Genomic DNA, 113,053 nt, shown 5'->3' on the forward strand with positions numbered 1-113,053 from the left:
GGGGCAGGGTGGGACCTCATGTGGTCCGAGCTCGGCGTGCTGTTCCGCCGCCGTCGGACCTGGGCCATGCTGGTCGCCCTCGCGATGATCCCAATCCTGATTGCGCTCGCCGTAAAACTCACATCCAGGGTTCCCAGTGGTCGCGGACCCGCCTTCCTGGACCGCATTGCAGAGAACGGGCTTTTCGCCGCGGTCACGGGCCTGATTGTGTCGATCCCGTTGTTCCTCCCCTTGACCGTGGGGGTGGTCGCCGGCGATACGGTGGCTGGCGAAGCCGGGCTCGGCACGCTGAGGTACCTGCTGGCCGCGCCCGCCGGTCGAGTTCGATTGCTGCTGGTGAAGTACACCGGGGCCGTGGTCTTTTGCATCACGGCTACGTTGACTGTGGCCGCCGCGGGCATGGCGATCGGGGCGGTGCTGTTCCGGGTGGGTCCTGTCACGCTCCTCTCCGGCGACACCATCGGCGTCCCAGAGTCGATACTGCGCGTCCTCTCTATCGCCGCTTACGTCACCGTGTCGCTGCTAGGGCTGTCCGCCGTCGGGCTTTTCCTGTCGACGCTCACCGACGTGCCGGTTGGCGCGATGGCCGCAACGGTGGTGACCGCCGTCGTCTCTGAGGTGATGGACGCTATTCCGCAACTCGACTGGCTGCATCCCTGGTTGCTGAGCCACTTCTGGCTGGACTTCGCCGACCTGCTTCGGCAGCCGCTGTCGTGGGAGTCTTTCGGCAATAACGCGTTGCTGCAGGCCGCGTATGTCGCAGTGTTTGGCGCCTTGGCCTACGGCCGCTTCGCCACCAAGGACGTCCTGGCCTGAGCTCGCAGGGTCAGGCGTGCTGGTGGGACTCGTGAGCCGAGTGGCTGACGGGCTCCAGCTGGAACGTGCAGTGGTCTGTGTCGAAGTGCTTGCCGAGGCAACTGCCGAGCCTGTCCAGGAGCCGGTCCGCGCCGGTGGCACTGAGCACGTCATCCTCCACCACAACGTGAGCGGAAAATACCGGCACGCCGGAGGTAATGGTCCAGATATGGATGTCGTGAACGGCCACCACCCCGGGAACTGACATGATGTGCTCCCGGATCATCTGCACCTCCACGCCCTTGGGCGTGGCCTCCAGCAAAACGTCGACGACGTCGCGGAGCAGGTGCCACGCGCGGGGGAGGATCATAACCGCGATCAGGATGGAAGCGATCGGGTCCGCGGCCTCGAAGCCGGTCACCAGGATGACGACGGCGGCAGCGATCACAGCGAGCGAGCCCAGCAGGTCGCCCAGCACTTCGAGATACGCGCCGCGGACATTGAGGCTTTCATGTTGGCCCTCGCGGAGGATCACCAGGGACACGAGATTGGCTATGGCGCCAAGGATCGCGGCGAAGAGCATGATATCCGTATGGATCTCCGGCGAATCTCCAAAGCGCCGGATGGCTTCAATGAAGATGACCACGGAAATGACGATCAGGATCAGCGCGTTGGCCAGCGCCGCAAGGACCTCGGCCCGCTGGTACCCGTAGGTGCGTTGGTCGCTGGCGGGGCGGGTTGCGATCCACGCGGCCAACAGGGCGATGAACACACCTGCGGCATCGGAGAGCATGTGTCCCGCGTCTGCCAGCAGGGCCAGCGAACCGGAGAGGATCGCGCCCACTATCTGGATAAGGACAACAGACAGCGTGATGGCAAGGACGGCGATCAGCCGCTTGCGGTGCTTTCCGGTTGCGGTGATCCCGTGGGTGTGGCTGTGGTTGTGCCCCATAAGTAGAGATTAGCCCCAGCCGAGTTCGTGCAGCCTGTCGTCGCTGATGCCGAAGTGGTGGGCGATCTCGTGAACTACCGTGACGGCGACCTCGTGGATGACCTCATCACGGCTCTCACAGATGTCCAGGATCGGCTGCCGGAAGATCGTGATCCGGTCCGGCAAGGAGCCTGCATCCCACCAGGAGTCCCTTTCCGTCAGCGGAACTCCCTCATAGAGGCCAAGCAGCACGGTGTCCGGATCTTCGCCTGGGCCCGGCACGTAGTCGTCCTCGATGAAGATGGCTACGTTGTCCATGGCACGGGCGACTTTGGGTGGAATGAGCTCCAAGGCGTCCTCGACCGCCGTTTCGAACTCCTCCTCCGACATGTCGAAGGGGACGTGTTGCGGCTGGCTGACCGAAGCCTGTGGGAGGGGAGTGGATGCCCGTTCGCCGTCGGGAAGGATCGGCAGACCGGGAGGGAGGTTCGCGGGCATAGTTCGACTCTATTTCTGCCGGGACTGCGATGACAGCCTTTGTGACAGGAAAAGGACCCCGATGACTTCTATTGGGGGTTGGGAAAGATGCTGTAGTCAGGCGCCCTGCGCCGGAAGTGTTTCTTTCACGATGTGGATGACAACGTTGACAGCCCTTGTGACGCGGGATACAGTTTCGCTCGCGAGGTTATACGAATAACCCATCGCATCGGTAACCTCGCGCAAGCCCGACCGCACTGCAACAACCAGGAACCCATGCCACGCACCAGGCCCCGCAGGTCCGGCCCGACCATGAATGACGTCGCGGCCGCTGCTGGCGTGTCCCAGGCCACCGTGTCCCTGGTGATCAATGATGCCGAGGGTACCCGGTTCTCCGAAGCCACCCGCCGCAAGGTGCAGGATGCCGTCAGGACCCTTGGTTACAGAACCAACGCTCACGCCAAGGTGCTCCGGGACGGTGTGGCGGGCATGATCGGGTTCATCGGCGACACCGTAGCCACGGCGCCATTTGCAGGGAAGATCATCGAGGGTGCCCAGGAGCGGGCCTGGGAAGCTGGCCTCCTGCTCCTCACCATCAACACGGGCGGGGACAAATCCCTGGAGGCTACGTCCCTTGAAACCATGCTGTCGTACAAAGTGGCCGGGGTTGTTTATGCAGGGATGTACCACCGGATGCTTGAGGTTCCGGACGTCCTGACCGAGGTTCCCGCCGTCGTCCTCAACTCACGGGACAAAGCCGGGCGTTTCCCGAGCATCGCCCCGGACGAGGAGGAGGGTGGTTACGTTGCCACGCGCCGACTCCTGGACGCGGGGCACCGGCGGATTGCCATGATCAACATCGAAGCCGCGGATAGCGGCCTTCCGGCCGTCACAGGGCGATTGGCCGGTTACCGCAGGGCGATGGCAGAGGCCGGGATCGACGTCGACCCTTCCCTGATCCGCTTCGGCGACGGCCACGAAGAAGGCGGCTATCTCAACACTTTGAACCTGCTCGAAGTTCCCGAGCCTCCCACCGCGATCTTCTGTGCCAACGACCGCACCGCCTGGGGTGCCTACCAGGCGCTCGCGGCGCGAGGCTGGTCCATTCCCTCCGACATGTCGATTGTCGGTTTCGACAACCAGGAGGCGCTTGCGGCACACCTGCGGCCCGGGCTGACCACGCTTGAATTGCCGTTCATCGACATGGGCCGCCGGGCGGTGGATGCGATTCTCGCCGGTGCCCAGCGGGACGGCCACACTGAATTCGTGGCATGCCCATTGGTCGAGCGGGCGTCCGTGGCGCCACCCAGGATCAACAGGCCCAGGACATTGAACCCCAGGGCCGCCTGACAGCTCTCCACTACGGTCCATCAATTACGTTCCATCAGAAAATCCGAAGGCAATCCCTACACAGATATAGGAAGACCCGTATGAACCCACCCCTGCAGGAGTCGGAGCAGCTAGACGTTGTAGTTGTCGGCGAGGCACTGATTGACATTGTCAATACACCGGAAGGATCCATCGAATACCCTGGCGGCTCGCCGGCGAACGTCGCCTACGGGCTTGGCCGCCTGGGCGTCAACACCGGGCTGCTGACGGCCATCGGTCGCGATGACCGCGGCCGGGCAATTGCAGAGCACTTGGCGAGTGCCGGCGTCGTACTCTTGCCGGGCTCCCAGTCGCTGAACAAGACGGCGACAGCGACGGCGACCCTCGCCGAAGACGGTTCTGCTGAGTATGCCTTCGACATCGAATGGGCGCTGCCGCCGGCGTCGCTGCCCTATGCACCCAAGGTTCTGCACACGGGCTCCATCGCCGCGTTCCTGGAACCGGGCGCGGAGTCGGTCCGTAGCCTCCTTCGGCAGGCGCAGGGCGGCTGCATGGTGACGTTCGACCCCAACATCCGGCCCGATCTGCTTGGCACCCACGCCCAGGCCGTGGAGCTGTTTGAGGACATGGTGCCGCTGTCCAATGTGGTGAAGCTCAGTGATGACGACGCCCGGTGGCTGTACCCTGGCAACACTGTGAAGGAGACTGCGTCCCGAGTGCTCGGCCTTGGAGCGGACCTTGCGGTTGTGACCGAAGGCGCGCAGGGATCGCTGATGGCCACGTCCCACACCCAGCTCCGGGTTGAATCCGTACGCACGGTTGTGGCTGACACCATCGGGGCGGGGGACTCCTACATGTCCGCCCTGATCCTGGGCCTGCTCACGCGTGGCAGCGAGGGCATGGCTCCGTCCGTGCTGGAACTCATTGGCCGGACAGCATCCGTGGCGGCTGCCATCACTGTCCGCAGGGCCGGAGCCAACCCGCCAACCCACCAGGAACTCGTTCTGGGCCTCGCTAACTAGGGTCGGGGCGAACTAGGGTCGGGGCGCTAACTAGGCCGGGGCGGCTCGTCGAGGTCGCCGGAACCTGCCCCGGTAGCCGGAACTATCCGGCTACCGGGCACCGTTCCGGCGGTTTTGACGTCGGAGCGCGAGCGGCGACGCGTGAGGCCAACGCCGATGAGGCACACAACGCCGCCCACCAATCCCCAGACCGTGGGGACTTCGCTGAGGAGCAACCACGAGATCAGGATTGTGGTTCCCGGAACCAGGTAGGTGGTGGCCGCTAGCTTCCCCGCCTCGATGAGCGAAAGCGCATAGGCCCACGTGGTGAACGCCACAGCCGTGGGGAAGATGCCCAGGTAGGCGAGTCCAAGCGTGGCTTGCAGCGGTGCCGCTTGTACTTCCGCGAGCAATTGCCCAGCCCACGGCAGGCAACAGATGGCACCCACCACGATTCCGAACCACGTGGCCTGGCCAGCCGAGAATTTCTTGAGCACCGGCTTCTGGACGATCACGCTGACCGCGGCGAGAACCGCCGCCAGGAGGCAGAGCAGCACGCCCGCCACGTCCGCCGTCGAACGCTGACCGGAACCCAAGGCGATCATCGCCACGCCGCCGAAAGCCACCAAGCTGCCGATAATCAGCCAACGTGGGAACCCCTCCTTGAGGACCACGCCGGCCAGCGCGGCGATCAGGATTGGCGAGACATTGATCAGCATGGCGCTTGTGCCGGCATCCAAGGTGTGCTCGGCCGCATTCAACGCCACGTTGTAACCGCCGAACCACATCACGCCGTAGGCCAGTATGGGCCACCACTCCCGCCCCTTCGGGAGCCGGCGAAGTCCGGGCACCACCACTGCGCCCAGCACAACCGCGGCAACGGCCAAACGGCCGAGAGTCAGTGGGCCGGGGGAGAAGCTGGGGCCGATGGCCCTGATCCCCACGAACGCTGAGGCCCAAAGGACCACCGTAACGACGACGGCGGCAACGCCGAGCGTGTTGATGCCGGTTTGCGTTGTGGTCGCTGGAGCGGGGATGGCTGGTGTAGTTCGCGACATGCTGCCAATCTAATCCCGGAGCCCGCCCAGTGACTGGCGGAAATCGGACGCGTATGGCCAAGAAACTGCCAACTTCTCCGTGCCTGCGTGGGCCAGGCGATAGCCGCCGAGTTCGCCTGAAACGTGCCCGGCCCCACGAAGCTCTGGAGTTCGCCTGACGCTCGCAGCGGCTCGGAGAGTTTGGGGCGAATTCGTGCATTTCGCCGATTTTGGAATCTGGCGGACTACCCTCTATAGTTTTAGAGGTCCAGTTCGGAGGAATGAAACCGGGAATGCGCTGAGCGCATGATCGTCGTGAATTCGGATTGATCCTAGCCCCCATCGTCTAGCGGCCTAGGACACCGCCCTTTCACGGCGGCGGCACGGGTTCGAATCCCGTTGGGGGTACTCAAGGAAGTGGTCAAACCGGCCTGAAAAGTCTGGTAGGCTGGAAGCCTTGAAAAAAGCGAGAAATCGCAAATGCGGTTGAAATACTGCACAGCAAGGCCCTGTAGCGCAGTTGGTTAGCGCGCCGCCCTGTCACGGCGGAGGTCGCGGGTTCAAGTCCCGTCAGGGTCGCTTTGATCGCCAGAAGGAATTCCGGCGGTCACGGTGACATGTCACCACGGCTCTGTAGCTCAGTTGGTAGAGCGTTCGACTGAAAATCGAAAGGTCACCGGATCGACGCCGGTCGGAGCCACCAGCTAGAACCCCTTAGAGATAAGGGGTTCTTTTCTTTTCCCGCCCTATTCACAGCCTTTGCCCGGGAGTACTCTGACCTCGACAAGCTCGAAGGAGCCTGGCCGCGGGTGTCCATAATGTGTCGAAGCGGCGAATGTGGCTCCACGGTTCATGGGGGAATTAAATGAGCACTACCCTCAGCCGGCAGGGACGTCGGTCGGTATTTGTATCCTCAGCAACGCTTGCTTTGGCCATGTTGCTCACCTCCTGCGTTTTTTCCGTCCCCACCGGAAGTGCCGCAAAAACCAGCGCGCCTACCCAAAGCCAATCAACGCCGTCGCAAGCCCCGCCCAGCACCAGCGTGAAGCCAAGCACCAGCCAGCCGCCCAGCTCAGCCCCGCCGTCGTCGGGCGCGTCCGCGAGCCCAAGCCCACAGGCGACTTCCGGCACCGGCGGTCTTTACGGCGCCTTCGGAACCAAAACCGAAGCGTGCCTCGCCGTCAGCGCCACGCTGCTCAGTCTGAGCATCCTGCCGCTTGCCGGAGCGTTCGGCGGCAAGCCGGAAGACGTAGCGAAGGCACAAGAGGAACTGGCCACGCTCCGTGACAAGGTCCCGGACGAACTGAAACCGCATTTTGCCAAGCTCGAGGCATTCACCAAGGAAGCCGGAACAGACTTCAGCAAATACGGCACGGGTGAATACGAGGCGCTCATCAAACCGATCCAGGACTGGATGGACAAGAACTGCTCCTGAGCAGGCTCCCAACCCGTTCGGCGCTTGCCAGCGTTCGGCGCCCGCGCGTAGCCAACGCGGCCGCCCGGCAAGCGCTAGGGTGGAAGCAAGAGAGGGGAGCGCTGATGGAAAACCAGAACACCGACGCCCTGCCCGGGAACGGCCACCACACTGCGCCCGTTGAACCCGCGTTGAATGAACCTGTGCCGGTTCCGCCATCGGTCTACACAGACCTCGACACTGGTCAGCTCGCCGATGCGGGGGACGGCGTCGAGGTTGATGCCGGCGGACGAACCATCATTTCGGAGTCGGCCGTTGCCAAGGTTGCTGGAATCGCGGCGCGGTCCGTACCTGGCGTTTACTCCCTCGGCTCCGGCCCTTCGCGCGCACTTGGCGCGATTCGCGACGCCGTGGGAAGTTCGGACCACGCAGCCGGCGTTCGGGCAGAAGTGGGCGAAACCCAGGTAGCCGTCGATATCAACCTGGTGGCCGTCTACGGCAAACCCCTGCACCGCATCGCCGACGAGGTCCGCGCTGCCGTTTACCGGGCTGTCGAGGAATTAGTGGGCCTTGAGGTCATCGAAGTGAACGTGGAAATCAATGACGTCTACGTGGCTCCGGTGCCTAAGGCCGCACCGGCCAGGCCCGCGACGTCGGAACGGGAGCCGCTGCAATGAACATGACGGTTGTTGGCATATGGATGGGCGCCTTTGTGGCGTTTATGTCCTTCCGCTTTGGTTGGTGGGGATTCCTGGTTTCCCTACTTTTTATGGGCATTGGCGCACTCTTGGGCCGCGCTGCCGACGGAAAGCTGGATTTGCGCAGCGTCCTTGACGCGCTGACGGGCCGGCGCTCTTCGTCATGACCGGAACAGCTGAGGCCGCTACTGGGGGTCCGGTCCTGGCTGGGCACAACAGGATCAGCACGCAGGCCCTCACATCCCTGGCACAAACTGTGGCTGCCGAGGCGCTGGGCGTCCTTCCGCATGACGTCCGTGCAGACTGGTCTGATGACAATGGGCTCCTGGCACTGTCCATCGCAGCCCCCATCCGCGTCCCGTCGCTGACCGCCGTGCTCCGTGATCCTGCCCGCGCACACGCATTCGGCGGATCCGTATGGGATCGAGCCGTGGCCGCGAAGTCCGTCATCCTCAAGCGGGTAACAGAACTCAGCGGTTCCCAGCTGAGCCGCGTGGATATCCGCATCAGTGGTGCCCGCGTCACCGAAGGAGGCCGTGTGTTATGAGCGAGGGCGCCCCATGAACAGGCATACCGCCGATCCTGTTTCCAACGATTTCTCTGACAGTCCGGCAGGGTACAGTGCCCCCGAACTCTCGCCGGACGCTGGCGAGTTCCGCCCCGATGCCCCCCGTATGAGTCGAATCCTCCACCGCGAGACTCATTCCTCGCGCGCAGGCATCGCAGCCCTCGCGGCGATCCTGGTCATTGGTTTTTGCGTCTACGCCCTGCTCGAGTCCGGCGTCCATGCCGTCGGCCAGCCGGCCTGGCTGATTGATCCCCAGACCGCTGCCGAGCGGATTACCGCGTTGCCGCAGGGCATTCCGCCGCTCCTGCTCGGAGCCGCAGGCGCAGTAGTGGCAATGGTTGGGTTGTTCTTTTTCCTCAACGCCATATTGCCTGGCCGCCGCGCCCGCCATGTCCTAAGGAACGCGCGGGTGGCGGTAGTGGTTGATGACGAAGTCATTGCCGCGTCGTTGGCACGGAGGGCCCGAGTGGCCGCCAACGTCACGCAGGAACAGGTCATGGTTGTGGTGTCTCAAAACCTGGTTGTGGTGAACGTGCGCCCAACGTCCGGCATTCCAATCCGTAGTGAACTGATCCGGGCGGCAGTGGAAGATGAATTGGAGTCGATGGACCTGACGCCCCGACCTGAAGTCCGCGTCAACCTTGCCGAGACGGGGGTGATCGGCGCATGAACGGCACTCCGCGCCTGCTCAACAGGATCCTGATCGGCATCCTGGGCCTGAAGCTCCTGGCCATTGGAGTCCTGCTGGCACTGCTGGCCACGGTTCCCGCTGTTGGCACGTGGTGGCACGGGTGGTCCGGAGCCGCGTGGTCCGCGATGCAGGGTGCGTTTGACCGCACCCGCTTCCCTGGCCGTTCGGAAAGCTGGCTGTGGATTGTGGCGGCCGCTGTGTTGGTGCTGCTGATCGTACTGATGATCGCCTGGGTGGCACAGCAGGGCAAAGGACGCGTGAGTGTCCTTGTGGCGGATGACGACGACGGCGACGTGCCTGGCGACGTGCGCATCGGCGGGATGCTTGCCGAGCAGGCGCTGCGGAGCGCCCTGGCGGAGCGAACGGACCTGATGGGCTCTGCCGTGTGGACTTATGAGGTCAAGGGAACCCCCGGCCTCCGCGTGCGTATTGAGCCTCGCCAAGGCGTGGCCCCCCACGCGCTGGCTGACGACGTCGGACGGTTGGTTGAAGCGCTTGACGCTGTCACCGGCAAGCGGACGCCGGTTTTGCTGCACATAGCCTCCGGCACGCGTGCACGGTTCACCCGGGCGGAGCGGGTTCGCTGAATTCCCAAAAAACATAAAGGTATGGCTCGGGCTTGAGGGCCCGAGCCATACCTTTATTTCTTATCAAGCGTTGTGATTAGTGTCCCTGCACCAAATACGCCGATGCGTCCGGGGCCAACCAGGCGACGCCGTCCATTTCGACTACCGCATCCGGGCTGCTGGCCAGCGCCACATCGTATCCGTCCGGAAGGACAGCGGCCTCGGCGCCCGTGTTGGCGAGCACCAGCACGTCGCCGTTGAGGAATGCCAGCACGCCGTGTGAGGGGTTGTGGCCTTCGGCCCACTCGAAAGTGCCGGATCCGAGTTGATGGGCCCGGCGGAACTTGAGTGCCGCGCGGTACAGCTCCAGCGTGGAACCAGCCACGCCCGCCTGCCGGTCCTCTGCGTAGTCGCCGAAAGACGCCGGTTGCGGCAGCCACGGTTCCGATGCAGCCCGACCAACGGTGCCGGCGTCGAAGGTCTCCGCGAAACCGAAACCGGGCGCGTCAGCATTCCACGGGAGGGGCACGCGGCAGCCGTCCCGGCCACGCTCTACGCCCTTGGTACGGAAGAATGTGGGGTCCTGGCGCACCTCGTTGGGGAGTGTGGTGTGCTCGGGGAGGCCCAGTTCCTCGCCTTGGTATACGTAGGCCGAACCGGGCAGCGCCAGGGAAACCATGCTGGCGGCCCGAGCCCTGGCCAGGCCTAGTGCCTCGTCCGGTTGCTCATCTTCGGAACCGATGCCCTTGGGGAAGGTGGTGGGGTCCTTGAGCCCAAAGCGGCTCGCGTGCCGGACCGTGTCGTGGTTGCTGAGCACCCACGTGCAGGGCGCGCCGACCGTCGCCGCAGCCAGGAGGGACTCCTCGATGGCGTCGGAGAGCCGCTGCGCATCCCAACCCGCCAGAAGGAAGTCGAAGTTGAAGGCCTGCTGCATCTCGTCCTCGCGGACGTAGCGAGCCAGCCGTTCCGCCGGCTCAACCCAGGCCTCGGCAACCAACATTCTGTCGCCGTCGTACCCGGACAGCAGGCGGTTCCAGTCCCGGTAAATCTCGTGGACGCCGTCCTGGTCGAAGAACGGCGACGGCGGATCCAGCGGCGGCTTGCTCCGGTGCTTTTCCTCGTTTGAGTCCGCGGAGTCGGCTGACTCGGCTGATCCGGACGTGGCAGCGAAGGCGGGCTGGCCGCCGTCGGGCATTTCTGCCGAGTCGCCCTCAAGTACAAGACCGTGCTCGTGGGCGGTGTGGGGCTCCTGCGCCTCAGTGTGCGCGCCCGGAGGGGGCACATGGGTGTCGCCCTCCACCATGGCGGCGGCGCCCTCCCAGTCCGGGAGGCCTTCCTCCTTGATCATGCCGTGGGCTACGTCCACGCGGAATCCGTCCACGCCGCGGTCCAGCCAGAAGCGCATCACTGAGCGCATCTCCTCCCAAACCTCCGGATTTTCCCAGTTGAGGTCCGGTTGTTTGGTGTCGAAGAGGTGCAAGTACCACTCGCCCTGCGTACCGTCGGCTTCGGTCACGCGAGTCCAGCCTGCACCGCCAAAGATGGACTTCCAGTTGTTCGGCGGCAGGGCGCCGTCTCCAGCTCCCGGCGAGGAGTCCTTGCCGGGACGGAACATATAACGGGCCCGTGCCGCGGAGCCGCGTTCTGCGCCGAGGGCTTCCTGGAACCAGGCATGCTCATCGGACGTGTGGTTGGGCACCAGGTCCACGATGACTTTCAGTCCAAGTTCGTGAGCTTTCTGCAACATTGCGTCGAAGTCTTCCAGGGCGCCAAAACGCGGGTCCACGGAACGGTAATCCGCCACGTCGTAGCCGGCATCAGCCTGGGGCGAGGTGTAGAAGGGGGAGAGCCAGACGGCGTCGACGCCCAGCGCCCGCAAGTAGTGGAGGCGGGCTGTGATGCCTTTCAAATCACCCATTCCGTCGCCATTTCCGTCCGCGAAGCTGCGGGGATAAATCTGGTAAACGACGGCGTGTGCCCACCATGCAGGGTTGCTGGAACCAGGGGTTGGAAGTGGGGAAGGAGCCACCGTGATCCTTTCGGTTACATTTTGATGTAAACGCTTGCATTCTCGCCCGCAACGTTACTAGTGTGAGGCTCACCACATCAACCGCATCGCGGAATTTTCTGCTTTTCGCTCATCGAGGAGTTTCCAGCATGAAATCCAACAAGTTCCTTCTTCCGGCCGCTGTTGCCGGGGTTCTTGCTATGACGCTGTCCGCCTGTGGCGGCGGCGGTGGTGGCAGCACCGCCACTGGAGGAGGTGACGCCGCAGCCAACCTCGACGGACGCGGCCCCATCACCTACGTGCAGGGCAAGGACAACTCCAACGTCGTACGTCCGCTCATCGAAAAGTGGAACGCGGCGCACCCGAACGAGAAGGTGACCTTCAAGGAGCAATCGGACAAGGCAGACCAGCAGCACGATGACCTCGTGCAGAACCTCCAGGCAAAGAACCCGAACTACGACGTCATGAGCGTGGACCTGATTTGGGTTGCCGAATTCGCAGCCAAGGGCTGGCTGCAGCCACTCAAGGACAAGACGGCAGTTCCGACCACCGGCATGCTGGAATCGACGGTCAAGAGCTCCACCTACAACGGCACACTCTACGCAGTCCCGCAGAGCTCTGACGGCGGCATCCTTTACTACCGCAAGGACCTCGTCCAGACGCCCCCCAAGACGTGGGACGAAATGATGAGCATGTGCTCCATCGCCAAGCAGAACAACATCGGCTGCTACGCCGGCCAATACCAGAAGTACGAGGGCCTCACGGTTAACGTCGCGGAGGCCATCAACTCCTTCGGCGGCAAGATCGTAGACGATTCCGGCAAGGCAGTGGTCAAGTCCGACGCGGCAAAGACGGGCCTCAGCAAGCTTGTTGACGCCTACAAGGCTGGGAACATTCCCACCGAGGCCATCACTTTCCAGGAAGAACAGGGCCGCATGGCGTTTGAAGACGGCAAGCTCCTCTTCCACCGGAACTGGCCATACGTGTACAACCTGGCCAAGACTGACGGTTCCTCCAAGGTGAAGGACACCTTCGCAATGGCTCCGCTTCCGGGCCAGAGCGGACCGGGTGCTTCTTCGCTTGGTGGCCACAACATCGCCATGAGCGTGTACTCGAAGAACAAGGCAACGGTCACGGACTTCATCAAGTTCATCGCCAGCGAAGAGACCCAGCGCTTCTACGCCACCCAGGGCTCCCTTGCACCGGTGCTGAGCAAGCTGTATGACGACCAGGAACTCGTTTCCAAGCTCCCCTACCTGCCAGTCCTGAAGACGTCCATCCAGAACGCAGTGCCGCGCCCCGTGACCCCGTTCTACCCGGCCGTCACCAAGGCAATCCAGGATAACGGCTACGCAGCGATCAAGGGCGAGAAGACGGTGGACGCCGCACTGAACGATATGCAGTCGGCAATGGAAGCCGCCGGAGCAAAGTAGCAGGAGCCTGGCCGTGGCCCGGTACCCCTTTCCCAGGAATGGATAGGGGGCTGGGACCGCGGCCACGGCCCGGCTGACAGGAGTCACCATGTCAACAGAACTTCAAAAACCCCAGACCGCAGTGACCGCCCCCAGCGGCCACCGTATGCCGGGCCGCGAGAGTGCGGACCGGAAGCAGGTGACGCAAGGGAGATGGGCCTACACGCTCCTCACGCCGACGCTGGTCCTGCTGGCGGTCGTCATTATCTACCCCGTGGTCAATGCCATCATCATGTCCTTCCAGAAGGACTCCGGCCTTGACCCTGCCACGGGCTTCTTCTCCGAAGGCGGTCCCGCAGGCGTCGACAACTACACGCACTGGATCCTGCAGCAGTGTGGCGGCGCGGCCTGCCCGCCGGGCACCCTGGGTGCGCAGTTCTGGAACTCCATGGCCACCACGTTCTTCTTCACCATCGTCACGGTGGCGCTGGAGACGGTGCTCGGCTTCTGGATGGCCGTGATCATGGCCCGCACGTTCCGTGGCCGGAGCCTGATCCGTGCAGCCGTGCTGGTGCCGTGGGCCATCCCCACCGCCGTTACGGCCAAGCTCTGGTTCTTCATCTTCGCTTTTGAAGGCATCGCCAACAAGCTGTTCAATACCCAGATCCTCTGGACCGGTTCCGAATGGCCGGCCAAGTGGGCCATCGTAATTTCGGACGTTTGGAAGACCACGCCGTTCATGGCGCTGCTGATCCTTGCGGGCCTCCAGCTCATTCCTGACGAGGTCTACGAGGCAGCCAAGGTGGACGGCGCGTCCGCGTGGCAGCGCTTCACGCAGATCACCCTCCCGTTGGTGAAGCCCGCCCTCATGGTTGCCATCCTGTTCCGCGTCCTGGACGCACTGCGTATGTACGACCTTCCCGCCATCATGACGGCCGGCGCCAACAACACGTCGACGCTGTCCATCCTGGTGGTCGACCAGATCAGGCAAGGCTTCAATACGGCGGCAGCGTTGTCGACTATCACATTCATAGTCATCTTCCTGGTGGCATTCATCTTCGTCCGCTTCCTCGGCGCCAATGCCGTAGCGGCGGCCGGCACCGGAAAGGCCAAGTGACATGGCTACTGCAACCGCTACCCCTACGCGCCACACCGCTGAACCTGCCGTGCGCAAGAGGCCTTATGACTGGGGCCAGTTCCGCACCTACATCAGCGCCGCCATCATCCTGATCTGGTGCCTCGCTCCGTTCTACTGGATGATCGTCACAGCGTTCCGAGACGTCGGCTATACCTTCGACAACACACCTTTCTTCAACCACGTGAGCCTGGACAACTTCAGGACGGTGTTCGATGAGAGCCTTGGCAACCACTTTGGACTGAACCTGGTCAACAGCCTCTTTGTCGCGGCGGTGACAACCATCGTGGCCTTGGTTGTGGGTGTGTTCGCAGCCTACGCACTGGCACGGCTCAACTTCCGCTTCAAGTTCGCCGTGATGGGCTTTATCCTGGGCGCCTCCATGTTCCCGGGCGTTGCCTTGGTGACCCCGCTGTTCCAGCTCTTCACCAACATCGGCTGGATGGGTACCTACCAGGCCCTGATCATTCCGAACATTTCCTTTGTGCTGCCGCTGACGGTTTACACGCTGACCTCCTTCTTCCGCGAGATGCCGTGGGAGCTTGAGGAATCCGCCCGTATTGACGGCTGCACCCAGGGACAGGCGTTCCGGAAGGTCATCCTGCCCCTCGCGGCACCGGCCACCTTCACCACGGCCATCCTGGCGTTCATCGCGGCTTGGAACGAATTCCTTATCGCGAGCCAGCTGTCCAACGACGCAACCCGTACGGTCACCGTGGCCATCGCGTACTTCGCAGGTGCCCAGGCCCACCAGGAGCCGTACACGGCAGTTATGGCTGCGGGCACCATCGTCACCATCCCGTTGGTGATCCTGGTGCTGGTGTTCCAGCGCAAGATCGTTGCCGGTCTCACTGCGGGTGCCGTCAAGTGACCCCAGCAGCGCACTCCGGCCGGGATCACGGCGGCAATGAGGTACATCCGGACCCGAAGCGCGTGCGCATCGGGGAGGACTTCGATCTCATCATCGGATTCCTCGCCTTCTGGGCACTCGTGCTGTTGGTGGTGACGGTCTATATGGAGCTCACGGCGCAGTCCGCTGTGGCTTGGGCCGTGGGACTCCTGGTTGTAGTCCTGATGATCTGGGGAATGGTAGTCCTGCGGCGGCGCTTACCCGCCAGGACAGGACGGCGACACTCCTAAGGAATCGTCAAGACCCGCACAATGCAGCGGGCGGTGGCCGGCCGTGCCGCCGCCCGCTGCGCACACTCGTAGCAATTCAAGAAAGGACAGCCCGGCGGATAGGGTGGATATTTGCCGCACGGGCATGTCAACGGCCACCGGCACACGCCGGAGAACGAGGCCGCTGAGGAGGGCACTGTGGCACGCACCGAAAGGGCCCAGAGGGGAGGACACCCCGGGGTCAGCATCGAAGATGTAGCCGCCGCAGCGGGTGTCTCCACTGCCACGGTTTCCAGGGCCGTCCGTGGCCTGCCGCGGGTTTCGCCCGCCACCAGGGAAAAAATCCTGCGCATCGCCGGGGAACTCGGCTACGTCGCATCATCATCGGCGTCCGGACTCGCTACCGGACGCACCCGAACCGTCGGTGTGCTGGCCCCCTACGTGGATCGCTGGTTCTTCTTCAAGGCCATTGAGGGCGTTGACCGGGAACTGCATGCCCGTGGCTACAACCTGTCCCTTTTTAACTTGGGCGGCCAGCGCGGTGCCCGGGAGCGGCTCTTCAGCAAGACCATGGTGTACAAGCAGATCGACGCTCTCCTAGTGCTCTGCATGTCCCTGACCCATGAAGAGATCGATGACCTCCAGCGCATCGACATCCCGCTGATAGTAGTCGGCGGTCCGGTGGAGGATTGTCCCAGCATAGGCATCGACGATTACGCGGCGTCCGCTTTGGCGACCTCCCACCTGATCAAGCTCGGCCACCGCGACATCGCGCTCCTCCACGGGCAGGACGACTCGGACTTGAACTTCGCCGTACCCCGGCTACGTGTGGAGGGCTTCACGGACACCATGGCAAAGGCCGGCTGTGCGATGCCCGCCCACTGGGACATTTACGGGAACTTCACCGTAGGGAGCGGCCAGGAGGGCTTTGACGAACTCTGGTCCAAGCCGGGCCGCAAACCCACCGCACTTTTCTGCGCCTCCGATGAAATGGCGATTGGTGCCATACTGCAGGCGCGCCGCCGGGGAGTCCGCGTGCCGGAAGACCTTTCCGTCGTCGGAATCGACAACCATGAGTTTTCTGAGGCCCTTGGCCTCACCACCGTGGCGCAGGACCCCGTGGACCAGGGGCGTTTGGGCACACGGATGCTGCTGGATGAACTGGCCGGCGCCACCGGCTCCGTCCGCACTACCGTGGCGTCCCATAAGCTGATCGTCCGGGAGACGACGGCGCCGCCGCGGTTGGACAAGCAAGGCTAAAGCCCGACGACGGCACGTGGCAGGGCGCCAAGTCTTGCGTTAGGACGCCCTGGCCAGTTGCCGGATGGGGATCCAGCGGGAAGCGAGTCGGCGATAGGCTGCCGCAGCTCCCGTCATGTCGCCTTCTGCCAGGCACTCAATGCCCAGCCGCACATCCATGGGAGATTCGTCCGGGTACACCTTGTCAGCCACCGCACCATAGTCCAGCTCAACCATGGACTGCACATGGAACAGCTCTAGCCACTCCGTCAGCTGCGTCAAGTCGTCCAACATGTCCAAGTCCGGGGCGGCCAGTGCCAAGTTCGCCACGGCGAAGCGGGCCCGCTCCAACGCATCGGTGAGCGGCGCCCACACACGGACCGTGACAATCCGGCCGGCAGATTCAACAACGTCCGTCCGGTCGGATTCCTGGAACAGGGAGAACCAGCTGAAGGGAATGCCCCAAGTGGAAGCCCGGGTGTGGACCGTCTTGGACCCACGCGCGGCATTGACCCTGTTGATGCGTTCCTGGTGCCGGTCTCGTTGTTCCTCGGGAATGAGGAGCTCGGCCAGCGGCCCGTGAATGCCCTCCATGAGCGCATTGGCTGCCAAGCCAGCCCGAATGACCAGCTGGCTGGGGCAGTACAGGAGGCGATCGGCGTCGTTCTCGTCCCGAATCCGGGTGACCCGCACCAAATCGGTGCGGCCTGTGGGGAAGGGGTCGCCACCCTCCCGAGTGATCCGGCCCAGCGAGGCCAGCAGCTCCGCATACTCGACCGCGTCCCTTGACCCCAGCTGCGATCCAGCGTCCGCCAGTTGCTCCTGCTCGTCGACCGGAAAGGCTTCAAGGGGCTCGTACACACGCAGCGACGAGGAGAACGGCAGGCCTGCCTGCCCGCGGTAAAGATTGCCCGTCAACGCCGGCTCCTCCTTCATCATGCCGTGAGAGTGGTCAGGGAGTGACTAATCCGCAAGTTCTACGATGACCGGAGCGTGGTCCGAGGCACCCTTGCCCTTGCGCTCTTCCCGGTCGATCATCGCACCGGTGGCCCGTGCCGCCAGGGCCGGGGAACCCAGGACAAAGTCGATCCGCATCCCTTCCTTCTTGGGGAAGCGGAGCTGCGTGTAGTCCCAGTAGGTGTAGACGCCCGGTCCTGGAGTGTAGGCACGGGCCAAGTCCGTGAACCCGGCCTCTTCGAAGGCGTGGAAGGCTTCTCGCTCGGGCTCGCTGACGTGCGTCATGAGGTTGGTGCGGAAATATTCGATGTCCCACACGTCGTCGTCGAAGGGCGCGATGTTCCAGTCACCCATCAGCGCCACCTGGGCCTCGGGTTCCTTCTCAAGAAGGGTGGCCGCGTGGCCCTTCAGGGCGCTGAGCCAGAGCAGCTTATACGGCATGTGCTCGTCGTCCAGGGACCGGCCGTTGGGCACGTACAGGCTCCACACCCTAATGCCGCCGCAGGTGGCGCCAATCGCGCGGGCCTCCTGCGTGGGGTTCTTGCCGCCCTTGCCAAAAGTGGGCTGGTCCACGAAGGTGCGTTGGACGTCCTCCATACCAACGCGGGAAGCGATCGCGACGCCGTTCCATTGGTTCAGGCCGAAGTGGGCCACCTCGTAGCCCTTGTTCTCGAAGAGCTCCCACGGGAAGTTGTCGTCCTTGCACTTGGTTTCCTGGATGGCAAGGACGTCAACATCGCTCCTTTGCAGGAAGGCATCCACACGGTCGGCGCGGGCACGGAGCGAGTTCACATTCCAGGTAGCAATCTTCACAGCCACTAACTTACCGAACTTGCCGCTTAGCGCATCCCTTCACGCCGGATGGCTACGGCAATGGCGGCGGCCCTGGTTTCCACGCCGAGCTTGGCGTAGATGTGTGCAAGGTGTGTCTTCACCGTGGCTTCGGAGATGAACAAGCGCTTCCCGAGTTCGCGGTTGCTGAGGCCCTGCGTGAGCAGGCTAAGCAGCTCTGCTTCCCTGGGGGTGAGGAGTTCGTCCGGGTTCCTGAGCTGCTGGAACAGGCGAGACGCCACCGGTGCGCTCATGACGCTCCTGCCCTGGACCGCGCCACGGACGGCGGAAAAGATTTCCTCCGGGGCAGCGTCTTTCAGCAGGTAACCCATGGCGCCGGCGTCCACTGCACGGACAATGTCAGCGTCGGAATCATACGTGGTGAACACGAGTATCGCCTGCCGCGGTTTTGCCTGCCGAAGGCGCTGGATAGCCTCGATGCCATCGATTCCGGGACCCATGGCCAGGTCCATCATCACAACGTCTGGAGACAGTTCCCGGGCAGCCTGTAAGCCTTCTTCCCCGGTTGCGGCCTCGCCAATCACGTCGATGTCCGGCTGCGTGGCGAGTAGGGCCTTGAGTCCGCTGCGCACCACCAGATGGTCGTCAACCAGCAAAACGGAAATGCGGTTCATGCGCCTTCGCCTTCCCCTGAAGACGCCGACGACGGCGGCCGCACCCCAGAGTCAGCCGTGACACTGGCGTGGGTGGTCATCCCAGGGTGACTCGCCAGCCCTGCCGGGGTTGCCAGCCTTGCCGGGGCTGCCTCGCCGGCGGCGGTTGCCTCGTCGGCGGCGGTTGCCTCGTCGGCGCGCAGCGGCACCTGTGCCGCGATCACCGTCCCCTCGCCGGGAGCGCTTTCCACGGAGAACGCTCCGCCCAACTGCTCGATCCGCTGCCGCATGGCGCGCAGGCCATACCCTCCTTGGCCCGATGGAGAAGGCAACTGCGCCGGATCAAAGCCACGGCCGTCGTCGAACACGTCCAGGGTGACGGCATCTGGGAGGTAACCCAATGTGATGCTCGCCGTGGCGGTGCCGGCATGCCGGCGGATATTGGCCGCGGCGCTCTGGGTGACGCGGATGAGGGCATGCCGGGTCTCGGCCGGAACGGGCCTGGGCTCGCCGGTCACAGTGAACATCGGAGTGTCGAGGTAGGCCGATGCGGCCTGCCTGATGGCCTCGGGCAGCGGCGCGGCGTCCAGCCCTGGCTGGGACAGTTGGTGGACAAGGCTGCGGGTGTCGGCCAGGTTGGTCCGAAGGAGCCCGGTGGCGCGACGGACGTCGTCGCGGGCATCGCCGTCGGCGTTATTCAGCCCCACAGGCCACGACCGCTCCGCCGCTTCGAGCAGCAGCACCGCGCTGGCCAGCCCCTGGGTCACGGTGTCATGAATCTCCCGGGCGACGCGCTCGCGTTCCGCAGCGATCCCTGCCTCGCGTTCCCTGGCAGCCAGCAGCTGCTGGGCCTCCGTCACCTCCCTGTGCAGCGCCCGCTGCACGGCGGCATCGTTTTCGATGCGGTCGTAGACGAACGTGAGCAGCGCGCCGACGGCCAGCGGTCCCAGGAGCATGGCGACGTCCGTCCCGCCGCTGAGGCGGAAGAGCCCGACGGCGGTGGCGGCCGCCGTCGCGCCAGCAGCCAAGTAGGCGGTCCAGCCGCTAAACGCCATGCGGCAGAGAAGGAAAATAGCCACCGAACACCACGCGAAGCTTGGCGCCAGGATGACCAGCGCGGCCCACGCGGCCACCAACGCGAACATCCAAGCGGCCCATGGACGGCGCCGTTGCGAAAGTATGGCCACCACGGCATATAATCCGCAGACCGCCAACGCCAAAGCGATCACGCCTGCATTGTCCGCGGGGCTGTGGCGGAGTATCCAGCGAACCCCCGAGGCAACCATCAGCACAGCGAAGCCGACATGAACGGCAGCGTCGATGCGGCGCTCGAGGGCGCTGCGTGCCTGGGGGCGTTGAACCTCGCCGGAGGCGCTCATTGTCTCCTCCTCCGCTGACAAAAGGCCTTCTTTCCATGCTAGGGCTGCATCTTTGCAGGCACCTCAGACTTTTGGCTGATACCTCGCCTCCGAATGGTGGAGTTGAGGTTCGACGACGGCCCGATGTGGCCGTGTGGGTGGGCCCGGAAACATTGGTCCTGTACCCACTGAGGTCCACGAACTGAGCAACCCTAGGAGTAGTCCGTGAAGAAGTCCACCAAGATTGCAAGCATTGCGGCGGCAGGTGCCCTGGTCCTGACAGGTGCCGCCACTGCCATGGCCAACGTCGGCACGCCGGCTGTGGAACAGTCAGCGGCCAAGGTCATCCCCGCCGTCGACATTGCGCCAACGCCGGAGAATGTGGTGGCACAGAACCGCATCAGCGTGGGCGCCTCGGCTTCTGCCGTCCAGGCAGCTCTGGCAAAGTGCCAGGCCGACAAGCTGCCATTCGTGACCGTTGCCCTGGTGGACCGTTTCGGCACGGTGCAGGCGCTTCTTCGCGGCGACAACGCAGCAGAACACACCATCGAGGCTGCCAAGCAGAAGGCCTACACCGCCGCGGCCTTTGGCGCACCCACCAGCGAACTGGCCAAGCGGGTCAACGGCAACGGACCCTCCATCGCCGACCTTCCCGGCACGCTCTTCCTCCCCGGCGGCGTGCCCCTCAAGGTCAATGGAGTGTCCGTGGCCGGCATCGGCGTGGGCGGTGCTCCCGACGGCGCCCTTGACGAAGCCTGCGCCACGGCTGGCGCAGAGGCCATCAACGCCAAGTAATAGCGCCCTCCGGCGCTGAACCTCCCCACCTTTCCCGAATTACGACGGCGGCGCGCCGCACCTTTAGCGCGACGCGCCGTCGTGGGGCTTCAAAGGTGGGCTATTTCAGCGCAGAATCCCGGTCTGCCTGGATGCGGCGGGCTTGGCCAGGGAATAGAAGGGAGTCATCCTAGCCCTTGATTCGGCCGGTATGTCAGAGCGTACGATGGCGGCGTTCTCTAGCGCCTTGAGGTGGGACCGCACTGTTTCCTTGGACGCGGTGAGTTCGCTGCTGACGTCGCTCAGCCGGCTGGCCCCATTTCTGGCCAGGTATTCAATGATCTGCATGCGGATTTTCTGGTGCCTTCCCCATCGTGGTTCTCCTTCAGCGTGTTCGATGGCGGACAGGGCAGGGGCGATTGATGTTTGTGTCATGGCAGGCCTTTCAGCTGCGGACTCGAGGCAGGCCAAGGGCACCCTGTTGCCTCGAAGCACGACGGTGGGCTTCGGACAATGCCCCGGCACTGCGTTTCTGGCGGATATGTAGGGTTGGCAGGAGTTGATGGCGGATATTGGGGTACTGCAACGGATTGATCGCCCTAGGAGCTGAGGGGTACTTTCCTGCCGGGAAGGACAGCGTCCAGCGTGCACTCCACGCCATGGAGATGCTCGGCCATTGCGCGGGAAGCGTCGTCCGCGGAACCACGTTCGATTGCCTCGAAGATCGCGGTGTGCTCGGTGCCGGATTCCTTCCGCCGATCGACCACCAGGTTGACCGTGTTCGACTGTTTGGACATGGCATCCTCAATATCGGACAGCATTGACGTGAAGACGCCATTGCCGCTGCACCGGGCGATCATCGCATGGAACTCCGAGTTCAGGATGACCCATTGGTGGAGGTCCTCCTCTTCGGCCATGGCGTTAAGGACTTCGCGGAGCGCCTCCACATCCTCGATGCTGCGGCGCTGGGCGGCAAGTCCCGCAGCCGGAACCTCGATGTGCGGTCGAGCCTCCAAGAGTTCCTGCGCGGAGTACTTCCCGAGCTTGAGGTCCTGGGCAACCTTGTCCGCAATCACGAACGTGCCCTTGCCGGTGTAGGTGGCGGTGAGCCCCAGCGCGTTGCATGAACGCAGGGCCTCCCGGACCATCGTCCGGCTCACGCCGAACTGCTGGCCCAACGATGCTTCGGAGTCCAGGCGAGACCCCACAGGGATCTTGCCTCCTTCTATGGCGTTGCGCAGGGAAGCGAGGACTGCCTCCGCAGCACCAACTCGCACCACTCTGTCCTGTCCAGCTGTCCAGCTGTCCAACAGGTTGATCATGCCCCTCAATATGGCACAGCTCACAGCCGGGCGTCAATCTCACCCTCAGGCAAACTCCCCACCTTTCGTTGTGAACGACGACGGCGCGCCGCACTTTTGGTGCGACGCGCCGTCGTCGGGCTTTAAAGGTGTGGAGATTCAGCGGTGATCCGCTGAAACAACCAGCTAGATGGCCTCCAGGACGCTCACATAATTGGCGATGCCCAGGCCGCCCATGTTTTGGACCGCCGCGCGGCGAGGGTTGGCCAACTGCATGTCGCCGGCCGTGCCGGTCAGCTGCATCGCGGCAATGACGTGCTGGGACACGCCGGTGGCGCCGACCGGGTGGCCCTTGGACTTCAGGCCACCGGATACGTTGACGGGGAGCTTGCCGTCTTTGAAGACCCATCCTTCTTCAATCGCTCGGAACCCCTCGCCCCGGGGCGTCAGGCCCATGACCTCGTAAATCACCAGTTCCGCAATGGTGAAGCAGTCATGGACTTCTGCGAAGTCCAGCCCGTCAAGTTCCACGCCGGCCATGGCTAGCGCCCGCTGCCAGGACGCCCGCGTGGCTGCGAACTCCACCGGGTCGCGCCGGGCGGCCGGGAGGAAGTCGTTGGCGTGACCGAAGCCTGCAAGGCGCACCGGAGCGGTGGCAGCTCCCGACGACGGTGCGACGCTGAGCACGACGGCGGCGGCGCCGTCGGACACGGGGGAGCAGTCGGTGCGTCGCAGCGGATCGGCAACCACCGGGTTCTTGTCCGAGACGGTTCGGCAGAACTCGACGCCGAGGTCCTTGCGCAGTTGGGCGTAGGGATTGTCCACGCCATTGCGGTGGTTCTTCGCAGCGATGGAGCCGAGTACGTCCCCCAGGCCGTTGGGGGTGTTGGCACTGCGGAGGGCGGTACCGTAGCGCTTGTCGTAATGCTTGGCGACATCGGCGAACAGGCCAGTGAAACCTGTGGAGGACGCTTTGCCGGCCATGTCGTAGTCAGCGCCCAGCAGCGCGGCGCCCACAACGTCAGCGCCCGCTGGCGTCATCATTTCCGCGCCGATCACCAGCACGTTCCGTGAAGTCCCCGCCAACAGGGACTTCACTCCCTGTTGGAACGCAGCGGATCCGGAAGCGCAGGCGTTTTCCACCCTGGTGGCGGGAACATTGGCCAGTTCCGGGGAGAGCTGGAGGGCCAGCGAAGAGGCGAACGCCAGGGGCATCATCCCGGAATTGAACTGGCCAAGGTAGACCTCATCAATGTCTCCGGGCTCTAGTCCGGAGTTACGGATCGCGTCTCCCGCGGCCTGCACAATGAGGCTCTCCAATGTTTCCTCGCTGAGCTTGCCGAAGCGGGTATGGCCCCAGCCGGTCAGTAGGACGTCCTTGCCGAATTGTTCCTTGAGGCTCATGCCGCCACTCCTTCACTCTCGAGTCGAACATCGAATTCCGTGCCGGTTTTCTCCCTGACTTCGTCCACCGTGACCCCGGGCGCCACGCGGGTGAGCAGTAATTGCCGGCTGCCGCCGTCGACCTCCACAAGGTCGAAGACTGCGAGGTCGCTGATGATGCGGTCCACCACGGCTTGGCCGGTCAGCGGCAGTGTGCACTCGCTGACGATCTTGGGGCTGCCGTCCTTGGCTACGTGCTCGGTGAGGACCACCACGCGAGGAGTTCCGGCCACCAGGTCCATGGCCCCGCCCATGCCCTTCACCATCTTTCCCGGGATGGTCCAATTGGCCAGGTCGCCCGCACTGGATACCTGCATGGCGCCCAGGATGGCAACCTTGACGTGGCCCCCGCGGATCATCCCGAAACTGGTGGAGGAGTCGAAGATGCTGCCTCCGGGGAGTATGGTGACGGTTTGCTTGCCGGCGTTGATCAGGTCTGCGTCCTCGTCGCCATCGTACGGGAAAGGGCCCATGCCCAGCAGTCCGTTCTCGCTCTGCAGCACTACTCGTATGCCGTCGGGTAGGTTGTTGGCCACAAGCGTCGGTATGCCTATCCCTAGGTTGACGTAGTCGCCGTCGTTAAGTTCTTCGGCCGCGATGGCGGCCATTTGGTCACGTGTCCAGGCCACGGTTTTCTCCCTTTGTCTTAAGTATTCGATCTGGGCGGCTAGTTCGGAATGATGGGTGGCACAAAGTGGAATGTCGTGCCGAGGAGCCACACCAGCAAAAGCACAACAGGCAAATGGAACAGGAATTGCAGGAAGGTGAAGCCCACCAAATCGCGGGCTCGCAGTTTCATCACGGCCAGCAACGGCAACATAAAGAACGGATTGACCAGGTTGGGCAAAGCTTCTGCGATGTTGTAGATCTGCACCGTCCAACCAAGGTTCATGTGGACGTCCGTGGCGGATTGCATCACGTAGGGCGCCTCGACCAGCCATTTTCCACCGCCTGAAGGTACAAACATGCCAAGGATGGCGGTGTAGACGGCGATAACCACGGGGAATGCGCCGTTGCCACCGATGCTCGTGAAAAAGTGCGCCAAATGCTCCGAAACGGAAAGCCCTCCCGCGCCGGTGGCTTTGGTTAGGATAGCGGCCATGGCGGCATAAAGCGGGAATTGCACCAGAATTCCTGCTGTGGCGGGTACGGCCTTGCTCACCGCTTGGAGGAATCTGCGCGGAGTACCGTGCAGCACCAGTCCCAGGACCAAAAAGACCAGCAGGTAGGCGTTGAGGGAGCTGACCACGGTGAGCACAGAAACTGTGAGAAGCTGCGAAACCAGCCATCCGAGGGCCAGGACGCCCGCCAGGATCGGCAGGATCCGGCTGTACTCGAGCCATTCGCCAGGGCGCGAGCGCTGCTCCGCGACTTCGGGCTGGTCGTTGAGGTCGACGCCGAGGTCAGCCGCCGTCCTGATGGCACCACCAGTGGGGGCGGAGAAATGCGCGATCACGGTGGTGATCACCATCAGGATGGCGAGTGTCAGCAGGGACTGCCACGTGAATATGGTTGTGCCGAAATCGAGGACCCCGGTGATTTTCAGCAATGCTGGCGGGATGGAGGCCTTGGTTGCCTGTAACTGGGCGGCCGAGGAGGAAAGTCCCAAGGCCCACACGGCGCCGAGTCCCATAAACGCGGCAGCGCCGAGTGCCCGGTAATCGACGGCGAGGTCCTTCCGTCGTGCGATGGCACGTGCCAGGAGGCCGCCGAAGACCAGGCTCAATCCCCAGTTGACGAAGGACACGGACATGGCCAGGAGCGCTACAAAGCTGACAGCGGTGCGGGCAGAACCCGGGACTTTCGCCAAACGGTCAATCAGTCGGGCAACCGGTGGCGACGTTGCCACGACATAGCCGGTCAGCACCACCATGGCCATCTGCAGCGTGAATGCAGTCAGGTCCCAGAACCCGTTGCCGAAGGAATCGACGATTGCCTTGGGTGATGCCCCGATGGCCAGTGCGGCCACCGCAACCACCACAACGCCAGCCAGGGCAAAGATGTAGGCGTCCGGAAACCACTTTTCCGTCCACCCGGCCAGCCGCTGCGCCAACCGGGCAAGGCCCCTATCCTGGATGTCCTGTTTCTTGAGTTGCGCTGTAGTCATGACCCGGTTTCTCTCCTTTGAGTGTGTGGCCTGAAGTCGGCGGCAATAGGTTCAGGCTGTTGCGAGAACTGCTTCAGCGTTCTGGGACAGGGGACGGGGCCGGACCGTGCGCTGCTCGATATCCTTGGTCCGATTGCTGGCTTGGATGAGTCGCTGCACGTACACGCCCGGGGTGACGATGTGGTTGGGATCCAGCTCGCCAGGCTCGCGGATAGCTTCGGCCTCCGCAATGGTGACGACGCCGGCCGTCGCCACTACGGGGTTGAAGTTGCGGGCTGTGTAACGGTAGATGAGGTTGCCGTCGGTGTCGGCCGTGTGGGCGTGGACCAGGGCGACGTCGGCCACGATGCCGCGTTCCTGAACGTAGAGTCTTCCGTCAAACTCCGCATGCGGCTTGCCTTCGGCCACTATGGTTCCCACGCCCGTCCGCGTGTAGAAGGCTGGAATTCCGGCGCCGCCCGAACGGAGGCGTTCGGCGAGTGTTCCCTGCGGAGTGAACTCGACTTCCAGCGTGCCGGACAGGTACTGCTCGGCGAAAAGCTTGTTCTCGCCGACGTAGGAAGCGATGACTTTGCGGACCTGGCCTGCTTCGATCAGGACTCCAAGGCCTTTGCCGTCCACGCCCATGTTGTTGGAAACCACTGTGAGGTCCTTGACGCCGGAGTCCCTGACGGCGTCGATGAGGTCAGCGGGGATGCCGCTCAATCCAAAGCCGCCAACGGCCAGGGTAATGCCGTCCTGAAGTACGTCATGCAGTGCCTCGCCTGCACTGTTCCGAAGTTTGCCCACGTGCTGGCTCCTCCTCGTCCTTGAGTTCTCATCGCTGGGTCGTCGCATTGGTGCTGGGTGGCGGCGGAGCCGCCGCTTGGTCCACTTAGTGGACAATGCCCGGGTCCGTCCCGCGAGCTGCTGTCCCAGAATTCTCTGCTAATGGAGCCTAGGTATTGCGCCAATCCAAGGTCAAGGCCACAAACACGAGTAATCCCTGTCGCTGACGACAGTGTGGACGGTACGCTGGTGGCTGTCCACATTGTGGAGGATTTCTTGAGCTGCTTTGCCAGAGGAGAGCTTCAACATGGCCCGTATTACCGTCCCGCAGGGGACGCAGCCGATCCCCGTGCAAGGCACCCAGGTAGTCCGCCGCGTTGCTGCGCTGCTCAGGATGATCGGGAGAAAACCCGGTGGCATGTCCCTGCCCGGCCTCGTCCGGGAAACGGAACTGACCCGGCCCACAGTCCACAGGCTCCTCGCCTCTCTGGCTGCGGAAGGCCTGGTGGACCATGACGCAGCCAGCGGCAACTGGATCCTGGGACCGGAGGTCTTCCTCCTTGGAAGCGTCGCTGCAGCGCGCTTCTCGTTCGACGAGCTCGCCCGGCCGGGCCTACGACGCTTGGCGGAAGAAACCGGCGAGAGCGCGTTCTACTCGATCGTCAGGGGACGTGAAACGGTGTGCGTGCTGCGGGAAGAGGGGACCTTTCCGGTCAGGTCATTTGTGCTCCACGAAGGCGTCCGCTTCCCGGTTGGCGTGGCTTCGGCAGGAATGGTCATCCTCGCGTTCCTGCCCAAGGAGGAACGCGAGGAGATCCTTGCCGATTGGGACGAGCACGCCGGGAGTTTTGGCGCCGGACATACCCTGGAGATTGTTCGAAAGGGCTTGGCCGAAACTGCGTTGCGTGGCTATTCCGTCAACCCTGGCTTGGTCCTTGAAGGCAGTTGGGGCATGGGGGCCGCAGTATTTGACCGGGATGGACGCCCTGTGGGTGCTGTCTCCATGACCGGGATAGAACCGAGATTCCGGGCGGAGCGCCAGCCGTTCCTTGGCAAGCTCCTGCTGGAAGAAGCCCATCGCATTACCGCCAAGCTCCAGGGCTGACGTCGCGGCTCATATCCGGGCGCAGCCGCCGTTAGCCAGCTATGCTGCCTGCCGCCGTCGACGTTGCAGCGCCACGGTCGCAATGGCGGCTACGGCGCACGCGATCGCGGCCACCACAAGGCCGTCTTCAGCGCCTGCCAGCCAGCCGGAGGTCACGGGATCAAGGTGCGTTCCGGCGTCGGGACCTTGCGGGGACGTGGGCAGGTGGATTGGCGCGAAAAACCAGATGCCGGCCACAGCCGCGCCCAGCGCGGAGCCGAGTTGCTGCACGGTGGACAGCGTCCCGGAGGCCGCTCCGGCGTCGCGCGGTTCAACATGCTCGACGGCGGCACCCGCCAGGGGGACGATGAACAGCCCCAGCGCGAGTCCGCCCACAGGCCTCACCCCGGGCACCATGACGGGAGTCCTGGATGCCTTGGAAAAGCGGCTTCATCCGCCGCGAACGCTCCACGACCGACCGGCGACGTGTCCTGATCTTCCCGGAAGGCCAGCAAATTCAGCCGGAGATCCTGCCGCACTATGCCAAGCAGATGGAATGGCTGCAGGAGGCGGCCGATGGCTTCACTGCCGAAGAGTTGGCAACGGTGGAACGATTCCTGACACTGTTGCTGGATACCACCGAGTCTGGCGCGGCAGCCAAGACGGACTCTGGAATTTAGTAGGAAGTCCGAGTATATTCGGCTTCAGATGACCTGGATCACATCCCGCGGGTGGGGGTGGACCGCGGTATTCCGGGCAAATCGCAAGGCATCCACAATGCGAAGGAGCATTTCCCATGGTGCGCGAACTATCCCATTACATCGACGGACAACGGGTGGACGGGACATCGGGACGCTTCGGCGATGTCTACGACCCCTGCACCGGGCAAGTTCAGGCCCGTGTCCCGCTGGCCAGCAAGGAAGAAGTCCAAAACGCTGTTTCCAACGCTGAGAAGGGCCAGCTTGAATGGGCCGCGATGAACCCGCAAAAGCGCGGGCGGATCCTTCTCAAGTTCGTAGACCTCGTCAACGAGCACATCGAGGAGCTCGCAACGCTCCTGTCCTCGGAGCACGGCAAGACCCTCCTGGATGCCAAGGGCGACATCCAGCGCGGCATCGAGGTGGTGGAGTTCGCTGCCGGAGCCCCGCACCTGTTGAAAGGCGAGTTCTCCGACAACGCCGGCGGTGGCATTGACGTCCATTCCCTGCGGCAGCCGCTTGGTGTCGTCGCCGGAATCACTCCCTTCAACTTCCCGGCCATGATCCCGCTCTGGAAGTCAGGTCCTGCGCTCGCGGCGGGCAACGCCTTTATCCTCAAGCCCTCCGAACGGGACCCATCCGTGCCACTCCGGCTGGCTGAGCTCTTCACCGAGGCCGGTGTCCCCAACGGTGTGTTCAACGTGGTCAACGGTGACAAGGAAGCCGTGGACGCCATCCTCGAAGAACCGCGGGTAAAGGCCGTCGGCTTTGTGGGGTCCACGCCGATCGCCAAGTACATCTACGCCACCGCCGCAGCCCACGGCAAGCGCGCCCAATGCTTCGGTGGCGCCAAGAACCACATGGTGATCATGCCGGACGCTGACCTGGACATGGCCGCCGATGCCCTCATCGGGGCAGGCTACGGTTCCGCTGGCGAGCGGTGCATGGCCATCAGCGTGGCCGTTCCCGTGGGAGAAGAAACAGCCAACCGGCTGGTGGACAAGCTGCAGGAGCGGATCAAGCATCTTTGCGTGGGCCCATCCCTGGAAAAGGGCGTGGACTTCGGTCCCGTTGTGGCGCCAGCCGCCAAGGAGCGGATCGAGGGCTACATCGAGTCCGGCGTCGAACAGGGCGCCACCCTGGTAACCGACGGCCGCGGCCTCACCGTGGACGGCTACGACGGCGGCTTCTGGCTGGGGCCCACGCTGTTCGACCACGTCACCAAGGACATGAAGATCTACAAGGAGGAGATCTTCGGCCCGGTGCTCAGCATCATCCGAGCCGCCGATTACGACGAAGCGCTCAGGCTGTGCAGCGAGCACGAGTACGGCAACGGCGTGGCCATCTTCACGCGCGACGGCGACGCAGCACGCGACTTCGCCAGCCGCGTGGAAGTGGGCATGGTGGGCGTCAACGTCCCCATCCCGGTGCCAATCGCGTACTACACGTTCGGCGGCTGGAAGGCCTCCAGTTTCGGTGACCTGAATCAGCACGGTGCCGACGCCTTCCGCTTCTACACAAAGACCAAGACAGTCACCACGCGCTGGCCGTCCGGCATTCGGCAGGGTGCCAGCTTCGTCATGCCGGCGGGCAGCTGATGGCGGAGGAGACAATCAACCCAAGCAATGAGGCCACGTTCGACGAGGTTCTCTTCGAGAAGCGGGGCCGCTTGGGCGTTGTCACGCTGAACCGCCCCAAAGCCGTCAATGCCCTGACGGAGCCCATGGTGGTGGCCATGCGGGAACAGCTTGAGGCCTGGGCCGACGACGACGACGTCCAGACCGTCCTGGTTCGCGGTGCCGGAGATCGGGGGCTCTGTGCGGGCGGAGACATCGTGGCTATCTACGATGACATGCTGCGCGGTGGCAACATCACCGCCAATTTCTGGGCCGCGGAATACCGCCTTAACCTGCTGATCTCCCGTTACCGCAAGCCGTACGTGGCGTTCATGGATGGGCTGGTGCTCGGCGGCGGCGTTGGTGTGTCTGCCCACGGTTCCGTACGCGTGGTCACCGAACGGACCCGCACCGGCATGCCCGAAACCACCATTGGTTTCGCCCCCGACGTCGGCGGGACGCTGCTGCTGTCGGGCTCGCCGGGTGAGTCTGGAACCCATGCCGCCCTGACCGCCACGCACCTGGACGGGGCGGACGCCTTGTTCCTGGGGCTGGCCGACCACTTTGTCCCGTCCGAGCAGCTGGACGCGCTGGCGGCGGCGCTGGAGGACGAAGCGGCGGAGACCGCCGTCGGACGCTTTGCCGAACAAGCACCGCCGTCCGCCCTGGCAACCCAGCAGCGCTGGATCGATGAGTGCTATGCCGCCGACGACGCCGAGGAGATCGTCGCGCGGCTGCGATCCGCGGGTGGGGAGGCCGCCCAGGCGGCTGAGACGATCGAGGCGAAGTCTCCGACGTCGGTCAAGGTGACGCTTGAGGCGCTTCGGCGCGCCCGCGGGCTTTCGCTCGCGGAGGTACTTGACCAGGACTACCGCGTGGGGCTGCATTGCCTGAGGGGGCCCGACTTCCGCGAGGGAATCCGGGCGCAAGTGGTGGACAAGGACCGGAACCCACAGTGGCGCCCCGCCACGCTGTCAGAGGTGACGGACGACGACGTCGCGCGCTACTTCGAATGGCTGGGCGAACGGGAGTTGGGGCTCGCCGGAGCGGACGCTGTGCGGGGAGCAGCGAAGCGTCACTGAAACGGCGAACAAGCTAGGCGACAGGCAGTGTTTAGTCGAAGGAGAGCACGATGACAGAGAACCAAGCCCCGGATGCCGTAGCGGACGCTGCCTCTTCCGGCAGCCCGGCCGTCGGAACCATCGCTTTCCTGGGCCTCGGCCATATGGGCGGTCCCATGGCCGTCAACCTGGTCAAGGCAGGGCACACGGTTATTGGCTACGACCCGGTTCCCGCCGCCGTCGAGGCGGCCAAGGAGCACGGGATTCCCATGGCTGGCACTGCGGCGGAGGCAGCCACCGGAGCCAGCGTGGTCCTGACGATGCTGCCCAGCGGGAAGCACGTTCTGGACGCGTACCGTGGGATCGACGGCCAGCCCGGGCTGCTGGAGGTGGCCGAGCAGGGGACGATGTTCCTGGATTGCTCCACGATCAATGTTGACGAAGCCCGTGACGCCGCTTCCTTGGCGCTGCAGGCCGGCCACCGCTCCGCAGACGCCCCGGTCTCCGGTGGTGTGGTGGGCGCGGAAGCGGGGACCCTGACCTTTATGGTGGGTGGTTCCGGCCAGGATTTTGAGGCCGTCAAACCGATTTTGGAACACATGGGCCGCCGGATTGTGCACTGCGGGGAACATGGAGCAGGGCAGGCGGCCAAGGTCTGCAACAACATGATCCTTGGTGTGTCCATGATTGCGGTGAGTGAGGCGTTTGTCCTGGGGGAGAAGCTTGGCCTGACTCACCAGGTGTTGTTCGACGTTGCCTCGAATGCCTCTGGCCAGTGCTGGTCCCTCACGACGAACTGCCCCGTTCCTGGCCCCGTTCCCACCAGCCCCGCCAACCGCGATTATCAGCCTGGCTTCGCGGGGGCACTGATGGCCAAGGACCTGAGGCTGGCGGTCAATGCCCTCGATGCCACCGGCGTGGTGGCGGACATGGGTAGGCTCGCTTCCAAGATCTACGACAGGTTTGCCGCCGAGGGTGGGGCGGCGAGGGACTTCTCCGGCATCATCACAGACATCCGGGATAAGTCTGAACAGAAAGGGCAGTAGTGGCTGAGGACTACAACAACCTCCTGGTGGAGCAGCGTGGACGGGTTGGCGTTGTGACGTTGAACCGGCCCAAGGCCCTCAACGCGCTCAACCAGGAAACCATGGAGGAACTCGTCACGGTTGTGACCACCATGGATCGCGACCCCGGAACGGGTGCCGTGGTCCTCGCCGGATCCGAACGTGCCTTTGCCGCAGGGGCGGACATCAAGGAAATGGCCGGACAGGACTACATCGACATGTACGCGGCGGACTGGTTCCGCCGTTGGGAGGACCTTACCCGCCTGCGCATTCCGTTGGTGGCGGCGGTGTCCGGCTTCGCCTTGGGCGGCGGCTGCGAGCTTGCCATGATGTGCGACGTGATCATCGCAGGTGACAACGCCAAGTTCGGACAACCTGAGATCAACCTCGGTGTGATTCCGGGGATGGGTGGCTCGCAACGGCTCACCAAGGCAGTAGGCAAGGCGAAAGCCATGGACATGGTGCTGACCGGGCGGCACATGGACGCTGCGGAGGCCGAGCGCAGCGGCCTGGTGTCCCGCGTGGTTCCGGCCGCAGACGTTCTGGAGGAGGCCCTCAAAGTAGCCGAGGCGATCGCGTCCAAGTCCAAACCCGCCACTATGCTGGCCAAGGAAGCGGTGAACACAGCCTTCGAAACATCTTTGGCACAAGGCGTGGTGTTCGAACGCCGTTTGTTCCATTCCCTCTTCTCCACCCAGGACCAAAAAGAGGGCATGGAAGCGTTCGTGGACAAGAGGGAACCGGAGTTCAAGCACCGCTGAGCTTTTGGTTGAGGTGAATCAAAGCAAATGGGGAGTGCTTCGTATGGCGGTGACGGCTAGGGAAGAAACGGGCAGCATTCAACGGATGCGTTTGCTCCCGGCTGCCTTGGTGTCGGCGTCCGGATTTGTGCTTTTTGCCCTTGAGAACCGCATTGTTGGGTCTGGCATCCTGGCATTGGCACTTGCCATGGCGGCATTCGTTAATAAGAAGCTCTTCCAAGACTTGGCGCTCGTCGCGATTGGCGTCACTGTGATGAGTGCCGTTCCCATCACCACGGATATCAGCACTGCGCACATGCTAGTGATGGGTGCTGCGATGATTTTCGCTGTGGCTGTTCCTTATCTTGGCTCGCGTTTTATGTTCAAGGACCACGCCATTCGCTTTCCGGTCCTTACCGGGCAGAAATGGACACCCGTTGAGAAGCTTTATCTTCCGGTAGTGCTGGTGTTGGGCTATGCCGTTCTTCCGGTGTACATGATCAGCACCGGTGTGTACGCCAACTGGCCGGCCGTCAGCGATCCAGAAGGCATTGCGCGGCTATTCCTTGGGACGAATGCCCTGGGTGTTTGGGACGAGCTGTTCTTCATCTGTACTGCGTTCGCCCTCTTCCGCAGGCATATGCCGGAATGGCAGGCCAATATCCTCCAGTCCATCCTCTTCACGTCGTTCCTCTGGGAATTGGGATTCCGCGCCTGGGCGCCATTCTTCATTTTTCCCTTCGCCTTGCTGCAGGCCCGCATTTTCTCGGCGACTAAATCCTTGTCCTACATCGTTAGCGTGCACTTGCTCTTTGACTTCGTGCTGTTCCTGGTGCTCATCCATGCCCACAACCGGGAATGGATAGACATTTTCCTTTACTAACCCCGGCCCTGGAGTGTGTGTTCAGTCGAGTCCGAACTGGACAGACAAGTCTGTCTAGTTCGGTGTATTCTTGACCCAACATGGAATCCCCCAAAAGACCTGACGTGCGCAAGGCTGTGTCTGATGCGGGCCGGGAAGCCGGAGCTCCCCCCTTTGACCCCGCTGCCCCTTTTGACCCTGCTGGCCCCTTCGATCCTGTGGCGACGGATGATGCCGCCGCTTTGATAGGCCACAACTTTGACGGCAGTCGCGGCGGGCGCGGTGGGCGCAGCCGCTCTGATGCGTCCGAGCGCGTCCTCGAAGTTGCTTATGATCTCTTCTCCCGCCGCGGAGTGCGGGATGTCGGCATCAACGAGCTCATCACCTTGTCGGGCGTAGCCAAAGCCACGTTCTACCGCCACTTCCCGTCCAAGAACGACGTTGTCCTTGCCTTCCTTGAGCGCCGCGACCAGGTATGGACCGTCGAGAAGATCATCGACCAGGCCAAGCAGCGCGGATCAACGCCCACGGAGCAGCTACTCGCCATCTTTGACGTCTTCGGGGAGTGGTTCCAGCGGGACGACTTTGAAGCGTGCTCGTTTATCAACGTGCTTCTCGAGATGGGTCCGGGGCACCCCCTGGGGCAGGCCAGCATCGACTATCTGGCAAAGATCCGCTCGCACGTCCAGGCCCTTGCGGAAGCGGCTGGACTGCAGCGGACCGAGGAGTTTGCTCGATCGTGGCACATCCTTATGAAGGGTTCCATCATCTCCGCCACTGAAGGCGACGCGGGCGCGTCCCAGCGGGCGCAACAAATGGCTTCCTGGCTCATCGAGCACCACCGCTAGCTGCGGATCGCGGACTGCTGGAGTCTCTGCTGGGCGTGGAGTTTGTGCTGGGCGGCCGCTGGGGACGGCCGCCCAGGTGAATGGTCGCCTAGGTAAGGGGACGACGCCGAATTGGGCAGCCGGCGAGGGGCGGAGCCGGCGCGCCGCGGGATGGCGTCGTTAGGCGACCACGACTTTCAGGCGCCGCTCGCGCGCCATGAGGTGTTCGAGGAGAGCTTCTTCCGGCCTGCCGGGATGGCGGGCCACGCAGTGCAGCAGGCGCTTGCGGATGTTCTCTTCCTCGGGTGCGGTTCCCCGCAATATCTCGTCGATGATTTCCTTGGCCTGATTCCGGACCTCGGTTGCCTGGTTTCCAAACGTCCCGTGATCACTGCCCCAGCCCGCTTGTGCACGGAATGGCAATACAGTGGACATTTGAACTCCTTGGACGCGCCGTGCGTCCACTAGCGATGTGATGGCGGCCATTACTTGCGACGGCGGCTTCTTTCTGTCATTTCGCTGTAATGGCCCAATGCTACTCCCGGACAGACAAGTCTGTCTCAACTTCCCGGAAAAATTCTAAGCAACCTTGCTATTTGTGAAGGGCTGCCGTCATGGGCGGCCTACTCTGCCCTTTCGGACGTGTCCGCACAGTTCAACCATCGTCAAAGTCCAGTTCAACCATCGTCAAAGTCGCCGGCATTTCGCCGAAAGATGCCGAAGATGCGGATCAGTTCCTCGACGTCGTCCTCCGAGAAGCCTGACTGGCCGAAGACCTCGGAGTTGAGTGCCGCCGTCGCGCGTTTGGACACGGTGCGGCCCTCGGCGGTGAGTTCAATCAGCGTGGTCCGCCCGTCAGTGGGGTGCGGCGAGCGCGTTACGAGGGCGGCTTTCTCCAAGCGGTCGACGGCGTTAGTTACGGACGTCGGATGGACCTGTAGGAGGGCGCTGGCCTTGTTCATCGGGAGTGCTCCGCTGCGCGCGAAGCTTAGCAGCGCCAGGAGTTCGTACCGCGCGAAGGTTAGCCCGAACGGCTTGAGCACATTTTCGATCCGGGCCAACAGGATCTGCTGGGTGCGCATGATGGCCGTGATTGCCGCCATGGGAGCTGCGACGTCGGACCAGCCATGGCGTTCCCAGTTGCGGCGGGCTTCGGCGATCGGATCGCGGGGGAGTGGAGTGCCCATGTCAGTCCTTGCCCTTCCGTCCGGGATTCTCTTGGCCCTTTAGCCCGGGGAAATCCGACTCCGAGTACTCCGTGCCAATCCCCTCCGGCAGGGGATCCGGCCCGTGCCGGACTTCCTCGTGGTGCCGCAGTTCTACTCGCCGGATCTTCCCGGAGATGGTCTTGGGAAGCTCTGCGAATTCCAGCCTTCGGATCCGCTTGAACGGTGCAAGGTGCTCGCGGCAGTAGCGCAGGATCTCCTCAGCGAGTTCCGGACCCGGCTCGTGGCCGCGGGAAAGGACTACAAATGCCTTGGGCACGGACAGCCGCAGCGGATCTGGCGACGGAACCACTGCGGCCTCCGCAACCGCGGGATGCTCGATCAGCACGCTTTCGAGTTCGAACGGCGACAGCCGATAGTCCGAGGATTTGAAGACGTCGTCATCGCGGCCCACATAGGTGATGACGCCGTCGGGGCTCCTGCTGGCCATGTCGCCTGTGTGGTAGTAGCCGCTTCGGAAGGCTTCCTCGCTCCGGGTCCTGTCTCCGTAATAGCCCTTCATCAGCCCCACCGGGCGGGGATCCAAGCGGAGGCACAGTTCGCCGTCGTCGCCCTCTACTCCGGTTGCCGGGTCCAGCAAAACAACGTCGTAGCCCGGCAGCGGGCGGCCCATCGCCCCGGTGACTACGCGCTGCCCGGGCGTGTTGGCCACCTGGACCGTTGTTTCCGTCTGGCCAAAGCCGTCCCGGATGGTCTGTCCCCACGCCCGTTCAACCTGGCCAATCACCTCGGCGTTGAGCGGTTCGCCGGCGGATACCACTTTGGTGGGAGGGGTCTTGAGTTGCGTCAGGTCGGCCTGGATGAGCATTCGCCACACGGTTGGTGGGGCACAGAAGCTTGTGACGCCTTCGCGATCCATCTGGTCCATCAATGCCTTGGCGTCAAAGCGCTGGTAGTTGTAGACGAATACGCACGCTTCCGCGATCCACGGTGCGAACACATTGGACCAGGCGTGCTTGGCCCAACCGGGCGAAGCTACGTTGAGGTGGACATCGCCGGGCTCAAGTCCGATCCAGTACATGGTGGATAGGTGGCCCACTGGATACGAGGTGTGGGTGTGTTCCACCAGTTTGGCCTTTGACGTGGTTCCCGACGTGAAGTACAGCAGCAGCGTCTGGTCGCCCGGCGTCGGACCGTCCGGCGTGAAACGGCTCGGCGCGCCCGACGACGACGAGTAGCTCAGCCTGCCGACCTCGCCGTTTGCGGCCCTGCGGTTCTCCGACCCGCCTGAGGCGGTGCCGGCGTCGTCATCTCCGACGACGATAAGGGTCACCGCCTCGAGCAGCGCATCGAACTTGCCGGCGTTGGCGGTCCCGACGGCGGCCCAGCTCGCTTCGCCGCGTTCCACTCGGTCGGCCAGGTCTGCCGGACCCATAAGCGTGGTGGTGGGGATGAGCACCACTCCGAGCTTGATGCAGGCCAGTACGATTTCCCACAACTCAACCTGGTTGCCCAACATGACGATCATGCGGTCGCCGGGGCGGACCCCTTCGTCAAGGAACCAATTGGCTACTTGCGAGGATCTTTCGGACAGCTCCGCGAAGCTTCGGCGGGTTGCGGTGCCGTCCTCTTCCACGATGACAAGTGCGGGCTTTTGGCCATTGGGGCCCTGGGCCACGTGGTCGAACCAATCGACCGCGAAATTGAATTGCTCCAGCTGTGGCCAACGGAATTCGCTCCGGGCCTGCTGGTAGTCCGTGCGCAACTCCAGGAGCCGGTCACGGGCCGCGCGAAATTCTTCAGTGACAGTCATTGTCTACCTTTCGCCAGCTGTGGATCCGGCCAGCCAAGTGATCCACATCACCCTTGCAATATACTAGGACATCCAAGGGTTTGGAAGCATTGACGAAGGGCCGCAGAAGTACCCGCCCGCGGCGTTAACGGGAAATCGGCATTCGCTTGAGCGGCATCCCGCCGCTGGCCGAGATGGTGATGTCCTCAAGGTTCGGCAGCGCCCGGCGCAACTGATGGCGGGCCTCGCGGCTCACCGCTGCCGCCTCGTCTAGCGAGGAGTCGGGGTCAACAACGACGGCGGCAGTTCCGTGAAGGCGGTGACCGCTCCACCGCAGTTGGAGTCTTTCGATTCCCCGAATGCCCGGAGTGTCCAGAAGTGCGTGCTCTGCGCGGTGGAGCAGTTCCGGTTCGATCCCGTCCATCAGGCGCCTGCCAATGCTTCGGACCGTGCCCCAAAGCAGGGCCATGATGGCCACACTGATCAGGAGCCCAACGATGGGGTCGGCGAGCGGGAAGCCCAGCATTACCCCAGCCGCGCCGATGACCACGGCAAGAGACGTGAATCCATCGGTCCGGGCGTGCACACCATCGGCAACCAGGGCCGCAGAACCAATGCGTCGGCCCACCCTGATCCGGTAGGCCGCCACGGCCTCGTTGCCTGCAAAGCCGATGAGGCCTGCGGCAGCTACCCACCACAAGTTAGCCAGGGGCTGCGGATTGAGCAACCTTTCGATCGACTGCCAGGCTGCGACAACGGCTGAAAGTGCCACCACGGCAATGATGAACAACCCTGCCAGGTCTTCGGCCCTGCCGTAGCCGTAGGTGTACCGCTTCGACGCCGGTCGGCGGCCAAGGATGAAGGCAATCCACAGTGGTACCGCGGTCAGGGCATCGGAGAAGTTGTGCACTGTGTCCGCCAGGAGGGCCACTGAACCGCTGATGAGCACAACGACGAACTGGAGCACGGTGGTGGCGAGCAGCCCGAAGAGGCTGATTTTGACGGCCCGGATTCCTTCCCTGCTTGCCGTCAGTGCGTCGTCGATTGAGTCTGCCGCATCATGCGTGTGGGGGACGAAGAACTCACGCAGCGCTCCCTTCCAGCCCGCGTGGTGGTGGGAGTGGTGGTCGTGCCCATGGGAGTGGTCGTGCCCAAGGGGGTGGTCGTGCCCAAGGGGGTGGGCATCCTCGTGGGTGTGGGTCGCGTGGCCCTGTTTGGAACTCAATTGCTGCCTCCAACCTTCGTCGCCTGGTGGTGCTGGCTTCCCCGGTCCAGGTTGGGGTGATGATGCCGGGGGATGCCGCCCAGCGAGTGCTCGGCCTGGAGGATTGCGTCTGTGACCAACTGGGAAGCGTGCTCATCTGCCAGCCGATAGAAGGCCTTTGTGCCTTCCTGCCGGGCGATCACCATGCGGGCAAGCCGCAGCTTGGCCAAGTGTTGCGATACAGCGGCCGGAGTCTTGTCCACGATCTCCGCAAGATGGTTCACGGATAGTTCGCCGGAATTGCGCAAAGCCAGGATGATGCGCACGCGCGTGGCGTCGGCCAGCATCGAGAAAACTTCAACGGCCAGCTCTACATACTGCGAATCCGGATGTTGTCCGCAAATCTTCTTATCTGCATCCATACGCAGATAATTGCACAGCGTCGCCAAGAATGCTACCTGGCAGAAGACTGACCTGCGGAGGGCCTCGCTCAGCGCCTCGTCTGGTACCTAGTCACGACCACGCCGGCGGGAAACATTCGCGTCTCCACCAGGTCCAGGTTCACCCAAGCGTCCAGCGAGGTGAAGAACGGCGTGCCACCGCCCACCAGGACCGGATGGGTGGCCAGCACGTACTCATCGATTAGCCCGGCCCGCATGGCCGCCTTGGCGAGCGTTGCTCCACCGATGGTCATCGGGCTGCCGTCTTCGGCCTTGAGCCTGGTGATCTCGGCAATCGCGTCGCCGGTGACCAGGCGAGTGTTCCAGTCGACTTTGTCGATCGTCGAGGAGAACACCACCTTGGGCGTTTCCCGCCAGTTCCGCGCGAACTCGATCTCCGCCGCGGTGGCGTTAGGCTGCTGGTCGCCGGTCGGCCAGTAGGAGCTCATTGTCTCCCACAGCTTGCGCCCGTACAGCGACAGGCCGCTCGCCTGCTCCTGGTCGAGCCACCACTGGAACAGTTCGTCACTCGGCGCGCTCCAGCCGATATCGTCGCCGGCCGCGGCGATGTATCCGTCCAGTGTCAGGTTCATGGCGTAGATCAGTTTCCGCATGGCGCCAACCTTCCGTCAATCGATCTCCAGCGTATCCAAAGTCTCTTTCATTCGGCGGGGTTGAGGATCAAAGTTGTCTTAGCGGAACTGAAGAGAACCCCGCACAAACCGCCACCGAGGAGGCGCGATGAGAGTCGAATCCTGGTTTTTTGGAGGGCTGTCCCTATTCTTCCTTCCCATCGCCGTGGTCTATGGACTGTTGACCGGATGGAGGGAGCCTGTAGGTGTGGTGGGCGTCCTCCTGGTTGGCGCGCTGGCAGGGATGATCGGGCTTTACCTCGGATACACGGGCCGCAGGATTGGTACGCGTCCTGAAGACCGCAAGGACGCCGAAATCCATGAGGGAGCCGGGGAGCAAGGACACTTCAGCCCCTGGAGCTGGTGGCCGTTCTCGCTAGGCCTCGCAGCAGCAGGAGGATTCCTTGGCCTGGCAATCGGGTTCTGGATCCTCTTCTTCAGCGCGGGCTTCGCCCTGGTTGCGCTCATCGGCTGGGTCTACGAGTACAGCCGAGGCGACCACGCCCACTAGCGTGGGAACCTCAGCTCGTCACACCGACGCGTCACGCGAGAATTCCCCAACTTTGAACCGCCGACGCCGGAACGCGTCGGCGATTCTGGCTGACACGCCGCTGTGGCAGCCCAAAGTCGGGGAAAATCAGCAAGCCAAAAGCTGTTAGGCCTACTTCCACCAGGTATCGAAGATGGTGACCGGGACGGCGCGCTTGTGGCGCGTGCGGAGGTACTTGTCTTCGATCAGGGTGGCGACGCCCTCCGGCACTTCGCGGCCTTCAAGGTAGTCGTCGATCTGGTCGTACGTGAGGCCGAGTTCGTCCTCATCGGTCCGGCCAGGGCTGCCGTCCAGCAGGTCCGCCGTCGGGACCTTTTCCCAAATACGGGCAGGTGCGCCGAGTTCGGCGAGCAGTTCACGGTTTTGGCGCTTGTTGAGGCCGAACAGCGGCAGGATGTCGGCACCGCCGTCGCCATACTTGGTGAAGAAACCCGTGACAGATTCGGCGCCGTGGTCGGTGCCGATGACCAGGTAGTTGTGTTCGCCCGCCAAGGCGTACTGGGCAACCATTCGTGCGCGGGCCTTCGTGTTGCCTTTGTGGAAGTCGGAGATTTCCGAGCCCGTGGTCTTCTCGAACTCTTCCTCAAAGCCGTCAACGGCCCGGGAGATGTTGAACGTCCATTCGGTGGTGGCCTTGATGAAGTCCATGGCGGCCTGGGCGTCGTCTTCATCGTGCTGCACGCCGTAGGGCAGGCGGCAGGCAACGAAGGTGGCGTCGACGCCCTCGGCTCGGAGCTCTTCGGCGGCCAGTTGGGCCAGCCGACCTGCCAGCGAGGAGTCCAGACCTCCGGAAATGCCCAGGACGAAGCCCTTGGTGCCCGTTGCCTTGAGGTATTCCTTCAGGAAAGTAACGCGCTTGCGCACCTCCTCGGCGGGGTTGATTCGGGGCTGGACGCCCATTTCCTCAATGATCTTGGCCTGGAGTTCGCGCATGTGCCCAGCGTAGTCAGCCGCCTTGGCAACACTCAACTGTGTCGATGGCCACATGGAGTGGCCGGAGTCAGAGCGGGGCAGGTCCCGTCGAGGAGCGCACTGTGAGGTGCGTTGGCATGACTGCCAGCCGACGGTTGGTGGCACCCTGCAGCGGGTTCAGCTGGGAAAGGAGCATGGACACTGCCACGCGGCCCGCTTGTTCGATGGGCGAAGCGATGGTGGTGAGCGGGGGATTGCAGAAGTCCGCCCCAAAGATGTCGTCGCATCCCACAATGCTCATGTCCTCCGGAACTCGGATTCCCCGTTCCCGGAGTCGTTGCAACATGCCAATCGCCAGCAGGTCGTTGAACACAATGCATGCAGTCGCTCCCGTGCGGGCCGCGGCGTCCGCGGCGGCGGCGCCCGACGTCGTTTTCGGTGCGAAAGGACCTACCCGGGAGGTAATGATTCCACGTTCCCGGGACTCCTCCTCGAAGGTCTTCCAGCGCTTGGCGTTGGACCACGACGTCGGCGGTCCGGAGACGTAGCAGATTTTCGAATGTCCCAGCGATGTTAGGTGCTCCAGGGCCTGAACTACGGCGCCCGGCGTGTCGATCACCACGGTAGGCGCATTGGCGGAAGCACGGTTGATAGTCACGATGGCCTGTGAGCCTGCCGCTTCCGCGAGTTGTGCGTCCGTGAGGCGGGACGCTGCCAGGATGTAACCGTCCACCGATCGGCGCATCTTGCTGAGGGTGTCCTGTTCCATTTCCGAGGATTCCTCAGTGTCCACCAGGAGCTGGGTGTAGCCGGCGGCCTTCAGCTGATGCTGCGTCCCGCGGATGATGTCGAAATAGAAGGGGTTGGTAACGTCGGGTACAAGGACGGCAATTGCGAGGGTGCGTCCCGAACTGAGGCTCCGGGCTTGGGAACTCGGAATGTAGTTGAGTTCCGCCGCCACCTGTTGGATGCGTTCCCGCGTGACCCGGTTGACCCTGTCCGGGTTGGAGAGGGCACGAGACACCGTGGACGTGGCAACTCCTGCTCTCTCGGCGACGTCCTTGATGGTGGGCGCTCGGTCGGGAGCCTCGGCGGGCCGGCCGGTGCTTAGGGAGTTCGACGTCAGTTCAGCCATCGTTAGGTGCCCTCCTGGGTCTCCGCCGCAAACACCACGATGGGTTGCGGGGCTTGTTATCAGACTCATTGGAGCACCTTTGGCAATTTTTGGCAATCGCTTGCCGAACGTGTTTCCACGATTCTAGACTCGACGTCAGGCCCATGTGACGCACGCCACGACCGGTGGGTGATTGGGCAACCAAGGAGGAAAACAATGAGGTTTGCATCGTCAGCCAGGCTTGCCGCGGTGGTCGCGGCCGCTGCCTTGGCTTTGACCGCCTGCGGCAGCGGAAGCTCTGACTCCGGCAGCACTGGAGGTGCCGTTGATGGCAAGGGCAAGAAGCTGAGCGTCCTGACCGGCGTCAACGCCCAATACTCGGCGCAGCAGAAGCAGTGGTTCACGGATATCGCCGCCAAGTTCAAGGCGCAGACCGGCGCCGACGTCGAATTCGAAACTTTCGCCTCGGCCAATGACGAGCTGACGCGCATCCAGACCTCGGTGGTATCCGGCCAAGGCCCCGACGTCTACAGCCTGGGCACCACGTTCACCCCCACGGCTTATGCCACCAAGGCCTTTGTCACTCTCTCAGATGACGACTGGAAGAAGGTTGGCGGCAAGGACCGCTTCAACCCCGCAGCCCTGGGTATCTCTGGACCGGATGAGCAGCACCAGGCCGGCATTCCCTTTGTGAGCCGCCCGTTCGTTATGGCGTACAACAAGGAACTGCTCGCTGCGGCTGGCATCGACAAGCCAGCCACCTCGTGGGACGAGTTGGCGGTCCAGGCCAAGAAGCTCACCAACCCGGCCACCGGCACTTTCGGCCTGGCTACGGGCTACAAGGACAACTTCGATCCGTGGAAGTTCATCTGGGCCATGTCCGTCCAGGCCGGCAACCCGCTGGTGGACGGCAAGAACCTCAAGCTTGACGACCCCGCCGTCAAGAAGGCCTACGAGACCTACTTCGGCTGGCTCACCAAGGACAAGGTGGTTGATCCTGCCTCCGTCGGTTGGAGCAACAGCAACGCAGTCGCGGCTTTCGCCGCTGGCAAGGCCGGCTTCCTCTTGATGACAACGTCGAGCTCAATCCCGACATTGGAGAAGTCAGCTATCGTCGGCAAGTATGCGTACACCACCATGCCCACCACGGCACCGGGTGAGTCGTCACCGAAGGGCGACGGCGACAAAGCCGCCAGCATCCTCTCCGGGGACAACGTTGTGGTGGCCGACTACTCCAAGCAGAAGGACCTTGCCTTCGCGTACATCAAGCTGATCACTTCCAAGGAAGAGCAGCTGAACTACCAGAAGATCTTCGGTGACCTGCCTGCCAACAACGAGGCATTGAAGTCCCTGGAGGATCCCAAGCTGAAGCCCATTGCCGACGCTGCCGCGAAGTCCAAGGCTACTCCGTTCACCGGAGCCTGGGGTGACATCCAGCTGGCCCTGCTGAACGTGACCGTCCAGTCGATTCCGGAGCTCTCCAGCGGCTCGGTTTCCGACTCGGCACTCCAGGCCCGCCTCAAGGACGCTCAGTCCAAGGCGCAGGCCTCACTCGACCGGGCGTCCAAGTCCTAGATGGGAACCCTCATGTCCACTGATTCCTTCAGGGAAGCACGGACAGCCGACGTCCCGGCTGCGGGAGCACCGCAGCCGGGCGGCGGGTCCGTACCGCCAAGCGGCCGCAGCGTCCGTCGCAAGGGGCTGAGCGAGCGCAACCGCCCGCTGTGGATGCTGATCCCTGGCGGCGCGCTGATGCTGATCATCATCGTGGCGCCGATGCTCCTGGGCATCTACATGTCGGTCCTGAACCTGGACCAGTACACGCTCCGCAAATGGGTCAGCTCGCCGTTCGTCGGCTTGGAAAACTTCGTTGAGGCACTCACCGATTCGCCGCTGCTTCACGCAGTCTGGCTGAGCGTCAGCTACTCCCTGATCGCCATGATCGTCACCGTGCCCCTTGGCATCGCGGCAGCGGTGGCTACACAGAACGCCTTCAAGGGACGGGCGCTAATCCGCTCCGTCTTCCTGATTCCCTACGTGCTGCCGTCCTTCGTCGTGGCAACCGTGTGGCGGACGATGTTCCAGCCGAACGGTGTTGTTGACTCCGCACTGGGCACCTTTGGCATCGACCCGGGCCTGTGGCTCAACGGTCCGCAAACATACTGGACACTGATCCTGGTCCAAATCTGGGCGTCCTGGCCTTTCATCTACCTCCTGGCACTGTCCGGCCTTCAATCGGTTGACCATGAAGTTCACGAAGCCTCGGCACTGGACGGTGCCCTCTGGTGGAACAAGCTGCGGTACGTGATCTTCCCGTACCTCAAGGGCCCGCTGTCCCTGGCGTTCCTGATCGGCATGCTGCACCACATCAACAACTTCACGTTGCCATTCGTCCTCTTCGGCGTTCCCGCCCCCGCCGACGTCGAGGTCCTGCCGATCCTCACCTACGTCACCAGCTTCCAGAGCTTCCGCTTCGGCCTGAGCGCTGCAATGGCCTTCGTGTCGCTGGTGCTGGTGGCCATCCCGCTGTTCATCTACCTGCGCGCCGTCAAGCTCGACGACGCCGAGACCCCCGGAGGCAAGAAGTGACTGCCACCGCCACCGCTGCCCGCAGCGGCTCCGAACAAGAGCTCCGCCCAGGTTCCAAGCGCCAGCACGAAGTCACGCGGCTCCTGCCCAAACCAATGCTGGCCATCATCCTCGGCTTCCTGTGCGCCCTGGTGCTGATTCCCGTGGCCTACATCTTCCTGGCCTCGGTCAATTCCGATATCGGGGTGGCCCGCGGTGAATTCCTTCCCTCCAGCTTCTCCATGGAGAACTACTCCAAGATCTGGACCAGCGTCGGCCTGGCCACCGGCCTCACCAACAGTGTCCTCGTAGCAGGAACTACGGCAATTGTGTCCGCCGCGATGTCCGTGGCCACCGCGTACGTCCTGGTCCGCTACCAATTCCGCGGCCGCCTCAGCATCCTGCGCGGCCTTTTGGCCCTGCAGTCCGTGCCCGGCACGCTGATGGTCCTGCCTGTGTTCGTGCTGTTTTCCTCGGCTGCCAGCTACCTCGGCATCCAAGTCATCGGCACGCAGTGGGGCCTGTTCATCACCTACCTGACGTTCGCCCTGCCGTTCTCCACCTGGGTCATGGTCACCTATTTGCGGGGCCTGCCAAAGGAACTCGAAGAGGCGGCGCGGATCGACGGCGCCAGCAACGTCGGCGTCCTGACCCGCATCATCCTGCCGCTTAGCTGGCCGGGAATCGTGGTCTCCGCCATCTTCGCGTTCCTGCTCGGTTGGAACGACGTGCTGTTCGCCTCGGTGATGACCCGCCCCGAAAGCCAGACTGCCGCCGTCGCACTCCAAATCTTTGGTGCGTCCCAGGAAGGCGGTGCCATCCCGCTCTACGGCCAGATGATGGCCGCGTCCCTGGTGTGCGCAGCACCCGTTGTCATCCTGTACCTGATTTTCCAGCGTTACCTAGTGGGCGGCCTGACCGCCGGAGGAGTGAAGTAACAATGACAGTCCCGTCACACGTCGAGTGGGAGCTCTCAGGCTTTGGCGACGAGATCGACGACGACCCGGCCATCCAGATCGCAGTGCTGCAGGCGCTCGGCGCCAACCACATCGAGGTCCGCAGTGCCTGGGGAACCAACATCGTAGACCTCGACGCAGACCAGCTGGCGCGCCTGAAGTCGCTGCTGGACGGTGTCGGGATGAAGGTTTCCGCCATCGCTTCCCCCATCGGCAAGGTGGACGTATCCCTTCCCGTGGAACACGAGGTGGAACGCCTGCGCCGGGCAGCCAACGCGGCGCACGTACTCAACGCCCGCTTCATCCGCATCTTCTCCTTCTACTACGGCGAAGGCGTCGCGGTGGACAGCATTCGTGACGACGTCATGGAGCGTATGCGCGCCCTCGCCTCCGTGGCTGAGGAAGAAGGCGTCATCCTGTTGCACGAAAACGAAAAGGACATTTTCGGCGATGTGCCGGACCGCGTCCTGGACATCATCGAGACGGTGAATTCGCCGGCACTCAAGGTTGCCTGGGACCCGGCCAACTTTGTCCAGGTGGGCGTCAAGCCCTTCGACGAGGGCTATGCCAAGCTCCGTCCGCACTTGGAGTACCTCCAGGTCAAGGACGCGCTCTTCTCCGATGGTTCCGTTGTACCGGCCGGTGAAGGCGACGGCGACGTCCTGCGCACCGTTGAGGCGCTGAAGGAAGACGGCTACGTAGGGTTCGCCAGCTTGGAACCGCACCTGACCGGTGCCTTTGGGCTCGGTGGATTCTCCGGACCAAAGGCGTTCGGCGTCGCAGCCCGGGCATTTGCCAAAGTTGTCAAGGAAGCAGGGGTTTCAACCAAGTGAGCACCTCAGAAAACACCGCAAGCGCGGCGCTTAACGTTGCCATCGCCGGATGCGGCGTGATCGGACGCACGCACGCCGCTTCCGTCCTGGAACTACCCGAATTGCACGTGACAGCCCTGGTTGACGAGATTCCGGAGGCAGCCGAGTCCCTCGCCCAATGGATCGAGGAGAACGGCGCAGACCGTCCCGCCCAGTTCCGCACCCTGTCGGAGGCTTTCGCGGGTGCCGCCGTCGACGTCGTCATCATCGCCACGCCCAGCGGCCTGCACATCCAGCAGGCCCTGGAAGTGCTCGACGCCGGCAAGCACGTTGTGATCGAAAAGCCGCTTGACGTGAACCTCAACCGCGCGGACGAGATTCTCGCTGCCGCAAAGGCCGCCGCAGCCAAGGGCCAGGTGGCCAGCGTCATCAGCCAGCACCGCTTCGACCCGGCCAGCCTGGCGGTCGACGAAGCAAAGCGGCAGGGCCGCTTTGGCCGCCTCACGTCCGCCATCGCGTCGGTCAGCTGGTGGCGGAGCCAGGGCTACTACGACTCGGGCGCCTGGCGCGGCACCTGGGCCATGGACGGTGGCGGCGCCGTGATGAACCAGGGCGTGCACACCGTGGACCTGCTGCTGTGGTTCCTTGGCCGGCCTGTGGAAATCAGCGCCAAGACCGCCCTGCTTGCCCATGAGGGCGTTGAGGTTGAGGACACTGCCGTCGCCACAGTGACCTTCGAGTCCGGTGCGCTCGCCGTTCTGCATGCGACGACGGCGGCCTACCCGGGCCTGACCGTCCGGCTTCAGGTGATGGGCAGCAAGGGTTCGGCCGTAATCGACAATGACAAGCTTGAGTACTTCCATGCCGCCGACGCCGCGGGCGGCACCGAAAGCGCGATGGGCCTGATGGGTGGTGGCAACCAGGCAGAGGCTGAGCTGGCCCGGTTCCCCGAAGAGTCCCCCACCACCCTGGACCCCACCGTTTACCCGGCCGGCCACGTCCGGCAATACCGCGACATTGTTGACGCCATCCGTTCGGGCCGACCCGCGGGCGTCACTGTCCAGGACGCCGTCACTGCGCTCGCAACGGTCCGCGCCCTGTATGTTTCGGCGACGCTGGGCAAGCCTGTGTTGATCGACGACGTCCTGGCAGGCAAGTACAACGATGTCCAGGTCCGTACCGGAGGCAACCACCTCGAGCAGGTGACGGCGTGAAGTTCTCTGTCTTTACGGCGTCGACCCCTGAATGGACGCCCGCTGAAGCCGCTGCGCAGCTGGCCGCCCAAGGTTGGGACGGCATCGAGTGGCGCGTCACGGACCAGATGGAGTCTGCGGAGCCCGGCTTCTGGGCAGGCAACCGTGCCACCTGGCCGCTGACCGGCCTGGAAGACTCAATTCCGGAGATCGCTCGGATCACCTCCGGGGCAGGCCTGGAGTTCTCCGGCCTTGGCGGGTACGCCCGCTGCGACAACCACGACGACGTCGATCGCGTTTTGGCCGCGACGGCCGCCCTGGGTGCGCGGCAGGTTCGCGTGAACGTTCTGCCACTGGGCAATTCGACCATGGGTGGCGGCGAACCAAGCGGGCTGTCCTACCCCGAGTTGTTCTCAGCGACGCGCGAGCACTATGAGTGGGTGGCTTCCCGCGCGGCTCACCATGGCGTCAAGGCGCTTGTGGAACTGCACCACGGAACCATCACGGCATCGGCGTCCTCGGCGCGGCGCCTGTTGGAGGGCTTCGACCCGAAGCACGTTGGTGTCATCCATGATCTTGGGAACCTCGTGATTGAGGGCTGGGAATCACCCTTGCCGGCCCTCCAGCTCCTTGGACCGTACCTGGCGCATGTCCACGTCAAGAACGCCCGCTGGGTTCGGCGTCCTGAGCCCGATGAAGCTGGCGGCGCGGTGTGGGTCAACGAATGGGCACCGCTCGCTGAGGGACAGGGGAGTGTCCTGGAATACTTCCGCGCGCTGGCCGAGGTTGGCTACGACGAGTGGGTCACCGTTGAGGACTTCTCTACCGACGTCCCGCTGGCCGAGCGGACTGCCGGGAACCTCGCGTACCTGCGGCGGGTCGCTGAGTTGGCCGGTATTTCGGTTGGGGCTGGTGCCGGGGCGGCTTAGCCCGCCTCCGAATCGCCTCCGAATCCTTCGCTGACGCTTCTGCCCGGTTGCTAAGCAGCGATCTCCCAGAATCCGGCGTGTTCCTCGCGACACGCCGGATTCTTGCTGTCCGAGTCGGCAGTGACCGGGCTGGAGCGTGGCAGGGCAGCGCCTGGCCTTGGAGTTTCGGCTAGCGGGGCTTGTAGACGTCGGATCGATGCTCAATGCGGTGGACGAATAGGATGTGTTCTTCGACATCCAGGGGCGTTTCCCATGCAGAAACCTAGCCGTCGGCCGCTCATGTCATTGTCCGGACCAAGAGAGTTCTCATTTCCCTCATCGAACCTGTCAGCATTCGGATCAGGGACGCTCGTCCAATCGGAACTATGCAGCTCCCGCGTCCAGACGCCTGACTGGACCGTTTGACCACCAGCCACAAGCCGTCGTTAGAGTGTCAGCGTGAGGACTCTGGGTGTCGACCTGGCAGCGGATCCGAAGAGGACCGCAGCGGCTGTCATCGAGTGGCTGGATGGTGCCGCCCGGCTTGTCCATTTGTCCCTGGGCGTCACTGACGGTGAAATCGTAGACCTGTTCGCAGAAACGGACTTGACCGGTATCGATTGCCCGCTCGGATGGCCCAGGGCCTTCTTAACGTTCCTTCAGGGTCATGCCGTAGCGGATCCGGCGGCGCTGCTAAGGCACGACGGACTTGCGGGGCGCCGGGAACTCGTTTATCGAGTCACCGACTTATTTGTCATGGCGCGAACCGGCCTTATCCCGCTGAGCGTCTCCGCGGATCGTCTCGCCCATCCGGCCATGCGCTGCGCGGTCATCCAAGCCAAGATTGCCCAGCGGTGGGGAGCACAGAGCAGGGACGGCTCGGACCGCCTGGCTGAGGTCTATCCGGCCGCCTCGCTCAAGGTATGGGGCATGCCGCCTCGGAGGTACAAAGGCGCGGCAGCATCAGAAACGGCCCAACGCGTGAGCATCCTCCGCAAGCTTGCAGAAACGGCTCCCTGGCTCAATCTCCTCGAGCATCAGGACCGGCTGATCGCTTCGGACGACATGCTCGACGCAGTTGTCGCATCATTGACGGCCCGCGCGGCCGCCCTCCACGCTACCCTGCCGCCGGATCCGGAACACCGGGGTGAAGCCCGGGAAGAAGGCTGGATGCACGTGCCAACAGGTTCGCTGACGGAGCTGATAAAGCCGCAACCGCTCTAGGCTGCGGAGGCCCTCCACCGCACTCCCGTTTTCCACGCGTGGCAACGCCATGGCAAGTTTTGGCAACCGGTTGACAAGCGGTTGCCGCGATCAAGAAAATTGATCCATGTCACAGTCGATCGCCGCCCACCCCGACCGGCTCCTGCCCGCTGATCCCGGAACGCGCAGCATCGCGCGCTCCCTGCTGGAGCGCGTCCAGGACCTTCCGATTCTGTCCCCGCACGGTCACGTTGATGCCGCAGTCATTGAGCACAACACGCCGTTCCCTGATCCGGCGGCGCTCCTGGTCACCCCGGACCACTACGTCACCCGCCTGATCCATGCCTCGGGCGTCCCCATGGACAGGCTTCGGCCGGAAAATGCCACCCCGCGGGAGATCTGGCGGACCTTCTGTGAGGCCTGGCCGCTTTTCGACGGCACCGCCTCCGGCTACTGGCTCCGTACACAGTTCGACGGCGTTTTTGGCCTCCAGCAGGAACTGGGCCCGGAAACGGCGGACTCAAGCTTTGACGCAATCTCGGCCCGCCTGTCCGAGCCGGGTTTCCGCCCCCGCGAACTCTTCAAGGACTTCAATATCGAGGTGCTTGCCACCACGGACGATCCCTTGGACAGCCTGTCCAGCCACCACGCGATCGCAAACGATGCAGCCTTCCACGGGCGCGTCCTGCCCACTTTCCGGCCGGACGCCTACATCAACATCGCCAACCCCGCCTGGGCCAGCAACGTTGAGCGCCTGATCGAGTCGGCCGGAGACGGAGCCACCGGCTACCGCGGTTACATCACCGCTCTGGAAAACCGTCGCCGCTACTTCGTGGAGCACGGCGCCGTGTCCGCGGACCACGGCGTACGCACTCCATTGACGCTCAAGCTGGACGAGGCCGAGGCCCAGCGCCTCTTCGAGCACGCCCTCAGCGGCAACGCCACGCCTCAGGACCGGGACGTCTTCGAAGCCCACATGATGTACCAAATGGCCCGCATGTCCGTGGCGGACGGCTTGGTCATGACGATCCACCCGGGTTCGTTCCGGAACCACCACGAGCCCACGTTCAAGGCCTTCGGCGCAGACACCGGCCACGACATCCCGTTCGCCGTCAATTACACCGAAGCCATCCGGCCCTTGCTGCAGGACTTTGGCACGGCCAAGGACTTCCACCTGGTCCTCTTCACCTTGGATGAGACGGTGTTCTCCCGCGAACTTGCCCCGCTGGCCGGCTTCTATCCCTCGGTGTACCTCGGCGCACCATGGTGGTTCCTCGACGCACCGGATGCCATGCTCCGCTTCCGCTCGGCCGTCACGGAAACTGCCGGGTTCTCGCGCTCGTCCGGCTTCATCGACGACACCCGCGCATTCTGTTCCATCCCTGCCCGCCACGACGCATCCCGCCGAATCGAAGCCTCATTCCTGGCCCGCCTGGTTGCCGAACACAGGATCAGCGAGGAGCGCGCCCACGAGTTGATCGTGGACATCGTGGACTCCGCGCCGCGGCGGGTGTTCAAGCTATGAGCTCGGCCGTACATCAGAATGGTGCGAACCTCCGGACGGCTACGCTGCCGCGGCTTGGCAGCTCCCAGCGGACGGCTCCCAAGCCCCCGGTCCGCATTGTCCACCTCGGCCTCGGCGCCTTCCACCGCTCCCACCAGGCCTGGTATACGCAGCATGCGGGCGACGCGGCCGAGTGGGGTATTGCCGCGTTCACAGGCCGCCGGCCGGACGCCGCCGTTGCGTTGGCGGAGCAGGACGGCCTGTACACCGTCGTCGAACGCTCCGACTCAGGCGACACCTTTGAGCTGATCACCAGCATCGTCGAGGCAGTGGACGGCGCCGACGTCGGCCGGCTCGCCGAACTGCTCGCCGCGCCCGCCACTGCCGTCGTTACCTTGACCATCACGGAGGCCGGATACGGCCTCGGCCGCGACGGCGAACTGGACACCTCGGCACCGGCCGTCGCCAGTGACATCGCGGAGTTGGGAAAGCCCGACGTCGGCACACCCTCCACGCCGCTGGGTCGCCTCGTCTTGGGGCTGGCAGCCCGACGGTCCGCAGGAAACGGGCCAATCGCCGTCGTCTGTTGTGACAACCTGGCCGACAACGGCGCGGTGGCGCGGCGGGCGGTGCTGGGGATGGCTCACGCCGTCGACGCAGGCTTGGCCGACTGGATCGGCGCGAACGCCAGCTTCGTCAGCACCTCGGTTGACCGGATCACTCCGCGAACCACGCCTTCCGACGTCGATGCCGTATCAGCCGCGTGTGGCTACCTTGACGAATCGCCCGTGGTGACCGAACCCTTCCGCAACTGGGTCCTGAGTGGCGACTTTCCCGCCGGTCGGCCGCAATGGGAAGATGCCGGGGCAATGTTCGTGGCGGAGATCGAGCCGTACGAAAACCGGAAGCTCTGGCTTCTCAATGGCGCGCATTCCCTGCTGGCTTATGCCGGGCGGCTTCGTGGGCACGCCACCGTGGCCGAGGCTCTTGCGGACACGAAATGCCGTGCCGCCGTGGAGGCCTTTTGGGACGAGGCGGCGGAGCACCTCACAACCCCCGGTTTGGACATTCCCGCATACCGGGCGGCGCTGCTGGAGCGGTTCGGTAATTCTAGGATCGCCCATCATTTGTCACAGATTGCCATGGACGGCAGCACCAAGCTCAGGCTGCGGGCTCTTCCGGTCCTGCAAGCTGAGCGGGCCGCCGGGCGAACGGGTGAGGGAGCGGCGCGAATGATCGCCGCCTGGATGGACTATGTCTCAGCCACTGTTGCAGCGTCGGAAGAATTGGCCGATCCACTTGCTGACGAGGCCGCCCGCACGGCGGCTCTGCCGGTATCTGAGCGCGTGCCGGGCTTGTTGCGGCTCCTGGATCCACAGTTGGCCGATGACATGGGCGTGACGTCGCTGGTGGTGGGCCTGCTGGGCACTTTCACTGATCGCTAGTTTGCGGGCCTGGTCCACATGAAGGACCAGGCCCCGCTTCCTTAAGGTGCGGGAACCGACGATTGGAAATCTCTGGATGGCAAGTTTTGGCAACCGATTGCCGCATCGTTGCCAGCATGTCTACACTGGCATCAGATTCACCCCGTGGACTGATCCAACCGGCAACGCCGCCCAGCCCGCAACGACGCGTAAGGACTCCCACCAATGCTTAAGCCCCAAGCGACTGCCACCCGCGAACTGGTCAACCTCGACGGCCTGTACGCCTTCAAAGTGGACGTAGACCGCACTGGCCACCAGGACGAATGGTTCAAGAAGCCGCTGGAGACAACCCTGGAAATGGGTGTTCCAGCCAGCTACAACGACGTCTTCGCGGACAAGTCCATCCGTGACCATGTTGGCTACGTCTGGTACCAGAGAGAAGTCCGCGTACCTCGCGGTTGGGCAGGGGAGCGGATCCACATTCGCCTGGATTCCGCTACCCACGAAGGCATGGTCTACGTCAACGACGTCCTGGTGGCACAGCATGTCGGGGGCTACATGCCCTTCAGCGCCGACATCACGGACCATGTCTCCCCTGGCCGCACGTTCCGACTGACCATCGCGGTCAACAACGAGCTCACCCAGGCCACCATCCCGCCGGGCACGGTAACGGTGACCGAAGATGGCCGCCGCAAGCAGGGCTACATGCATGACTTCTACAACTACGCCGGCCTCCACCGCAGTGTCTGGCTGTTCAGCACGCCCGGGGTCGCCATCGAGGACGTCACCGTGGTGACCGGCGTTGAAGGCACCGCCGGGACGGTGGAGTACAGCGCCGTCGTCGCTGGCGGTTCCGGCAGCGAGACCGTCACCGTCACGCTGTCGGATGCGGACGGCGTCGAAGTCGCCGCCGGGGACGGAAGCAACGGCACCCTGACCGTGCCCAACGCGATCCTGTGGAGGCCAGGGGCGGCCTACCTTTACCGGCTCACCATCGCCGTGAAGAACGACGACGGCACGCTGCTTGACGAGTACAGCCTTCCTGTGGGGATCCGTACGGTTGAGGTCCGCGGGAACAAGTTCCTGATCAACGCTGAACCGTTCTACTTCACGGGCTTCGGCATGCATGAGGACCACATCACCATTGGCAAGGGCCACAACGCTGCGCAGATGGTGAACGATTTTGAGCTCCTCAAGTGGGTGGGCGCCAACTCGTTCCGGACGTCGCACTACCCGTACTCGGAGGAAGTCCTGGAGTACGCGGACCGTCACGGCATAGTTGTCATCAATGAAACCGCTGCCGTGGGGCTCAATGCAGGCTTCGCAAGCTTTTTCGGCGAAGGCCCCAAGTCCACGTACAGCGAAGAGTTTGTCAACGAAGACACCGCCGCCAACCATCGCCAGGCTATTTCGGAGCTCATTGCCCGGGACAAAAACCACCCCTCGGTGGTCATTTGGAGCATCGCCAACGAGCCAAACTCTTCCGAAGACGGCGCGCGGCCCTATTTCGCCCCATTGGCCGAACTTGCCCGGAAGCTGGACCCCACCCGTCCCGTTGGTTTCGTCAACGTCATGATGGACCCTTTCGACAAGGACACCATTACGGACCTGTTCGACGTCATTATGCTCAACCGCTACTACGGCTGGTACGTCAACACCGGAGACCTTCAGTCAGCGGAGAAGGCACTCGAGGCTGAGCTAAAGGGTTGGGAAGCCAAACATGGCAAGCCCATCATCATGACCGAATACGGTGCAGACACCATGCCCGGACTGCATTCCCTGTATGAGCAACCGTGGAGTGAGGAATTCCAATCGTCATTCCTGGACATGTTCCACCGCGTCCACGATCGCGTCGAGTCCGTCGTGGGCGAGCACGTCTGGAACTTTGCCGACTTCCAGACCTCCAACGGCATCATGCGCGTTGACGGCAACAAGAAGGGTGCGTTCACCCGCGACCGCCGTCCCAAGTCCGCGGCCTTCGCCCTCCGCGAGCGCTGGACCCAGCTGGGCAGCAAGAAGCAAGGCTAAAGGAACCCCGCATGACCACACTGACAAAGCTCAGCAAGCGCAGCATCCTCGGCTACGGTGCCGGCGATGCCGCCAACAATCTCGCTTTCACCACTACCACAATGTTCCTGTTGGTGTACTACACGGACGTCGCCGGGATTTCCGCCGCGGCTGCCGGAACGCTCTTCCTTATCGTCCGGATTTTTGATGCCTTCGCGGATATCTTTGCCGGACGGATGGTGGACCGGACGCACACCAAGCGCTGGGGCAAGTTCCGCCCCTTCATCCTCTTCGGTTCCCTGCCGCTGCTGGTGTTGAGCGCCCTGAACTTCCACATTCCCCAGCTCGGCGAATCAGGGACCTTGCTTTACGCGTACGTTGCCTACGCAGCCCTTGGCCTGGCCTATTCGCTGGTCAACATCCCTTACGGTTCCATGGCGGCGTCCATGGCGCAGGATCCCAAGGAGCGTGCCAAGCTGGCGTCCGCCCGTACCGTCGGCGCACTGCTGGTGGGCTCGGTCCTCGGCATTTTCGTCGCCCCACTGCTGAAGGCCGGCACAGACCTTCAGCCGGTCTTCAGCACGGTGACCATCAGCTTCGTGGCGGTCGGATTCGTGCTTTACATGTTCACGTTCTTTACGGCCCGGGAACGCGTCCGCCGCGATGTCCCCAAGGTCTCCTTCAAGCAGAGCGTGGCGACCCTAAAAGGCAACAAGCCGCTGCTGATGCTGTGCGTTTCCTCGTTTGTGTTCCTTTCCGGCTCGCTGGCGCTGACCACCGTGCAGATCTACTACTTCCGCGACGTTCTCCACCATTTGGAACTTGTCCCGGTGCTTTCCATCGTCCAGTTGCTTCTCACCTTGGGGGCAGCGGCAGTCATGCCCGGCCTGGTGGCCCGCTTCGGCAAGCGCACCATCTATTTGGCCTCCGGACTGATGATGGCAATGGGCGGGGCTGTTGTGCTGTTCACCCCGCCGGCCATGCTGTGGCTCGGATTCACCGGTTTTGTCCTGGCGCTGTCAGGCATAAACGGCACGAACATCGTGGTATGGGCCCTCGAAGCGGACACTGTGGAATATGGCGAATGGAAGACCGGCGTTCGTTCCGAGGGGATCATCTATTCCCTGTTCTCCTTCACTCGTAAGACCGGACAGGCCGTGGGTGGTGCGCTCGCCGGATACGCCATCGCGGCTGGCGGCTACAACGGCAAGGCAGCCCAGCAGACGGCCGAAGCCATCACCGGAATCCAGGTGGCGGCGGGCCTCATCCCTGCCGTCCTGGCGGTCTTGGCGATGGCGGTTATGGTGCGCTATAGCCTCACGGACAAGGTTCACGCCACCATGGTGGAAGAGATCCGCGCCCGCCGCACCCGTATTGACAAAGGCCGCGCCTTCGACGCCGGTTCGTCCGACGGCGGTTCCCCCGCCAGCGGCGTCGCTGACCGCGGCGCCGTTCAGCCGGCGTCGAACCCTCCGGCCGCAACTCCCACCGCCTAAGCCACGCAGACAAAGCGCAACCAACCACCCAATCGAAAGGAACAGCAGTGAAGATCATTTCCGCGGAAGTGTTCGTGACCAGCCCCACCCGGAACTTCGTGACGCTGAAGATCACCACGGAGGATGGCATCACAGGCATCGGTGACGCCACGCTGAACGGCCGTGAGCTCGCCGTTGCTGCCTACCTGAAGGAACACGTTGCGCAGCTGCTTATTGGCAAGGACGCGCACCGCATCGAGGATACGTGGCAGTTCCTCTACCGTTCGGCGTATTGGCGCCGCGGGCCCGTGACCATGGCGGCGATTGCCGCCGTCGATATGGCCCTGTGGGACATCAAGGGAAAGGTTGCCGGGCTCCCGGTGTATCAGCTCCTGGGCGGTGCCTCACGGAATGGGCTGCGCGCGTATGGCCACGCCTCCGGCATGGACATCCCGTCCCTGTTTGACTCTATCCGTGAGCATTTGGAACTCGGTTACAAGTCCATCCGGGTGCAGACCGCCGTGCCCGGCATCAAAGCCGTCTACGGTGTTGCCGCGCAGACCCAGGCGTCGGGGGAGCGGTACGATTACGAACCCGCTGGCCGCGGCGCCTTCCCACTCGAGGAAGACTGGGACACGCGCGCATACCTGCGGCACCTGCCCACGGTGTTTGAGGCCGTGCGCAGCGAGTTCGGCCCGGAAATCCCGCTGCTGCATGACGGCCACCACCGCATGACACCCATCCAGGCGGCCAAGCTCGGCAAGGCGCTTGAACCGTACGATCTCTTCTGGCTGGAAGACTGCACTCCTGCCGAGAACCAGGAGGCTTTGCGCCTGGTCCGCCAGCACACCACCACCCCGTTGGCCATCGGCGAAATCTTCAACACCGTGTTCGACTTCCAAGCCCTGATCAAGGAACAGCTGATCGATTACGTGCGTGCAGCATCCACGCACTTCGGCGGCATTTCCCCGCTGAAGAAGGTCATGGACTACGCGGCGCAGTACCAGGTGAAATCCGGTTTCCACGGGCCAACCGATATCTCCCCGGTGGGCTTCGCCGCGCAGCTGCACGTGGGCCTGGCCATCCACAACTACGGCATCCAGGAGTACATGCAGCACTCGGACAAGACCAACACCGTGTTCGAGCAGTCCATGACCTTTACCGACGGCTACCTGCACCCCGGTGACAAGCCCGGCCTGGGTGTCGAGTTCAACGAGGAAGCCGCGTTGTCGTTCCCGTACCAGCAGGCCTACCTGCCGTACAACCGCTTGGTGGATGGGACTGTGCACGACTGGTGAGTGGGTCTCGCCTTTAGAATGGAGACCATGACTTCCCCCGCTGACTCCGCAGTTGACATTGCCCCTGCCCGCGCCCGCCTTCTGGAGCTGATCAAGGAGCTGGCCGTGGTTCGCGGCAAGGTGACCCTGTCCAGCGGCGCCGAAGCCGACTACTACATCGACCTCCGCCGCATCACCTTGCACCACGAGGCCTCCAAGCTGGTAGGCCAGGTCATGCTGTCGCTGATCGACGACGCCGGCCTGGAGATCGAGGCGGCCGGCGGCCTCACCATGGGTGCTGATCCCGTCGGCACCGCCGTGATGCACGCGGCGTCCGACGCCGGGCGGGCAATTGACGCTTTTGTGGTCCGCAAGGCGCAGAAGTCTTACGGCATGGGCCGCCAGGTGGAAGGACCCTCGGTTGAGGGCCGCAACGTCGTGGTGCTGGAGGACACCTCGACGACGGGCGGCTCGGCGCTGACCGCCGTCGAGGGCGTTCGCAAAGCTGGCGGCAATGTGGTGGCGGTTGCCGTGATCGTCGACCGTAACACGGGCGCCAAGGAGAAGATCGAAGCCGAAGCTGGCGTTCCTTACCTGTACGCGTTCAGCAAGGACGAGCTGGGCCTGGACTAGGAGCTTCTTGAGAAGCCGCTGCGCAGTACATTGTTCTGCGCAGCGGCTTCTTTTTTGTGCCGTGTGGAGCAGATCGGAACGTCCTTGTGGGCCTAATCTTGGCCGGACAACAAGTCCTCCTAGCGCCATGAGTGTTTGGCGGCCGCTCCGGAAGGAGCGGCCGCTGCTTTTCCGGTGGCCTTGAGGCCGCCCCAGCGACACGAAAAAATCGACCCTACCTTGGCGGGCGCTGAGAAGGCAGACTGATCCTCATAGCCGACTCAAGGAGTGCATCAATGAAGATCGTTGTCCTGGCAAAGCAGGTCCCTGATACCTGGTCAGATCGGAAACTGGACCTCGTTACAGGAATGTTGGACCGCGCCGCGTCAGATCCGGTTCCGGATGAAATCGGCGAGCGAGCCTTGGAAAACGCCTTGAGATATAAGGACGCCAACCCGGATGCCGAAGTGGTTGTCTTGATGATGGGCCCAGAAGACACAAGCAAGTCCCTGCGCAAATTGCTGTCCATGGGAGCCGATTCCGCTGTCCTTGTAGAGGACCCTGCCCTCGTCGGTTCTGACATGGTCCAGACGGCGAGGGTCCTTGCCGCCGCCTTGCAAAAGATCGGCGCTGACCTGATCCTGGCGGGCAACGAATCGACCGATGGGCGCGGGGGAGTGGTTCCTGCCATGGTCGCTGAACTCCTCGGGCTGCCGTTGCTGCCTGCCCTGGAGAACCTGGAGATAACGCCGGAGTTGGTGTCTGGTGTATGCCAGATTGACGGCGGGACGCTCGCCTTGGAGTCTCCGCTTCCTGCTGTGGTGTCCGTGACCGAGCGAACAGCCGATGCCCGCTTCCCGAATTTCAAAGGCATCATGCAGGCCAAAAAGAAGCCACTCGACACTTGGTCATTGGCCAATTTGGGAATTCAAGCAGGACCTGAGGCGGCCAGCGTGCGTTCGGTGATGGTTTCCGCCGTCGAGCGTCCCGCGAAGCAGTCCGGCCCCAAGATCACCGACGACGGCACGGCCGCCGAGCAGTTGGTGGACTTCTTGACCAGCAACAAACTCATCTAGCGTCCGCCAGCCTGCTTCCTTGAACTTTCCAGAACCGAAGGATCCTCATGGGTAACGTCCTTGTACTTATTGAAACCACGCCTGACGGCGCATTGAAGTCTTCGTCCGCCGGTTTGCTGGGGGCAGCTTCCCTAATCGGTACTCCGGTTGCCGTAGTAGTGACCCCTCCTGGTGAGGGGGCAAACCTGGGTTCCGATCTAGGCCAGTTGGGCGCCGAACAGGTCTATATCGCCGAGTCCGCGACGCTCGCGATCGAACTTGGCAGCGCTGCCGTCGGCGCGCTGGCCGATGCCGTTGCGGCGTACTCGCCCGTTGCCGTGCTGCTCTCCAACACCAACGATTCCAAGGCCGTTGCCGGGAGGCTGGCAATTGTGGCGAACGGATCCGTGGCGGCCGACGCAGTGGGACTGCGCTTCGACGCCGACGAGGCCATCGCACAGCATTCAGTGTTCGGTGGTGATTTCACCAGCGAGTCCACCGTTGAAGGTGGGCTGATGATCATCACCATCCGCCCTGGTGCCATCGACGCACGTGCCGAGGCCGTGGCAGACCCTGCCGTCACCCGTACACCGGTGGCAACCGTGACGGCTCCCGGCGCCAAAATCGTGGACGTGCAGCAATCCGCGGGCGAAACGGGCCGCCCTGCACTTCGCGGCGCCAAGACCGTGGTGTCCGGCGGACGTGGGTTGGGCTCCAAGGAGAACTTCGTCCTCGTGGAGCAACTGGCCGATGCCTTGGGAGCGGCCATTGGAGCATCGAGGGCCGCCGTGGATGCCGGCTACGTTCCACAGTCCTACCAGGTTGGCCAGACGGGCGTTTCGGTATCCCCGGAACTGTACATCGCGCTGGGCATCTCCGGCGCAATTCAGCACCGCGCGGGAATGCAGACGGCAAAGACCATCGTGGCGATTAACAAGGATGAAGACGCCCCAATCTTTGAGGTATCCGATTTCGGTATCGTCGGTGACGTATTCAAAGTTGTGCCCCAGCTAATCGAGGCCGTCAACGCGCGCCGCAGCTGAGTGGGGTGTAGCTGAGCGAGAGAGGACCAGAGTCAATGCCTACAGGGTCCAGCCCTGAAGAGCCGACCCCGACCGAGGACAACGGCCCCGCTGAAGAGCAACCGAAGCCTATCAAGCAGAGGATGGCCGGCCAGCCGGCGTCGCCAATGAGCCCGCCACCGGCCAAGCAGCGGATGGGTGCGGCGCCGGTGGTGTCGGGTGAGTCGGGTGCGGCTCCGACCGGTTCGGCACCGGCCAAGCAGCGGATGGGTGCGACGTCGGCGGTGTCGGGTGAGTTGGGTGCGGCTCCGGCCGGCTCGGCACCGGGGAAGCAGCGGATGGGTGCGGCGCCGGCTGTGTCGGGTGAGCCGGGTGCAGCTCCGGCAGGCTCGGCACCGGGGAAGCAGCGGATGGGTGCGGCGCTGTCGGCGCCTTCGGAGGCTCCCACAGCTGCATCAGAAAGCGAAACTCCAACCCTGCCCCCGAGCCAAGCACCGACGCGAATGGGAGGAACGCCCGCGCCCCGGACCGAGCCGCCCAGAACCGAGCCTGGTCCGGTAAGCCCGCAGCCGTCGACCGCGCAGGCCGCTCCCAAGACGCCAGCCGCCCCCAAGCCAGCCGCCGTCCAGCCGACCGCCCCCAAAGCGACCCAACAGCAACCGCGGCCTCCGGCGTCGGCCGCTCGTCCAGCGTGGGTGAGGCCCGCCGTCGTGACGGTCGCGCTGCTAGTGGCGGCGCTCGTCGTCGTACTGCTGGCCCGGTGGCTGCGCTCAACGCCGCAGGTGCAGGACTTCCTCGCTACTTTTCCGGGGCATTCGTCCCGTCCGGCAGCAGCGCCGATAGGCATTCCGGCGTGGTTGGGGTGGCAGCATTTCCTCAATGTGTTCTTTATGGTGCTGATTGTCCGCACCGGTCTTCAGGTCCGGCTTGAAAAGCGTCCGCCGGGCTATTGGACGCCAAACCGGAATTCATTCTTTTCTCCGAAGGGCAACACGCCAAAGAAGGTAAGTCTGTCCCACTGGCTGCATCAGGCGCTCGACCTGCTGTGGGTCCTCAACGGGCTGATTTTCATTGTCCTGCTGGTCGTGACCGGTCAATGGCAACGTACAGTTCCCACAAACTGGGACATCGTACCCAACATGCTTTCCACGGCTCTCCAGTACGCGTCCTTGGACTGGCCTACAGAAAACGGCTGGGTCCAATACAACGCGTTGCAATTGGTGACCTATTTCTTGACTGTGTTTATTGCAGCGCCGCTGGCTATCGTGTCAGGTTTCCGAATGTCCACGTGGTGGCCAACTAATGCAAAGCGCCTCAACAGCATTTACCCGATGGAAGTCGCACGGGCACTGCATTTCCCGGTCATGATCTATTTTGTGGCGTTCACGGTAGTCCATGTGGCGCTGGTCCTTTTCACCGGGGCGCTGCGCAACCTCAACCACATGTTCGCCTCCAAGGACGAAGTGGACTGGTGGGGGCTGGTGATTTTCCTTGTTTCCCTGCTGGCTATTGCCGGGTCTTGGTTCTTGACGCAGCCGCTCTTTACGCGGCCTATTGCCGGGATGATGGGGAAGGTCTCCAACAGATAGAAAACAGCGGCTGCCCGCGGAGAGGCAGCCGCTGTTTTCTCTTGCGGACTAGGCATTTAGCCGCTGTACGGCACGCGCTCCCAGCTAAGCTGCTCGGACGCGGTATCGGCGTTCGGCCTGACCGTGACGCGCAGCCATTCATTGGACGTCGCGGCGCCCTGCACAGTCACCCGGCGGAGGTTCGGCACGCTGTCCTGGCCGTAGATGCCGAGCCACGGTGAGCCGGTGGCCATCGGTGCGTCGTCGTTGTACACGTGGCTGTCTCCGTTGAACAGGTAGACCTGGCCGCCAAATTCGCGGGCACCCTCGGCGAGGGCCTTCACGACCGGCCGGAAGCCGCTCACCAATTCAGGCTTCTCAGCGGCACCCTGCCCCAGCATGTACGGATCGAACATGTCGGCCTGCATCATCACGACGACGGCGCGAGCGTTGGTCCGCTTGGCGTCGGCGAAGGTGCGCTGGATCTGCGCGACGTCCGCCGCGTCCCGGGATTCGACTTCAGCGAGCTGCTCAGCGGTGGGCTCGGTCAGGCCAAGACCGGACCACGGAAGGAGGGAGTTGTTGGAGCCCTGGACGTTCACCACGGAAAACGCCACGCGCTGCTGGTCGAAGGTGACGTTCTCCGGCAGTCCCTGTTCGGCCTGGGACTTCACGGGCATGTTGCCGCCGAGCGTTTTGCCCGGGGTCGCGAAGAACATGCTGCGCAGCTTGTCCAGGCGCTCCAAGGGGTTGTAGGAGCCGTTGTTCACCCGGTGGCAGTCCACCCATTCGTTGTCGCCGGGGGTGTAGACCAAAGGAGCCTCGAACCGGTCGAACTGCGCCTTGATGGCGGCGAAGTATTCGTCGGTGTACTGCGCAGAGCCAGCCTTGATGTCGCCCAGGTGGGTGACGAAGCGCAGCTCGTCGTGCGTGTTCAGTTCTGAGACCATCTGCGGGAAGCGCGCTATTTGGGCAGCACCGTAAGGGACGTCACCGATGACGCCGAACGTAAAGGACTCCTGTTGTTCAGGACCTGCGTCGGGAGCAGCTTGGGCGGCGGCGGGCAGTCCGACGGCGACAAGCGCCAGGGCGGCAGCCGCACCGAGGATGCGGGCGGACTTGGGGACAGGCATGACACTCTCCAATGCGATCGGGGTGGTTCGACCGCAAAGCTAGAGGCAAGAGGCAACACCTTATTGACGGGCTGGCGTCGCAGGGGTGAACGTCACTGAGCCGCTGTTGGCGACGCGGTGGCGTGGTGTTGCCAATCCGGGGCAACCGTTGGAGCTTTCCAAGACATCATCAAAGAAAATCGTTGACAATCGACAATCGGGGATTTAGATTCATAGGGAATCAAAAACCCTCGCTCGGTCGAACGAATGCCGATGGCTGACAACGACCGAGGTCCCCTCCCAACACCACTATGAACGGACGAATCATCATGGCAGACACGAACTTCCGCCCGAAGTACATCTCTTTTGATATCTACGGCACACTGATCAATTGGGATACTGATTCCACAACCCGCCGGCTGCTTGCGGGCCGTTTGCCTGAAGAGCAGTGGCCTGCGTTCAAGAAGGTGTTCCGCGGGTACCGGTTCGACGAGGTTTGCGGCGACTACAAGCCCTACGAGCAGATCCTTCAGAATTCCTTTGACCGGGTATGCAAGTTTTTTGGCATTGGGCCGACTCCTAGTGCGGGCGCAGAGTTCGCTGACGCTGTGCTCAGCTTTGGTGCCCACGAGGACGTGCCGGCTCCGCTGAAGCTCATGGGCGACAACTACAAGCTGGTGGCGCTGTCTAACGCCGACGACAGCTTCCTGGACATCAGCATTCCCAAGCTCGGCGCTGACTTCCACGCCGTGTTGACCGCTGAGCAGGCCCAGGCCTATAAGCCGCGCTACCAGGCCTTCGAGTACATGCTCGATACCCTGAACGCCAAGCCGGAGGACTTCCTGCACATCGCCTCGCACACTCGCTACGACATGCATCCGATGCACGACATGGGCTTCCGCAACCTCTGGGTCCTGGACCGTGGCTATGACCCCATTACTGGGGGCTACGACTACAACTCTGTTAAGTCCCTGGAAGAGATCAACAGGCACCTCGGTCTCTAAGCCCGGTTCCTTAGGCGAAGCGCCCGGTCCCAGCGCTTCAACTTGCGACAGCCGGCCTCCTGATTTTCTCCTTCAATCATTGAAAGGGTGAGATGTGCCCCTCCTTTGATCCCACCGCACTTGGTACCGGCCCGGCACAGGCCATAGGGCCCACATGCCGCGCCCAGGCAGCCTGGGGCGTCACTAGCGACTCCGAGTTTATTGAGGCTGTCGCATTGGAGAGTGGACTGCTGGCAGAGCAGTCCCAGCTCGCTGACTCAACTGTTCTGGTGCTCCTTGAGCAGTTCTACGGCCTGAAGGGGAAGCTGGTCCGGATTCCCACCGAAAAGGACGAGACTTTCCGTCTCCGGAACGGAGGTGAAACCTATCTGGTGAAAGTGTCGCCATCGGATGAGGATCCGGCGATCGTCCAGCTTCAGACGGCATGCATGGAGCATTTGGAGCGTTCTGCCCCCGAACTTCCGGTCCAGCGTCTAGTCAGGAGCCTTAGGGGAGATCCACAAGTTCTCATTCCGGCGCCTGATGGGCCTTTTGACCGGGTGCTTCGGGTGATGCGGTTCATGCCTGGAGATGTGCTTGCCAGTCAGAAGGCGTCGGCTGGTCAGCTTCAGTTGGTGGGTTCAAGCCTTGCGCGTGTAGGCCTTGCTTTGCAGGACTTTGATCATGCCCGTGCCGACCGGTTGCTCCTGTGGGACCTGAAGCACTTTCACCGCATGCGGCCGCTGCTTGATTACGTCGATGAGCAGCACAAACGCTCTCTGGCTGAGGACATTTTTGACCAGTTCGACGAGAAGGTGGTTCCGCTTCTCGACACCCTCACCTCTCAGGTTGTCCACGGTGATTTCAGTCCGTTCAACGTTCTGATCGACCCGGACAGGCCGGACTACGTGAGCGGGATTATCGACTTCGGAGACGTCGTGCGGACGCCTGTGATCTTCGACCTCAGCGTCACCATGGCCAACCTCCTGGGAGCAGACCCGGCCAGCCCTTGGAAACACGCTCTGCACGTCATGGATGGGTATCGGAGCATCCGTCCGCTGCCTGACCAGGAGTTGGAGGCTCTGCTCATCTCAGCACAGGCCCGTCTGCTCCTGCGGGCCCTGATCACGCAGTGGCGGGCAAGCCAGTTGCCGCAAAGGCGTGATTATCTGCTCTCCCACTCCAAGCCTGACTGGGATCGGCTCGCTTCTACAGCGGCCGCCCCTGCACCAAGACTGCCTTTCACATCCTGAACCAGACTCACAGCCTTCAAGGAGAGACCTTGGACACTTCCCAAATTCGTAAGCCATCCCGTGCAATGATCAATGGCTTTGATCCCAACCGCCTCGGTGAACTCCCGGACCAGATGCAGAAGAACATTCGGCGCCGGGACCAGAGCCTCGGGCCCGGATACCGGCTTTTCTATGACACACCGCTGGAAATCGTCCGCGGCAAGGGCGTGACGTTGTTTGACCGCGACGGAAATGACTATCTCGACGTTTACAACAACGTCCCCTCTGTCGGTCACGCCCACCCGCGTGTCATAGCGGCCGTCCACGAACAGATGCAGACGCTGAACACCAACACCCGTTACGTCCAGGAATCCATCCTCGATTACTCAGAGCAGCTTCTCTCCACGTTTCCCGCCGAGCTTGGCCATGTCATGTTTACCTGCACAGGTTCGGAAGCCAACGACCTCGCCATGCGCGTCGCCAAATACGCCACCGGAAATCAGGGCATCATCGTCACCTCCGGCGCGTACCACGGGCTCACAACCGAGGTGGCGTCCTTCTCACCGTCCCTGGGCATCGGCGTGCCCTTGGGTGCGAACGTGCGGGTCATCGACGCCCCGGACTTCCTGCGATACCCATTGGATCAAGGGTCCCTGGAGGATCACCTGCGGAACCAGGTGCGTGAGGCCATCGCCGACCTTCACCGGCACGGCATCGGAGTTGCGGCCTTCATCGCCGACAGCATCTTCTCCTCCGACGGTGTCTTCGCCGGCCCTGCAGGCTTCCTGCGTCCCATCGTGGAGGAAATCCATGCTGTGGGCGGCCTGTACATCGCCGATGAAGTCCAGCCGGGCTTCGGCCGGACCGGCGAGGAATGGTGGGGGTTCCAACGCCACGGTATCGTCCCGGACATCGTGACCATAGGCAAACCCATGGGTAACGGCATCCCCGTCGCGGCAGCCATCTTCAAGCCCGAACTACTCCAGGAGTTCGGGAAAAACATCCGCTACTTCAACACCTTCGGCGGAAACTCCGTAGCCATCGCGGCGGCCCAGGCCGTCCTGGACGTTCTCCGCGAGGAATCCCTCATGGAAAACGCCCTCAAGGTCGGCGGAAAGATCCTCACCGGACTCAAGGATCTCACTCAGGGTCTGGACCAGGTTGCAGAAGTCCGCGGGAGCGGCTTCTTTATCGGCGTCGACCTCGTCACGGACCAATCCACGCTCTTACCCGACGGGGAAGCCGCCGCCGGCATCGTGAACGCCCTCCGGCGGGACCGGATCCTCATCTCGGCATGCGGCGCTCAGGGCAATGTCCTGAAACTCCGCCCCCCAATGCCGTTCTCCAGCGATGATGCCGATCGCCTGCTCGAAGCAATGGGCCATGCCTTCAAGGCGCTGCACTAGGCCCGAATGGGCCCGGGGGAATCCTGCTCAACAAGCTCACTCATTCTGCGGGTTACACCCGCAGAAACGATTTGAAGGATTGCACCATGAAGACCAGAAACAAAATCCAGACGGCGACTGCGGGACTCGCTGTCCTGCTTGCCCTCACCGCCTGTGGCAGCACGGCAACAGGCACTGAGGCGACGGAAATCCCCAAGACGCAGAATACCCGCGACATCTCTGAGGGCGTCCAACCGGATGCGGCCGCGGTAGCGCTGCTGCCCGAGTCCTACAAAGCCAAGGGTGAACTGACGGTCGCGATGGACCTGAGTTCCCCGCCCACCACGTTCCTGGCCGAGGACAACGTCACCCCGATCGGCGTGAATCCCGACATCGCGCGCCTCGTGGCCAAAAAGCTGGGGCTGAAGCTGAAGTTCGAGAACACGGCATTCGACACGATCATTCCCGGCATTGACGGCGGCCGCTACGACTTCACCGCCACCACCATGTCAGCCACCCCCGAGCGGCTGCAGGTCCTGGACATGATCGACTACCTCAAGGGCGGCTCGGCCGTCGCGGTAGCCGCCGGCAATCCACTCAATCTGACCAACGACACGCTCTGCGGCAAGAACATCGCCGTGACCAAGGGCTCCACACAGCAACTGAAGCACCTGCCCAACATCTCGAAGTGGACGTGCGAGGAAAAGGGCAAGCAGGCCATCAACGCCGTCACGCTGCCCAACGTCCAGGAGGCACTGACGCAGCTGGACTCCAAGCGCATTGACGGCGTCTTCTACGACGCCGGTGCCCTGGCCTGGGCAGAGATCCAGCAGCCCAACCATTTCACCGTCCTCTCACCGAGGATGGATACCCGAACGAATACCAACGTCGCCATAGGTCTGAAAAAGGGATCACCGTTGACACCGGCCCTGCAGAAAGCCATCCAGTCCGTTCTCGAAACCCCGGAATACAAGAAGTCGCTGGACTACTGGGGCCTGGGCGAGTCAGCCATTACCCAGGCCGCAATCCGCTAGTACCGGGGGCGCGCCAACGCCCCAACTGACCAGTACGCCCCGGCAGTTTGTTTCCCTGCCGAGGCGTACCGTCCGTTGGCTGGAACGAACGGTCGCCGTCGAACGAGCCACGGAAGAAGACCACTTACCCCTACACAACGAATACCGGGCAGCCCCAAAACGTCCCTGTTTTGCTCTGAACTCTCATTAAGGTTGTGCTATGAGCACCATCCCCACTGCACGTGACTACACCAAGGCTTCGGTCTTTGATGCGGTCCTTTCAGAGGCGCCTTTGACGCGGAGCAGGCTGATCGAATTGACGCGGCTGAGCCAGGCGACCGTCTCTCGGAAAGTAGATGAGCTTCGTTTTGACGGCTTTCTTGTCGAGCGGGGAGTCGATGCGGTTGTGCGCCGTGGCCGGCCTTCGACATATCTGGATGTACCCGGCACGGCGGGGCACATTGTCGGTGTCTCTTTGGGAGCGCAAACCACTTGCGTCCTGGTGACGGACCTGCGAGGTCGCGAGGTTGGGCACCTGATTATTCCCAGTCACGAAGGGGGCGATGCTGAAACAACTGCCAAGTGGCTGGCGGACCTGATTGCGAAGACCAGTGATTCCGCAGAGGGGCCATTGCGCCAAATCGTCGCCGCACTGCCCGGCCGTGTACCGAATGGCACTAGGAGGTCCGGGACACCAGAAACACGGAAGAATTTCATGGATTCTCCGCTCCAGAATTGCCTTGAGGATCGATTGAACGCTCCCGTGATCCTTGAGAGCGACGCCAGTGCTTCCCTCCGGGGGATCCTGAAGGATGATGCCAGCATAGGTAACGCTGCTTTGTTCATGCTTAGTACCGTGCTGACGTTCGCTACTTGTACTGATCATGAGATCGCCCATGGGCGGACGCCTACTTTCGGTGACCTCGGTGGTGTTCTCTACTCAGGCGTTGGCAACGAGTCCCTCGAGGGGCTGTTGAGCACAAAGGGTCTCCTGCGGTTTTCCAGGGGGCGAGGACTGGAGCTGGAGGGTATCGAAGCGCTCTGGTCCCGGCCGCAGGAAGAGGCGTCCCGCGCGGAAGTGATGGAGGCGTTTACGACAGCGATTGTCACCGCTGTCGGTGCCGTTGCAGTTACGCTGGATCCCGAGTCCGTATTTTTTGTGGGTCGCCTGAGTCCGCTCCTGGATGAGGTCCTGCCCGAGGTACGCAGGCGACTGGCGCAAAACCTTCCCGTCGTTCCGGAGATCAAGGTCGTGTCGCAAGTGGTCGGACTATCGGTGGCCCGTGGAGCGGCGCATGCGGGACTGGCACTGGCCCAATCCCGGCTCCGGGAATCGATGCTGGAGGCCAGTCGCGAGAGCCAAAGCCCGTAGCAGGCAAGAAGTAAAGCATCTTCCTCGCACCCTCGGCGTGATGCTGAATTGGATCGCTTGCCTTTGAGCGCGCTCGAACCTTTAGCGTCGGGGTCATGACGACACACAACACCAAGACATGGATTATCACAGGCGCCAGTGCAGGCCTCGGCCTGGCGCTCGCCGAGGCCGCTTTGGAGGCAGGGGAGCGCGTGGTCGGCACGGCCCGGCGAATCGGGCGCTTCGATTCACTCAAAGCGCAATACGGTGATCGCTTGCTGGCCGTGGAACACGATGTGCGGGATACGGCAGTGGCCGCCGCGGTTGTGGAGAAGGCCGTAGCCGCGTTTGGGCGAGTTGATGTGCTGGTCAACAACGCGGGTGCGGAGCCGCCCCTAAGCCGCCGAAACTTGCCCGGCTGCCGGGGCCGCCGTCGAACCCCTCACGATCAACTCCGTGCCAAGTTCGATCCGCTCGGGCATGTTCTCTTCGCCGTCCAAGTGCCGCAGCAGCGTCCGCATGGCCGTTTCCGCCATTTGCACCACTGGCTGGCGAATCGTGGTCAGCCCGGGTTCTACCCACTCAGCCGCGGGGATATCGTCGAAGCCCACGATGCTGATGTCCTCGGGGATGCGGAGGCCTGCCTTGCGCACAGACCGGTAGGCGCCGAAGGCCTGCGCGTCGTTCCCGGCGAAGATGGCGGTGGGGCGGGAATCCAGCGCCAGCAATTCTTCAGTGGCCGTCTCACCTGCCTCCGTAGAGAAGTCTCCGGGCACCATAAGGGATTTGTCCACCGCGACACCGCGGGCCCTGTGGGCAGCCAGGAAGCCGTCCTCGCGGGCGCTGCTGCACTGTAGGTCCTCGCGTCCCCCGATCATGGCAATCCTCGTGTGCCCAAGGCTGAGCAAGTATTCGGTGGCGGAGTAGGCACCCTTCCAGTTCGCCGCTCCGATGGTGGTGAGATCCGGCCCGGGCTGACCAACGGGATCAATCAAAACCACCGGCATGCCCAGGGACTTGATGCGCCGAATCTGCTTGGGATCCAAGTCGTAGACGGCTAGCAACAAGCCGTCGGACTTGCGTTCAGCGAGGTTGGACAGCCAGGCCCGGGTCCGCGAACCGTCGATGGAGAGGCTGCTGACCACGGTCCCGTAGCCTGCTTCCTGTGCCACGTTCTCCACGCCTTCGATGATCTCACGCGCCCATTCCGACCCCAGGCCTGGGAATACCAGGTCAATGAGCCCGGCCTTTTTGCTGCGCCGAGTGGGCCGCCTCGCATAGCCGCGTCGGGCAATGATTTCCTCGACGCGCTGACGGGTTTCCGCGGCAACGTGGGCATGACCGTTGAGCACCTTGGAAACCGTGGGCACTGATACACCGGCTTCACGCGCGATTTCGCTGATTGTTGCCCGGCTGGTGCCTTCTTCTGCCAACCCCACCATCCCCTTAGCCCATCGTGTCACTGCCCTCCGTGCCCGCTGATGCGTCGCCAGCGTCGGAAACGTTCCACGTCTCGATGCGTCCACACATACCGTATTTCCTGTGTGGTTCCCGCGCTCCGATTCTAGTTTGCGCCTCCGAAAGAAAGAAACTTTCTGCCGATTTTAGGGACATTAAATTCCGTCGAGTGAATGCTGCCTGCAGTTCCGCGCCGCGCTCTACACGATCACGCCACAGCTCGGTCCGGGCGGAAACCAGCCCCGCCGTGGCGGCGAGGAACGCCCTCAAAGCAGCGCCGCCGTCGTTCTTGGTAGCCTCACGCAGCCGGAGGTAACCGTCCAGCGCAAGGTCCCGACGACGGCGCGCGGCCGCCTCCGCGCGGACGTCGCCACGATCCGCGTTACTTAGCGGCAGCGCCGCGGCAGCCGCGTATGCCTCCGGCGACGCGAGGCAGGAAGGCGGAAAGGTCATGACTGCGTCGCCATTCTCAGGCAGCCCCGCGTTCTGCATCACCACCAGGACGCTGAGGTCGCCGGAATCGTTGACGGCCCGGTGGATCGTGCCGGGAGTGAACCATACGGTGACGCCGGGTTCCAAAGGTGTGCTGGCGAAACCGGATGTGCTGAGAGTTTCAAGTCGCCCGCTGCCGCTAAGCACCACGTATGCCTCACTGGAAGCGGTGTGCATGTGCGGAGCGCCGCCGCACTTGCCGTCAGCGGCAGGCCAGTCATAGATACTGACCCTGGAGACTGCCGTGGCTCCGGGAAACGTCGTGAAGGGAGAAGTGGAGGTCACCTAGATGCCCACTCCGCCAGCGCAGTCTTCGCGGTCGCTGCATACTCAGTAGCGCGTGCGGCATCCGAGGCGCCGTCGGCGACTACGACGGCAAAGCGGTAGCTGAGCGAACCGCCGTCGGGGACTGGGACCACCTCGCTGAAGAACGGCGCAGAACCAACACAGCCGAACGGCTCAGACCGCACGAACCATTGGTTCGGGTAGCCCGGATTGGCAGCATCTTCAATGAACGTCAGGCTCGATTTCCGGCAGTGCCCGTCGTGCTGGCCAGTGAAGGAGAGCCAAGGAACACGTGTGCCGCGCAGGGCATCGGCGCCCGCTCCTTCGGGGGACAGGACTTCTCCGCCGGTGAAGGACCTCGGGCCGCGCCAGAAAAGGCCCCCGTATCCCGCGTTGTCGCGGCCCTCCGTGGTGGGACTGCCGATTGACAGGCGATCGCCGCTGCTGTTGGTCATGGTGGTTTCGAACAGCAGCGCCCAAGCGTCTTCAAGAAGCTGGACCGCGAATTGCCGCTTCTCCGCCATTACATCGGCGCCCTGCTGGCTGAGCCAGCTCAGGGTTTCGGAAACGCTGAGGCGCTCGCCGAGTTCGACGACGGGAGGCCCGCCGACGGGCTCACCTGCGGCTTTCGCGCCGGGCACGGCGTTGAACGCGTCGTGGTGCATGCTGCCGTTGTTATCCAGATTGGCGTAACCGGTTTGCCGTGTGTAGGTGGCGCCGCCCCAGAAATTGTGGTTGCCGACGTTGGGCAGCGCCCAGGACAGGCCTTTGTGCCACACATGATCCCAGGGCCTGAAGATGCTGACCTCGTCGCCGCCGAGCGTAGTCAGCGGGTGGAAGTAGGGCCGGGGGCTCTCGTACTGGTCATCGTCGGGGAGGTAGACGTAGCGGACTATCTGCGTGTCGCCGACGGTGAATTCAAGTGCTGTTCCGTCGTCGGTCCAGCGGAGGCTGGTGGCTGTTGTTATTGTCATGGATCCTTCGCTTCGGTTGCTTGGGCTCTTGGCCCGGGCGCGATGGTGTGGGGAGCGCGGAGGCCCGCGCACGGTCGACTTAAATCGATGCTGGAGCGGCCTCAGCCAAAGATGCCGATGCCAGAGCGGATTCCGCCAACACCCGCGTGCCCAGGCCGTTTCCATCCATGCCCCCATAGAAGTCGTGCCCGGGCACTATCTCGCCCCGGCGGACCGGGGAGCCGGTGAACGCGGACGCGTAAATTGCGGTGGCGAACTCAAGCGTGTCCCGTGAATCTTCAAGGGACACCGGAAGCGGCCCGCTGCTGTTTGTGCCTTCGTCCAAAGCGTCATACATCGCGAGGAATTGGGCGGCGTGGCCGCTGCCGCGCTCCAGCGACTGCGATGCCCACGCGTCCGCCACGGATTCTTCACTCCCCGGCGCAGCGGTGACGGTCCAGTTATCCGTGGAATAGCCATATAGGTGGGACAGCTCGATGGTGGCGTGTTCGCAATCGATGCGGATGTCAGACGTTTCGCGGGGGGAGAGCAGGGAGTTGACTACGGTGGCCACTGCGCCGTTTTCGAATCTGACCAATGCAGCAGAGAGGTCCTCCGTAGAAGTCTTTCGGGCTTGCCGGGCTGCGAGGGCCGTGACTTCCTGCCAAGGGCCGAGCAGGTGGAGGAGCAGGTCGAACTGGTGGATGCCGTGACCCATGGTGGGTCCACCGCCCTCGGCTGCCCACGTTCCCCGCCAGGGAAGGTCGAAGTAGCTGTCCGGCCGATACCAAAGAGTGTCACAGCGGGCCACGAGGGCTCGGCCGAATTCCCCGCCCCCGATCAACTTGCGGGCTGCCTGCGCAGCATCGCCGAAGCGGTGCTGGAAGACACAGGCGAATTGGGCGCCGCTCACGGCCTTGGCGGATTGGATCCCGTCGAAGTCCTCGAGGCTGAGCGCCGGCGGCTTCTCCGACAGCACGTGGGCACCGGCCTCAAGGCAGGTGATGGCCTGGTTGATGTGCAACATGGGAGGTGTGCAGAGGTGGACGATGTCCGGCTTTGCCTCGGCGAGCAGTCTCTCCAGATCCGTATAGCGGCCGATGATGGAGTATCTCTCAGAGAAGGCCTCGAGCCGTGCCTGGTCGACGTCGCACGCCGCAACGATCTCCGCCCTTCCGTTGGTCCGGGCCAGATTCTCCGCATGAACTCCAGCGATCCCTCCGGTGCCAACGATGGCCACCCTGTATGTTCGCATTCCTGAACACCTTTGCTCCGAGTTTCGGGATCCAATTGCCGAAACTTTCTTGATTGTTCCAATGACCTCTGCGCCTCAGTTGGGGCCGGCACCATTCTCGTTGCTTGCCAAAATCGGGCCTTCTGACGCGTGAAAGGGCATTTCCGCAGCAAATGACGGGGTCTGTGGTGTGGCCGGTTGAGATAACCCTAGGGAGACCAAATCCCGAAAGTCAATGGAAAGTTGACTAGAAACTAACTGATAGTTTCTGATACTTTCTTATTCAATTCCACTAGTCATCCAGAACGAGCCACTCAGCAGGAGCAGCCAGTGAGCAGTGACGTCGCCGAGCAACAGACTCTTCCGCGCGAATCGCGGGAGGCCGTCGTCGAGCGCCTCATCAAGGAGATGACCCTAGACGAAAAGCTCGCCCAGCTGGTGGGCGTCTGGGTCAATGCGTCCACTGATGGCTCCGACGTTGCCCCTCTGCAAAGCCAGCTGGCTGGCGACAAGCGCTCGTGGGATGAGGTGATCGCCGACGGCCTGGGCCAGATCACTCGCATGTACGGGACTGCGCCGCTGGAACCCGAAGCTGGCGCCCGGGCCCTCGCCAAGGCGCAGGCGCAGATTATGGCGGCTTCACGGTTCGGCATTCCCGCCCAGGTCCACGAGGAGTGCCTCGCCGGTCTCGCCGCGTGGAAGGCCACCGCGTTTCCCGTGCCACTGGCGTGGGGTGCCACCTTCAACCCGGCGCTAGTCCGCGACATGGCGGAACGGATCGGCGCCACGATGCGCGGTCTGGGGATCCACCAGGGGCTGGCACCGGTGCTAGATGTCGTCCGGGATCTGCGCTGGGGACGGGTCGAGGAGACCATCGGCGAGGATCCGTACCTTGTTGGTACACTCGCCACGGCCTATGTCCTGGGGCTCGAGCAGGCTGGCATCGTCTCCACGCTCAAGCATTTTGTGGGCTATTCCGCCTCCCGCGCCGGCCGCAACCACGCCCCCGTGTCCATGGGGCCACGCGAACTCGCCGACGTTATGCTGCCGCCGTTCGAAATTGCCCTGCGCCACGGTGGCGCGCGTTCCGTGATGCACGCGTATACGGAGATCGACGGCGTCCCCGCCGCTGCGAACCGCGAGTTGCTCACCGAACTTCTCCGGCAACAGTGGGCCTTCGAGGGGACGGTAGTTGCTGACTACTTTGGGGTAGCTTTCCTCCAGTTGACCCACCGCGTAGCCGCCGACGGCGAAGCAGCAGCCGCCCTGGCCCTCGAGGCCGGAGTCGACGTCGAACTGCCCACGGTGAACTGTTACGGGGAGCCGCTCCGGCGGGCGGTGCTGTCGGGCACAGTTTCCGAGGAGCTTGTGGACCGCGCACTACGCCGTGTCCTCACGCAAAAGTACGACGTCGGATTGCTGAATCCGGACTACCGCCCGGAGCCGCTGTGCCTCTCAGAAGGTCCGATCGACCTCGACCCGAGGGAAAACAGGCTGCTCGCCCGCGAGCTCGGTGCGCAGTCGTTGGTGCTGCTCACCAACGGGCGACCGGGCCACGAACCGATCCTGCCGCTGCGCGCCGCCGGGCTTACCGGTGTTTGGGGCGCGGACGCCGGGGCTGTCGGCATCGGGCCGGTTGGCGCTGCAAGGCCCGACGGCGGGGCTGCCGCACGTGGAGGTGCCAACGTCGGACGCCTCGGCATCGTGGGCCCACTCGCGGACGATCCCTTCGCCATGCTGGGCTGCTACTCCTTCGACGCCCACGTTGGTGCGTCGCATCCTGAGGTTCCCCTCGGCGTAGAGATCCCAACGGTGGCTGACGTTGCTGCAGCCCGCTTCGACAGCGTGACCGTTGCCGCCACGGGAACCTGCGAGGCTGCGAGCGATGAGGAAATATCCCTCGCCTCCGGGGTGGTCCCCTGCGTGGATACCTGCGTTGTGGTGGTCGGGGACAACGCCGGGCTCTTTGGCCGGGGCACTTCCGGTGAGGGCAATGACGCCCCGGACCTGAAACTTCCCGGTAGACAACACGAACTACTGTCAGCGGTCCTGGATGCAGCCGCTGCGACGGGCACCAGGGTAGTGATCGTTGTCCTCAGCGGCCGCCCGTATGCCTTGGGCGACTTTGTGGATCGCGCAGATGCCATAGTCCAGGGCTTCTTCCCGGGGGAGGACGGCGCGGAGGCATTGTGGGACGTTCTGTGTGGGGAAACGAACCCCTCGGGCAGGCTTCCCGTGTCCATGCCGCGGACGCCCGGTGGCCAGCCCGGCACGTACCTGCACAGCGCGCTCGGCGGAAGGACCGAGGTCAGTGCCTTGGATCCTTCTCCTCTTTTCGGCTTCGGTCATGGGCTGAGCTACACGAGCTTCGAATATACCGGTCACGAGTGCAGCGCTTCCACGATGTCCACCGACGGTACCGCCGTCGTGTCCGTCACTGTGACCAATACCGGACAACTGGACGGGGCCGACGTCGTGCAACTCTACTTGGAAGATCCAGTGGCCGAGGTGACCCGGCCGGTTAAGGAGCTGATCGGCTATGCGCGCGTGGAACTCACCGCGGGAGAGTCGGCGCGCGTTTCATTTGCAGTCCATGCAGATCGCTTCTCGTTTACTGGTGCCTCCCTACAACGTGTGGTGACGCCGGGAGAGGTACGGCTGCACGTGTCCCGCTCCTGCACGGATGAGGTGTTCACGCATACTGTCCTGGTCGAGGGCCCGGTACGGCGAGTTGGCTTCGAGCGGGAAATGTTGACACCCGTGGAGGTCACGCCGCTCTAGGGAAACCGCCTCGGGTTACAGAGGAACCTTCGTGCCCAGGTGCAGCTGCAACTGCGCAGTTAGGCGCGCCACTGAGAGCCCTAGTCCTTCGTGGGAGACAATTCGCAGACCGGTGAGGCCCAAACGCTCGTCCCAAGCCTCCGCAAAGTAGTTGTGCCTGCGGATATTGCTGATAACCAGGCTTAGCGAAACACCTGGCACATCGAGCAGCAGCCGATCCATTTCCTCTGCGTTCAATTCGCTATTTTCTCGAAGCGACTGAAGATACGCTCCCGCCGTTTGGTCAATGACCGTTGGCACCTTGGGCACCACGACGGTGCCGTGCGGAGCACCGGCGTAAATTGTCGCCCCGGACGCGGAAGAGAGCGCCCAGTAGGATGACCCGTCTGTCGTGTTGACGGCATAGAACCGGTCTGGCGAGACGGCCAATACTTCTTCTATGCCCTTCTTCTCGGAGAAGAGCGTACGGGTTACGGGGCGGGGCCTGCCTGCGTGTGTCCAACTCATGCCCAGGAACCTTCGCGGGCGCTGGCCGGAATGCTTGTGTTGGATGCATTGGGAAAGGGCCGGTGAAACTTGAGCAGGCGCGGAGGCGGGCACGACAAAGTTCCTCAAATGAGAAGGCTGGGGTTACGCCTAATTCTATCGGTCCAGTGGGCAATTCTTGGCGAAAATTCTCCCTTGGAGGTGTACGGGCGGCGTGATTATGGACACCTCGCGATTTAACTCAGAACATGCCCCCCGCCTACCGGTGATTGGCTTGCTGATTCGAGCCTGAAGTAGGGTCAACTCGTTCCCCCTGGGCAGGAGATATTAGATGCAGACCCTTACCTTCGCCGAGATAAAAGCCGCCTCGGAGCGCATCGCGGATCGGGTCCGGCCAGTTGTTGTGGCGCCGGCGGACGCCGGGTCTGTTATCACAGCGGAACCTGGTGGGCGATGCAATGTGTATTTTGCCCTGGAATTCATGCAGCACACCGGCACGTTTAAAGCGCGGGGCGCCCAGAACTTCATCCAAGCGCATCGCGACGCCGGTACCCTCCCCGATGCCGGCGTCACCATTGCTTCGGGCGGCAACGCCGGAATGGCGTGCGCCTGGGCTGCTCGGGAACAAGGAGTCAGGGCGACTGTTTTCCTGCCGATTGGAGCACCAGCTGTTAAGGTCTCGCGGCTCCGTGGCTATGGCGCCGATGTTCGGCTTGTCGGATCCGAGTACGCCGAGGCTCTGGCGGCATGTCAGGAATTCGCTGCCTCAACTGGCGCACTTGCTTCCCACGCTTACGATCACCCGCTCATCGCAGCCGGAGCCGGCACCCTCCTGGAAGAAATACTCCAGCAGATCCCCGCGCTGGATACGGTTGTGGTGGCCGTTGGTGGCGGAGGACTGTTCTCCGGTGTAGCAACGGCCGCCCAGCACTACGGCTTGCGCACTGCGATCTGGTGGCGGCCTACTAGGTAAGCCAGGTGAACCTTGGCGTCATGCCGCAGTCGTGAACTTATCCTCAACAAATCGGAGCAGCGGTCGGGAGTTGAGGCAGACCAAATAGACCACGGCACCTGCAGTGAACAGCAGGACAAACACGCTGGTCTGCGCCAGAGCCCAGGCACCCAGCACGATGATTGCCGCATTCCCCAGCGAAGCGCGCTTTTGCGCGCCCAGGCAGGAGAATGCCAGCCGGAAGACATCGATGGTCCGAAAACGGAAACGCGACACGATCACCAGCGCATTGATCGTCACCGTGCAGACCAGTACAGCTAGAAGCAGCAGGCAAACCCGAAGCGCAGGATCAACTGGTGTTGACGCCGCGCCGAGATTCAGCAGGTTGAAAGCGAGGAGCGCAAACACACCAAAAGCAGGCACCCACACTGCCAGGGCCTCCCGGGCATTGCCCTTCAGGGCTCGCAGGAACAATCTGGCCACGGATCCCTCGGTCGCGGAAATGATCTTGTTGCAGGTCGCGGCGGCCGCCACCACGGCCGGCCCCAGCGGAAGGCAGCATAAAAGCACGACGGCGACTGCCGCCGTCGTACTCGCAGGGGAACCCGCCGCGGCGCTGATCAAAGAAACAAGCAGTGGCGAGAGTACGAGCGGAAGGTTCACCAGAACCAGCAACAGGTGGCAGACCATTACCCCGTAGATAAGGCTCGCCGCCCTGAATAAGGGTCCGGTTCCGAACTCTGTTTTGGCTGTTGTCACGGCCAGGCTTCCTTCCCATCGGTGGATAGGCGGCCGGTCCGGGCGTCACATGACTCCGACGCCCGGACCGCATACTTGCTTACTTCTTGCCGGCGTAACTCTCGTAGGCCTTGTTGGCCAAGTCCACATACTTCTGCATGCCCTTGCCTTCGAGCTCTTTGAGGTACGCGTCGTACTCGCTGATGGGGCGCTGGCCGGTGATGAACTTGAGCGTGTTCTGGTTGACGTGGTCCTTGAGCGGAGTCAGCACCAGGGTTGCCTGTTCGCGGTCCGCATCGCTGTAGGGGATGGGCGGGGGAGTTTTGACCGGGGTCTTGGACTGCATGTCTTTCTGGAACCGGATTTCCTCCTCGCTCATGGTCGATTGGAGCAGTTCGGTGGTGCCGCCGTAGGCGAAGTTGCCCCCGGAGAAGCCATAGTCCACGCGCAGGTCCTTGGTTCCCTTGGGATTGAGTCCAAGGAAATTGATGTCGGAGGCGAGGGTCCGCTTGCCGTCGGCGCCCTTGTTGTACGTGGTGCCCTTCACTCCCCACTTGCTGAACTCCAGTCCGGCGTCGCTGTAGTAGAGCCAGTCGATGAACTGGATGAGGGCCACCAGGTTGTCATTCTTGGCCACTGAAGCGTTGAGCATGATGCCGTTTTCCAGCCGCGAGCCACCGATAACGTTTCCTTCCGGACCGCCGGGCACCGTGATCTTGGAAATCGCGAATTTGCCCTCGCCGAGGGACTGGTTCATGGACGTCCTGTAAGTCACGATGTTCTGCGAGTTGGTGCTGATGACAAAGGACTTGCCGGAAGCGAATTTCTGGATGGCCTGGTCGTCGGATTGGGTGAAGCTTTCCTTGTCCATGAGGCCTTCGTCCACAAGGGAGCGGAAGTACTCCAGGAAGGCCTTGAACTTAGCTCCGGAAGCACCGAATACGAACTTCTTGGCGGAGTCATCGAAGAGCAGACCATTAACGAGTCCCCAACCGGCCACGGTCCCGAATGCCGTTCCTGCGATGTTGAGGACACTCTTGCCGTTGAAACGGTCCGAGAACGGGGTAACGTCCGGGTAAGCCTGCTTGAGCTTGCTGAGGGCGTCCCGGAATTCGTCCCAGGTTTTTGGAAGCGCGATGGTGTGCTTTTGGAAAATGTCCGTGCGCACGGCCAGTGTGTAGTCCGGCCAAAGTTCCTCGTGCAATCCGGGCAGGACGTAATACTTTCCGTCCTGCTGCTTGAGGCCCTCGATCTCCGCCTCCAGCTTCCACTTCTTCACCTTGTCCTGGAAATGCGGCATGAGGTGAACGTAATCGCTGACCGGGAGGACGGCGCCGGAGGAAACATATGCGGATTCCTGCCCCGGATACGTCTTGGCGATGATTTCCGGAGCGTTGCCGGAGCTGATGAGGAGGCTTCGCTTCTGTTCGTAGTCGCTCATGGGGACGATCGTGGGGTTCAGCGTCACGTTGGTGTCAGAGGTGAGCTGCTTCCAGAACAGCCAGTCCTTCTTGTACGGGTAGGTGGGTTGGTCGCTGAACAGGAAAGTGAAGCTCAAGGGTGCGGTTGCCTTGAACGTGTCACCAAGGCCGAAGCTGTTCATGGCGCCCGTGCGTGCCTTGCTTGTATCAACGGCGCTCTCCTGCGAACAACCGGCCAAGGCGATGCCGAAGGCGGCCAGCGAAGCTAAACCGAGAAAATCTCGACGACGGATCATGGGTTTTCCTTTCGAAAGAGGCATTGTGGAGGTGCTTTTGGTGGAGTCCGGATCGACTCCATGGAGGGGCTATTCCTTGACCGAGCCGAGCATTACGCCCGAGAAGAAGTACTTCTGGACGAACGGGTAGATGCAGAGGATAGGAAGAACGGTGAGGACTATGGTGACCGACTGGATGTTGGCAGCAATTTGGTCGACGTTTTCGGCTGTGCCTCCAGCGGATCCGGCCGTGGTGACGCCGGCGATCATGTTCCGCAAATAGATGGTCACGGGGAATAGATCAGGCTTGTCCAGGTAGAGGAATGCAGAGAACCAGGAGTTCCAGTTGGCCACCGCGTAGAACAGCACCATGGTGGCAACGATGGCCTTGCTCAACGGCAGGACAATGCGGAAGAGGATGCCGTATTGCGTGAGTCCATCGATTGAGGCGGCTTCCTCCAATTCGCGCGGCATGTTCTCGAAAAACGACTTCATGATGAGCAGGTTGAAGACGCTAATGGCATTAGGCAGCACGATGGCCCATATGGTGTCCCGCATTCCCAAGGACGTAATGAGCACGTAGTTCGGGATGAGTCCGCCGTTGAAGAACATCGTGAACACGGCCAGCCCGATAAATAGGCCGCGCCCCTTGAGGTCCTTCTTTGCGATTGCATAGGCGAAGGACGTCGTGAGGACCATGGAAATCGCAGTGGCCACCACCGTGTACAGGACGGTGTTTCCGTAATTCCGCCAGAATGCTCCGTCCGCCAAAATCACCTTGTAGGTCTCAACATTGAAGCCCTTAGGATATAGGTTCACCTGGCCGGAATTGATGTAACCCTCACTGGAAAAGGACTGGGCAATGATGTTCAGGAACGGGTACAGCGTGATAAAGACGACTGCACACAAGAACAGGATGTTGAAGGCCCGGAAGGCTTTCATCAAAGTGGATTCCCGGAGCGCGGGAGCGGTCCTGAAAGCGGGGTCGTCCCTCAGCGTGCGCTTTGGCGTTGCGTCTGTTCGCTCTTTCCGAGGAAGCATTGTTTCCTTCACGATGGTCCCTTTCACCACAGGCTCGTTCCTGCGAGGCGGCGCGACAGCGCGTTGGCAGACAGAATGAGCGTCAGCCCAATCACTGACTCGAAAATGCCGATTGCGGCCGCGTAGCTGAAATTGCTGGATTCCAAGCCAACCCTGTACAGGTAGGTGGAAATGACATCCGAAGTGGCGTAATTCAGCGGGTTGTAAATCAGCAGGATCTTCTCGAAACCGACTGCCATGAACGTGCCGATATTCAGGATCAGGAGAGTGATAATGGTCGGTCGAATTGCTGGCAGCGTCACGTGCCAGGTCTGCTGCCAGCGGTTGGCGCCGTCCAGTTTGGCTGCTTCATAGAGCGACTCGTCCACACGGGTCAGGGCAGCCAGGTAGAGAATCGCGCCCCATCCCATGGTCTGCCACACCTCTGAACTGATGTACATCGGACGGAACCAGCCCGCGTCCTGCGTGAAATTCACGGTAGTGCCGAATAGGGCCTGTGAAATCTGGTTGATGGTGCCGTTGAGCGAGAAGATTTGGAGGATCATGCCCGCGATAATCACGATGGACATAAAGTGCGGAAGATACGCCGCAGTTTGCACGAATTTCTTGAGCCGCCGCGACCTCAGCTCATTCAGCAGCAATGCAAAAATGATCGGCATCGGGAACGTAAAGACCAGGGTCAACAGCCCCAGAATGATCGTATTCTGGAATGCCTGCCAAAAGCTGGGATCGTTGATGAAAAGCTGAAAATACTGGAAACCCACCCAGGTCTCGCCAAAGATATTCCCGCCCGGCCGGAACCTGCGGAAAGCGATGACGTTTCCAATCATCGGCAAGTACCGAAAGACCAGGAAATAGAGCAGGGGAAGAATGATTAGCGTGTAGAGTCGCCAGTCACGCTTGATGGCTGCTTTCCAACCAGTTTTTGGTGCCCTGCGCCCCTTGGTGCGCCTCCCAGCGGTGGCGGGTTCCGCCGTCGTCGTTTTGTCCGCGGCCGTTTCGAGCTGCAGGGTCATTTCCTCGCCCTCATTTCGGGTCTTCTTCAATAACGAGTACGCCGTACGGAGGAAGCTCCACACGGCCACCAACATGCTGGGCAGACAAGAGGTCCGTACCGCCGTCGGCCAGGTCCACTCCGGTAGGGGCGTCATTATGGTTGAGCACCAACAGATAGTCCCTGCCGCCCCCTGAGCGGCGCCGCGCTTGGATGCCGCGCGGGGCATCAATGACGGGTTCGACGTCGGCCTGCTGCCATTCCTCGCGCAGGATGCGATCCAGTGACCCCTCGTCAAGCCGGGCTGAGATGTAGACGGCACTGCCGTCGCCAAATCGGTTGCGGGTGACGGCTGGGAAGCCGGCAAGCCGGCCGCTGCCGTAGCTGGCAAGCACTTCGGCCTCCTCGGCGTGCAGGTGCTCCGTCCAATAGCCCGCGGAGCCGGTACCGCCGTCGGCGAAGGACAGCTTCACCTGCTCGGCGTCCCCCGCCAGTGGGTGCATTTCCTCGCTCCATGCACCGATGACAGTGCGAAGGGCACCCGGGTAGCCGCCTAGCCTAATTGTGTTGTTTTCGTCGACGATTCCGGAGAGATACGAAACTACTAGCCGTCCCCCGCCGGCAACGTAGTCCGTGAACCGCTGGGCGGCCTCGTCGCCCAAGAGGAACGAGGCTGGCAGGACCACCAGGTCGTAACTGGAAAGGTCGGTCTTGGTGTCCACAAAGTCCACCGGAACGTTGGCGTGGAAGAAGTGCTTGTAGTAGCGGAGGACTTCTGCGGGGTAGTTGAGGTCGGATCTAGGGGAGTTGCCCAACTCGAGCGCCCACCAGCAGTCCCAGTCAAAAACGACGGCGACGCTCGCCGTCGAGCGGGTGCCCACCAGTTGCGGGAGGTTCTTGAGCTCCTGGCCCAGCTGGGTGACTTCGCGAAAGATCCTGGTGTTGGTGCCGGCGTGGCTGATCATTGCCGAGTGGAAGCGCTCTGTGCCGCCTTTGGCCTGCCGCCACTGGAAGAAGAGGATCGCGTCGGAGCCCTGCGCGATGGCCTGGTACGAGCCGAGGCGCATTTTGCCAGGGAGCTTGGAGACGTTGACTGACCACTGGCTGACGGCTCCCGTGGCCTGCTCCATAACCATCCAGGGCTGGTTGCCGCGGAGGGAGCGCATGAGGTCGAAGTTCAGGGCAGCCGCGATATGTGCTTCGTCTTCGCGAGGGTCGGGGTAGATGTCCAGCGCGACGGCGTCTTCCTCAGCAGCCCAAGCCCAGTAGTCGTTGTTTTTGAAGAATCGCATGAAGTTGGTGACGATCGGCAAGTCCGGGGTGTGGCGGCGCAGGACGTCCCGTTCGGCCGTGAAATGCCGGAGCATGCTGTCCGAGGTGAAGCGGTGGAAGTCCAGGCGGCGGCTCGGATTGGACCAGGTCCGCGGTTGGGCAGGGACGTGTACTTGTTCCCAGTCGGAGTAGACCTGGCCCCACACATCCGTGCTCCACGCTGCGTTGAGCTCGTCGAGGGAGGCATACTTTTCCCGGACCCACTCGCGGAAGGCTTTGTCCGCCCACGGACCGTAGGAGACCGGCCCGTACTCATTGCCGACGTGCCACATACGGAGCGCGGGGTGTTCGGCATAGTGTTCGCCGAGCCTTTCCGTCAGGGCCAGGGCCTTGGCACGGTAAACAGGGTGGGAAACGTCGCAATGCTGGCGGGAGCCGAAACCGAAGGTGCTGCCGTCGGCGAGTTCCGGCAGGATGTCCGGGTGCTGCTGGATCAGCCACGCTGGGGGTACGGCGTCCGGGATTGCCAGGTCAACGCCGATTCCGTTTTCGTGAAGGATGCCCATCACGTCATCCAGCCACGCGAAGTCGTAGAGTCCCTCCGACGGCTCCATCCGGCTCCATGAGAAGACTCCCAGAGTTACGAGGTTGACCCCCGCTTCCTGCATAAGCCGAGCGTCCTCGAGCCAGGTTTCGCGGGGCCACTGTTCAGGGTTGTAGTCGCCGCCATAGGCGAATCCGCCCAGTTGCTGGTGCATGTGTTTAAGGCGTTCCTCGGCGGCACGTCGGTGCTGCTTATCGATGGTCATCGTCGTCCTTCGCTCGGTCGCGTCCGGGCCTCGCATCTAGTCGGGCCTCAGCCTTGCGACGCGGATCACATTGCAAAGAAAGTATCGTAAAGTTTACGCAAGATCAATAGCTATTTCCGCCTTGAAATCGCTTTTCGGAAAGGGCTTACCTCCTTGCAATACGGGAAGTCGTCGCGCGTTCCAGCAGCGCCTGTAGGCTAACTGGGAAAGGTAATCGCTGAGTTAGCAATCTCGCTTTACTAAAATTTTCCGAAAGTATAATCGTCTCGATCGCGATTCGCCTTGCTCGTGCTTTGAGCTGCCAAAGCCGTGCTTGCAGGCTTGGATGTGCTTTCGGCCATGCGGACGCATGGTTTGCGGGTCCAATCCCCGGGGCCTGCACGCAGCCCGGCGTTGGTTCTAAGCTGGCTGAGTGGAGCATGATGGCAGGGGGCATGAGCCAACCGCTCCGGACGTACTGGACGTCCCGGAAGGACAGCGGGTCGGTGGCGCATTGCAGGAGCCGGACGCGCCGTCCCGCGAGCCTGATGAAAGGCCACCAAGTGAGCTGCCGACAGGTCAGCAGCCGCAGCGTGAGCGGCTGCGCGGCAAACGGCCGCGCGGCAAGCAGCCGAAGGGCGCGCAGCCCCCGCAGGCGCAGCAGCCCCCGGACGCGCAGCCCCCGGACGCGCAGCCCCCGGACACGCAGCCCCCGAACAAGCAGCCGATGGGCGCGCAGCCGACGGGCGCGCAGCCGATGGGCGCGCAGCCGACGGGCGCGCAGGCCCCGGACACGCAGCAGCCCATCCAGCTGGAACTGCTGGATCCAGCCCAGCCGGGGTTCAACTCCCGGCTATTGCGCTACGCTTCGGAGCTCAAATCATTCTCCCGGCGTACATTCCTGATTGGTGCGGGGGCCTCGTCGGCGCTAGCTGCGGACATGATTTTCACCCGCCACGTGCAGTCCGAACGCAGAAGCACCAAGATCCTGGCAGTCGGGGACGACTTCGCGGATGCCTACTATCCGGACTCGAGCTGGATCCTTTTCCCTGGTTACAAAACCAGCTGGGAGGAAGCCCAGTGGATCCTGAATTCGCTTCGGGGCGCACTCAACCAGCGCGGCCAGCTGGCCGCCGTCGGGTATTCCAACCTAGGCCTTGACATCGATGAGGTGACGGCCGCCGTCGTACTTCACATCCGCGAGAAAAAGCTCAAGCGATTGTTCTTCTACGGCCACAGTTTCGGTGGAATGGTGGCCATCCAGGTGACCGCACGCCTCAGGGAACTCCACGGCGTGGAAGTGGAGCTCATTGTGCTGGATTCCTCTCCATTCAGCCGCGGGGACGTCTTGGACCAAAGCTGGTTCGAAGGCGTGGTTTTCCTTTATGAGAGCGGATTCCGAATCCCCACTGTCTTGCGTGGCGGTTACGAGTTCGGCGAACGGGTGGTCCACAAGAATGAACGGACCTGGCGACAGGTGTGGGACCAAACGCTGGAGCAGTTGTCGCCGATCGCGCCCTCCAGTGAGTTGGTGCAGTCAGAATCGGCGTACATCTACCACTTCATTGCGGAACGGTTTGTGGGCCAACTGGGTCAGGCACGAATGGCCTATATCGGCAATCCCCGCGATGACACCGTCAATTATGAAACAGCGCGGGAAAGCTGGACCCGGACTTTCAAGGACAACATGGTCTCTTCCGATTTGCGGACCGAAGGCGCTCGGCCGCCGCATGCCAGCCCGCAATGGAACCCGTTCGTCTATAAACCGATCGTGACCTCGTTGCAGGACGAATTCTTCGCGCTGCCGGTGGGCGGCCAGCGGGCCCTCGTTTACTGACCGGGGAAGCTGTCCGCCCAGCATACTTTGAAAATAATCCCTGTCGTGTGAAGCGTGGAAAGAGGGGTTAGCCCCGGGCTGGAGCATCCTTGGTAGCTCCGCGGAATAGGGAGCCAGGGGCATCCGAGCCCTAATGGATGTTAGGCACCTGTCCCGGCTGACCGCAGTGCGTCCACCTCAACGCCGCTCAGCCCGCCGTCGCGCAGGTAACCCGCAGCGTCGCCGAATTCCCGGGAAAAACTGTCCAGGAAATACTCGATGGCGCGGTTGGGGCTCTGCAGGAGCATCAAGTCCGGACTGAAGGCTTCAGCCGTCAAGGATGGCAGGGCCTGCCGCCAAGCGGCAGCCATAAGCTCGAGCATTTCCGGCAGCTCCGCCGTCGTGGCTGTGTAATCCGCCACTATGGCGGCGCGGCCGGCACCCGCTGTTAGAAGTCCGACGGCGGCAATCACACCAGTGCGGTCCTTGCCGAGGGAGCAGTGAACAAGGGTTCGACGCCCATGGGCTACGGGTCGAAGGGACGAAGCCACCCAATCCGGGCGAGCCCTGGCCCAGCCCAAATACAGCTCCCCCAGCTCCTCCGCCGTGTGCAGGCTAAGGCTTGAGGTGGCGGTGAGGGGATCCAAGGGGTTCTCGATCAGCTCAAACCCATGATCGAGGCCACCCGGGAGTGCCGGATCGACTGGAAGTTCCAGCTGACCCGGCTGTTCCGATCCCGAGCCGGGCAGGTGCCAAGGGATCAGTGCGCGCTCGTACTCAACCCGCAGGTCCACCACCGACTGGATGTTATTCGTGCGCAGGAATTCGGACGTGGCCCACGAATCCATGTCGAAGGGCTGGCTGCCCCTTAAAAGCAGGCCGCCGAGGAGGGGCCGCAGGTTGAGCACGGCCACGGTTTGGCTCCTAGATCTGGTTCTTCAGGTCCGCCACGGAGTTGAGGACCTGGTTGGGACGGAACGGGAACGAGGTAATTTCCTCGCGCTGGGTGATGCCACTGAGCACCAGAACCGTGTGCAGCCCGGCCTCCATGCCCGCGATGATGTCAGTGTCCATGCGGTCACCGATCATGGCGGTGGTTTCCGAGTGTGCGTCGATCCGATTCATGGCAGAGCGGAACATCATGGGGTTGGGTTTGCCCACGATGTAGGGTTCGCGCCCAGTTGCCTTGGAGATCATCGCGGCGATGGCGCCGGTTGCGGGAAGGGGTCCATCCTTGGAGGGGCCTGTGGCGTCCGGGTTGGTAGCGATAAACCGGGCGCCCGCCAGGATCAGCCGAACCGCCGTCGTAATTGCCTCAAAGGAATACGTGCGGGTTTCGCCGAGAACCACGAAATCCGGGTTCTGGTCCGTCAGGATGAAACCCGCCTCGTGCAACGCGGTGGTCAGGCCTGCCTCGCCGATGGTGTAGGCGCGGTTGCCCGCATCCGGTCCGCCGGCCGCCACCTGGTCCTTGAGGAACTGGGCCGTGGCAAGAGCGGAGGTCCAGATGTTCTCTTCCGGGATCTCGAGTCCAGAGGAGCGCAATCGGGCGGCGAGGTCGCGCGGAGTGAAGATGGAGTTGTTGGTCAGGACAAGGAAGCGCTTGGATGTGTCCACCCACCGCTGGATCAACTCGGCGGCGCCCGGAATGGCTTGGTTTTCGTGGACGAGCACGCCGTCCATGTCGGTCAGCCAGCATTCGATCTCGTGGCCGTTGCGGTACACGGCGGTGGACTCGGGGGCTTCCATTGTTTTCGCCATTCTCTACCTCCGGTGTTTGGGCTGGTTCTGCTCCCAAGTCTTTCATCTTTCGGTGTCCCTAAACACACGGCGCCTTTGGGTTACGCGACCGGGCTAGGGTTGAGGGGTGAATGACGACGCCGCCCCTTCAGAAGCCCACACCCCGGCAGGGGCCGACGGCGGTACCACCGCTGGCGAGCAGCCCGCCCAGGCGGAGGTCGGCGTCGGGCCTTGGACGGGGGAGTGGCCGGAGGGCGACCATTGGGACCCGGACCTTCTGGCGGACGGCGATCGCCGCAATGTGGTGGACAAGTACCGTTACTGGAAGCACGAGGCGATCGTCGCGGACCTGGACGCCCACCGGCATGACTTCCATATCGCCATCGAAAACTGGCAGCACGACCTGAACATCGGCACGGTGGTGCGCACCGCAAACGCGTTCCTGGCCAAAGAAGTGCACATCATCGGCCGACGTCGGTGGAACCGTCGTGGGGCCATGGTCACCGACCGATACCAGCACGTCAGGCACCACCCCACCGTGGAGGACTTCGTGGCTTGGGCTCAGGGGGAGGGGCTGGCGATTATCGGCATCGACATCTTCCCTGATTCTGTGCCGCTGGAAACTTATGATTTGCCGCGAAACTGTGTCTTGGTATTTGGCCAGGAGGGTCCCGGACTGACGCCGGAGGTGCACCAGGCCGCTGTGGCTACGTTGTCCATAGAACAGTACGGCTCCACCCGCTCAATGAACGCCGCCTCCGCCGCCGCGATCGCCATGCACGCCTGGATTCGCCGCCACAACTTCCGCCAAGTCCCCCTTCCCACCGCTCCCCCCGCGCGAGATGGCATTTAATACCGATGTTTCGGACCAACATTGCTATCAAATGCCAAGTCGATGGGGTCTTCACGGCCGGTCCTGTGGATAACTGATCACGAGGTGGGGTAGGCCCTAAAGAATGGAGGATGCGTAGGGCACCGCTTCCTCCCAACCTCACAACCGGATCCTTTTCAGTCAGGTCGTCCGACAAAGCCGGTGTCACCCGTGGCAGGACGCAGGCCAAGGACCTCATCACCGTGTCACGGGGGATCAGGGTCCCCGTCCATTCACAAGTGGTTGGTTCGGCGGCTTTACGGGCATACACCGACTTGGACGATTCTTCGATTCTCACGCATGGCTCGGCTGCCCGGATTTGGGACGGACCTCTACCAGCCAGCATTGCAGGGGACTGGCGCATCCACCTGGCTCGACGCCCTGGCTTCAGTTTTCCACGTCGCGTCAACGTGGTGGGCCATCTGCTGTCCTTCCTCCCTAACGAAGTAGTGGAGTACGACGGCGTCCGCCTCACCTCGCCTGCGCGGACGTGGCTGGACATGGCAGCGGCACTTACTGTTCCGGAATTGGTTGCTTTGGGCGACTCCTTCGTCTGCCACCACGGCCCAGAGTTCCCCCGTCCCAGGGAGGCCCTGTGCACCACGGAGGAACTGAAGCGGATAGTCACCGCTCATCCCGGCATGCGTGGAGTCCGAACTGCCAGGGGAGCCTTGGAATTGATCCGGGTTGGTGCGGATTCGCCACCTGAGACGCAGGTGCGTTTGGCTCTTGTGGACGCCGGCCTGCCTGAGCCAGTCCTCAATGTGGTGGTCCGCGGATTCGACAACCGACCGGTTCTGTGGCCGGATGCGGCCTATCCCGAGTTACGCATCGCCCTGCAATACGATGGCGCGCACCACGGAGATACACACCAGTATGTTCGCGACATCGCCCGCCAGGACACCGCATCCGCTCATGGCTGGATGGAGGTACGAGTTTCCCGCGACGATCTGGAAGGTGAGCGTCCCGCCGTCGTTCGCAAAGTACGCAACGCCCTCCGCAGCCGCGGCTGGCGCCCTTAACGGCCTCGCATCCCCACGCGCTCCGCGTCCCCGCGACTTGGCATTTAATGCCAATGTTCGTGCGAAACATTGGCATTAAATGCCAACTCGCGCGGGCGCGGGGCAGGGTGGGGGCAGGGCGCGGGGCAGGGTGGGGGCAAGGCAGGGGGCAGGGCGGGGGTGCGGGGGTGGGGGTGCGGGCGCGGGGCAGGGCGGGGGCAGGGCGCGGGGGAGGGGGCGCAAGCGGGCTGCGCCGGACAAGTGTTACCAACAGGTGACCCGAAACTCTCCGTTCAGCCATCAATGGCTAGGATGGAGGCTAGCCGATTAGGTCTACTCCGGGGCGTCACCCTGCCCCAAAGACGAAACTCAGCAGAGGAGTCAGCATGCCCATTGCAACCCCAGAGATCTACTCCGAGATGATCGACCGCGCGAAGTCGGGCGGCTTTGCATTTCCGGCCGTGAATGTCACGTCTTCGCAGACCTTGAACGCGGCTATCCGGGGCTTCGCGGAGGCCGAGTCGGACGGCATTATCCAGGTTTCCACCGGCGGTGCGGCCTACTGGTCCGGTGCCTCGGTAAAGGACATGGTTGCCGGTTCGCTGGGCTTCGCGGCCTTCGCCCGCGAGGTCGCCAAGAACTACAACGTCAACATCGCCCTGCACACGGACCACTGCCCCAAGGACAAGCTGGACGGCTTTGTCCTGCCGCTGCTGGCTGCCTCCGAGGAAGCGGTGAAGGCAGGCAAGGACCCGATCTTCCAGTCCCACATGTGGGACGGCTCGCACGAAACCCTTTCCGAGAACCTGAAAATCGGCCGTGAACTGCTGGAGCGCGCCGCCGCCGCCAGGATCATCCTGGAAGTTGAGATCGGTACCGTGGGCGGTGAGGAAGACGGTGTGGAGAACGAGATCAACGAGAAGCTGTACACCACCACCGAAGACGCCCTGGCCACCATCGAGGCGCTCGGCGCCGGTGAGAACGGCCGCTACCTGACCGCGCTGACCTTCGGCAACGTCCACGGCGTGTACAAGCCGGGCAACGTCAAGCTCCGCCCCGAACTGCTCAAGCAGATCCAGGCCGAGGTCGGCGCCAAGATCGGCAAGGACAACCCGTTCGACCTGGTCTTCCACGGCGGTTCGGGCTCTTCCGCGCAGGAAATCGCCGACGCGGTGTCCTTCGGTGTGATCAAGATGAACATCGACACTGACACCCAGTACGCCTTCACCCGCCCGGTGGCCGGGCACATGCTGAGCAACTACGACGGCGTGCTGAAGGTCGACGGCGGCCTGGGCAACAAGAAGGCCTACGACCCGCGCGTCTGGGGTGCTTCCGCTGAAGCCGGCATGGCAGCCCGCGTCGTGGAAGCCGCCCAGCAGCTCGGCTCCGTCGGCAAGACCCTCAAGTAGCAGCCAATGTCGGACGAGTTCCGCAAAAACCTGCTGGGCCCCGAGCCGACGCTCCTTCCCGCTGAGCCCGAGGTGTACCAGCACCTCGCGCTCGGCAAGGAGCCGATCGAGCTGGTAGCGAGCCACCCGACGTCGTCCCTGCTCTGGGCCATCTTGGCCGAGGACGCATGGAAGGAGGGACGGACCATCGAGTCCTACGCCTTCGCACGCGTCGGGTACCACCGCGGACTGGACTCCCTCCGCCGCAATGGTTGGCGCGGCGCGGGTCCCATCCCGTGGGAGCACGAGCCCAACCAGGGATTCCTGCGCGCGCTCTACGCCCTTGGCAGGGCTGCTGCCGCAATCAACGAGGCTGACGAGCCGGAGCGGATTGAGAAGTTCCTCAACGACTCAGACCCCACCGCTAAGGCGGCCATCGAGGCCTAGCAATTTCAGAACCAACGACGACGGCGCCCCTCACCTCGCAAGGTGAGGGGCGCCGTCGTTGTTCTTTTCGGTGGTTGCGTAAGACCCCCAGTTCGCCGCAAACTCGCGAGAAGGCGGGAAGTTCTCAAGGCCACTGGAAAACTTCGCGCTACTTCGAGAGGTTTCGGCTTCCGTGCACGTTTCCGGCGAACTCGGCTATCGGGTCAGCGGCGCTGCAGTCCGGTCCGGGCCATTGCCTCCGCGTAGGCGGCGTGAATGGCGTCGAGGTATTCCTGCTGGCGCTCGGGTGTTCCGGCGAAGGAGCGGCCGCCAAGCGAGCGCACCTTGAAAGTCTTGAATCCGCGGCGGTGGACGCTCTGCGGTGCTGCCTTCATGAGCTGGTCGGCGAGGCGGTGGGCTTCGTTGCCGTGAGCCACAAGGGCCGAGGCCCTGGTAGCGATGGCCAGGAGGCGGAGGAGGGGCTTGAGGCCGTCGGCAACGTGTGCGGGCGTGAGTTTGGTCAACGGCTCGCCGGGCTCGATCCACGGGTACACGTTCCACGGGATGATGTACTCCGGTCGCAGGCCCAGCTGCCACTGCATGCCGAGCATACGCGTGGAAGCTTCCTGGTCGCCGGCAGTGACAAACCCGGTTTCAGCGTGGGTACGCGTGTTGGAGAAGAGGCTGATGATCCTGCACTCATCGGTGCTGTGGGCGGGGTCTACATACAGGACCTCGCTGCCCGGCTTCGATTCCTTGAGGGAATCGCACAGTTCGTTGACCTCGGCGATGTTGGGGTCAAAACGGCGGTTCCAAAGTTGTTCGCGGAATGTGTCGGTCGCCAGGTCTTGCATTGGGTGTTGCGTCTCCTACGGATTGCTGCTGGGCACGACGCCGGAGCGGGCGCGCGCAAAGAGCGTCCGGTTGGGGCGGGGTGCTGAGTGGGGGCTGGTTAACCTTACCGGCTCGCGGGACCTGCTGCGAGCGGCGGCGTGTTGTGACCGACGCGCCCCGGGAGCTGCCGTCAGGCTGCAGACGGGCGTGCCGCCGTCGAACTTTGGGGGGTCACGTTCGACGGCGGTGACCCGGGCGGCGGTGACCCGGGCGGCAGGTGCCGCGGAACTTAGAGGTCGATGCCGGCGTCGGGCATAAAGCGGCCAGCGCTGGCAGGTGCCGCGCTGGCCGTTACCCCCCCAGAGTCGATCAGCTCAAGGCGGCTGGCGTCTCCACGCGTGCAGAAGTTGCAGTGACGGGGTAGATCGTTTCTGCGGGCGCCCGGTTGGTGGCCTTGGCCCACGGATAGTAGACCGCCAGCGTGACCGCGATACCGACGATCCAGGAGATGTCCGCCCCGCCCAGCAAATGCGTCACCGGGCCTGTGTAAAGGGCCTGCGCCAGGAAGGGGATCTGCGCCACGACGCCGATGCCATAAGACACCAGGGCGGCCACGTTCCAGCGGCCATATCGCCCGGCTGGGTTGTACAGGGCCGGGATGTCCAGGCGGTCGCGGGAGATCTTGTAGTAATCGATGAGGTTGATGATGGACCACGGTGTGAACACCATCAGCAGGAGCAGAACGAAGTTCTTGAACAGGTTCAGGAAATCCTTGCTGGCAAAGAGGGCCACCAGGACGCTGGCCGTGATGACGGCAACGATGAACACGATGCGAACGGTGCGGGACACTGAGTCTCGCTTGTTGACCGCGGTGCTGATGGTCACGGAGCACATAAAGGCGCCGTAGGCGTTCAGGCAGTTGACCGTGAGCTTGCCTGTGACGATGACAAGGTAGATGAAGATGGCGATCAGGCCGCCGCCGGCCAGGTCACCCATGTAGCCCACTTGGTTTTTGAGGAAGTCGCCACCAAGGTGTGCCGCGGACAGGCCGCCGGCCAGGGCACCTAGCGTCATGGCCCACTGGGCGCCTCCCACCGAGCCGGCGAAGGTGTACCAGAAGGTCTTTCGTTCGCTGGTGTTCTGCGGCAAGTAACGGGAGTAGTCCGCCACGTACGGGCCGAAAGTCAACTGCCAGCCTGCACCGAGGGCGATGGCGGTGAGGAACGTGGGCCACTCGAATCCCTTGAGGAAGAGCACCTGAGTGACGTCGAACCTGGTGAACACGGCCACGGTCAGGTAGAGGAAGCCTGCCAGGCCCAGGACCGTGGCAATCCGGCCAAGGGCGTGGATGTACTTGTAGCCGAGGATAGCCAGCAGTGCCGTGGCGGCACCGAAGATCAGGATCCCCACGGCCGGCACGTTCACGCCGAGCATGAGGTTGATCGCTTGCCCTGACAGCACAGTTCCCGTTGACGCGAAGCCGATGTACATCAGGATCACCAGGACCAGCGGGATGACGGCGCCATACACGCCAAACTGGGCACGGCTGGAGATCATCTGCGGGAGGCCCAGCCGGGGACCTTGGGCTGAGTGGAGTGCCATGACCACTCCACCCAGGACGTTGCCCACGAGCAATCCAACGATGGCCCAGAAAGCATCGGCACCGAAGACCACGGCAAGCGCGCCGTCAACGATCGCGGTGATTTGGGCGTTGGCGCCGAACCAGAGGGTGAACTGTCCCCGGGGATGGCCGTGGCGCTCCCCGGGCGGGATCATCTCGATGGATCGGGCCTCGACGGCGGTGCTTCCTGCTGCCATGAATTGCTCCTAAAGCTGAACGGGTATGTTCCATGTCACAGCATGGGGATCCCGCCAACAATGCTTCTGGTTGCTACGGTGTCCCGAATACCAGACTCTCCGCAGCCCACGGCGGTGTGTCCTAGGAAGACGGTGCTCGTCGTGTTAAACCGCGGGACCGGGAGCCGATCCGCTAAACTTGGCAGGTAAGAGCCCCGGAACTCTTGCATAGTGCTGCGACGGGAACAAAGGCATTGCCGCCCGATTCCAGCCGGCCAGGCGCCGCCAGGCCACCACAGTTGTGAGATTCGGGGCGTTCTCATGTACGGCGCCCAGCCACTCCGGCCTGGCCCGAAAGAATGGGGGAGGATCCCATGCCAGCAATCGTGATCGTCGGAGCCCAATGGGGCGACGAGGGCAAAGGTAAAGCAACCGACCTGCTCGGTGGCCGCGTTGACTACGTGGTCAAGCCCAACGGCGGCAACAACGCCGGGCACACCGTAGTGGTGGGTGGCGAGAAGTACGAGCTCAAGCTCCTTCCCGCTGGCATTCTGAGCCCCAACGCGATTCCGATTATTGGCAACGGCTGCGTGGTGAACCTCGAGGCCCTCTTCCAGGAGATCGATGGCCTGGAAGCCCGTGGTGCTGACACATCCCGGCTGCGTGTTTCCGCCAACGCCCACCTTGTTGCGCCGTACCACCAGGTGTTGGACAAGGTTACCGAGCGCTTCCTCGGCAAGCGCGCCATTGGCACCACCGGCCGCGGCATTGGACCGGCGTACATGGACAAGGTGGCCCGTTTGGGTGTCCGCGTCCAGGACGTCTTCGACGAGTCCATCCTCCGCCAGAAGGTGGAAGGCTCGCTCCGGCAGAAGAACGAGCTGCTGGTCAAGGTGTACAACCGTCGCAGTGTGGTGGTGGAGGAAATCGTCCAGTATTTCCTCTCCTTCGCCGAGCGTCTGCGCCCGCTGGTCATCGACAGCACACTGGTTTTGAACAACGCGCTTGACGAGGGCAAGGTCGTCCTGATGGAAGGCGGCCAGGCGACGTTCCTGGACGTAGACCACGGCACGTACCCGTTCGTCACCTCCTCGAACCCCACGGCGGGCGGCGCCTCCGTTGGATCCGGCATCGGCCCAACCCGCATCTCCCGTGCGATCGGCATCATCAAGGCCTACACCACGCGTGTTGGCGCAGGCCCGTTCCCCACGGAGCTGTTCGATGATATGGGCGAGTACCTCCAGAAGACGGGCGGCGAGTTCGGCGTCAACACCGGCCGTCCGCGCCGCTGCGGCTGGTTCGACTCCGTGCTGGCCCGCCACGCTTCCCGCGTCAATGGCTTCACGGACTACTTCCTGACCAAGCTGGACGTGCTGACCGGTATCGAGCAGATCCCGGTCTGCGTGGCCTACGACGTTGATGGCGTGCGCCACGACGAGATGCCCATGACGCAGACTGAGTTCCACCACGCAGTGCCGATCTTCGAATACTTCGACGGCTGGACAGAGGACATCACCGGCGCCAAGTCCCTGGCGGACCTGCCGCAGAACGCCCGCAACTACGTCCTTGCGCTGGAAAAGCTCTCCGGCACACGATTCTCCGCAATTGGCGTCGGCCCGGACCGCGATCAGACCATCGTCCTGCACGACCTGATCGAGGACTGACACTTCAGGATTACGACGACGGCGGCGGGTCACCCTGGTGGGTGGCCCGCCGCAGTCGCTATTCAGCCAGCAGATAACGCGGGTCCGGGGCTCCTGAACCCGCCTGATCTGCTGGATCATCGCCCGGGTTTCCTGAAACTTGAGCCCGTGGGCGGACGGGCAGGAAGCACGTTCGTGTACCCCCCATGCCACGCTCAAACAAGCTTCGAAAAAAGTCCCAAAAAACTTTTGAATCTCGCGTAACCCTTTTGGGTGCCCTGTCGATTACCCCTATGTAAGCGCCGGGCTGGAATTTGTCCCCCATCATGTTCCAGCCCGGCTCTTCGCCTTCTGCAGCCGGTTCAGCAGCCCAACATGCTCCCAGCGGCAGTCCTCCGGCTTTTGCCAGTCAGGTCGAGAGGCTACCCTAGGTAACGTTGCCTGCCGCCTTTCTGGGGGTGGACGCTGATCGCAGTGGAGCCTTGTGGATCCCGACCCGACTGAAAGCCTTCCGTTCGTGACTGACGTACTGACTGACGAAGTTCTCAAGGCCTTGGCCGGCCGGGAAGCAGAGTTGTTCAGTGCTGTCTACCAGGAATTCGCTGGTCAGGTATTGGGTTACTTGACCGCCAAGGGCGTGGCCGATCCGGAGGCCGTCACGCAGGAGGTGTTCATATCTGTGCTTCCCAAAGTGGGGACCATTTCTGGAGGAGTTTCAGGCCTTCGGACCTTTGTTTTCTCCGTAGCCCATGCTCGGATGGTGGACGATCACCGTCGGCAAAGCAGGGCCCCGGAACATCACGAGTTTGAACCCGAGCGGGACACCCGAGAGAGCGGATCGGCGGAGGCGGAAGCCATGGACCGCCTGGCGCCCCGGGAAGTCCTTGCCCTACTAGATGTCCTTGGTGAGGACCAGCGCGAAGTGCTGGCCCTGAGGATTGTGGCTGGCCTGACTGTTGAGCAGGCTGCCGATGTCATGGGGAAGAGCGCAGGCGCAGTCAAGCAATTGCAGCGTCGTGCGCTCATTACGCTTCGGGAACACTCGGTTGTAAAGGAATATGTGGCGCCATGACATGCACAGATCGCGTGCGCGACGAGGTCATCGACGAGATGATGGCTGACGCCGGCGTCTGGCATGCCCCTGACGTCAAAGCGACGCTGGGCGTACTAGCCGCGCTCGCCACTTTGAAGGCCCCGCAGCCGGGCACGGAACTTGCCGCTGTGCTGTCCGGCGGACAGGCTGCGGATACGACGGCGGTCTTTCCCCTGGCCACTCTGGTCACGCCGGTGCAGGAAGCGGATACGACGGCGGTCCTTCCGGTTGCGTCGGCCCACATCCTTGAGCTGGGCTCCGGCCCAGAGCATGCGGATTCACTGCCGCCCCTGCGGAGGCGGACCGACGAGCTGGCAGAGCGCCGTCGGAAGCGCCGGAACCGTTCCATTGTCATTAGTGTTGCCGTTGCGGCCACCATGGGCATGGGTGTTAGCGGCGTTGCTGCCGCCACTGGCGGGTTCCCACAGGGGAGCCAGTTTGTCCAGCGGCTGATTCAGCAGTGGGCCCCGGGATGGGCGCCTGTTTCCCCGGGCAACCAGCAGCTTCCGGCTCCCGATTCGCCCACTGTGACCTCGGTGCCCTCCACGGGAACGGGCGTAACTTCTCAGACCCAGACTCCCCAGAATAGCCAAGGGACGTCGTCGAGCGGTTCGGAAAACGCCGCAAGGCCCGGCCAGGCTCCAAGCAATCCTCCGGCGCCCGCCAGCGGCGGCAAGGCCACATCGGGCGACAACTCGCAGGGCACTCAGGACGGCAACTCGCAGGGCAGCAAGTTGCAGGACGGCACGGACAAAGCGGTCAAGTCTTCAGGCGCCACGGGCCAGGCTTCAGCGCCGGCCAGCGCAACGTCAGGGTCGCAAAGTCCTTCGCCGTTGGTGTTGGTCGGCGTTGCCGCTTCCACGGTTAGCAAGGTACTCCCGTCGTTGCTGGGCCTGGCGCCGCGCTGAACCACTCCCGCTCAAAGACGCCGGGAACGGGGTTTCCCAGCTTGCCGGAGTAGGCTGGGGTTATGGATGAAGCCAACGATCCTGCCGTTGTTGAGAAGCTCATGCGAACCAAAGGCACCTGGGCCATTGTGGGCCTGAGCACCAACCAGTGGCGCTCTGCTTACGACGTTGCACTCTATGTGCGGGATCGGATGGGGATGGAGATCATCCCGGTCAACCTCCGGGGCGAGGACGTCCACGGCGAAAAGGGCTACAAGACCTTGGCGGACATCCCCGCGGGGAAGCATCCGATCGATGTGGTGGACTGCTTCGTCAATTCGCAAAGGGTGGGAGCGGTCATCGACCAAGCCATCGCAATAGGCGCCAAAGCTGTGTGGCTTCAGTTGGGTGTACATGACGAGGCCGCCGAACAGCGCGCCCGCGAGGCCGGAATGGACGTTGTGACCGATAGTTGCCCTGCGCGTGAAGGATGGCGTTACGGGCTATAAGTCAGCCGGTAAGAGGACCATAACGCCCCATGCACCGAAATGTTACGGTATGACTTGCATTCAGAGTGGCGTTGCAGTGGCGAATACCATGGCCTGCTAACCTGCAGTTGACCCACTCGCTCCAGATTTCCCATCTGCCCAGATCTTAAAGGGATCACCATGTGCTGCGATGACCAGTCGCACTCCCAGCCCGTTCCGGGCCGCCGCGCTGCACTCGGTTTCCTCGCCGCTTCCCTGGTCACGGGACTCGGAGCCTGCGCGGTGCCGATTACACAAACGGCGCAAAGCACGCCGGTGCCAAACAGCCCCACTCGGGGGCCGCTGGAGGCGGAGCCCCTCACCATCGGTGACGCCCCGTCGTCGGGCGCTGCGTCCCCATCGATTTCCGCGACGCCGTCAGCCGCTAAGAAGCGGATCCGCCGTTCGTTCATTCCGGACTACAGCCTGCCGCCGATCCAAGGCGGACTGGCACCGGTGATCACCAAGATTCCCACCGCGCACCCGGTTGTTTTCCTCACCATCGACGACGGAGTGGTGAAAAACCCTGAGATGGTGCAGTTGATGGCCCAGTACGACTATCCGGCGACGCTGTTCCTGACCAGCAGCACGGTCCGGGACAATCCTGGTTTCTTTACGGCTTTCAAGGCCCAGGGGAGCCTTGTGGAAAACCACACGGTGAGCCACAACGTCAAGATGGCAACGCAATGGAGCTACCAGCAGCAACTGGCCGACATCCAGGGAATGCAGCAGTTCGCCCAGCAGCAGTACGGCCGGACGCCCGTACTCTTCCGGCCGCCCGGAGGCGCGTATTCCAACGCCATGCGCAAGGCAGTCGCCGACGCTGGGCTGAAGGCGATCGTCACGTGGGAAGCCAAAGCGAACTCAGGCCGGATGGACTATCAGTACGGGAACTCGCTCCGCCCCGGGGACATTGTGTTGATGCACTTCCGCCAGGAATTCGCCGCGGACCTCGCAGCGTTCCGCCAGGCGCAGCTGGCCGCCGGACTTGAAGTGGTCCTCCTGGAAAACTTCCTGGGCGTGGCTTGATTTAGCGCCCGACGTCGGCGGGTCGCCATGACTCGCCGAGCTCGGCTATGTATTTGCTCACGTCGACTGCGCCTTTCCCGTGTCCGCGGGTTCGGCGGGCGCATAATGATTCTGGCCGGTGTGGGAACCGGTATGGGGTGCGCAGGAGGACGTGCGGTGCAGACAGTGTTTGCCACAGTAATGACGGTTGTAACTAGCGAGTATTTTCCGGCAGCGGCGGTGCTTTTTAGCGTGGTTCTGATGTGGATCATCGGGCTTTTGGGAGGGCTGTCGTTGCTGAGTGGCGGTATGCCGCCGCTAGCGACTTTGTCCTGGCTGTTGTTTATCTACGCCTTTGTGGTCCTGTCTCCGATCGCGGGCCTGATCGCCGCAGTCGACCTTGTCCGCCGGTGGTGGCGGAACCGCCGTCGGAAGCTGGGGCAGGCCGGGGCCTGACCAGGGGCGTCTCCTTCACGTCAGCTGGCAGCTGGTTGGCTGGTTGATGCCTCGCGTGCGGAAGGCTCTTCCGCCGGGCTGGGGATCGGTGTGTCGCTGTCGTGGGTCTTGCCATGGTGCAACTGCAGCGCGCAGTGGATAAGCGGAAAGTGGCTGAACGCCTGGGGCGTATTGCCCAGTTGCCGGTGGTTGACCGGGTCCCATTGCTCGCTCAGTAGTCCGACGTCGTTCCGCAGCGTCAGTAGCCTCTCGAACAGTTCCTCGGCCTCGGACCGGCGATGGAGTCCCAAGAGTGCGTCCACAAGCCAGAAGGAACACGCTAGGAAAACTCCCTCCTGGCCAGGGAGGCCGTCGTCCGTGGATTCGGGATGGTAGCGGAGGACAAAACCGTCCTCGGTGAGCCGCTCGCGGATGGCGTCCACAGTTCCTGCGACGCGGGGGTGGTCATGCGGCAGGAAACCGACACGGGGAATCAGCAGCAGGCTGGCGTCGAGGGCCGTGCTGCCGTACGACTGCACAAAAGTGTTGGCCTCTTCATTGAACCCATTCCGCATGACATCCTGGTGGATCTCGCGGCGCAGCGCCGCCCAACGATCCGCCGGGCCCGGAAGGCCGGAGTGCCGCACCCCCTTGACCATACGGTCAGCCGCCACCCAAGCCATGACCTTGGAGTGTGTGAAGTGCCTTCGCGGCCCGCGGACCTCCCACAATCCATTGTCCGGTTTGTTCCACGCACCTTCGAGGTACTCCATAAGCGCCACTTGAAGGTCCCACGATTCGTCGTAAGTGTCCGGCAGAGCGGCGGCGCGGGTCAAGGAGAGGCCGTCCAGCACTTCGCCCCATACATCAAGCTGGAGCTGCGAGGCAGCCGCGTTCCCGATCCGCACCGGCTTGGACCCTTCAAAGCCGGACAGCCAAGGCAATTCCATTTCCGGAAGTCGCCGAGTGCCGTCCAGCCCGTACATGATTTGAAGGTCCGCCGGGTCTCCCGCGATGGCCCGCAAGAGCCACTCCCGCCAGGCAGAGGCCTCTTCCGTGTAGCCGGCGGCAAGCAATGATTGGAGGGTGAGCGTGGCATCACGGAGCCAGCAGTAGCGGTAGTCCCAGTTGCGCTGGCCGCCTAATTGTTCGGGTAGGGACGTGGTGGCTGCTGCCACGATCCCGCCTGTCGGGGCATAGGTCAGCGCCTTCAGCGTCACCAGGGAGCGATCCACGGCTTCCCGGTAGTGGCCATTCATCCTGCATTGCGACAGCCAGGTGCGCCAAAACGCCTCCGTGGTTCGCAGCGCCTTGTTCGCGTCGATGAAACCCGGGGCCGGGTCGTGGCTCGGTGCCCACCGCAGTACAAAAGCGACACGTTCACCGGCGTTCACGTTGAACTCGCTGATGGTACGCATGTCCCGACCCTCAACAGGCGCAGTGGTGGTGAGGTAGGCAGCGTCCGGACCGGCCACCGCGCTGATGCCACCTGGAGTTTTCCGCACCCACGGCACAATGCTGCCGTAGTCGAAGCGAAGCACCAGTTCCCCGTACATCGGGACCGTGCCCCTGACTCCTTCAACGATTCGAACCAGGTCCACCACTTCGTCCCGGACGGGCATGAAATCAATGACCCTGACCGTTCCGTCCGGCGTGTCCCATTCCGTCTCCAACACCAGCGTGTCCGGCACGTACCGCCGGCGAGTACATACCGATGCGCCTGCGGGGGCAAGGAGCCAGCGGCCGGCGGCGGGAGAATCCAGCAGCCCGGCGAAGCAGGCAGGGGAGTCGAAACGCGGCAGGCACAGCCAGTCGATGGACCCATTACGGGATATCAGGGCAGCGGTGTGCAGGTCGCCGATGATGGCGTAATCCTCGATATTAGCCATGTACCAGAGCCTAGACCTCGGTTCTGCGCGGACCTAGACCTCTGCGCGTGCACCGCCTGTAGCAACGGGCCTGCGGCGCTAGGCTCTGTTTATGGACGTCGATACCCTGCGCCGTATCTGCCTGAGCTTTCCGGGATCCTTCGAGGATTTTCCGTTCGGCCCGGAGACCTCGGTCTTCAAAGTGCGGGCTGCCGTCTCTGGTGGCGCCCGGCACGAGGCTAAAATGTTCGCCCTCTCCGCCATGGATCCGGCGGCCCTGGGTGTCAGCCTCAAGTGCGAGCCGGCGTTGGCAGTCCAGCTACGTTCCGCGCATGCCGAGATTACGGGCGCCTGGCACTTGAACAAAACGCATTGGAACGGCGTCCGCCTGGATGGAAACCTCCCGGACGACATGGTGCGCGACATGATCGAGGACTCCTACGACCTGGTAGTCGCCTCGCTCAGCCGGAAACAGCAGGCACAACTTGGCTGGGCGCGGATCGCGAGGGACGCAAAGTAGCCTAGTGCCAGGCCGACCATACCGATCAACTGACCGTACCGACCGATCAGGAGCTTGCGGATGCTTGAGCAGAACACCCTGGACCGACTTTGGGACTTGAACGACCCCGCCGCTTCCGAGGCGCGCTTCCGCGTGGAGCTCGACGGCGGGACTTACGACGACGATGAACGCGCCGAACTGCGCACCCAGCTTGGAAGAGCAATAGGGATGCAAGGGCGGTATGAGGAAGCCGACGCCCTGCTGGACTCGGTGGATGCCACCGACGATCCGACTATCGCCGTGCGCGTATTACTGGAACGCGGGCGGCTGTTGAACAACAGCGGGCACGCGGCCATGGCGGTTCCGCTGCTGGAGCAGGCCGCGGAACTCGGCGACCACTTGGGCGAGGAGTTCCTGGCGGTGGATGCCCTGCACATGCTTGCCCTCGCTGATCACGAGCACGCGGTGTCATGGACGCGCAGCGCCCTGGAATACGCTTCCACGGCTCACGACATGAGTGTGCGCCGATGGATGGCCGTGCTCCACGGCAACCTGGGCCGCATTCTGTTTCGGGACGGGCATACGCACCGGGCCTTGGTGGAGTTCCAGTTGGCGGAGCAGTGGGCCGAGAGGGAAGGGACGCCGGCGGAGCAGGCCGCAGCCCGCGAGGCGATCGAGGAGTTCCTGCAGCACTAACTGTTGAAGGACGCGGAAGATTGCCTAGAGCCGCTGATAACGCGCCCGGAACAGTGAGAACACGCCGTACGCGATCAAGCCCAGCCCAACCCCGGCCAGCACCCAAACACCAAACGGCTGATCCATGAATGCCTTGAGCGCCGCGTCCAGTCCGCCTTGCTGGGAGGGGTCATGCTGGAAAGTGGCAACAATGACCAAGAGGCCCACAGCTGCCAAGGCAACTCCTTTGGCACAGTATCCAAAAACCCCGAGTACCGTGAAGGCATCCCCTGGAAGGCCGGAGGGCTTGCCGCGAAGGGCTTTCTGGTATCTGAGGGTGACTCCGAGGAACACGTATGCTCCTCCCGCAATGATCAGTGCTGCGCCGATTGCCGCCAGCAGGACAGTTCCGGCCGGGTTGGACATCAGCTGAGCACTGAATGCCCGCGACTTTTCGCTGGTGTTTGTTGGGTGTCCAAGGGCGAAGCTGCCGAACGTGCTAGCGGCAGCGGCGAAGACGAGGGCCTGCCCGGCAGCCTTGAGGCGTTTCTTGAGCCGTTCCGATTTGCCGAGGTGCCTGCCGCCCACGAGTGCCTCACTTGCCATGTAGAGCGCGAGCACTGCGCAGGCGACGAGGCAGCACCAGACTAGGACAGAGCCGGCGGGTGTTTTCGCCAACTGTCCTACCGCGCCGCTTTGGTCGGCCTGCCCGGGCTTTCCCAATGCAACGCCCAGGGCTATAGCTCCTATGAGCAGGTGGATCAGGCCCGTGGCGACGAACCCCGAACGGGCCAACGTGCGCACAGTCTTTGATTCCTGGGCATCCTCTACTGCATCCTCGGCGGTATCGGCTGCTCGCGATGCAGCACCTTTGCCCGACACCTGATCATGGCCCATACTAAGCCTCCTTATCTTCTACCCATCTTCCCACCTGCGAGCTGACCGGCTAAGCACCCATAATTGGCGCATGTGGATCGGGTGGATTGAATTCGACATTCTCCTGGGCGATGTACACAGCCTCAAGGAAAAACGCGCCTTTGTTCGGCCGCTTGTCGCCGAGTTGAAGCGCCGGTTCGAGGTATCGGCCGCCGAAGTGGGGGACCACGGGCAATACCGCCGCGTTCGACTTGGCGCGGGTCTCGTGGCAGCTGACCGGAGGCATCTCGTGGAGGTGCTTGACGCCGTCGAACGCTTTGTTGCGGCGCGCCCCGAACTGGAGCTGCTCAGCGCCCGGCGCCGGGACCTCCACAGCGAAGACTGAATTGCCCCCAGCACCCTGGTTAAACGAATGCTCCGTAACCGTCCTTTTGGGGGGGCCAAAAGACAGTTACGGAGCAATCGATGGAGGGGCTTTAGTCGAAGTACTTCGGCAGAACAGACTCGTTGGCTTCGCGGAGTGCGTCGAGGCTCAGGGGGTCCACGCCGTTGATCTCCAGCTGGCCACCGGCAGCGTCCACAACGCCGATCCGGAGGTGGGCGAAACCGCGGGCGGTGCACATGTCCTTGAAGCGGACTTCCTCGGAGCGCGGAACCGCAACGACGGCGCGGCCGTGGCTCTCAGAGAACAGCGCGGTGAACAGATCGATGCCGTCACGCTCCAGCAGTTCCTCGAGGGCGACGCGGGCACCCACGCCGTAACGCAGTGAAGACTCCACCAAGGCGGCAGCGAGGCCACCCTCAGAGAGGTCGTGCGCGGCGTCGATCATGCCGTCGCGGGAAGCGTTGACCAGGATCTCACCAAGTTGGCGCTCCAGGCCCAGGTCAACCTTCGGCGGCTGTCCGCCCAGGTGGCCGCGCAGGTTGGCCCATTCGGAACCATTCAATTCGGCAGCGGTGGTGCCCAGCAGGTAAATGGCCTGGCCATCTTCCTTCCAGCCGGACGCAGTACGGCGGGCAACGTCGTCGAACACGCCCAGGACACCCACAACGGGGGTCGGGTGAATGGCCACCCCGCCCGTCTGGTTGTACAGCGACACGTTTCCGCCGGTCACCGGGACGCCCAGCTCCTGGCATGCGTCGGAGAGACCGCGGACGGACTCGGCGAACTGCCACATAACCTCGGGGTCTTCCGGCGAGCCAAAGTTGAGGCAGTCGGTGACAGCCAAGGGCTTGGCGCCCGAGGTTGCCACGTTGCGGTAGGCCTCAGCCAGCGCGGCGCGGGCGCCGTCGTACGGGTTCAGGTAGGAGTAGCGGCCGTTTGCGTCCGTGGACAAGGCCACGCCCAGGCCGGTCTCCTCATCCACGCGGATCACACCGGCATCGTCCGGCATGGCCAGCGCCGTGTTGCCCTGGACGTAGCGGTCGTACTGCTTGGTGACCCACTCCTTGGAGCACAGGTTGGGGGAGGAAATGAGTTCGACGACGGCGGCGGCCAGTTCAGCGGACGACGCCGGGCGGCCGGCGTCCTGGACGGAGCCAGTGAACTCGTCTGCCTGGACGGAGTCCTGCCATGAGGGGCGCTGGTACGGACGCTCGTAGACCGGGCCTTCGTGAGCAACGGTGCGGGGATCCACGTCCACAATCGTTTCGCCGTCCCAGTCGATGATGAGGCGGCCCGTGTCGGTGACCTCGCCCAGCCAGGAGAACTCGACGTCCCACTTGTTGAGGATGGCCTCGAAGGCCTCCACGTTCTCCGGCTTCACGACGGCCATCATGCGTTCCTGCGACTCGGACATCAGGATCTCGCCCGGGGTCAGGGAGGGATCGCGCAGGAGGACCTTTGTCAGCTCGACGTGCATGCCGCCGTCACCGTTGGATGCCAGTTCGGACGTGGCACAGGAGATGCCTGCGGCACCAAGGTCCTGGATACCTTCAACCACTGCTGCCTTGAACAGTTCCAGGCAGCACTCGATGAGCACCTTTTCGGCAAACGGGTCGCCCACCTGCACGGCGGGGCGCTTGGACGGCTTGGCGTCGTCGAAGGATTCGGAAGCCAGCACGGAGGCGCCGCCGATGCCATCACCACCGGTGCGGGCACCGAACAGGACCACCTTGTTGCCCACGCCGGAAGCGTTGGCGAGGCGGATGTCTTCGTGGCGCAGCACACCAACGGCGAGGGCGTTGACCAGCGGGTTTCCCTGGTAGACAGAGTCGAACACAACCTCGCCGCCGATGTTCGGCAGGCCAAGGCTGTTGCCGTAACCGCCGATGCCGGAGACGATGCCGTGTACCAGGCGGGCGGTGTCCGGGTGGTCGATGGCGCCGAAGCGGAGCGGGTCCATGACGGCTACCGGGCGGGCACCCATGGAGATGATGTCGCGGACAATGCCCCCGACGCCGGTGGCCGCACCCTGGTAGGGCTCCACGAAGGACGGGTGGTTGTGCGACTCCACCTTGAAGGTCACGGCCCAGCCATCGCCGATGTCCACAACGCCTGCGTTCTCGCCGATCCCGACGAGCAGGTGCTCCTTCATCTGGTCGGTGACCTTGTCGCCGAACTGGCGCAGGTGGACCTTGGAGGACTTGTAGGAGCAGTGCTCGCTCCACATGACCGAGTACATGGCTAGTTCCGCGGCGGTGGGGCGGCGGCGCAGGATCTCGTTGACCTTGCCGAACTCGTCTTCCTTCAGGCCCAATTCGGCCCAGGGAAGTTCCGCATCCGGAGTCTTGGCAGCGTTCTCCACCGTGTCGATGTTGAACTTCTTGCTGGTGTCAGCGGAGATGGTCACTTGGCGCCTCCCACGAGCTTGTTGAGGACGGAGGTGAAGAAGCCGAGGCCGTCGGTGTCGGAACCGCCAACTCCCGTCTCACGGGAGTAAACAGTCTCGGGTCCATAGCCGGCTTCCACGGCGTGCTCCGGGTGCGGCATAAGACCCACCACGTTGCCTGCGGCGTTGGTGATGCCGGCGATGTCGCGGCGGGAACCATTGGGGTTGAAACCGACGTAGCGGAAGGCCACGCGTCCTTCAGCCTCAAGTGCATCCAGGGTCTTCTCGTCCGCGATGTACTGGCCGTCCTGGTTCTTCAGCGGAATGGTGATTTCCTGGCCGGCTGCGTAGTCGGACGTCCACATGGTGTTGTTGTTTTCCACGCGGAGCACCTGGTCGCGGCAGATGAACTTCAAGTGGTCGTTCTTGATCATCGAGCCGGGCAGCAGGTGGGACTCCGTGAGGATCTGGAAGCCATTGCAGATGCCCAGCACGGGGAGCTTCGCATCGCTGTTGGCGGCGTCGATGATCTTGGACATTAGGGGAGCGAAACGGGAGATGGCACCTGCACGCAGGTAGTCACCATAGGAGAAACCGCCGGGGATTACGACGGCGTCCACGTCGCCAAGTTCGGTGTCGCCGTGCCAGAGCGCGACGGCGGTGCCGCCAGCCAGGCGAACGGCGCGGGCGGCGTCGCGGTCATCCAGGGAACCGGGGAAGGTGATGACGCCGATCTTGGCACCTGTGAGCTCGCGAACACTACGGGCGTCCGCGGCCACTGCCGCGGCCTCGCCAATCAAGGGGAAAGACATCTTAGGCCTCGACGACCTCTACCTTGACGACATCTTCGATCACCGGGTTGGACAGCAGCGTCTCCGCGGCCTCGCGTGCCTGTGCCAGGACAGCCTCGGTCACCTCGCCATCGACTGTCAGTTCGAAGCGCTTGCCCTGGCGGACTGCGCTGAATCCGGTGAAGCCCAGCCGGGGCAGCGCGCCCACAATGGCCTTCCCCTGCGGGTCCAGAATCTCGGGCTTGGGCATGACGTCGACGACGATCCGGGGCATCCGGCAACTCCTGTGCGTGAGCGTGGTTGAACCTTAAAAAGGCTGCCGCGGAGTTGCCGTCTCACGCCGCTGTGCCGCAGCCAAACAGATTCCACCATTTGGGGTGGTTGGCTGACTGCTTTGATCGGCGTTGATCGGCTATGAGGGGCGCTCCGCGAGCTTGCAAGCCCATTCTACCGGGCGTTGCGCGCCATACCGCATTCGGGCGTTTGTGTGTGAATCTGACACGCCCGGCTGCAACGTTGATGACCGGATTCAGCCCTGCGCTGCGGGAGTCACTCCTGCTCAACAGGTTCGGCCGCGAAGCGGCGGGCCGCCCGGGCACCCCCAACGGCCGTTGCAGCAATGGTCACCAGCGCCCCAAGCAACAAGGCAGCTCCTTCGCCTGGATGCAGGACACCGAGGTGCGTGCCAACCGTGACAGCGGCGGCGGGGACTCCCAGCTGGGCGGCGGACATGACGCCAAGCGATAGGGGCGCGCCGAGCAGCCGCATTGCCGTGTGGACCACGATGGCGCCGGCCCCCAAAGAAAGGCCGAGCGCGATCATCCCCGGATTCCCTGCCAATGCGCCAAGGTCCAGCGAGGCGCCCAGCCAGACGAAAAACACGGGCGTGAGGAACCCGTCACTTAAGGCGAAGAGTTGGCGGGCCAGGCGCCTGGGCTCGCCGATGGCGGCCACGGCGAGTCCGAAGGAAAAGCCTGCCAGCATTATCGAAACTTGGGACAGCGTGGCCAGCCCGGCCAGCGTGAACAGCAAGGCCAACTGGATCCGCAGTTCAAGGGCGAACTTTCGCTCTTCGGACACTTCGTGGAGGCGATGCCGTCCGCCGGTGCGCTCGGCGAACCAGAGCCCGGCAAAAAGTACGACGGCGGTCCCCGCCACGGCGAGCGTCCCAAGGGCCGCCCGGGCCACATGGGGCGGATCGATCGCCAGGGGGAGGGCGATGATCGCTGCGGTGTCTGCGATCGCCACATGGGCCAGCATGCGCAGAACCTGTGGTCCCTCCAAATGCAGGGTGTCCACGATGGGCAGTACAAGCGCAGCTGATGATGAGGCCAGCAGCACTACATAGAGGGGCGCGTTTCCTGTACCGGCAATCGCTGCTATGGCACTCCCCACCCCGGCTGCCAAAACTCCAGCGGCCGCGGCGCGGATTGCGCCGTGGCCCAGCGCTTTCCGAATTTCGGTATTAAGGATGGGTACGTGGGTGCCTGCCACGAACATCAGCAATGCGAAGCCCAGATCCGCCAGGAACGTCAAGGTTGGGTCGCCGGAGTCGATCAGGCGCAGGCCTGAGCGGCCGACGGCAATCCCCGCGAGCAACTCGCCGAGCACCACCGGAAGGTGCCACTTCCGGGGCAGCGCCAGCAGGGGGCCCAAAAGCGCCACAAGGGCGATGAGAGCCAGCGACAGGAAGCCCATGTTCCGAAGAATAATCGGTTCCGGAGAATAATCGCCCCATGTCCAGAAGGGTATTCACTGTGGCTGTCCTTTCACGGATTAGTCCTGATTATTAGGATTGCCGCATGGCTGAGAAGGGAAAATCCATCCTCCTGCCCTTCATAGCGGCGGCGGTGGTCGCTGGTCTGGGGAGGCTTGTCATCCGCTGGATCCGGTCCCAAAGGGCGCAGCTGGAAGTCCGTATCAACGTGCCGCAGGATGCACACCTCCGGGCGAAAATCAGTGAGTTCATCAGGCAGCCAGGCGGTGCGTCCAGTTCCCGCGATTGGCGCTGATTTAGCGAACGTATAAATGCGCTAATCAATCGGGTTAAACGGGAAAATTCCGGCGTACCTTGGGAACTAACCGTTGGGGCCTGCCCCCTCAGACCAACCGGGAGGTACCATGACCGAGCACGTTGCCGAAGTATCCGCCTGTAGTGTGGGCAGCTGCGGCTTCAACCACGACGGCTGCACAGCCTTCGGCATCACTATCGGAGGCACAAAGGACCACGCGTCCTGCTCCACGTTTATCAGCACAACGCATCTGGGCGGGCTCCCCAAGGTGCTTGCACACGTCGGCGCGTGCCAGCGTGAAGAATGTGTGCACAACAACCACCTCATGTGCGACGCGCACGACGTAAAGATAGGCCCCGGTGCAGAAGCCGCCGATTGCCTCACCTACGAGGCCAGGGCCACCGTCTAGCGAGTATTTGCCTCTCGGCAAACCGAAAAAGCGGGTTCCGTCCTTTCTGGACGGGCCCGCTTTTTTTGTGTCTTTCAGGCTTTCCTTTGACTCCGCATTGTGACTGCTTGTCACTATTCCTTGGTGTCCTGTGTCATATCCGGTTACCCGTGGGTACTCTATGAATTTGCGGGGGTGCCCCGCGGACGAACTCCGCCGGCTATTCCCACATGAAAGGCCCGGACCAATCACCGGGCTGCCTTGACGAAAGGTTCGATCGCTCGTGAATTCACCAGGAAAGTGCTTGACGGGCGGCAGAGGGTTCCGCGCAGCGGCTACCCTCGCCGTGGGATTACCCTTGCTTCTTTCGACGGCGGCGGCTCCCGCACACGCCGGTCCAGCTCCTGCGGAGCCAGCCACTGCCAGCAATACAGTGGCGCAGGCATCCCAGCCCACCGCGCCGAAGAATCTGGATCCGGAGAATTATCCAAACGGCCGTTACATCGTAGTTCTGGCCGAAAAGCCGGCGGCAACGTACGACGGCGGCAAGCCAGGTTATGCGGCCACCAAACCCGGTAATGGGGCCAAGTTTGATGAGGCAGCTCCGGACGCCCAAAAATACCGAGGCCACCTCCACGACGAGCAAAAGTCCGTTGCCAGCCGGGAAAATGTCCAAATTCAACGAAGCTACAGCGCAGCACTTAATGGGTTCAGCGCCAACCTCACCACGCAGCAGGCCGTAAATCTGGCCAAGGATCCCAAAGTCCTTATGGTGGCGCCGGACAAAGAATTCGCACCTGACTATTCAAGTACGGATTTCCTCAAGCTCAGCGGGCCAAACGGAACGTGGAATACCAAGTACGGTGGACAGGAGAATGCCGGCAAGGGCGTTGTTGTGGGCATCATTGACACTGGCTACACGCCGTCCAGCGCATTCTTCGCGGGTGATCCCGTCCAGCCTTTGAACGGGGACCCCCAAGTTGGCGTGCCCTACCGCAACGCCGCGGGCAAGATCGAAATGCTCAAGGCAGACGGCAGCACCTTCGAGGGCGAATGCCAGGCCGGCCAGGATTTCGACGGCACTGCCTGCAATTCCAAGGTCATCGGGGCCCGCTACTTCGCAGATGCCTTCCTTGCCACCGTCCCGCCCGAAGGCCGCGCGCCGGAAGAGCGCATCTCACCGATCGACGTCGACAGCCACGGAACCCACACCGGAAGCACCGCTGCCGGAAACGCCAATGTTGAGGCAGTCGTGGACGGGCGAAGCTACGGTGTGACCAGCGGCATCGCTCCAGCAGCCAAGGTGTCCGTCTACAAGGTGTGCTGGGAAGACAAAGATCCCTCCACGGGCGGTTGCTACTCTTCGGCCGCGGTGGATGCCATCGAAGCTGCCTACCTTGATGGCGTAGACGTCCTGAACTATTCAATCTCGGGCTCCACAACCACCACAGTGGATCCGGTCTCCCTTGCCTTCCTCTCGGCCACCTCCACTGGTGTCTTTGTGGCCACCTCTGCAGGCAACTCCGGCCCGGCGGCCAGCACCGTCAACCACGGTGCACCGTGGCTAACAACAGTGGCGGCATCGTCGTTTTCGCAGGAACTCCAAGGCACCATTGAGCTCTCCGACGGCAGCAAGTACCGCGGCGCCAGCATCATGGGCCACGAAGTCTCCGGGGCCGGCGTCGTTCTTTCCACGAGCGCCGCATCCGGCGCCGGAAACGCCGCCCTCTGCGCACCGGGAAGCCTGGACCCCGCCAAGGTCACCGGGATGGTGGTGGTCTGTGACCGCGGTGTCATTGACCGTGTGGCCAAGAGCACCGAGGTGGCCCGTGCGGGCGGCGTCGGCATGATCTTGGTGAACCTCACGCCGTCGTCCCTGGATCCTGACAAGCACGCTGTGCCCACAGTGCACGTCAACCCGCCGGCCACCCAGGCCATCAAGAACAAGGTGACAGCCGATCCGTCCATCAAGGTGTCGCTGGTGAGCAAGGACACCACGGGCCTGCCACTGGAGGCACAGCCGCAGATTGCGGGCTTCTCCTCCCGGGGACCGCTACTGGCAACAGATTCCGACCTGCTGAAGCCGGACGTTTCCGCGCCGGGTGTTGCGGTCCTGGCCGGCGTTTCGCCAATCGGTGCGGGCGGCGACAAGTTCGGCTTCCTGTCCGGTACGTCCATGGCATCGCCACACGTCGCGGGCCTTGGGGCCCTTATCCTCGGCAAGAACCCGCAATGGTCCCCTGCAGCCGTGAAGTCGGCCATGATGACCACAGCTTCGGACGTGGTGTTTGCGGATGGCAGCAAGAACACGGATGTCCTGGCCACGGGTGCCGGCGAGATCAACCCGGCCCGTGTGCTGGAGCCCGGGCTCGTGTACGACGCAGGCATCGATGATTACCTGGAGTTCATCCAGGGCCTCGGCTACAACCTGGGAATCGACGGGCTCGGTTCCACGCCAGCCAGGGACATGAACGTGCCTTCCTTCTCGCTGGGCAACCTGGCGGGCAAGATCACCGTGACCCGGACCGTCACGGCCCTTACACCCGGCTTGTACCGTGCCAGCGCCGACGTTCCGGGCGTTAAGGTCACCGTGTCTCCCAACGTGTTGAACTTCAACCGGGCCGGGGAACAACGGACCTTCAAGGTGACCTTCGAGAACCAGGGCGCGCCGTTTGGCAAGTTCGCTACGGGTGCGCTGTCCTGGCAGGGGGCTGGCAATACCGTCACTTCCCCTGTGGCAGTCCGGCCGCAATCCGTAATTGCGGACAGGAACCTGACGTTCACCACCCCATCCTCCACGGGTTCTGCCGGGATTGACTTTGTCTCCGGAAGCGACTCCCCGGTTCCCGTTGTCCTGGATGGCCTCTCCAAGGTGGACTCCTCGGCCATCGAACTTGTTCCCGGACCATTCAGCGGTGTCACGGACGCCTCCAACTTCGTGAAGACCGTGGTCGTTCCGGCTGGTTCACCGTTGGCCAAATTCTCCGTGATCTCCTCGGATGCCGCGGCCGATTTCGACATGCTGGTGCTGACACCCACCGGTCAGCAATTGGCGTCAGCCACGGCGTCGGCCAGCGAATCCGTATCCATCGAAAACCCGGCTCCGGGTACCTACAAGGTCTACGCGAACCTCTACGCCAGCCCCGATAACCGGCCCACCAAGGCGACCGTTGACGCTGCGATCCTCCGCTCGAACGAAGGCAACGCCAATGTGGCCCCTAATCCGATCCAATTGGGCAACGGTAAGAAAGGGACTCTGACCCTGTCATGGAGCAACCTCGAGCCCGGCTCATACATTGGGCGCCTTACGTTCGAAGGCACCAGCGCGCCAACGTTCGTGAGCGTTGTGGTGACGCCGGCCGGAGCAGCTGCCGTGGCGCCGTCGTCGGAGAAACCCGGCACGGCGGGTGGTGCGGCGGGCACGCGTGCTGACAACCCAATCCAGCGCGGTGCCGTCTAGGTGACAAACCCCCACTAAGGACGACGGCCTGGCGGGAACCCCGCCGGCCGTCGTCGTTTAAGTGGCGGTTGCCGGAGTGGCG

At 63.1% G+C, this 113,053-nt stretch carries 109 protein-coding genes, 3 tRNA genes and 1 pseudogene; 68 read left to right on the forward strand and 45 right to left on the reverse strand.

The genetic code is table 11. The features are described from left to right. The first annotated feature begins 18 nt into the window (after positions 1–18). Positions 19–816 carry an ABC transporter permease gene (locus tag LD110_RS15445; RefSeq protein ID WP_225499850.1) on the forward strand — a complete coding sequence of 266 codons (798 nt, stop codon included), beginning with the start codon at positions 19–21 and terminating at the stop codon, positions 814–816. Between the two features lie 10 nt (positions 817–826). On the opposite strand, the gene LD110_RS15450 is transcribed toward LD110_RS15445, so the two are convergent. Together LD110_RS15450 and LD110_RS15455 are read right to left on the reverse strand one after the other, a co-directional pair. Then, on the reverse strand, positions 827–1,747 hold the full coding sequence (locus LD110_RS15450; RefSeq protein WP_225499725.1) for a cation diffusion facilitator family transporter: 921 nt from the start codon (positions 1,745–1,747) through the stop codon (positions 827–829). A 9-nt stretch (positions 1,748–1,756) separates the two neighbouring features. Next, positions 1,757–2,224 (reverse strand): metallopeptidase family protein, encoded by a 468-nt coding sequence (locus LD110_RS15455; protein ID WP_225499726.1) that lies wholly within the window; start codon positions 2,222–2,224, stop codon positions 1,757–1,759. Positions 2,225–2,479: 255 nt separating this feature from the next. Between LD110_RS15455 and LD110_RS15460 the strand changes: the two genes are divergently transcribed. Both LD110_RS15460 and LD110_RS15465 read left to right on the forward strand, forming a co-directional pair. Further along, positions 2,480–3,553 carry a LacI family DNA-binding transcriptional regulator gene (locus tag LD110_RS15460; RefSeq protein ID WP_225499727.1) on the forward strand — a complete coding sequence of 358 codons (1,074 nt, stop codon included), beginning with the start codon at positions 2,480–2,482 and terminating at the stop codon, positions 3,551–3,553. A gap of 80 nt (positions 3,554–3,633) precedes the next feature. Continuing rightward, on the forward strand, positions 3,634–4,554 hold the full coding sequence (locus tag LD110_RS15465) for a carbohydrate kinase (protein WP_225499728.1): 921 nt from the start codon (positions 3,634–3,636) through the stop codon (positions 4,552–4,554). A 26-nt stretch (positions 4,555–4,580) separates the two neighbouring features. Here the strand turns inward: LD110_RS15465 and LD110_RS15470 are convergent, their stop codons facing one another. Beyond that, on the reverse strand, positions 4,581–5,591 hold the full coding sequence (locus LD110_RS15470; RefSeq protein ID WP_225499729.1) for a DMT family transporter: 1,011 nt from the start codon (positions 5,589–5,591) through the stop codon (positions 4,581–4,583). A gap of 314 nt (positions 5,592–5,905) precedes the next feature. Here LD110_RS15470 and LD110_RS15475 point away from each other — a divergent pair. The 9 genes from LD110_RS15475 (at position 5,906) to LD110_RS15515 (ending at position 9,528) form a co-directional block, all read left to right on the forward strand. Next, positions 5,906–5,978 (forward strand) — tRNA-Glu (locus LD110_RS15475). A gap of 97 nt (positions 5,979–6,075) precedes the next feature. Then, positions 6,076–6,149 (forward strand) — tRNA-Asp (locus LD110_RS15480). A gap of 48 nt (positions 6,150–6,197) precedes the next feature. Next, positions 6,198–6,273: transfer RNA gene (locus LD110_RS15485), tRNA-Phe, on the forward strand. Between the two features lie 162 nt (positions 6,274–6,435). Next, entirely contained in the window at positions 6,436–7,005 is a 570-nt protein-coding gene (locus LD110_RS15490; protein WP_225499730.1) for a hypothetical protein, read from the forward strand. Positions 7,006–7,109: 104 nt separating this feature from the next. Then, positions 7,110–7,661: an Asp23/Gls24 family envelope stress response protein gene (locus LD110_RS15495; protein ID WP_225499731.1), complete on the forward strand. Its 552-nt coding sequence runs from the start codon at positions 7,110–7,112 to the stop codon at positions 7,659–7,661. Next, positions 7,658–7,849 (forward strand): DUF2273 domain-containing protein, encoded by a 192-nt coding sequence (locus LD110_RS15500; RefSeq protein WP_225499732.1) that lies wholly within the window; start codon positions 7,658–7,660, stop codon positions 7,847–7,849. The genes LD110_RS15495 and LD110_RS15500 overlap by 4 nt, the downstream gene beginning before the upstream one ends. After that, complete coding sequence (locus tag LD110_RS15505) at positions 7,846–8,229, forward strand: hypothetical protein (protein ID WP_225499733.1); 384 nt, start codon at positions 7,846–7,848, stop codon at positions 8,227–8,229. Before LD110_RS15500 ends, LD110_RS15505 begins: the two co-directional genes overlap by 4 nt. Before the next feature lie 13 nt (positions 8,230–8,242). Further along, entirely contained in the window at positions 8,243–8,920 is a 678-nt protein-coding gene (locus LD110_RS15510; RefSeq protein ID WP_374200349.1) for a hypothetical protein, read from the forward strand. Next, positions 8,917–9,528, forward strand: a complete 612-nt coding sequence (locus LD110_RS15515) for a hypothetical protein (protein ID WP_225499734.1) — start codon at positions 8,917–8,919, stop codon at positions 9,526–9,528. The genes LD110_RS15510 and LD110_RS15515 overlap by 4 nt, the downstream gene beginning before the upstream one ends. A 76-nt stretch (positions 9,529–9,604) precedes the next feature. Here LD110_RS15515 and LD110_RS15520 read toward each other — a convergent pair whose 3' ends face one another. After that, on the reverse strand, positions 9,605–11,536 hold the full coding sequence (locus tag LD110_RS15520) for a glycoside hydrolase family 13 protein (RefSeq protein WP_374200350.1): 1,932 nt from the start codon (positions 11,534–11,536) through the stop codon (positions 9,605–9,607). 128 nt (positions 11,537–11,664) lie between these two features. On the opposite strand from LD110_RS15520, the gene LD110_RS15525 reads away from it, so the two are divergent. The 5 genes from LD110_RS15525 to LD110_RS15545 all read left to right on the forward strand — a co-directional run bounded on the left by LD110_RS15525 (position 11,665) and on the right by LD110_RS15545 (position 16,441). After that, positions 11,665–12,948, forward strand: a complete 1,284-nt coding sequence (locus tag LD110_RS15525; RefSeq protein WP_225499735.1) for an ABC transporter substrate-binding protein — start codon at positions 11,665–11,667, stop codon at positions 12,946–12,948. An 88-nt stretch (positions 12,949–13,036) separates the two neighbouring features. Further along, positions 13,037–14,044 carry a carbohydrate ABC transporter permease gene (locus LD110_RS15530; protein WP_374200351.1) on the forward strand — a complete coding sequence of 336 codons (1,008 nt, stop codon included), beginning with the start codon at positions 13,037–13,039 and terminating at the stop codon, positions 14,042–14,044. 1 nt (position 14,045) lies between these two features. Continuing rightward, positions 14,046–14,933, forward strand: coding sequence for a carbohydrate ABC transporter permease (locus tag LD110_RS15535; protein WP_225499736.1), 888 nt, complete (start codon positions 14,046–14,048; stop codon positions 14,931–14,933). Beyond that, complete coding sequence (locus LD110_RS15540) at positions 14,930–15,202, forward strand: hypothetical protein (RefSeq protein ID WP_225499737.1); 273 nt, start codon at positions 14,930–14,932, stop codon at positions 15,200–15,202. The genes LD110_RS15535 and LD110_RS15540 overlap by 4 nt, the downstream gene beginning before the upstream one ends. Before the next feature lie 177 nt (positions 15,203–15,379). Continuing rightward, the gene (locus LD110_RS15545; RefSeq protein WP_225499738.1) at positions 15,380–16,441 is read left to right on the forward strand and encodes a LacI family DNA-binding transcriptional regulator; all 1,062 of its coding nucleotides are present in this window, start codon (positions 15,380–15,382) and stop codon (positions 16,439–16,441) included. 39 nt (positions 16,442–16,480) lie between these two features. Here LD110_RS15545 and LD110_RS15550 read toward each other — a convergent pair whose 3' ends face one another. The 4 genes from LD110_RS15550 to LD110_RS15565 are packed head-to-tail and all read right to left on the reverse strand — an operon-like array spanning position 16,481 to position 20,201. Further along, positions 16,481–17,338: a hypothetical protein gene (locus LD110_RS15550; protein WP_225499854.1), complete on the reverse strand. Its 858-nt coding sequence runs from the start codon at positions 17,336–17,338 to the stop codon at positions 16,481–16,483. 45 nt (positions 17,339–17,383) lie between these two features. After that, positions 17,384–18,190, reverse strand: a complete 807-nt coding sequence (locus LD110_RS15555) for an exodeoxyribonuclease III (protein WP_225499739.1) — start codon at positions 18,188–18,190, stop codon at positions 17,384–17,386. 26 nt (positions 18,191–18,216) lie between these two features. Further along, positions 18,217–18,843 carry a response regulator transcription factor gene (locus LD110_RS15560; RefSeq protein ID WP_225499740.1) on the reverse strand — a complete coding sequence of 209 codons (627 nt, stop codon included), beginning with the start codon at positions 18,841–18,843 and terminating at the stop codon, positions 18,217–18,219. Continuing rightward, positions 18,840–20,201 (reverse strand): sensor histidine kinase, encoded by a 1,362-nt coding sequence (locus tag LD110_RS15565; RefSeq protein WP_225499741.1) that lies wholly within the window; start codon positions 20,199–20,201, stop codon positions 18,840–18,842. The genes LD110_RS15560 and LD110_RS15565 overlap by 4 nt, the downstream gene beginning before the upstream one ends. Before the next feature lie 204 nt (positions 20,202–20,405). Here LD110_RS15565 and LD110_RS15570 point away from each other — a divergent pair, with 204 nt between their 5' ends. Continuing rightward, a complete protein-coding gene (locus LD110_RS15570) occupies positions 20,406–20,975 on the forward strand; it encodes a heme-binding protein (RefSeq protein WP_225499742.1) in 570 nt (189 codons plus the stop codon). 105 nt (positions 20,976–21,080) lie between these two features. Here LD110_RS15570 and LD110_RS15575 read toward each other — a convergent pair whose 3' ends face one another. The 6 genes from LD110_RS15575 to LD110_RS15600 all read right to left on the reverse strand — a co-directional run bounded on the left by LD110_RS15575 (position 21,081) and on the right by LD110_RS15600 (position 26,594). Continuing rightward, the gene (locus LD110_RS15575) at positions 21,081–21,389 is read right to left on the reverse strand and encodes an ArsR family transcriptional regulator (RefSeq protein WP_225499743.1); all 309 of its coding nucleotides are present in this window, start codon (positions 21,387–21,389) and stop codon (positions 21,081–21,083) included. Between the two features lie 164 nt (positions 21,390–21,553). Beyond that, positions 21,554–22,273 carry a FadR/GntR family transcriptional regulator gene (locus LD110_RS15580; RefSeq protein ID WP_225499855.1) on the reverse strand — a complete coding sequence of 240 codons (720 nt, stop codon included), beginning with the start codon at positions 22,271–22,273 and terminating at the stop codon, positions 21,554–21,556. 168 nt (positions 22,274–22,441) lie between these two features. Beyond that, complete coding sequence (locus tag LD110_RS15585; protein ID WP_225499744.1) at positions 22,442–23,659, reverse strand: acetyl-CoA acetyltransferase; 1,218 nt, start codon at positions 23,657–23,659, stop codon at positions 22,442–22,444. After that, positions 23,656–24,327 carry a 3-oxoacid CoA-transferase subunit B gene (locus LD110_RS15590; RefSeq protein ID WP_308012447.1) on the reverse strand — a complete coding sequence of 224 codons (672 nt, stop codon included), beginning with the start codon at positions 24,325–24,327 and terminating at the stop codon, positions 23,656–23,658. The genes LD110_RS15585 and LD110_RS15590 overlap by 4 nt, the downstream gene beginning before the upstream one ends. Before the next feature lie 38 nt (positions 24,328–24,365). Then, complete coding sequence (locus tag LD110_RS15595; RefSeq protein ID WP_225499745.1) at positions 24,366–25,805, reverse strand: short-chain fatty acid transporter; 1,440 nt, start codon at positions 25,803–25,805, stop codon at positions 24,366–24,368. A gap of 51 nt (positions 25,806–25,856) precedes the next feature. After that, positions 25,857–26,594 carry a CoA transferase subunit A gene (locus tag LD110_RS15600; RefSeq protein WP_225499746.1) on the reverse strand — a complete coding sequence of 246 codons (738 nt, stop codon included), beginning with the start codon at positions 26,592–26,594 and terminating at the stop codon, positions 25,857–25,859. A 286-nt stretch (positions 26,595–26,880) separates the two neighbouring features. On the opposite strand from LD110_RS15600, the gene LD110_RS15605 reads away from it, so the two are divergent. Next, a complete protein-coding gene (locus tag LD110_RS15605) occupies positions 26,881–27,678 on the forward strand; it encodes an IclR family transcriptional regulator (protein WP_225499747.1) in 798 nt (265 codons plus the stop codon). A 39-nt stretch (positions 27,679–27,717) separates the two neighbouring features. Here the strand turns inward: LD110_RS15605 and LD110_RS15610 are convergent, their stop codons facing one another. Next, on the reverse strand, positions 27,718–28,074 hold the full coding sequence (locus tag LD110_RS15610) for a hypothetical protein (RefSeq protein WP_225499748.1): 357 nt from the start codon (positions 28,072–28,074) through the stop codon (positions 27,718–27,720). Between the two features lie 14 nt (positions 28,075–28,088). Between LD110_RS15610 and LD110_RS15615 the strand changes: the two genes are divergently transcribed. From LD110_RS15615 to LD110_RS15645, 7 genes are all read left to right on the forward strand, one after another. Next, the gene (locus tag LD110_RS15615) at positions 28,089–28,337 is read left to right on the forward strand and encodes a MarR family winged helix-turn-helix transcriptional regulator (protein WP_225499749.1); all 249 of its coding nucleotides are present in this window, start codon (positions 28,089–28,091) and stop codon (positions 28,335–28,337) included. Between the two features lie 116 nt (positions 28,338–28,453). Then, a complete protein-coding gene (locus tag LD110_RS15620; RefSeq protein ID WP_225499750.1) occupies positions 28,454–29,953 on the forward strand; it encodes a CoA-acylating methylmalonate-semialdehyde dehydrogenase in 1,500 nt (499 codons plus the stop codon). After that, positions 29,953–31,053, forward strand: coding sequence for an enoyl-CoA hydratase/isomerase family protein (locus tag LD110_RS15625; protein WP_225499751.1), 1,101 nt, complete (start codon positions 29,953–29,955; stop codon positions 31,051–31,053). The genes LD110_RS15620 and LD110_RS15625 overlap by 1 nt, the downstream gene beginning before the upstream one ends. Before the next feature lie 50 nt (positions 31,054–31,103). After that, positions 31,104–32,078, forward strand: coding sequence for a 3-hydroxyisobutyrate dehydrogenase (gene mmsB / locus LD110_RS15630; protein WP_225499752.1), 975 nt, complete (start codon positions 31,104–31,106; stop codon positions 32,076–32,078). Next, a complete protein-coding gene (locus tag LD110_RS15635) occupies positions 32,078–32,857 on the forward strand; it encodes an enoyl-CoA hydratase (RefSeq protein WP_225499753.1) in 780 nt (259 codons plus the stop codon). The genes mmsB and LD110_RS15635 overlap by 1 nt, the downstream gene beginning before the upstream one ends. Positions 32,858–32,942: 85 nt before the next feature. After that, positions 32,943–33,719, forward strand: coding sequence for a type II CAAX prenyl endopeptidase Rce1 family protein (locus LD110_RS15640; RefSeq protein ID WP_225499754.1), 777 nt, complete (start codon positions 32,943–32,945; stop codon positions 33,717–33,719). A 224-nt stretch (positions 33,720–33,943) separates the two neighbouring features. After that, positions 33,944–34,546: a TetR/AcrR family transcriptional regulator gene (locus LD110_RS15645; protein ID WP_225499857.1), complete on the forward strand. Its 603-nt coding sequence runs from the start codon at positions 33,944–33,946 to the stop codon at positions 34,544–34,546. Between the two features lie 159 nt (positions 34,547–34,705). Here the strand turns inward: LD110_RS15645 and LD110_RS15650 are convergent, their stop codons facing one another. The 6 genes from LD110_RS15650 to LD110_RS15675 form a co-directional block, all read right to left on the reverse strand. Then, positions 34,706–34,960: an ATP-dependent Clp protease proteolytic subunit gene (locus LD110_RS15650; RefSeq protein ID WP_225499755.1), complete on the reverse strand. Its 255-nt coding sequence runs from the start codon at positions 34,958–34,960 to the stop codon at positions 34,706–34,708. Between the two features lie 242 nt (positions 34,961–35,202). Beyond that, positions 35,203–35,712: a MarR family winged helix-turn-helix transcriptional regulator gene (locus tag LD110_RS15655; RefSeq protein WP_225499756.1), complete on the reverse strand. Its 510-nt coding sequence runs from the start codon at positions 35,710–35,712 to the stop codon at positions 35,203–35,205. Between the two features lies 1 nt (position 35,713). Beyond that, positions 35,714–37,504, reverse strand: a complete 1,791-nt coding sequence (locus tag LD110_RS15660; RefSeq protein ID WP_225499757.1) for an AMP-binding protein — start codon at positions 37,502–37,504, stop codon at positions 35,714–35,716. Between the two features lie 124 nt (positions 37,505–37,628). After that, positions 37,629–38,708, reverse strand: a complete 1,080-nt coding sequence (locus tag LD110_RS15665) for a cation diffusion facilitator family transporter (RefSeq protein WP_225499758.1) — start codon at positions 38,706–38,708, stop codon at positions 37,629–37,631. Continuing rightward, on the reverse strand, positions 38,705–39,109 hold the full coding sequence (locus LD110_RS15670) for a metalloregulator ArsR/SmtB family transcription factor (protein WP_225499759.1): 405 nt from the start codon (positions 39,107–39,109) through the stop codon (positions 38,705–38,707). The genes LD110_RS15665 and LD110_RS15670 overlap by 4 nt, the downstream gene beginning before the upstream one ends. 68 nt (positions 39,110–39,177) lie before the next feature. Continuing rightward, complete coding sequence (locus tag LD110_RS15675; RefSeq protein WP_225499760.1) at positions 39,178–39,741, reverse strand: dihydrofolate reductase family protein; 564 nt, start codon at positions 39,739–39,741, stop codon at positions 39,178–39,180. A gap of 127 nt (positions 39,742–39,868) precedes the next feature. On the opposite strand from LD110_RS15675, the gene LD110_RS15680 reads away from it, so the two are divergent. Beyond that, positions 39,869–40,270, forward strand: coding sequence for a cytochrome c oxidase subunit 4 (locus tag LD110_RS15680; RefSeq protein ID WP_225499761.1), 402 nt, complete (start codon positions 39,869–39,871; stop codon positions 40,268–40,270). Positions 40,271–40,420: 150 nt separating this feature from the next. Here the strand turns inward: LD110_RS15680 and nadE are convergent, their stop codons facing one another. Both nadE and LD110_RS15690 read right to left on the reverse strand, forming a co-directional pair. Further along, positions 40,421–41,242, reverse strand: a complete 822-nt coding sequence (gene nadE / locus LD110_RS15685) for an ammonia-dependent NAD(+) synthetase (protein ID WP_225499762.1) — start codon at positions 41,240–41,242, stop codon at positions 40,421–40,423. A 67-nt stretch (positions 41,243–41,309) separates the two neighbouring features. Continuing rightward, entirely contained in the window at positions 41,310–42,356 is a 1,047-nt protein-coding gene (locus LD110_RS15690; protein ID WP_225499763.1) for a LacI family DNA-binding transcriptional regulator, read from the reverse strand. A 195-nt stretch (positions 42,357–42,551) separates the two neighbouring features. Here LD110_RS15690 and LD110_RS15695 point away from each other — a divergent pair, with 195 nt between their 5' ends. The 15 genes from LD110_RS15695 (at position 42,552) to LD110_RS15765 (ending at position 60,372) form a co-directional block, all read left to right on the forward strand. Then, positions 42,552–43,910 (forward strand): ABC transporter substrate-binding protein, encoded by a 1,359-nt coding sequence (locus LD110_RS15695; protein ID WP_225499764.1) that lies wholly within the window; start codon positions 42,552–42,554, stop codon positions 43,908–43,910. Positions 43,911–43,922: 12 nt separating this feature from the next. Beyond that, positions 43,923–44,924, forward strand: a complete 1,002-nt coding sequence (locus LD110_RS15700; RefSeq protein ID WP_225499765.1) for a carbohydrate ABC transporter permease — start codon at positions 43,923–43,925, stop codon at positions 44,922–44,924. A 95-nt stretch (positions 44,925–45,019) separates the two neighbouring features. Beyond that, positions 45,020–45,841 (forward strand): carbohydrate ABC transporter permease, encoded by an 822-nt coding sequence (locus LD110_RS15705; RefSeq protein ID WP_225499858.1) that lies wholly within the window; start codon positions 45,020–45,022, stop codon positions 45,839–45,841. Positions 45,842–45,843: 2 nt separating this feature from the next. Further along, a complete protein-coding gene (locus LD110_RS15710; protein WP_225499766.1) occupies positions 45,844–46,692 on the forward strand; it encodes a sugar phosphate isomerase/epimerase in 849 nt (282 codons plus the stop codon). Beyond that, complete coding sequence (locus tag LD110_RS15715; RefSeq protein WP_225499767.1) at positions 46,689–47,885, forward strand: Gfo/Idh/MocA family protein; 1,197 nt, start codon at positions 46,689–46,691, stop codon at positions 47,883–47,885. The genes LD110_RS15710 and LD110_RS15715 overlap by 4 nt, the downstream gene beginning before the upstream one ends. Beyond that, positions 47,882–48,793, forward strand: coding sequence for a sugar phosphate isomerase/epimerase (locus LD110_RS15720; RefSeq protein ID WP_225499768.1), 912 nt, complete (start codon positions 47,882–47,884; stop codon positions 48,791–48,793). The genes LD110_RS15715 and LD110_RS15720 overlap by 4 nt, the downstream gene beginning before the upstream one ends. Positions 48,794–49,231: 438 nt before the next feature. After that, positions 49,232–49,996 (forward strand): DUF429 domain-containing protein, encoded by a 765-nt coding sequence (locus tag LD110_RS15725; RefSeq protein ID WP_225499769.1) that lies wholly within the window; start codon positions 49,232–49,234, stop codon positions 49,994–49,996. 106 nt (positions 49,997–50,102) lie between these two features. Then, entirely contained in the window at positions 50,103–51,500 is a 1,398-nt protein-coding gene (uxaC, locus tag LD110_RS15730; RefSeq protein ID WP_225499770.1) for a glucuronate isomerase, read from the forward strand. Continuing rightward, positions 51,497–52,924 (forward strand): mannitol dehydrogenase family protein, encoded by a 1,428-nt coding sequence (locus LD110_RS15735; protein ID WP_225499771.1) that lies wholly within the window; start codon positions 51,497–51,499, stop codon positions 52,922–52,924. Before uxaC ends, LD110_RS15735 begins: the two co-directional genes overlap by 4 nt. A 204-nt stretch (positions 52,925–53,128) precedes the next feature. Continuing rightward, positions 53,129–54,931 carry a beta-glucuronidase gene (gene uidA / locus LD110_RS15740; RefSeq protein WP_225499772.1) on the forward strand — a complete coding sequence of 601 codons (1,803 nt, stop codon included), beginning with the start codon at positions 53,129–53,131 and terminating at the stop codon, positions 54,929–54,931. Between the two features lie 11 nt (positions 54,932–54,942). Beyond that, entirely contained in the window at positions 54,943–56,406 is a 1,464-nt protein-coding gene (uidB, locus tag LD110_RS15745; protein ID WP_225499773.1) for a glucuronide transporter, read from the forward strand. A gap of 47 nt (positions 56,407–56,453) precedes the next feature. After that, positions 56,454–57,683 carry a D-mannonate dehydratase ManD gene (gene manD, locus LD110_RS15750; protein WP_225499774.1) on the forward strand — a complete coding sequence of 410 codons (1,230 nt, stop codon included), beginning with the start codon at positions 56,454–56,456 and terminating at the stop codon, positions 57,681–57,683. Between the two features lie 27 nt (positions 57,684–57,710). Next, complete coding sequence (gene pyrE, locus LD110_RS15755; protein ID WP_225499775.1) at positions 57,711–58,295, forward strand: orotate phosphoribosyltransferase; 585 nt, start codon at positions 57,711–57,713, stop codon at positions 58,293–58,295. A 275-nt stretch (positions 58,296–58,570) separates the two neighbouring features. Next, positions 58,571–59,350: an electron transfer flavoprotein subunit beta/FixA family protein gene (locus LD110_RS15760; RefSeq protein ID WP_225499776.1), complete on the forward strand. Its 780-nt coding sequence runs from the start codon at positions 58,571–58,573 to the stop codon at positions 59,348–59,350. 47 nt (positions 59,351–59,397) lie between these two features. Beyond that, positions 59,398–60,372 (forward strand): electron transfer flavoprotein subunit alpha/FixB family protein, encoded by a 975-nt coding sequence (locus LD110_RS15765; protein ID WP_225499777.1) that lies wholly within the window; start codon positions 59,398–59,400, stop codon positions 60,370–60,372. On the opposite strand, the gene LD110_RS15770 is transcribed toward LD110_RS15765, so the two are convergent. Beyond that, on the reverse strand, positions 60,353–60,799 hold the full coding sequence (locus tag LD110_RS15770; protein ID WP_225499778.1) for a hypothetical protein: 447 nt from the start codon (positions 60,797–60,799) through the stop codon (positions 60,353–60,355). The genes LD110_RS15765 and LD110_RS15770 overlap by 20 nt on opposite strands. Before the next feature lie 262 nt (positions 60,800–61,061). Between LD110_RS15770 and LD110_RS15775 the strand changes: the two genes are divergently transcribed. Continuing rightward, positions 61,062–61,940: a cytochrome b/b6 domain-containing protein gene (locus LD110_RS15775; protein ID WP_225499779.1), complete on the forward strand. Its 879-nt coding sequence runs from the start codon at positions 61,062–61,064 to the stop codon at positions 61,938–61,940. 56 nt (positions 61,941–61,996) lie between these two features. On the opposite strand, the gene LD110_RS15780 is transcribed toward LD110_RS15775, so the two are convergent. After that, the gene (locus tag LD110_RS15780) at positions 61,997–63,052 is read right to left on the reverse strand and encodes a hypothetical protein (RefSeq protein ID WP_225499780.1); all 1,056 of its coding nucleotides are present in this window, start codon (positions 63,050–63,052) and stop codon (positions 61,997–61,999) included. Positions 63,053–63,360: 308 nt separating this feature from the next. On the opposite strand from LD110_RS15780, the gene LD110_RS15785 reads away from it, so the two are divergent. The 6 genes and pseudogenes from LD110_RS15785 to LD110_RS15810 form a co-directional block, all read left to right on the forward strand. Beyond that, complete coding sequence (locus tag LD110_RS15785; RefSeq protein WP_225499781.1) at positions 63,361–64,035, forward strand: haloacid dehalogenase type II; 675 nt, start codon at positions 63,361–63,363, stop codon at positions 64,033–64,035. Positions 64,036–64,127: 92 nt separating this feature from the next. Continuing rightward, complete coding sequence (locus tag LD110_RS15790) at positions 64,128–65,267, forward strand: phosphotransferase (RefSeq protein ID WP_225499782.1); 1,140 nt, start codon at positions 64,128–64,130, stop codon at positions 65,265–65,267. A gap of 29 nt (positions 65,268–65,296) precedes the next feature. Next, on the forward strand, positions 65,297–66,652 hold the full coding sequence (locus LD110_RS15795) for an aspartate aminotransferase family protein (RefSeq protein WP_225499783.1): 1,356 nt from the start codon (positions 65,297–65,299) through the stop codon (positions 66,650–66,652). 86 nt (positions 66,653–66,738) lie between these two features. Continuing rightward, a complete protein-coding gene (locus LD110_RS15800; protein ID WP_225499784.1) occupies positions 66,739–67,665 on the forward strand; it encodes an ABC transporter substrate-binding protein in 927 nt (308 codons plus the stop codon). 199 nt (positions 67,666–67,864) lie between these two features. Then, positions 67,865–69,016, forward strand: coding sequence for an ROK family protein (locus tag LD110_RS15805; RefSeq protein WP_225499785.1), 1,152 nt, complete (start codon positions 67,865–67,867; stop codon positions 69,014–69,016). 95 nt (positions 69,017–69,111) lie between these two features. Next, positions 69,112–69,381, forward strand: a pseudogene (locus tag LD110_RS15810) (SDR family NAD(P)-dependent oxidoreductase); the annotation flags it as partial. 9 nt (positions 69,382–69,390) lie between these two features. Here the strand turns inward: LD110_RS15810 and LD110_RS15815 are convergent. The 4 genes from LD110_RS15815 to LD110_RS15830 form a co-directional block, all read right to left on the reverse strand. Then, positions 69,391–70,437 (reverse strand): LacI family DNA-binding transcriptional regulator, encoded by a 1,047-nt coding sequence (locus tag LD110_RS15815; RefSeq protein ID WP_225499859.1) that lies wholly within the window; start codon positions 70,435–70,437, stop codon positions 69,391–69,393. Positions 70,438–70,441: 4 nt separating this feature from the next. Then, on the reverse strand, positions 70,442–71,230 hold the full coding sequence (locus LD110_RS15820) for a cupin domain-containing protein (protein ID WP_225499786.1): 789 nt from the start codon (positions 71,228–71,230) through the stop codon (positions 70,442–70,444). Next, positions 71,227–72,204: a PmoA family protein gene (locus LD110_RS15825; protein WP_225499787.1), complete on the reverse strand. Its 978-nt coding sequence runs from the start codon at positions 72,202–72,204 to the stop codon at positions 71,227–71,229. The genes LD110_RS15820 and LD110_RS15825 overlap by 4 nt, the downstream gene beginning before the upstream one ends. 79 nt (positions 72,205–72,283) lie before the next feature. Beyond that, a complete protein-coding gene (locus LD110_RS15830) occupies positions 72,284–73,438 on the reverse strand; it encodes a Gfo/Idh/MocA family protein (protein WP_225499788.1) in 1,155 nt (384 codons plus the stop codon). Between the two features lie 309 nt (positions 73,439–73,747). On the opposite strand from LD110_RS15830, the gene LD110_RS15835 reads away from it, so the two are divergent. After that, positions 73,748–76,198 (forward strand): glycoside hydrolase family 3 N-terminal domain-containing protein, encoded by a 2,451-nt coding sequence (locus tag LD110_RS15835; protein ID WP_225499789.1) that lies wholly within the window; start codon positions 73,748–73,750, stop codon positions 76,196–76,198. A gap of 15 nt (positions 76,199–76,213) precedes the next feature. On the opposite strand, the gene LD110_RS15840 is transcribed toward LD110_RS15835, so the two are convergent. Then, a complete protein-coding gene (locus tag LD110_RS15840; protein WP_225499790.1) occupies positions 76,214–76,705 on the reverse strand; it encodes a hypothetical protein in 492 nt (163 codons plus the stop codon). Positions 76,706–77,015: 310 nt separating this feature from the next. Here LD110_RS15840 and LD110_RS15845 point away from each other — a divergent pair, with 310 nt between their 5' ends. Then, complete coding sequence (locus tag LD110_RS15845; RefSeq protein WP_225499791.1) at positions 77,016–77,657, forward strand: pyridoxal-phosphate dependent enzyme; 642 nt, start codon at positions 77,016–77,018, stop codon at positions 77,655–77,657. Positions 77,658–77,675: 18 nt separating this feature from the next. Here LD110_RS15845 and LD110_RS15850 read toward each other — a convergent pair whose 3' ends face one another. From LD110_RS15850 to LD110_RS15870, 5 genes are all read right to left on the reverse strand, one after another. Continuing rightward, positions 77,676–78,395 (reverse strand): DUF624 domain-containing protein, encoded by a 720-nt coding sequence (locus LD110_RS15850; RefSeq protein ID WP_225499792.1) that lies wholly within the window; start codon positions 78,393–78,395, stop codon positions 77,676–77,678. Between the two features lie 79 nt (positions 78,396–78,474). Next, the gene (locus tag LD110_RS15855) at positions 78,475–80,091 is read right to left on the reverse strand and encodes an extracellular solute-binding protein (protein WP_225499793.1); all 1,617 of its coding nucleotides are present in this window, start codon (positions 80,089–80,091) and stop codon (positions 78,475–78,477) included. Positions 80,092–80,160: 69 nt separating this feature from the next. Further along, the gene (locus LD110_RS15860) at positions 80,161–81,012 is read right to left on the reverse strand and encodes a carbohydrate ABC transporter permease (RefSeq protein ID WP_225499860.1); all 852 of its coding nucleotides are present in this window, start codon (positions 81,010–81,012) and stop codon (positions 80,161–80,163) included. 122 nt (positions 81,013–81,134) lie between these two features. Further along, entirely contained in the window at positions 81,135–82,127 is a 993-nt protein-coding gene (locus LD110_RS15865) for a sugar ABC transporter permease (protein ID WP_225499794.1), read from the reverse strand. A gap of 10 nt (positions 82,128–82,137) precedes the next feature. Then, positions 82,138–84,186: a beta-galactosidase gene (locus tag LD110_RS15870; protein ID WP_225499795.1), complete on the reverse strand. Its 2,049-nt coding sequence runs from the start codon at positions 84,184–84,186 to the stop codon at positions 82,138–82,140. Between the two features lie 412 nt (positions 84,187–84,598). Between LD110_RS15870 and LD110_RS15875 the strand changes: the two genes are divergently transcribed. Further along, entirely contained in the window at positions 84,599–86,002 is a 1,404-nt protein-coding gene (locus tag LD110_RS15875; protein WP_374200352.1) for a thioesterase domain-containing protein, read from the forward strand. A gap of 140 nt (positions 86,003–86,142) precedes the next feature. Here LD110_RS15875 and LD110_RS15880 read toward each other — a convergent pair whose 3' ends face one another. Then, entirely contained in the window at positions 86,143–86,895 is a 753-nt protein-coding gene (locus LD110_RS15880; protein WP_225499796.1) for a tyrosine-protein phosphatase, read from the reverse strand. Between the two features lie 10 nt (positions 86,896–86,905). Beyond that, positions 86,906–87,742 (reverse strand): HAD-IIA family hydrolase, encoded by an 837-nt coding sequence (locus LD110_RS15885; protein ID WP_225499797.1) that lies wholly within the window; start codon positions 87,740–87,742, stop codon positions 86,906–86,908. A gap of 106 nt (positions 87,743–87,848) precedes the next feature. On the opposite strand from LD110_RS15885, the gene LD110_RS15890 reads away from it, so the two are divergent. The 4 genes from LD110_RS15890 to LD110_RS15905 all read left to right on the forward strand — a co-directional run bounded on the left by LD110_RS15890 (position 87,849) and on the right by LD110_RS15905 (position 91,428). After that, positions 87,849–88,574, forward strand: a complete 726-nt coding sequence (locus LD110_RS15890) for a TrmH family RNA methyltransferase (RefSeq protein WP_225499798.1) — start codon at positions 87,849–87,851, stop codon at positions 88,572–88,574. A gap of 110 nt (positions 88,575–88,684) precedes the next feature. After that, positions 88,685–89,614: an endonuclease domain-containing protein gene (locus tag LD110_RS15895; protein ID WP_225499799.1), complete on the forward strand. Its 930-nt coding sequence runs from the start codon at positions 88,685–88,687 to the stop codon at positions 89,612–89,614. Between the two features lie 305 nt (positions 89,615–89,919). After that, complete coding sequence (gene fbaA / locus LD110_RS15900; RefSeq protein ID WP_308012451.1) at positions 89,920–91,002, forward strand: class II fructose-bisphosphate aldolase; 1,083 nt, start codon at positions 89,920–89,922, stop codon at positions 91,000–91,002. A gap of 6 nt (positions 91,003–91,008) precedes the next feature. Continuing rightward, entirely contained in the window at positions 91,009–91,428 is a 420-nt protein-coding gene (locus LD110_RS15905; RefSeq protein WP_225499801.1) for a DUF3151 domain-containing protein, read from the forward strand. Positions 91,429–91,631: 203 nt separating this feature from the next. Here LD110_RS15905 and LD110_RS15910 read toward each other — a convergent pair whose 3' ends face one another. After that, entirely contained in the window at positions 91,632–92,261 is a 630-nt protein-coding gene (locus LD110_RS15910; RefSeq protein WP_225499802.1) for a uracil-DNA glycosylase, read from the reverse strand. A gap of 349 nt (positions 92,262–92,610) precedes the next feature. Beyond that, entirely contained in the window at positions 92,611–94,059 is a 1,449-nt protein-coding gene (locus tag LD110_RS15915; RefSeq protein ID WP_225499803.1) for a cytosine permease, read from the reverse strand. A 353-nt stretch (positions 94,060–94,412) separates the two neighbouring features. Between LD110_RS15915 and LD110_RS15920 the strand changes: the two genes are divergently transcribed. The 6 genes from LD110_RS15920 (at position 94,413) to LD110_RS15945 (ending at position 99,652) form a co-directional block, all read left to right on the forward strand. Beyond that, on the forward strand, positions 94,413–95,702 hold the full coding sequence (locus tag LD110_RS15920; RefSeq protein ID WP_225499804.1) for an adenylosuccinate synthase: 1,290 nt from the start codon (positions 94,413–94,415) through the stop codon (positions 95,700–95,702). Positions 95,703–96,198: 496 nt separating this feature from the next. Beyond that, the gene (locus tag LD110_RS15925; RefSeq protein WP_225499805.1) at positions 96,199–96,753 is read left to right on the forward strand and encodes an RNA polymerase sigma factor; all 555 of its coding nucleotides are present in this window, start codon (positions 96,199–96,201) and stop codon (positions 96,751–96,753) included. After that, positions 96,750–97,682, forward strand: a complete 933-nt coding sequence (locus tag LD110_RS15930) for a hypothetical protein (protein WP_225499806.1) — start codon at positions 96,750–96,752, stop codon at positions 97,680–97,682. The genes LD110_RS15925 and LD110_RS15930 overlap by 4 nt, the downstream gene beginning before the upstream one ends. 62 nt (positions 97,683–97,744) lie before the next feature. Next, a complete protein-coding gene (locus LD110_RS15935; protein ID WP_225499807.1) occupies positions 97,745–98,170 on the forward strand; it encodes a CoA-binding protein in 426 nt (141 codons plus the stop codon). Positions 98,171–98,329: 159 nt separating this feature from the next. Further along, positions 98,330–99,217: a polysaccharide deacetylase family protein gene (locus tag LD110_RS15940; protein WP_225499808.1), complete on the forward strand. Its 888-nt coding sequence runs from the start codon at positions 98,330–98,332 to the stop codon at positions 99,215–99,217. 180 nt (positions 99,218–99,397) lie between these two features. Next, entirely contained in the window at positions 99,398–99,652 is a 255-nt protein-coding gene (locus tag LD110_RS15945) for a hypothetical protein (RefSeq protein ID WP_225499809.1), read from the forward strand. A gap of 20 nt (positions 99,653–99,672) precedes the next feature. On the opposite strand, the gene LD110_RS15950 is transcribed toward LD110_RS15945, so the two are convergent. Continuing rightward, positions 99,673–101,520, reverse strand: a complete 1,848-nt coding sequence (locus tag LD110_RS15950; RefSeq protein WP_225499810.1) for a glycoside hydrolase family 15 protein — start codon at positions 101,518–101,520, stop codon at positions 99,673–99,675. A 91-nt stretch (positions 101,521–101,611) separates the two neighbouring features. Here LD110_RS15950 and LD110_RS15955 point away from each other — a divergent pair, with 91 nt between their 5' ends. Together LD110_RS15955 and LD110_RS15960 are read left to right on the forward strand one after the other, a co-directional pair. Next, the gene (locus LD110_RS15955; RefSeq protein WP_225499811.1) at positions 101,612–102,019 is read left to right on the forward strand and encodes an MmcQ/YjbR family DNA-binding protein; all 408 of its coding nucleotides are present in this window, start codon (positions 101,612–101,614) and stop codon (positions 102,017–102,019) included. A gap of 60 nt (positions 102,020–102,079) precedes the next feature. Then, positions 102,080–102,694, forward strand: a complete 615-nt coding sequence (locus tag LD110_RS15960) for a hypothetical protein (RefSeq protein WP_225499812.1) — start codon at positions 102,080–102,082, stop codon at positions 102,692–102,694. Positions 102,695–102,718: 24 nt separating this feature from the next. Here LD110_RS15960 and LD110_RS15965 read toward each other — a convergent pair whose 3' ends face one another. Then, the gene (locus LD110_RS15965; protein ID WP_225499813.1) at positions 102,719–103,570 is read right to left on the reverse strand and encodes a DUF1206 domain-containing protein; all 852 of its coding nucleotides are present in this window, start codon (positions 103,568–103,570) and stop codon (positions 102,719–102,721) included. 70 nt (positions 103,571–103,640) lie between these two features. On the opposite strand from LD110_RS15965, the gene LD110_RS15970 reads away from it, so the two are divergent. After that, complete coding sequence (locus tag LD110_RS15970) at positions 103,641–103,934, forward strand: DUF503 domain-containing protein (protein ID WP_225499814.1); 294 nt, start codon at positions 103,641–103,643, stop codon at positions 103,932–103,934. A 91-nt stretch (positions 103,935–104,025) separates the two neighbouring features. Here LD110_RS15970 and purL read toward each other — a convergent pair whose 3' ends face one another. The 4 genes from purL to LD110_RS15990 form a co-directional block, all read right to left on the reverse strand. Then, the gene (purL, locus tag LD110_RS15975; protein WP_374200353.1) at positions 104,026–106,341 is read right to left on the reverse strand and encodes a phosphoribosylformylglycinamidine synthase subunit PurL; all 2,316 of its coding nucleotides are present in this window, start codon (positions 106,339–106,341) and stop codon (positions 104,026–104,028) included. Continuing rightward, entirely contained in the window at positions 106,338–107,132 is a 795-nt protein-coding gene (gene purQ / locus LD110_RS15980; RefSeq protein WP_225499815.1) for a phosphoribosylformylglycinamidine synthase subunit PurQ, read from the reverse strand. The genes purL and purQ overlap by 4 nt, the downstream gene beginning before the upstream one ends. Position 107,133: 1 nt before the next feature. Continuing rightward, positions 107,134–107,385, reverse strand: coding sequence for a phosphoribosylformylglycinamidine synthase subunit PurS (gene purS, locus LD110_RS15985; RefSeq protein WP_225499816.1), 252 nt, complete (start codon positions 107,383–107,385; stop codon positions 107,134–107,136). 275 nt (positions 107,386–107,660) lie between these two features. Next, complete coding sequence (locus LD110_RS15990) at positions 107,661–108,809, reverse strand: cation:proton antiporter (protein ID WP_225499817.1); 1,149 nt, start codon at positions 108,807–108,809, stop codon at positions 107,661–107,663. Between the two features lie 104 nt (positions 108,810–108,913). Between LD110_RS15990 and LD110_RS15995 the strand changes: the two genes are divergently transcribed. The 3 genes from LD110_RS15995 (at position 108,914) to LD110_RS16005 (ending at position 112,971) form a co-directional block, all read left to right on the forward strand. Further along, complete coding sequence (locus LD110_RS15995) at positions 108,914–109,123, forward strand: hypothetical protein (protein ID WP_225499818.1); 210 nt, start codon at positions 108,914–108,916, stop codon at positions 109,121–109,123. A gap of 109 nt (positions 109,124–109,232) precedes the next feature. Next, positions 109,233–109,532, forward strand: a complete 300-nt coding sequence (locus tag LD110_RS16000; protein WP_225499819.1) for a DUF1540 domain-containing protein — start codon at positions 109,233–109,235, stop codon at positions 109,530–109,532. 283 nt (positions 109,533–109,815) lie between these two features. After that, positions 109,816–112,971, forward strand: coding sequence for a S8 family peptidase (locus tag LD110_RS16005; protein ID WP_225499820.1), 3,156 nt, complete (start codon positions 109,816–109,818; stop codon positions 112,969–112,971). Positions 112,972–113,053: the final 82 nt, after the last annotated feature.

Source organism: Arthrobacter sp. M4 (assembly GCF_020251205.1).
GTDB lineage: Bacteria > Actinomycetota > Actinomycetes > Actinomycetales > Micrococcaceae > Arthrobacter.

What these genes read in the sequence shown, in the direction of transcription:
- LD110_RS15445 (WP_225499850.1), top strand. Translation starts at nt 19, where the DNA reads ATGTGGTCCGAGCTCGGCGTGCTGTTCCGCCGCCGTCGGACCTGGGCC.
- LD110_RS15450 (WP_225499725.1), bottom strand. Translation starts at nt 1,747, where the DNA reads ATGGGGCACAACCACAGCCACACCCACGGGATCACCGCAACCGGAAAG.
- LD110_RS15455 (WP_225499726.1), bottom strand. Translation starts at nt 2,224, where the DNA reads ATGCCCGCGAACCTCCCTCCCGGTCTGCCGATCCTTCCCGACGGCGAA.
- LD110_RS15460 (WP_225499727.1), top strand. Translation starts at nt 2,480, where the DNA reads ATGCCACGCACCAGGCCCCGCAGGTCCGGCCCGACCATGAATGACGTC.
- LD110_RS15465 (WP_225499728.1), top strand. Translation starts at nt 3,634, where the DNA reads ATGAACCCACCCCTGCAGGAGTCGGAGCAGCTAGACGTTGTAGTTGTC.
- LD110_RS15470 (WP_225499729.1), bottom strand. Translation starts at nt 5,591, where the DNA reads ATGTCGCGAACTACACCAGCCATCCCCGCTCCAGCGACCACAACGCAA.
- LD110_RS15490 (WP_225499730.1), top strand. Translation starts at nt 6,436, where the DNA reads ATGAGCACTACCCTCAGCCGGCAGGGACGTCGGTCGGTATTTGTATCC.
- LD110_RS15495 (WP_225499731.1), top strand. Translation starts at nt 7,110, where the DNA reads ATGGAAAACCAGAACACCGACGCCCTGCCCGGGAACGGCCACCACACT.
- LD110_RS15500 (WP_225499732.1), top strand. Translation starts at nt 7,658, where the DNA reads ATGAACATGACGGTTGTTGGCATATGGATGGGCGCCTTTGTGGCGTTT.
- LD110_RS15505 (WP_225499733.1), top strand. Translation starts at nt 7,846, where the DNA reads ATGACCGGAACAGCTGAGGCCGCTACTGGGGGTCCGGTCCTGGCTGGG.
- LD110_RS15510 (WP_374200349.1), top strand. Translation starts at nt 8,243, where the DNA reads ATGAACAGGCATACCGCCGATCCTGTTTCCAACGATTTCTCTGACAGT.
- LD110_RS15515 (WP_225499734.1), top strand. Translation starts at nt 8,917, where the DNA reads ATGAACGGCACTCCGCGCCTGCTCAACAGGATCCTGATCGGCATCCTG.
- LD110_RS15525 (WP_225499735.1), top strand. Translation starts at nt 11,665, where the DNA reads ATGAAATCCAACAAGTTCCTTCTTCCGGCCGCTGTTGCCGGGGTTCTT.
- LD110_RS15530 (WP_374200351.1), top strand. Translation starts at nt 13,037, where the DNA reads ATGTCAACAGAACTTCAAAAACCCCAGACCGCAGTGACCGCCCCCAGC.
- LD110_RS15535 (WP_225499736.1), top strand. Translation starts at nt 14,046, where the DNA reads ATGGCTACTGCAACCGCTACCCCTACGCGCCACACCGCTGAACCTGCC.
- LD110_RS15560 (WP_225499740.1), bottom strand. Translation starts at nt 18,843, where the DNA reads ATGAACCGCATTTCCGTTTTGCTGGTTGACGACCATCTGGTGGTGCGC.
- LD110_RS15565 (WP_225499741.1), bottom strand. Translation starts at nt 20,201, where the DNA reads ATGAGCGCCTCCGGCGAGGTTCAACGCCCCCAGGCACGCAGCGCCCTC.
- LD110_RS15575 (WP_225499743.1), bottom strand. Translation starts at nt 21,389, where the DNA reads ATGACACAAACATCAATCGCCCCTGCCCTGTCCGCCATCGAACACGCT.
- LD110_RS15585 (WP_225499744.1), bottom strand. Translation starts at nt 23,659, where the DNA reads ATGAGCCTCAAGGAACAATTCGGCAAGGACGTCCTACTGACCGGCTGG.
- LD110_RS15595 (WP_225499745.1), bottom strand. Translation starts at nt 25,805, where the DNA reads ATGACTACAGCGCAACTCAAGAAACAGGACATCCAGGATAGGGGCCTT.
- LD110_RS15605 (WP_225499747.1), top strand. Translation starts at nt 26,881, where the DNA reads ATGGCCCGTATTACCGTCCCGCAGGGGACGCAGCCGATCCCCGTGCAA.
- LD110_RS15610 (WP_225499748.1), bottom strand. Translation starts at nt 28,074, where the DNA reads ATGGTGCCCGGGGTGAGGCCTGTGGGCGGACTCGCGCTGGGGCTGTTC.
- LD110_RS15615 (WP_225499749.1), top strand. Translation starts at nt 28,089, where the DNA reads ATGCCTTGGAAAAGCGGCTTCATCCGCCGCGAACGCTCCACGACCGAC.
- LD110_RS15620 (WP_225499750.1), top strand. Translation starts at nt 28,454, where the DNA reads ATGGTGCGCGAACTATCCCATTACATCGACGGACAACGGGTGGACGGG.
- LD110_RS15625 (WP_225499751.1), top strand. Translation starts at nt 29,953, where the DNA reads ATGGCGGAGGAGACAATCAACCCAAGCAATGAGGCCACGTTCGACGAG.
- mmsB (WP_225499752.1), top strand. Translation starts at nt 31,104, where the DNA reads ATGACAGAGAACCAAGCCCCGGATGCCGTAGCGGACGCTGCCTCTTCC.
- LD110_RS15640 (WP_225499754.1), top strand. Translation starts at nt 32,943, where the DNA reads ATGCGTTTGCTCCCGGCTGCCTTGGTGTCGGCGTCCGGATTTGTGCTT.
- LD110_RS15650 (WP_225499755.1), bottom strand. Translation starts at nt 34,960, where the DNA reads ATGTCCACTGTATTGCCATTCCGTGCACAAGCGGGCTGGGGCAGTGAT.
- LD110_RS15655 (WP_225499756.1), bottom strand. Translation starts at nt 35,712, where the DNA reads ATGGGCACTCCACTCCCCCGCGATCCGATCGCCGAAGCCCGCCGCAAC.
- LD110_RS15660 (WP_225499757.1), bottom strand. Translation starts at nt 37,504, where the DNA reads ATGACTGTCACTGAAGAATTTCGCGCGGCCCGTGACCGGCTCCTGGAG.
- LD110_RS15670 (WP_225499759.1), bottom strand. Translation starts at nt 39,109, where the DNA reads ATGGATGCAGATAAGAAGATTTGCGGACAACATCCGGATTCGCAGTAT.
- LD110_RS15675 (WP_225499760.1), bottom strand. Translation starts at nt 39,741, where the DNA reads ATGCGGAAACTGATCTACGCCATGAACCTGACACTGGACGGATACATC.
- LD110_RS15680 (WP_225499761.1), top strand. Translation starts at nt 39,869, where the DNA reads ATGAGAGTCGAATCCTGGTTTTTTGGAGGGCTGTCCCTATTCTTCCTT.
- nadE (WP_225499762.1), bottom strand. Translation starts at nt 41,242, where the DNA reads ATGCGCGAACTCCAGGCCAAGATCATTGAGGAAATGGGCGTCCAGCCC.
- LD110_RS15690 (WP_225499763.1), bottom strand. Translation starts at nt 42,356, where the DNA reads ATGGCTGAACTGACGTCGAACTCCCTAAGCACCGGCCGGCCCGCCGAG.
- LD110_RS15695 (WP_225499764.1), top strand. Translation starts at nt 42,552, where the DNA reads ATGAGGTTTGCATCGTCAGCCAGGCTTGCCGCGGTGGTCGCGGCCGCT.
- LD110_RS15700 (WP_225499765.1), top strand. Translation starts at nt 43,923, where the DNA reads ATGTCCACTGATTCCTTCAGGGAAGCACGGACAGCCGACGTCCCGGCT.
- LD110_RS15705 (WP_225499858.1), top strand. Translation starts at nt 45,020, where the DNA reads ATGCTGGCCATCATCCTCGGCTTCCTGTGCGCCCTGGTGCTGATTCCC.
- LD110_RS15710 (WP_225499766.1), top strand. Translation starts at nt 45,844, where the DNA reads ATGACAGTCCCGTCACACGTCGAGTGGGAGCTCTCAGGCTTTGGCGAC.
- uxaC (WP_225499770.1), top strand. Translation starts at nt 50,103, where the DNA reads ATGTCACAGTCGATCGCCGCCCACCCCGACCGGCTCCTGCCCGCTGAT.
- LD110_RS15735 (WP_225499771.1), top strand. Translation starts at nt 51,497, where the DNA reads ATGAGCTCGGCCGTACATCAGAATGGTGCGAACCTCCGGACGGCTACG.
- uidA (WP_225499772.1), top strand. Translation starts at nt 53,129, where the DNA reads ATGCTTAAGCCCCAAGCGACTGCCACCCGCGAACTGGTCAACCTCGAC.
- uidB (WP_225499773.1), top strand. Translation starts at nt 54,943, where the DNA reads ATGACCACACTGACAAAGCTCAGCAAGCGCAGCATCCTCGGCTACGGT.
- pyrE (WP_225499775.1), top strand. Translation starts at nt 57,711, where the DNA reads ATGACTTCCCCCGCTGACTCCGCAGTTGACATTGCCCCTGCCCGCGCC.
- LD110_RS15760 (WP_225499776.1), top strand. Translation starts at nt 58,571, where the DNA reads ATGAAGATCGTTGTCCTGGCAAAGCAGGTCCCTGATACCTGGTCAGAT.
- LD110_RS15765 (WP_225499777.1), top strand. Translation starts at nt 59,398, where the DNA reads ATGGGTAACGTCCTTGTACTTATTGAAACCACGCCTGACGGCGCATTG.
- LD110_RS15780 (WP_225499780.1), bottom strand. Translation starts at nt 63,052, where the DNA reads ATGCCTGTCCCCAAGTCCGCCCGCATCCTCGGTGCGGCTGCCGCCCTG.
- LD110_RS15785 (WP_225499781.1), top strand. Translation starts at nt 63,361, where the DNA reads ATGGCAGACACGAACTTCCGCCCGAAGTACATCTCTTTTGATATCTAC.
- LD110_RS15790 (WP_225499782.1), top strand. Translation starts at nt 64,128, where the DNA reads ATGTGCCCCTCCTTTGATCCCACCGCACTTGGTACCGGCCCGGCACAG.
- LD110_RS15800 (WP_225499784.1), top strand. Translation starts at nt 66,739, where the DNA reads ATGAAGACCAGAAACAAAATCCAGACGGCGACTGCGGGACTCGCTGTC.
- LD110_RS15805 (WP_225499785.1), top strand. Translation starts at nt 67,865, where the DNA reads ATGAGCACCATCCCCACTGCACGTGACTACACCAAGGCTTCGGTCTTT.
- LD110_RS15815 (WP_225499859.1), bottom strand. Translation starts at nt 70,437, where the DNA reads ATGGTGGGGTTGGCAGAAGAAGGCACCAGCCGGGCAACAATCAGCGAA.
- LD110_RS15825 (WP_225499787.1), bottom strand. Translation starts at nt 72,204, where the DNA reads ATGACAATAACAACAGCCACCAGCCTCCGCTGGACCGACGACGGAACA.
- LD110_RS15830 (WP_225499788.1), bottom strand. Translation starts at nt 73,438, where the DNA reads ATGCGAACATACAGGGTGGCCATCGTTGGCACCGGAGGGATCGCTGGA.
- LD110_RS15840 (WP_225499790.1), bottom strand. Translation starts at nt 76,705, where the DNA reads ATGAGTTGGACACACGCAGGCAGGCCCCGCCCCGTAACCCGTACGCTC.
- LD110_RS15845 (WP_225499791.1), top strand. Translation starts at nt 77,016, where the DNA reads ATGCAGACCCTTACCTTCGCCGAGATAAAAGCCGCCTCGGAGCGCATC.
- LD110_RS15855 (WP_225499793.1), bottom strand. Translation starts at nt 80,091, where the DNA reads ATGATCCGTCGTCGAGATTTTCTCGGTTTAGCTTCGCTGGCCGCCTTC.
- LD110_RS15860 (WP_225499860.1), bottom strand. Translation starts at nt 81,012, where the DNA reads ATGAAAGCCTTCCGGGCCTTCAACATCCTGTTCTTGTGTGCAGTCGTC.
- LD110_RS15865 (WP_225499794.1), bottom strand. Translation starts at nt 82,127, where the DNA reads ATGACCCTGCAGCTCGAAACGGCCGCGGACAAAACGACGACGGCGGAA.
- LD110_RS15870 (WP_225499795.1), bottom strand. Translation starts at nt 84,186, where the DNA reads ATGACCATCGATAAGCAGCACCGACGTGCCGCCGAGGAACGCCTTAAA.
- LD110_RS15885 (WP_225499797.1), bottom strand. Translation starts at nt 87,742, where the DNA reads ATGGCGAAAACAATGGAAGCCCCCGAGTCCACCGCCGTGTACCGCAAC.
- LD110_RS15895 (WP_225499799.1), top strand. Translation starts at nt 88,685, where the DNA reads ATGCGTAGGGCACCGCTTCCTCCCAACCTCACAACCGGATCCTTTTCA.
- LD110_RS15905 (WP_225499801.1), top strand. Translation starts at nt 91,009, where the DNA reads ATGTCGGACGAGTTCCGCAAAAACCTGCTGGGCCCCGAGCCGACGCTC.
- LD110_RS15910 (WP_225499802.1), bottom strand. Translation starts at nt 92,261, where the DNA reads ATGCAAGACCTGGCGACCGACACATTCCGCGAACAACTTTGGAACCGC.
- LD110_RS15915 (WP_225499803.1), bottom strand. Translation starts at nt 94,059, where the DNA reads ATGGCAGCAGGAAGCACCGCCGTCGAGGCCCGATCCATCGAGATGATC.
- LD110_RS15920 (WP_225499804.1), top strand. Translation starts at nt 94,413, where the DNA reads ATGCCAGCAATCGTGATCGTCGGAGCCCAATGGGGCGACGAGGGCAAA.
- LD110_RS15930 (WP_225499806.1), top strand. Translation starts at nt 96,750, where the DNA reads ATGACATGCACAGATCGCGTGCGCGACGAGGTCATCGACGAGATGATG.
- LD110_RS15935 (WP_225499807.1), top strand. Translation starts at nt 97,745, where the DNA reads ATGGATGAAGCCAACGATCCTGCCGTTGTTGAGAAGCTCATGCGAACC.
- LD110_RS15940 (WP_225499808.1), top strand. Translation starts at nt 98,330, where the DNA reads ATGTGCTGCGATGACCAGTCGCACTCCCAGCCCGTTCCGGGCCGCCGC.
- LD110_RS15945 (WP_225499809.1), top strand. Translation starts at nt 99,398, where the DNA reads ATGACGGTTGTAACTAGCGAGTATTTTCCGGCAGCGGCGGTGCTTTTT.
- LD110_RS15950 (WP_225499810.1), bottom strand. Translation starts at nt 101,520, where the DNA reads ATGGCTAATATCGAGGATTACGCCATCATCGGCGACCTGCACACCGCT.
- LD110_RS15955 (WP_225499811.1), top strand. Translation starts at nt 101,612, where the DNA reads ATGGACGTCGATACCCTGCGCCGTATCTGCCTGAGCTTTCCGGGATCC.
- LD110_RS15960 (WP_225499812.1), top strand. Translation starts at nt 102,080, where the DNA reads ATGCTTGAGCAGAACACCCTGGACCGACTTTGGGACTTGAACGACCCC.
- LD110_RS15965 (WP_225499813.1), bottom strand. Translation starts at nt 103,570, where the DNA reads ATGGGCCATGATCAGGTGTCGGGCAAAGGTGCTGCATCGCGAGCAGCC.
- LD110_RS15970 (WP_225499814.1), top strand. Translation starts at nt 103,641, where the DNA reads ATGTGGATCGGGTGGATTGAATTCGACATTCTCCTGGGCGATGTACAC.
- purQ (WP_225499815.1), bottom strand. Translation starts at nt 107,132, where the DNA reads ATGTCTTTCCCCTTGATTGGCGAGGCCGCGGCAGTGGCCGCGGACGCC.
- purS (WP_225499816.1), bottom strand. Translation starts at nt 107,385, where the DNA reads ATGCCCCGGATCGTCGTCGACGTCATGCCCAAGCCCGAGATTCTGGAC.
- LD110_RS15990 (WP_225499817.1), bottom strand. Translation starts at nt 108,809, where the DNA reads ATGGGCTTCCTGTCGCTGGCTCTCATCGCCCTTGTGGCGCTTTTGGGC.
- LD110_RS15995 (WP_225499818.1), top strand. Translation starts at nt 108,914, where the DNA reads ATGGCTGAGAAGGGAAAATCCATCCTCCTGCCCTTCATAGCGGCGGCG.
- LD110_RS16000 (WP_225499819.1), top strand. Translation starts at nt 109,233, where the DNA reads ATGACCGAGCACGTTGCCGAAGTATCCGCCTGTAGTGTGGGCAGCTGC.